Origin of the sequence: Pseudomonas sp. NPDC090592 (assembly GCF_044769185.1) — a bacterium.
Classification (GTDB): domain Bacteria; phylum Pseudomonadota; class Gammaproteobacteria; order Pseudomonadales; family Pseudomonadaceae; genus Aquipseudomonas.
Map to the genome: position 1 here is coordinate 1 of NZ_JBIVXJ010000026.1, position 90,527 is coordinate 90,527.

General features: G+C 63.1%; 79 protein-coding genes and 4 tRNA genes. 38 read left to right on the top strand and 45 right to left on the bottom strand.

Going from position 1 to position 90,527, the window contains the following annotated elements; translation table 11 throughout:
• Positions 1–285: 285 nt before the first annotated feature.
• From ACIQUI_RS20885 to ACIQUI_RS20905, 5 genes are all read left to right on the top strand, one after another.
• Entirely contained in the window at positions 286–741 is a 456-nt protein-coding gene (locus tag ACIQUI_RS20885) for an REP-associated tyrosine transposase (protein ID WP_403202322.1), read from the top strand.
• 171 nt (positions 742–912) lie between these two features.
• The gene (locus tag ACIQUI_RS20890; protein ID WP_403202325.1) at positions 913–2,700 is read left to right on the top strand and encodes an N-acetylglutaminylglutamine amidotransferase; all 1,788 of its coding nucleotides are present in this window, start codon (positions 913–915) and stop codon (positions 2,698–2,700) included.
• A 3-nt stretch (positions 2,701–2,703) separates the two neighbouring features.
• Complete coding sequence (gene ngg / locus ACIQUI_RS20895; RefSeq protein WP_403202328.1) at positions 2,704–4,449, top strand: N-acetylglutaminylglutamine synthetase; 1,746 nt, start codon at positions 2,704–2,706, stop codon at positions 4,447–4,449.
• 125 nt (positions 4,450–4,574) lie between these two features.
• Positions 4,575–5,759 carry an osmoprotectant NAGGN system M42 family peptidase gene (locus tag ACIQUI_RS20900; RefSeq protein ID WP_403202331.1) on the top strand — a complete coding sequence of 395 codons (1,185 nt, stop codon included), beginning with the start codon at positions 4,575–4,577 and terminating at the stop codon, positions 5,757–5,759.
• Between the two features lie 161 nt (positions 5,760–5,920).
• Positions 5,921–6,148, top strand: coding sequence for a YheU family protein (locus tag ACIQUI_RS20905; protein WP_051099660.1), 228 nt, complete (start codon positions 5,921–5,923; stop codon positions 6,146–6,148).
• Positions 6,149–6,215: 67 nt separating this feature from the next.
• Here ACIQUI_RS20905 and csrA read toward each other — a convergent pair whose 3' ends face one another.
• Positions 6,216–6,404: a carbon storage regulator CsrA gene (gene csrA / locus ACIQUI_RS20910; protein WP_403202333.1), complete on the bottom strand. Its 189-nt coding sequence runs from the start codon at positions 6,402–6,404 to the stop codon at positions 6,216–6,218.
• A 120-nt stretch (positions 6,405–6,524) separates the two neighbouring features.
• Positions 6,525–7,334: an SDR family oxidoreductase gene (locus ACIQUI_RS20915; protein ID WP_403202336.1), complete on the bottom strand. Its 810-nt coding sequence runs from the start codon at positions 7,332–7,334 to the stop codon at positions 6,525–6,527.
• 240 nt (positions 7,335–7,574) lie between these two features.
• Between ACIQUI_RS20915 and ACIQUI_RS20920 the strand changes: the two genes are divergently transcribed.
• On the top strand, positions 7,575–7,727 hold the full coding sequence (locus ACIQUI_RS20920) for a DUF3309 family protein (protein WP_012271016.1): 153 nt from the start codon (positions 7,575–7,577) through the stop codon (positions 7,725–7,727).
• Here the strand turns inward: ACIQUI_RS20920 and ACIQUI_RS20925 are convergent.
• The 10 genes from ACIQUI_RS20925 to ACIQUI_RS20970 all read right to left on the bottom strand — a co-directional run bounded on the left by ACIQUI_RS20925 (position 7,655) and on the right by ACIQUI_RS20970 (position 21,201).
• On the bottom strand, positions 7,655–10,906 hold the full coding sequence (locus ACIQUI_RS20925) for a response regulator (protein ID WP_403202338.1): 3,252 nt from the start codon (positions 10,904–10,906) through the stop codon (positions 7,655–7,657). The two genes, ACIQUI_RS20920 and ACIQUI_RS20925, sit on opposite strands and share 73 nt — an antisense overlap.
• Positions 10,907–11,533, bottom strand: coding sequence for a response regulator (locus tag ACIQUI_RS20930; RefSeq protein WP_403202340.1), 627 nt, complete (start codon positions 11,531–11,533; stop codon positions 10,907–10,909).
• A gap of 28 nt (positions 11,534–11,561) precedes the next feature.
• Positions 11,562–12,758 (bottom strand): hypothetical protein, encoded by a 1,197-nt coding sequence (locus ACIQUI_RS20935; protein ID WP_403202343.1) that lies wholly within the window; start codon positions 12,756–12,758, stop codon positions 11,562–11,564.
• Positions 12,755–13,453, bottom strand: a complete 699-nt coding sequence (locus ACIQUI_RS20940; protein ID WP_403202464.1) for a molecular chaperone — start codon at positions 13,451–13,453, stop codon at positions 12,755–12,757. The genes ACIQUI_RS20935 and ACIQUI_RS20940 overlap by 4 nt, the downstream gene beginning before the upstream one ends.
• 168 nt (positions 13,454–13,621) lie before the next feature.
• Positions 13,622–14,845 carry a hypothetical protein gene (locus ACIQUI_RS20945; RefSeq protein WP_403202345.1) on the bottom strand — a complete coding sequence of 408 codons (1,224 nt, stop codon included), beginning with the start codon at positions 14,843–14,845 and terminating at the stop codon, positions 13,622–13,624.
• The gene (locus ACIQUI_RS20950) at positions 14,842–17,298 is read right to left on the bottom strand and encodes a TcfC E-set like domain-containing protein (protein WP_403202347.1); all 2,457 of its coding nucleotides are present in this window, start codon (positions 17,296–17,298) and stop codon (positions 14,842–14,844) included. The genes ACIQUI_RS20945 and ACIQUI_RS20950 overlap by 4 nt, the downstream gene beginning before the upstream one ends.
• A 135-nt stretch (positions 17,299–17,433) precedes the next feature.
• Positions 17,434–17,910: a CS1 type fimbrial major subunit gene (locus ACIQUI_RS20955; protein ID WP_403202349.1), complete on the bottom strand. Its 477-nt coding sequence runs from the start codon at positions 17,908–17,910 to the stop codon at positions 17,434–17,436.
• Positions 17,911–18,122: 212 nt separating this feature from the next.
• A complete protein-coding gene (locus ACIQUI_RS20960) occupies positions 18,123–19,787 on the bottom strand; it encodes a cation acetate symporter (RefSeq protein ID WP_403202351.1) in 1,665 nt (554 codons plus the stop codon).
• Entirely contained in the window at positions 19,784–20,095 is a 312-nt protein-coding gene (locus tag ACIQUI_RS20965; RefSeq protein WP_016715535.1) for a DUF485 domain-containing protein, read from the bottom strand. Before ACIQUI_RS20965 ends, ACIQUI_RS20960 begins: the two co-directional genes overlap by 4 nt.
• Before the next feature lie 245 nt (positions 20,096–20,340).
• Entirely contained in the window at positions 20,341–21,201 is an 861-nt protein-coding gene (locus ACIQUI_RS20970) for a glycine betaine ABC transporter substrate-binding protein (RefSeq protein ID WP_403202354.1), read from the bottom strand.
• Between the two features lie 209 nt (positions 21,202–21,410).
• Between ACIQUI_RS20970 and ACIQUI_RS20975 the strand changes: the two genes are divergently transcribed.
• The gene (locus tag ACIQUI_RS20975; RefSeq protein WP_403202355.1) at positions 21,411–22,964 is read left to right on the top strand and encodes a beta (1-6) glucans synthase; all 1,554 of its coding nucleotides are present in this window, start codon (positions 21,411–21,413) and stop codon (positions 22,962–22,964) included.
• A gap of 306 nt (positions 22,965–23,270) precedes the next feature.
• Here ACIQUI_RS20975 and ACIQUI_RS20980 read toward each other — a convergent pair whose 3' ends face one another.
• On the bottom strand, positions 23,271–23,624 hold the full coding sequence (locus tag ACIQUI_RS20980; RefSeq protein ID WP_403202358.1) for a hypothetical protein: 354 nt from the start codon (positions 23,622–23,624) through the stop codon (positions 23,271–23,273).
• Between the two features lie 190 nt (positions 23,625–23,814).
• On the opposite strand from ACIQUI_RS20980, the gene ACIQUI_RS20985 reads away from it, so the two are divergent.
• Both ACIQUI_RS20985 and ACIQUI_RS20990 read left to right on the top strand, forming a co-directional pair.
• Positions 23,815–25,113, top strand: coding sequence for a serine/threonine protein kinase (locus ACIQUI_RS20985; protein WP_403202361.1), 1,299 nt, complete (start codon positions 23,815–23,817; stop codon positions 25,111–25,113).
• A complete protein-coding gene (locus tag ACIQUI_RS20990) occupies positions 25,106–25,933 on the top strand; it encodes a VacJ family lipoprotein (protein ID WP_403202363.1) in 828 nt (275 codons plus the stop codon). Before ACIQUI_RS20985 ends, ACIQUI_RS20990 begins: the two co-directional genes overlap by 8 nt.
• 115 nt (positions 25,934–26,048) lie before the next feature.
• Here ACIQUI_RS20990 and ACIQUI_RS20995 read toward each other — a convergent pair whose 3' ends face one another.
• Both ACIQUI_RS20995 and ACIQUI_RS21000 read right to left on the bottom strand, forming a co-directional pair.
• Entirely contained in the window at positions 26,049–27,197 is a 1,149-nt protein-coding gene (locus ACIQUI_RS20995) for a patatin-like phospholipase family protein (RefSeq protein WP_403202366.1), read from the bottom strand.
• 143 nt (positions 27,198–27,340) lie between these two features.
• Positions 27,341–28,276 carry a lipid A biosynthesis lauroyl acyltransferase gene (locus ACIQUI_RS21000; protein WP_403202369.1) on the bottom strand — a complete coding sequence of 312 codons (936 nt, stop codon included), beginning with the start codon at positions 28,274–28,276 and terminating at the stop codon, positions 27,341–27,343.
• 111 nt (positions 28,277–28,387) lie between these two features.
• Here ACIQUI_RS21000 and minC point away from each other — a divergent pair, with 111 nt between their 5' ends.
• The 7 genes from minC to ACIQUI_RS21035 all read left to right on the top strand — a co-directional run bounded on the left by minC (position 28,388) and on the right by ACIQUI_RS21035 (position 35,130).
• Entirely contained in the window at positions 28,388–29,149 is a 762-nt protein-coding gene (minC, locus tag ACIQUI_RS21005) for a septum site-determining protein MinC (protein WP_403202372.1), read from the top strand.
• A gap of 109 nt (positions 29,150–29,258) precedes the next feature.
• Positions 29,259–30,071: a septum site-determining protein MinD gene (minD, locus tag ACIQUI_RS21010; protein ID WP_054893840.1), complete on the top strand. Its 813-nt coding sequence runs from the start codon at positions 29,259–29,261 to the stop codon at positions 30,069–30,071.
• Between the two features lie 3 nt (positions 30,072–30,074).
• The gene (minE, locus tag ACIQUI_RS21015; RefSeq protein WP_003252572.1) at positions 30,075–30,329 is read left to right on the top strand and encodes a cell division topological specificity factor MinE; all 255 of its coding nucleotides are present in this window, start codon (positions 30,075–30,077) and stop codon (positions 30,327–30,329) included.
• 137 nt (positions 30,330–30,466) lie between these two features.
• Positions 30,467–31,102, top strand: a complete 636-nt coding sequence (locus ACIQUI_RS21020) for an RluA family pseudouridine synthase (RefSeq protein ID WP_403202374.1) — start codon at positions 30,467–30,469, stop codon at positions 31,100–31,102.
• Between the two features lie 169 nt (positions 31,103–31,271).
• The gene (locus tag ACIQUI_RS21025; RefSeq protein WP_403202378.1) at positions 31,272–32,561 is read left to right on the top strand and encodes a M18 family aminopeptidase; all 1,290 of its coding nucleotides are present in this window, start codon (positions 31,272–31,274) and stop codon (positions 32,559–32,561) included.
• A 203-nt stretch (positions 32,562–32,764) separates the two neighbouring features.
• Positions 32,765–32,932 carry a hypothetical protein gene (locus ACIQUI_RS21030; RefSeq protein ID WP_016501052.1) on the top strand — a complete coding sequence of 56 codons (168 nt, stop codon included), beginning with the start codon at positions 32,765–32,767 and terminating at the stop codon, positions 32,930–32,932.
• 44 nt (positions 32,933–32,976) lie between these two features.
• Positions 32,977–35,130, top strand: a complete 2,154-nt coding sequence (locus tag ACIQUI_RS21035) for a mechanosensitive ion channel family protein (protein ID WP_403202381.1) — start codon at positions 32,977–32,979, stop codon at positions 35,128–35,130.
• Positions 35,131–35,230: 100 nt separating this feature from the next.
• On the opposite strand, the gene ACIQUI_RS21040 is transcribed toward ACIQUI_RS21035, so the two are convergent.
• A complete protein-coding gene (locus ACIQUI_RS21040; RefSeq protein WP_391124917.1) occupies positions 35,231–35,944 on the bottom strand; it encodes a UTRA domain-containing protein in 714 nt (237 codons plus the stop codon).
• Positions 35,945–36,284: 340 nt separating this feature from the next.
• Between ACIQUI_RS21040 and ACIQUI_RS21045 the strand changes: the two genes are divergently transcribed.
• From ACIQUI_RS21045 to ACIQUI_RS21070, 6 genes are all read left to right on the top strand, one after another.
• Entirely contained in the window at positions 36,285–37,343 is a 1,059-nt protein-coding gene (locus ACIQUI_RS21045; protein WP_403202386.1) for an ABC transporter substrate-binding protein, read from the top strand.
• A 147-nt stretch (positions 37,344–37,490) separates the two neighbouring features.
• Positions 37,491–38,297, top strand: coding sequence for an alkaline phosphatase family protein (locus ACIQUI_RS21050; RefSeq protein WP_201204784.1), 807 nt, complete (start codon positions 37,491–37,493; stop codon positions 38,295–38,297).
• On the top strand, positions 38,294–39,124 hold the full coding sequence (locus ACIQUI_RS21055; protein WP_403202389.1) for an ABC transporter permease: 831 nt from the start codon (positions 38,294–38,296) through the stop codon (positions 39,122–39,124). Before ACIQUI_RS21050 ends, ACIQUI_RS21055 begins: the two co-directional genes overlap by 4 nt.
• Positions 39,114–39,908 carry an ABC transporter permease gene (locus ACIQUI_RS21060; RefSeq protein WP_403202392.1) on the top strand — a complete coding sequence of 265 codons (795 nt, stop codon included), beginning with the start codon at positions 39,114–39,116 and terminating at the stop codon, positions 39,906–39,908. The genes ACIQUI_RS21055 and ACIQUI_RS21060 overlap by 11 nt, the downstream gene beginning before the upstream one ends.
• A gap of 1 nt (position 39,909) precedes the next feature.
• Positions 39,910–40,899 carry an ABC transporter ATP-binding protein gene (locus tag ACIQUI_RS21065; protein ID WP_403202394.1) on the top strand — a complete coding sequence of 330 codons (990 nt, stop codon included), beginning with the start codon at positions 39,910–39,912 and terminating at the stop codon, positions 40,897–40,899.
• Between the two features lie 14 nt (positions 40,900–40,913).
• The gene (locus ACIQUI_RS21070) at positions 40,914–41,567 is read left to right on the top strand and encodes an HAD family hydrolase (RefSeq protein WP_403202396.1); all 654 of its coding nucleotides are present in this window, start codon (positions 40,914–40,916) and stop codon (positions 41,565–41,567) included.
• A 97-nt stretch (positions 41,568–41,664) separates the two neighbouring features.
• On the opposite strand, the gene ACIQUI_RS21075 is transcribed toward ACIQUI_RS21070, so the two are convergent.
• Entirely contained in the window at positions 41,665–42,627 is a 963-nt protein-coding gene (locus ACIQUI_RS21075; protein ID WP_391124899.1) for a zinc-binding dehydrogenase, read from the bottom strand.
• A gap of 139 nt (positions 42,628–42,766) precedes the next feature.
• Here ACIQUI_RS21075 and ACIQUI_RS21080 point away from each other — a divergent pair, with 139 nt between their 5' ends.
• A complete protein-coding gene (locus ACIQUI_RS21080; RefSeq protein WP_403202402.1) occupies positions 42,767–44,848 on the top strand; it encodes a carboxy terminal-processing peptidase in 2,082 nt (693 codons plus the stop codon).
• 118 nt (positions 44,849–44,966) lie between these two features.
• Positions 44,967–45,926, top strand: coding sequence for an EAL domain-containing protein (locus tag ACIQUI_RS21085; protein ID WP_403202404.1), 960 nt, complete (start codon positions 44,967–44,969; stop codon positions 45,924–45,926).
• 60 nt (positions 45,927–45,986) lie between these two features.
• Here the strand turns inward: ACIQUI_RS21085 and ACIQUI_RS21090 are convergent, their stop codons facing one another.
• The 6 genes from ACIQUI_RS21090 to ACIQUI_RS21115 form a co-directional block, all read right to left on the bottom strand.
• Positions 45,987–46,355, bottom strand: coding sequence for a hypothetical protein (locus tag ACIQUI_RS21090; protein ID WP_016501064.1), 369 nt, complete (start codon positions 46,353–46,355; stop codon positions 45,987–45,989).
• A complete protein-coding gene (locus ACIQUI_RS21095) occupies positions 46,352–46,684 on the bottom strand; it encodes a helix-turn-helix domain-containing protein (RefSeq protein WP_403202406.1) in 333 nt (110 codons plus the stop codon). Before ACIQUI_RS21095 ends, ACIQUI_RS21090 begins: the two co-directional genes overlap by 4 nt.
• A gap of 111 nt (positions 46,685–46,795) precedes the next feature.
• On the bottom strand, positions 46,796–47,236 hold the full coding sequence (locus ACIQUI_RS21100; protein WP_403202408.1) for a YkvA family protein: 441 nt from the start codon (positions 47,234–47,236) through the stop codon (positions 46,796–46,798).
• A gap of 289 nt (positions 47,237–47,525) precedes the next feature.
• Positions 47,526–48,290 (bottom strand): FKBP-type peptidyl-prolyl cis-trans isomerase, encoded by a 765-nt coding sequence (locus tag ACIQUI_RS21105; RefSeq protein ID WP_391124884.1) that lies wholly within the window; start codon positions 48,288–48,290, stop codon positions 47,526–47,528.
• A gap of 231 nt (positions 48,291–48,521) precedes the next feature.
• Positions 48,522–49,454 (bottom strand): pca operon transcription factor PcaQ, encoded by a 933-nt coding sequence (gene pcaQ / locus ACIQUI_RS21110; RefSeq protein WP_403202411.1) that lies wholly within the window; start codon positions 49,452–49,454, stop codon positions 48,522–48,524.
• 9 nt (positions 49,455–49,463) lie between these two features.
• On the bottom strand, positions 49,464–50,393 hold the full coding sequence (locus tag ACIQUI_RS21115) for a helix-turn-helix transcriptional regulator (RefSeq protein WP_403202413.1): 930 nt from the start codon (positions 50,391–50,393) through the stop codon (positions 49,464–49,466).
• Positions 50,394–50,677: 284 nt separating this feature from the next.
• On the opposite strand from ACIQUI_RS21115, the gene ACIQUI_RS21120 reads away from it, so the two are divergent.
• From ACIQUI_RS21120 to ACIQUI_RS21135, 4 genes are all read left to right on the top strand, one after another.
• Complete coding sequence (locus ACIQUI_RS21120; RefSeq protein ID WP_119371020.1) at positions 50,678–52,018, top strand: MFS transporter; 1,341 nt, start codon at positions 50,678–50,680, stop codon at positions 52,016–52,018.
• Positions 52,019–52,237: 219 nt separating this feature from the next.
• Complete coding sequence (locus ACIQUI_RS21125) at positions 52,238–52,948, top strand: fumarylacetoacetate hydrolase family protein (RefSeq protein ID WP_403202415.1); 711 nt, start codon at positions 52,238–52,240, stop codon at positions 52,946–52,948.
• 18 nt (positions 52,949–52,966) lie between these two features.
• Positions 52,967–53,725, top strand: coding sequence for an SDR family oxidoreductase (locus ACIQUI_RS21130; RefSeq protein WP_403202417.1), 759 nt, complete (start codon positions 52,967–52,969; stop codon positions 53,723–53,725).
• 22 nt (positions 53,726–53,747) lie between these two features.
• Complete coding sequence (locus ACIQUI_RS21135; RefSeq protein ID WP_403202419.1) at positions 53,748–54,698, top strand: 2-hydroxyacid dehydrogenase; 951 nt, start codon at positions 53,748–53,750, stop codon at positions 54,696–54,698.
• Between the two features lie 127 nt (positions 54,699–54,825).
• Here ACIQUI_RS21135 and nirD read toward each other — a convergent pair whose 3' ends face one another.
• The 3 genes from nirD to ACIQUI_RS21150 all read right to left on the bottom strand — a co-directional run bounded on the left by nirD (position 54,826) and on the right by ACIQUI_RS21150 (position 62,070).
• A complete protein-coding gene (gene nirD / locus ACIQUI_RS21140) occupies positions 54,826–55,188 on the bottom strand; it encodes a nitrite reductase small subunit NirD (RefSeq protein ID WP_403202421.1) in 363 nt (120 codons plus the stop codon).
• Positions 55,188–57,740, bottom strand: a complete 2,553-nt coding sequence (gene nirB / locus ACIQUI_RS21145; protein ID WP_403202423.1) for a nitrite reductase large subunit NirB — start codon at positions 57,738–57,740, stop codon at positions 55,188–55,190. Before nirB ends, nirD begins: the two co-directional genes overlap by 1 nt.
• A gap of 304 nt (positions 57,741–58,044) precedes the next feature.
• Positions 58,045–62,070: a molybdopterin-dependent oxidoreductase gene (locus ACIQUI_RS21150; RefSeq protein WP_403202425.1), complete on the bottom strand. Its 4,026-nt coding sequence runs from the start codon at positions 62,068–62,070 to the stop codon at positions 58,045–58,047.
• Between the two features lie 320 nt (positions 62,071–62,390).
• Between ACIQUI_RS21150 and map the strand changes: the two genes are divergently transcribed.
• Positions 62,391–63,182, top strand: a complete 792-nt coding sequence (map, locus tag ACIQUI_RS21155) for a type I methionyl aminopeptidase (protein WP_403202427.1) — start codon at positions 62,391–62,393, stop codon at positions 63,180–63,182.
• Between the two features lie 87 nt (positions 63,183–63,269).
• On the opposite strand, the gene ACIQUI_RS21160 is transcribed toward map, so the two are convergent.
• The 4 genes from ACIQUI_RS21160 to ACIQUI_RS21175 all read right to left on the bottom strand — a co-directional run bounded on the left by ACIQUI_RS21160 (position 63,270) and on the right by ACIQUI_RS21175 (position 63,771).
• Positions 63,270–63,346: transfer RNA gene (locus ACIQUI_RS21160), tRNA-Asp, on the bottom strand.
• Positions 63,347–63,359: 13 nt separating this feature from the next.
• Positions 63,360–63,435, bottom strand: a tRNA-Val gene (locus ACIQUI_RS21165).
• 170 nt (positions 63,436–63,605) lie between these two features.
• Positions 63,606–63,682, bottom strand: a tRNA-Asp gene (locus ACIQUI_RS21170).
• 13 nt (positions 63,683–63,695) lie between these two features.
• Positions 63,696–63,771 (bottom strand) — tRNA-Val (locus ACIQUI_RS21175).
• A 215-nt stretch (positions 63,772–63,986) separates the two neighbouring features.
• Between ACIQUI_RS21175 and rdgC the strand changes: the two genes are divergently transcribed.
• From rdgC to sugE, 3 genes are all read left to right on the top strand, one after another.
• A complete protein-coding gene (gene rdgC, locus ACIQUI_RS21180) occupies positions 63,987–64,907 on the top strand; it encodes a recombination-associated protein RdgC (protein ID WP_403202429.1) in 921 nt (306 codons plus the stop codon).
• Between the two features lie 187 nt (positions 64,908–65,094).
• Positions 65,095–66,060 carry a bile acid:sodium symporter family protein gene (locus tag ACIQUI_RS21185; RefSeq protein ID WP_403202431.1) on the top strand — a complete coding sequence of 322 codons (966 nt, stop codon included), beginning with the start codon at positions 65,095–65,097 and terminating at the stop codon, positions 66,058–66,060.
• A gap of 229 nt (positions 66,061–66,289) precedes the next feature.
• Positions 66,290–66,607, top strand: a complete 318-nt coding sequence (gene sugE, locus ACIQUI_RS21190; RefSeq protein ID WP_012270979.1) for a quaternary ammonium compound efflux SMR transporter SugE — start codon at positions 66,290–66,292, stop codon at positions 66,605–66,607.
• A gap of 10 nt (positions 66,608–66,617) precedes the next feature.
• Here the strand turns inward: sugE and ACIQUI_RS21195 are convergent, their stop codons facing one another.
• The 4 genes from ACIQUI_RS21195 to ACIQUI_RS21210 all read right to left on the bottom strand — a co-directional run bounded on the left by ACIQUI_RS21195 (position 66,618) and on the right by ACIQUI_RS21210 (position 71,677).
• Complete coding sequence (locus ACIQUI_RS21195) at positions 66,618–68,495, bottom strand: 1-acyl-sn-glycerol-3-phosphate acyltransferase (RefSeq protein WP_403202433.1); 1,878 nt, start codon at positions 68,493–68,495, stop codon at positions 66,618–66,620.
• 224 nt (positions 68,496–68,719) lie between these two features.
• Positions 68,720–69,553, bottom strand: a complete 834-nt coding sequence (locus ACIQUI_RS21200) for an amidohydrolase family protein (RefSeq protein WP_403202435.1) — start codon at positions 69,551–69,553, stop codon at positions 68,720–68,722.
• A gap of 24 nt (positions 69,554–69,577) precedes the next feature.
• Positions 69,578–70,852, bottom strand: a complete 1,275-nt coding sequence (locus ACIQUI_RS21205) for an MFS transporter (RefSeq protein WP_403202436.1) — start codon at positions 70,850–70,852, stop codon at positions 69,578–69,580.
• Positions 70,853–70,945: 93 nt separating this feature from the next.
• A complete protein-coding gene (locus ACIQUI_RS21210; protein ID WP_403202438.1) occupies positions 70,946–71,677 on the bottom strand; it encodes a GntR family transcriptional regulator in 732 nt (243 codons plus the stop codon).
• A 250-nt stretch (positions 71,678–71,927) separates the two neighbouring features.
• On the opposite strand from ACIQUI_RS21210, the gene ACIQUI_RS21215 reads away from it, so the two are divergent.
• Together ACIQUI_RS21215 and ACIQUI_RS21220 are read left to right on the top strand one after the other, a co-directional pair.
• Positions 71,928–73,106 carry an MFS transporter gene (locus tag ACIQUI_RS21215; protein ID WP_403202440.1) on the top strand — a complete coding sequence of 393 codons (1,179 nt, stop codon included), beginning with the start codon at positions 71,928–71,930 and terminating at the stop codon, positions 73,104–73,106.
• A gap of 221 nt (positions 73,107–73,327) precedes the next feature.
• Entirely contained in the window at positions 73,328–76,801 is a 3,474-nt protein-coding gene (locus ACIQUI_RS21220) for a NahK/ErcS family hybrid sensor histidine kinase/response regulator (RefSeq protein WP_403202441.1), read from the top strand.
• Here the strand turns inward: ACIQUI_RS21220 and rmuC are convergent.
• A complete protein-coding gene (gene rmuC, locus ACIQUI_RS21225; protein WP_403202466.1) occupies positions 76,773–78,143 on the bottom strand; it encodes a DNA recombination protein RmuC in 1,371 nt (456 codons plus the stop codon). The two genes, ACIQUI_RS21220 and rmuC, sit on opposite strands and share 29 nt — an antisense overlap.
• 293 nt (positions 78,144–78,436) lie before the next feature.
• Positions 78,437–78,850: a tetratricopeptide repeat protein gene (locus ACIQUI_RS21230; RefSeq protein WP_403202443.1), complete on the bottom strand. Its 414-nt coding sequence runs from the start codon at positions 78,848–78,850 to the stop codon at positions 78,437–78,439.
• A gap of 947 nt (positions 78,851–79,797) precedes the next feature.
• On the opposite strand from ACIQUI_RS21230, the gene ACIQUI_RS21235 reads away from it, so the two are divergent.
• From ACIQUI_RS21235 to ACIQUI_RS21245, 3 genes are all read left to right on the top strand, one after another.
• Positions 79,798–80,022 (top strand): hypothetical protein, encoded by a 225-nt coding sequence (locus ACIQUI_RS21235; RefSeq protein ID WP_264309910.1) that lies wholly within the window; start codon positions 79,798–79,800, stop codon positions 80,020–80,022.
• A gap of 249 nt (positions 80,023–80,271) precedes the next feature.
• Positions 80,272–80,754 carry a hypothetical protein gene (locus tag ACIQUI_RS21240; RefSeq protein ID WP_391124830.1) on the top strand — a complete coding sequence of 161 codons (483 nt, stop codon included), beginning with the start codon at positions 80,272–80,274 and terminating at the stop codon, positions 80,752–80,754.
• A gap of 147 nt (positions 80,755–80,901) precedes the next feature.
• Positions 80,902–82,167 (top strand): OmpP1/FadL family transporter, encoded by a 1,266-nt coding sequence (locus ACIQUI_RS21245; protein WP_403202446.1) that lies wholly within the window; start codon positions 80,902–80,904, stop codon positions 82,165–82,167.
• Positions 82,168–82,209: 42 nt separating this feature from the next.
• On the opposite strand, the gene ACIQUI_RS21250 is transcribed toward ACIQUI_RS21245, so the two are convergent.
• Positions 82,210–83,139 (bottom strand): LysR family transcriptional regulator, encoded by a 930-nt coding sequence (locus ACIQUI_RS21250; protein WP_403202448.1) that lies wholly within the window; start codon positions 83,137–83,139, stop codon positions 82,210–82,212.
• Positions 83,140–83,254: 115 nt separating this feature from the next.
• Between ACIQUI_RS21250 and ACIQUI_RS21255 the strand changes: the two genes are divergently transcribed.
• The gene (locus ACIQUI_RS21255) at positions 83,255–83,515 is read left to right on the top strand and encodes a DUF2798 domain-containing protein (protein WP_391124822.1); all 261 of its coding nucleotides are present in this window, start codon (positions 83,255–83,257) and stop codon (positions 83,513–83,515) included.
• Positions 83,516–84,292: 777 nt separating this feature from the next.
• Here ACIQUI_RS21255 and ACIQUI_RS21260 read toward each other — a convergent pair.
• The 8 genes from ACIQUI_RS21260 to cobT all read right to left on the bottom strand — a co-directional run bounded on the left by ACIQUI_RS21260 (position 84,293) and on the right by cobT (position 90,377).
• On the bottom strand, positions 84,293–84,844 hold the full coding sequence (locus ACIQUI_RS21260) for a glutathione peroxidase (RefSeq protein WP_403202450.1): 552 nt from the start codon (positions 84,842–84,844) through the stop codon (positions 84,293–84,295).
• Between the two features lie 46 nt (positions 84,845–84,890).
• Complete coding sequence (locus tag ACIQUI_RS21265) at positions 84,891–85,013, bottom strand: hypothetical protein (RefSeq protein ID WP_403202451.1); 123 nt, start codon at positions 85,011–85,013, stop codon at positions 84,891–84,893.
• Positions 85,010–86,212: an MFS transporter gene (locus tag ACIQUI_RS21270; protein WP_403202453.1), complete on the bottom strand. Its 1,203-nt coding sequence runs from the start codon at positions 86,210–86,212 to the stop codon at positions 85,010–85,012. Before ACIQUI_RS21270 ends, ACIQUI_RS21265 begins: the two co-directional genes overlap by 4 nt.
• 63 nt (positions 86,213–86,275) lie before the next feature.
• Entirely contained in the window at positions 86,276–86,680 is a 405-nt protein-coding gene (locus ACIQUI_RS21275) for a MarR family winged helix-turn-helix transcriptional regulator (protein WP_403202456.1), read from the bottom strand.
• 61 nt (positions 86,681–86,741) lie between these two features.
• Positions 86,742–87,857, bottom strand: coding sequence for a glycoside hydrolase family 5 protein (locus ACIQUI_RS21280; protein WP_403202468.1), 1,116 nt, complete (start codon positions 87,855–87,857; stop codon positions 86,742–86,744).
• Between the two features lie 177 nt (positions 87,858–88,034).
• Positions 88,035–88,757 (bottom strand): adenosylcobinamide-GDP ribazoletransferase, encoded by a 723-nt coding sequence (locus tag ACIQUI_RS21285; RefSeq protein WP_403202458.1) that lies wholly within the window; start codon positions 88,755–88,757, stop codon positions 88,035–88,037.
• A gap of 1 nt (position 88,758) precedes the next feature.
• A complete protein-coding gene (gene cobC / locus ACIQUI_RS21290) occupies positions 88,759–89,325 on the bottom strand; it encodes an alpha-ribazole phosphatase family protein (protein ID WP_403202460.1) in 567 nt (188 codons plus the stop codon).
• The gene (gene cobT, locus ACIQUI_RS21295; protein ID WP_403202462.1) at positions 89,322–90,377 is read right to left on the bottom strand and encodes a nicotinate-nucleotide--dimethylbenzimidazole phosphoribosyltransferase; all 1,056 of its coding nucleotides are present in this window, start codon (positions 90,375–90,377) and stop codon (positions 89,322–89,324) included. Before cobT ends, cobC begins: the two co-directional genes overlap by 4 nt.
• Positions 90,378–90,527 lie beyond the last annotated feature (150 nt).

Below are 90,527 nucleotides of genomic sequence, written 5' to 3' on the forward strand. Positions count from 1 at the left end.
AGGCTGACAACGCCTCTCCAACAGGCATGGCCACGTTGCAACAAATGTGGGAGCGGGCTTGCCCCGCGAAGCGCCGCGCGGGCGGCGCTCGATCTCACAGGCGCTAAAAATGTCATGCCATACACCCGCGAAGTAGCGCACGGGCAGCGCTCAATTCCAGCACCACAATACCCCCAAGCCACACCCAGCGGCTTTACCAACCCCAGCACATCCAGCAATACATTCCAGCTCCACGGTTTTGCAGCGCGATCTAGATTTTGTCCTGAGCTCTACTAAGGAATCCACATGGACTGTGCGAAATCTCATCTCTTGCGCCGTGGCCGCTTCTCTCAGCCCTCCGGTATCTACCTACTAACAACCGTTACCAACAACCGACAGCGCACTTTCACTGATCTGTGGTCTGCTCGAGCCGTTATCTCCGAACTTCGACAGACGGAGCGTGAGGATGCCTGCCAATCCTTGGCTTGGGTACTAATGCCAGATCATCTGCACTGGCTGATCCAGTTGAAGGAATCGACACTCTGCACTGTGATGCGAAGGTTCAAATCTCGGAGTAGCCATGCGTTGTACAAACAAGGATTGCCACGTCAGAGGGTATGGCAGCCTGGATATCAGGACTGCGCACTGCGCAAGGAGGACGACATCCTCAGGGTTGCAAGGTATGTGATTTGTAACCCCTTGAGGGCCGGGTTGGTATCGAGGATCGGTGATTACCCCCATTGGGATGCGGTCTGGGTGTGAGGCTTTGCACGTCTCACGCGGCCCTCAATTTCAACAGCCCCAATAGGACCTGCCACTTCAACTCCCCATATAACAGATTGTTCTAAAACTCTCACAAAGCACATAGGTCAGTTCCTTAAGGTGCCCTAATCCGGGGCATCACCTCCCCAACGGAAAAACCGGTAAGGACTTATGTGCGGATTAGCAGGAGAGTTGCGTTTCACCCCCATCGACCAAGCCCCTCGCCCAGCCGACCTGGCTGCGGTAGAGCGCATCACCCATCACCTGGCCCCGCGTGGCCCGGATGCCTGGGGCTTCCATAGCCAGGGCCCGATCGCCCTGGGCCACCGGCGGCTGAAAATCATGGACCTGTCCGACGGCTCGGCGCAGCCGATGGTCGACAATACCCTGGGCCTTTCGCTGGCGTTCAACGGCGCCATCTACAACTTCCCCGAACTGCGCCAGGAATTGCAGGACCTGGGCTACAGCTTCTGGTCCGATGGTGACACCGAGGTGTTGTTGAAGGGCTACCACGCCTGGGGCGCTGCCTTGCTGCCCAAGCTCAACGGCATGTTCGCCCTGGCCATCTGGGAGCGCGACAACCAGCGCCTGTTCCTGGCCCGCGACCGCCTGGGCGTCAAACCCCTTTACCTGTCGCGCAACGGCGAACGCCTGCGCTTTGCCTCGACCCTGCCAGCCTTGCTCAAGGGTGGCGACATCGACCCCATGCTCGACCCGGTCGCGCTCAACCACTACCTGAACTTCCACGCCGTGGTACCGGCGCCGCGCACGTTGCTGGCCAATGTGCAAAAGCTGGAGCCCGGCACCTGGATGCGCATCGACCGCCATGGCGAAGTGGAACGCCAGACCTGGTGGCAGCTGAAATACGGCGCCAACCCGGACGAGCGTGAGCTGGACCTGGAAGGCTGGACCACCCGCGTGCTCGACGCCACCCGCGATGCCGTGGCCATCCGCCAACGTGCCGCCGTCGACGTCGGCGTGCTGCTGTCCGGCGGGGTTGATTCCAGCCTGCTGGTGGGCCTGCTGCGCGAAGTGGGCGTGGACGACCTGTCGACCTTCTCCATCGGCTTTGAAGATGCCGGCGGCGAGCGCGGCGACGAGTTCCAGTACTCCGACCTGATTGCCAAACACTATGGCACCCGCCACCACCAGTTGCGCATTGCCGAACACGAGATCATCGACCAGCTGCCGGCCGCCTTCCGCGCCATGAGCGAGCCGATGGTCAGCCACGACTGCATCGCCTTCTACCTGCTGTCGCGGGAAGTGGCCAAGCACTGCAAGGGCGTGCAAAGCGGCCAGGGCGCCGATGAACTGTTCGCCGGCTACCACTGGTACCCGCAGGTAGACGGCGCCGATGATGCCTTTGCCGCCTACCGCGATGCGTTTTTCGACCGCAGCCACGCCGAGTACCGCGACACCGTGCAGGCGCCCTGGCTATTGGAAACCGACGCCGCTGGCGATTTCGTGCGCGAGCACTTCGCCCGCCCCGGTGCCCGCGACGCCGTGGACAAGGCCCTGCGCCTGGACAGCACGGTGATGCTGGTAGACGACCCGGTCAAACGCGTGGACAACATGACCATGGCCTGGGGCCTGGAGGCGCGCACGCCGTTCCTCGACTACCGCCTGGTGGAGCTTTCGGCGCGCATCCCGGCGCGTTTCAAGTTGCCCGACGGCGGCAAGCAGGTGCTCAAGCAGGCGGCGCGGCGGGTGATTCCGCATGAGGTGATCGACCGCAAGAAGGGCTACTTCCCGGTACCGGGCCTGAAGCACCTGGAAGGCGCCACCCTGGGTTGGGTGCGCGAACTGCTGACCGACCCCAGCCAGGACCGGGGCCTGTTCAACCCGGCCATGCTCGACCGCTTGCTGAGCAACCCGCACGGCCAGCTTACGCCGCTACGCGGCTCCAAGCTGTGGCAGCTGGCAGCGCTGAACCTGTGGTTGAGTGAACAAGGAATCTGACCGATGAAAGCCCACGAAATCGCATACGGTCAGCGCCTGTTGCGCGGCCAGGCGCCGTCCTACGAACGCCTGCAGGCGCGCCTGGCCGGCGATGGCAGCCAGCCCCACGACCAGCCGCGCGCCGTGCACTGCGGTTGGGGCCGGCTGCTGATCGGCCACACCTACCCCAACCCGGCCAGCCTGGCCGAAGAACTGCTGGACGAACGCCCCGGCGAGCGCGACATCGCCTTGTACGTGGCCGCGCCCCAGCAGTTGCTGGCCCAGGCCCCGCAGCAACTGTTCCTCGACCCGTCCGACACCCTGCGCCTGTGGTTCACCGACTACCGGCCAGCTCAGCGGGTGTTCCGCGGCTTTCGCGTGCGCCGGGCACAAAACGCGGCCGACTGGCAGGCCATCAACACCCTGTACCAGGCGCGCGGCATGCTGCCGGTCGACGCCGGCCTGCTAACCCCGCGGCACCTGGGCGGCCCGGTGTACTGGCTGGCCGAAGACGAAGACAGCGGCGCGGTGATCGGCAGCGTCATGGGCCTGAACCACGCCAAAGCGTTTGACGACCCGGAGCACGGCAGCAGCCTGTGGTGCCTGGCGGTGGACCCACACTGCACCCGCCCCGGCGTCGGCGAAGTGCTGGTGCGCCACCTGATCGAACATTTCATGAGCCGTGGCCTGGCCTACCTCGACCTGTCGGTGTTGCACGACAACCGCCAGGCCAAGCGCCTGTACCAGAAGCTGGGCTTTCGCAACCTGCCCACCTTCGCGGTCAAGCGCAAGAACGGCATCAACGAGCAGCTGTTCCTCGGGCCTGGCCCGCAAGCCGACCTCAACCCCTACGCGCGCATCATCGTCGACGAGGCCCTGCGCCGCGGCATTGAAGTGCATGTGGACGATGCCGCTGGCGGCCTGTTCACCCTGAGCCTGGGCGGGCGGCGCATTCGCTGCCGTGAGTCGCTCAGCGACCTGACCAGCGCCGTGACCATGACCCTGTGCCAGGACAAGCGCCTGACCCAGCATGCCCTGCACCACGCCGGGCTGCAGGTGCCGGCGCAGCAACTGGCTGGCAATGGCGACGACAACCTGGCTTTTCTCGACGAGCATGGCGCGGTGGTGGTCAAGCCGGTCGATGGCGAACAAGGCCAGGGCGTGGCGGTGAACCTGACCTGCATCGACGACATTACCCGCGCCGTGGCAAACGCCCGCCAGTTCGACAGCCGCGTGCTGCTGGAGAGTTTCCACGCGGGGCTCGATTTGCGCATCGTGGTGATCGGCTACGAAGTGGTGGCCGCCGCCATCCGTCACCCGGCCCAGGTGTTGGGCGACGGCAAGCACAGCATCCGCCAGTTGATTGAAGCCCAGAGCCGCCGACGCCAGGCGGCCACCGGGGGTGAAAGCCGCATTCCGCTGGACGACGAAACCGAGCGCACCCTGCGTACGGCGGGCTTTGCCTACGACGACGTGTTACCCAACGGCCAGCGCCTGGCCGTGCGGCGCACCGCCAACCTGCACACCGGCGGCACCCTGGAAGACGTGACCGAACGCCTGCACCCGGTGCTGGCGGACGCAGCCGTGCGCGCAGCGCGGGCGCTGGAGATACCGGTGGTGGGGCTGGACTTCATGGTGCGCGATGCCGGGCAACCGGAGTACGTGATCATCGAAGCCAACGAACGCGCCGGGTTGGCCAACCATGAACCGCAGCCAACGGCCGAGCGGTTTATCGACTTGCTGTTTCCGCATAGCAGGCCTTTGGCGTAACAGCTGATGGCCTCTTCGCGGGCGCGCCCGCTCCCACAGGTCCGCCACAGGGCCGAAGCCTTGTGCATTACCTGTGGGAGCGGGCATGCCCGCGAAGAAACCAACACAATTTTCAAGGAGTACTCATGTCCGAACGACTCCCCGAACCCGATCTCGACTACCTCAAACGCGTGCTGCTGGAAATGCTCGCCATCCCCAGCCCCACCGGTTTCACCGACACCATCGTGCGCTACGTGGCCGAACGCCTGGACGAACTGGGCATCCCGTTCGAGCTGACCCGCCGCGGCACCATTCGCGCCACCCTCAAAGGCCGGCAGACCTCCCCCGACCGCGCCGTCTCGGCCCACCTCGACACCATCGGCGCCAGCGTGCGCCAGTTGCAGGACAACGGCCGCCTGGCCCTGGCGCCAGTCGGCTGCTGGTCCAGCCGTTTTGCCGAAGGCAGCCGGGTCAGCGTGTTCACCGACACCGGTGTGTTCCGCGGCAGCGTGCTGCCGCTGATGGCCAGCGGGCATGCCTTCAACACCGCCATCGACCAGATGCCGATCAGTTGGGAACACGTGGAAGTGCGCCTGGACGCCTACTGCGCCACCCGCGCCGACTGCGAGGCGCTGGGCGTGAGCATTGGTGACTTCGTTGCCTTCGACCCACTGCCCGAATTCACCGAAAGCGGCCACATCAGCGCCCGTCACCTGGACGACAAGGCCGGCGTGGCGGCACTGTTGGCAGCGCTGAAGGCGGTGGTGGAAAGTGGTCGCCAGCCGCTGATCGACTGCCACCCGCTGTTCACCATCACCGAGGAAACCGGCTCGGGTGCAGCGGGCGCCTTGCCCTGGGATGTCAGTGAGTTTGTCGGCATCGACATCGCCCCCGTGGCGCCGGGGCAAGCCTCCAGCGAGCACGCGGTAAGCGTGGCCATGCAGGACTCGTCGGGGCCTTACGACTACCACCTGTCCCGGCACCTGCTGAAACTGGCCGGTGAGCAGGAACTGCCGGTGCGACGCGACTTGTTCCGCTACTACTTCAGCGATGCCCACTCGGCGGTAACGGCGGGGCATGATATTCGCACTGCCCTGGTGGCATTTGGTTGCGATGCCACCCATGGCTACGAGCGCACGCACATCGACAGCCTCGCGGCATTGAGCCGGTTGCTGTCGGCGTACCTGCTGAGCCCACCGGTGTTCGCCAGCGACTCGCAGCCGGCCAATGCTTCGCTTGAAAGGTTCAGCCACCAGCTGGAGCACGATGCGCAGATGGAAAGCGACACGCGGGTGCCGGCGGTGGACAGCCTGGTTGGCAACAAGGCTTGAGGGCCATGGGGCTGCTTTGCAGCCCATCGCGACACAAGGCCGCTCCTACAGGTGTATGCGACCCCCTGGAGCGGCCTTGTGTCGCGATGGGCCGCAAAGCGGCCCCAAAATCTCCAATGTTTCGCGTAGCATGTCCCCATCCCCCCTAGACACCGCCCACCATGCTGATCCCCTACGACCAACTGCAAGCCGAAACCCTGACCCGCCTGATCGAAGACTTCGTCACCCGCGACGGTACCGATAACGGCGACGATACCCCGCTGGAAACCCGCGTGCTGCGGGTGCGCCAGGCGTTGGCCAAGGGGCAGGCGTTCATCCTGTTCGACCCGGAAAGCCAGCAGTGCCAGTTGCTGGCCAGGCATGATGTGCCCCGCGAGTTGCTCGATTAGCAGGCCCGGCCTCTTCGCGGGCAAGCCCGCTCCCACAGTGCCCGCGAAGAGGCCGGCACAGGCCCCATCAAGCCCTGCGGGTCTTGTCCTGCTCTCCCGCCTTGATGCGCTTGTACACCTCGGCCCGGTGCACCGGCACCTGCCTCGGCGCATCGACCCCGAAGCGCACCACCCCGTCCCGCGTCTCTACCACCATGATGCGGATATCATCGCCAATCACGATGATCTCCCCCACTTCGCGCCCGATTACCAGCATGTTCCGCTCCTTTAGCGAAAGGTAAAAACGGAGCGTGCATCGTGGACATAAACCTACTCAATACTTCCACAGCAAATCAGAAGCACCCTACATTCACCGGTAACTTCTCCTACAGAAACCTCACCGAGAATGCGCCTTGGCACGCATTTTTGCCGCCATGCCGGCCATCTCGTCATACAGTCGCCCGGGGGCTTCGCGCTTCAGTGCCCAGGCTTGTCGACCTGCCTCATGGGGCAGGATCAGGAACTCGCCGGCTGCCACTTGCTGATGGATATACTCGGCAATCTCTTCCGCGTTGATGGGCGAACCTTCCAGCAGCTTGCCCACCTGGGCCTTCATCGCCGGGTTGGGCCCGCGGAACGAGTCCAGCAGGTTGGTCTGGAAGAACGACGGGCACACCACGTGCACCGCCACCTCCAGCTGGCGCAGTTCCACCAGCAGGCTTTCCGACAGCGCCAGCACACCGGCCTTGGCCACGTTGTAGTTGCTCATGCCTGGGCCCTGCATCAGTGCGGCCATCGAGGCGATGTTGATGATGCGCCCCTTGCTGCGCTCCAGCAGCGGCAAGAACGCCTTGCAGCCCTTGACCACGCCCATCAGGTTGACCGCGATCTGCCAGTCCCAGTCCTCCAGCGAGAGCTCGGCGAAGAACCCACCCGAGGCCACGCCCGCGTTGTTGACGATTACGTCGATGCCGCCGAACTGCTCGGTGCAGGCCTGGGCCAGCGCGGTGAGCTGGCTGTAATCGCGCACGTCGCAGCGCTGGACGAAGCCTTCGCCACCGGCCGCGCGGGCCAGCTCCAGGGTGTCGCGCAGGCCGCTTTCATTGACATCGGCCAGCGCCAGGCGCCAGCCCTCACGTGCCCAGCGCAGGGCGATCTCGCGCCCGAGGCCGGACCCGGCGCCGGTGATCATGATGCGGTTTTGCATGGTGGCAGGCCTTGTTCTGAATGGTAGTGCTGCGAGTCTAATCAAGGCCAGGAGGGGTGACAGGGTTCATCAGGGTAGTGAATGGGCGGGCATGACCATGCAGTCAGTGCCGGCCTTGTGCTGCGAAGAGGCCGGTGCAGGCAACACACAAATGGAATCTTTCACAAACCGCAATGGTCCGAACTTACAAGAGGCCGGCAACCCAAGGCCCTTGACCCTCAACCACGCAAGGATTCTGTCATGACCACGATTCTGATCATCATCCTGATCCTCCTGCTGATTGGTGGCTTACCGGTCTTCCCACACTCGCGCAGCTGGGGCTACGGCCCATCCGGTATCGTTGGCGTGGTGTTGGTGATTTTGTTGGTGCTGTTACTGCTTGGCATGATATGAACCGGCCCGGCCTGGCGTTCCAGCTGCCTTTCAAGGCGCCGCATACCGTCGCCCAAGGCGCGGATCGCCAGGTTGAGTGCCTCGCGTGGCAAAGGCTGCGTGTGGCAACAACGTTCAACTTGCTCACACAACGCAACGAGCGCATCGGCGCGGGCAATGCGTGCGCCGCCTTTTACCCTGTGCACCAGCCTGGCGGTGGCGGCCGGCGCATCGCCCAGGTTTTCCAGGCGCTGCAGGTCATCACGGTTACTGGCGCGCAGGTCACCAAGCAGCGCCTTTAGGGCAGCTTCATCGTTACCCACCAAGTGCCTCAGGTGCTGAAGGTCTACCAGGCTGGCGTCGTCGTTCGGCCCCTGCGCAGGCCATGCACTGGTCAATGCTTGGGTGAGGCTGCCCAAATCCAGCGGTTTGAACAGGCAATCATCCATACCCGCCTCGCAACTGCGCCTGCGCTCGGACGCCTCGGCGCTGGCAGTCAGGCCAATCACTCGGCTGCGCGGGCGCCCGCTACGGCGTTCGTGCTCGCGGATGGCACGGGCCAGCCCATGGCCGTTGAGGCGCGGCATGTTGCAATCGCTGATCACTACATCGAAATGCTCTTTCAGCCACAAGCGCAAGGCTTGGGCACCGTCTTCGGCAACCCTTGCCTGATGCCCCAGAAAATCCAGTTGCTGTGCCAACAGCAGCCGGTTGGCCGGGTAGTCATCCACAACCAGCACCCTCAACCGGGCGCTTGGCTCATCCCCCTGCGTAGGGGAAGCCTCAGGCACTGGCACCGCGATGGCCAACATCGGCAGCTTGAGTTGCACCTGCACTTCGGTACCTTCCCCCAGCGTGCTGCGCAATTGCAACTGACCGCCCATCAACTGGCACAGGTTACGGCTGATGCTAAGACCCAGGCCAGTGCTGGCACGTGGCGACTGGCGGTGGTTGCTGGCCTGACAAAACGGCTGACCCAGGGCCGCCAGCTCGCTGGCGGCGATGCCCACCCCGCTGTCCTTGACCAGTAGCAGGGTATCGAGCAACCCACCGGTCGGTGCAGCCTGCAAGCTGACCACAATGCGACCGCGCTCGGTGAACTTGATCGCGTTGCTCAGCAGGTTGGCCAGCACCTGCTTGAAACGCAGCGGGTCAAGCATCACCTCGGTGCCCACTGCCCCGCTCAGTTGCATCTGCAACTCCAGGCCCTTGCCACGGGCTTGCTGTTCGAACAGTTGCACCACCCGCCCCACCAGTTCGCTCACCCTTACACGCTGCGGCGATAGCTGAAGATGGCCGGTTTCGATGCGGGTGATGTCGAGGATGTCGCCAATCAGGTCTTTGAGCCCGCGCGCTGCTTCGGTGGCCACTTCGATAGCCTGGCGGTCGAGCACGCCTTGGGCTGCCTTGCGCTGGGCCAGCTCAAGCATGCCCAGCACTGCATGCAGCGGGGTGCGAATTTCATGACTGATGGTGGCGAGAAACTCGGTCTTGGCCTGGTTGGCTGCATCCGCCGCGCGCTTGGCCCTTTGCAATTGCACCTGAAGCCTGCGCAGGTAGCGAATCCACAACAAGGCAATCAACAGCAGGCACAGGGCGACGCCAAAGCCGAACAGCACCTTACCGCGATGGCGCGGCCAGACACCATCGGAGACAATCATCGGGTTGCGCCAGCGGCGCACCAGCGCGGTGGTCTCATGCGGCGTCAGGCTAAGCAACGCGCTGTCGATGATACCCAGCAACTCGTTGGCTCCGCGGGTACTGGCCAAGGCGAAATGCGCAGGCGGCAACGCCAGGCTGGCACTGACCTGCAACTGCCCGGGATACCAGCGGGCAACCAGGGCGCGGGCGTCATCAAGGGTCAGCAAGGCTGCGTCCGCTCGACCATCGGCAACCGCGTGCAGCGCCTCCAGCGGGCCGTTCAGCAAGCGCTGGCGAATGTGCGGATAACGTTCCTGCAACAGCTCGACCATGGCACTGCCCCACACCACCGCCACGCGCCGGCCGGCCAGTTGCTCAAGCGTGGCCGGCGCCGGGGCGCCCGTGCGGCTGACCAGCACCCGCGAAGCAGTCAGGTAAGCACGGCTGAACCCCAGCCGCTGCGCCAGGCTGTCGCTGTAGGGCAGCCCGGCAATCAGTTGCGCCTTGCCTTGGGTGACCTGCCCGATCATCTGCTCGACATCTGCCCCTGCCTGCACGTCGAACTCAAGGCCCGTGCGCCGGGTGATCAATTGCAGCACATCAAGGGTCAGGCCGTGTAGCTGGCCTTTGCTGTCGCGGTAGCTCAGCGGCAGCAACTTATCGTCTACCAGCACGCGCACCTTGGGGTTGTCAGCCAGCCAGCGTTGCTGGGCCTCGCTCAACTGCACCGCCTGGGGCGAGCGCGTGCTGCCCGCCTGCGGACTCCAGCGTGCCAGGATGCGTGCACGTTGGGCCGCACTGATGCTCTCCAGCACGGCATCCACCAGGCCCGGCAAGGGCGTACCGTTGTCCAGCATGGCAAAGCCGATGCCTTGGCGCGGCAAGGCCGCGTGGCCGATTTCTTCCACTCCGCTGAACGGGCTACGCCCCTGCACATAGCGCGCAATCAGCGCATTGCCCAGGTACAGGTCGGCCTGGTCAAGTGCCAGCGCGGCCAGCGCACTGAATGCCGTGGGGTGTACGTGCAGGCTGGCCTGTGGGTAGTACTGGCTGACCTGTTCCTGCGTGCGGTAGCCGTCCACCATGACCAGGCGCAAGGGTTCGGCATCCTGCTTGACGGGCTTGTGCTCCTGGGCCAGTAACAAGGGGTGATCCTCGGCGTAGAATGGCGACAGGCGCAAGCCGGCCTGTAACGCCTGCTGTGCAGTGACCGAACCCAGCAGGTCGACTGTGCCCTCGCGCAACGCCGCAGCTGCCGCCTCGAACGAATCGAACACATGTACCTGCATGTTCAAGTGAAGGTGTTCGGCCAACAGGCCCGCGTAATCAGCGGTGATCCCTTCATAGGCACGCCCGGTGCCGAGGATATCCAACGGCGGCTGGTCGTTGCCCAGCACACCAAGGCGCAGCACGCGGTGGTGCCAAAGCCAGCGCAAGTCACTGCTGACCGGCTCGGCACGTGGCCCTTCGAAGACTGCTCGGCCGTGGAACAACGGCGCAGCCATGCACGGCAAGGGAAATGCACAGCACACCAACAACAGCCAGATTGCACGTACCATTCAAACAAGCTGGTTGCGACGAGCGAAATCCGCCAGGTCGATGAGCGAGTTCAGGCGTAGTTTTTCCAGCAGGCGCCCCTTGTAGGTGCTGACGGTCTTGTTACTCAGCAGCATCGCTTCACCCACCGCCTTGTTGCTCAGGCCACGGGCCAGGTGCTGCAGGATCATCAGCTCGCGGTCGCTGAGGGTGGCGATGCGCTGCGCTTCGCTGGCGTGCCGTTCGTGGCTGTTCACCGTGCTCAACGCTACATCCGGGAAGTAGGTGAAGCCCGACAGCACTGCACGTACAGCCTTGCTCAGCTCGCCCAGGTCGTTGGTCTTGGAAACGAACCCGGCAGCCCCGGCCTGCATGCAACGCAAGCAGTAGGCTTCGGCCTGGTGTGATGTCAGCACCAGGGTCTTGACCGGATGCTCCAGGCGCTTCACCCGGGCAATCACCTCCATGCCGTCCAGCCCGGGCAGGCTGATGTCGAGGATGATGATGTCGGGCGCTTGTTCACGGGCCATTCGCACCGCGTCGATGCCATTGTCGGCCTGGCCGACGATTTCCAGGCGTTCCCGGCGCAGCAGCGCGCACACGGTAGCGCGGATGAAAGGGTGGTCGTCGACCACCAGTGCTGTGTGCATGAGGCACCTCGTTGGTTGAGACTACGACCTATAACTCGGCATCGAATATCACGGTGACATGCCCTGTGTAGGTGGTGCCCGGGTGCTTGAGCATGTCCTCCACATCATTGCGGGCTACCTGGAAATGCAGTTGGCCTGGGCGGTTCAAGGTGGCCATGGCCGCATCGAACTGCAGTGCAGCCGTGCGCCCGCTGGGCAGCGCCAGGCGTTGTACCGGTGCACCTGAGTGTTCAATGCCTGCTGGCAGGCTCATGGCGACTTCGACGGGCACCTGCTCGCCTTGGTCATTGCGTATCCCACAGCGGGTGTCAGCATAGTGCTGGCATAGCTTGTAGACCTTGAACGGGCCAGTCGACCACACCCGGAACGGCAGGTCGCGAACAAGCCGCTGGGGGGGCTTGCCGCCGCCCAACCAGGCTTGCCAACCCCCCGGTGGCTCTAACACCGCCCGGTCTGAGCCGGGAGGAAACTCGAAGATGAAGGCGTGCTGGACGTCGAGGACAAAGTTTACGGTCAGACTGTCTCCACTGAGCGCGGTGACATCGTTACCGAAGTCAAAATCGCCCCCAGCGCCAATGCGATAGGTCACACTGCCACGCCAGGTGCCACTGGGCATGCGAAATGGCGGGGCAATGTCGATGTTAAAGGCAACGCTGGTATCCTGCACCGAGGCGATTTCGACCCGGCCGTTCGGTGCGTTGCGACCGTTGGCCCAGCACGGCGCTGGCGCGCCAGGCTGGGTTATATCGAACAGGTACCTGACAATGGCTGGCCTGAATTGCGACGCGCTGCCGACCTGGCGACAGCCTCCGTTGAGATTCATCTGATACAACGGGTGATAAAAGAGATCGCTGCCGGTTTGCACCCGTTGACTGATGGCCGTCCAGTCAAATGTCAGCTGCCGCGACTCGCCGGTTGCATCATGGTACACATCGACCCGGCGCCTGGCCGGCACGCTGATGAAAAACTCATCGCGTGGGTCGGTAGCACCCTTGGTGGTTTTCTTGTCGTAGGTAATAGGCAAGGTCACCGTGGTGCGGTTCGCACAGGTAGCGGGCCAGTCACTGCACAAACCACCGGCTGGCGTTGTATTGTCGAAACGCCCGCTGCCTCCTCCTCGGTATTCGGCGGTAATGGTCACTTCAAGCGCCGTGACCGCAGGCACCACAAGTAGCGACGCCCCGCCCAGCAGGCAGCGTGGCAACCACCTCAACCGGCCGTTCATCGCTCTACGACCATGGCGCTACGGCGGTCACCCTCATGCAGTTCAAACTGATGGACCTGGTCGGCAGCCCCTGGGAACTGCTTGCTGCGCCCAGGCAACAAGTGGTGCTTGGTGGCCGGTTCACACGCTTCTCCCGCCGCACGACACTGGCGAAAGTGGTCCAGTACTACCGTGGCATTTCCTTCATTGGTGATGGTCAGAAGCCCCGCATTGCGCAGCACGGGCGTGTGGTAACGCGGCTGCGCAGGCCGCACGAACAGCAGCGTGCCGTAGCCGGCCAGCAGGTTGACACCGGCCTTGAGGCTGTCGCGATATTGCTCGGCTTCGGCCTCGCTGACGGCAAAGCCGTCGCCCTGCTCCGGCAGCACCGGGATGAAACGTAGGCGGTAGTAGCGTTCCTTGTCGCGTTCACCGCGATATAACAGGCGCACCGCCTGCATGCCACGGGCCGGCACGATCAACCGCGCCGGGCTGACTATCAGGCCACGCTGTTCCAGGGCCAGGCCTTCGAGGGCGACTTCACGGGGAGGGCCACTGCCGTCATACACCAGCTCGACCACGCTGACCTTGACGAATGCCGTGGCATCGCCGCCGTTGCGCACGCGCTTGAGCAAGGTGCTTTTGCCTTCCTCCAGGTAGTCGTAGAGCCCGCCCACATTCAGTTCGGGCCCAGCCTGCGCAAGGCAAGGCAGCATGGCCAAGGCCAGGCAAATATAACGAAGTGGTTTCACGGAAAAATCTCCATTGCAAAAAGCCCCTGATAGCCAATCAGTATCGCCGCAGGTATTTTGGTCTTTTGTACACGTAGAAAATGCAGGAAATCTCCCTACGCTTTGAGGAAATTTCCTAAAGACAGGTGCGAACTAAAGCTCCGAGTCGAACACCACGGTAACCAGGCCCTCGTAGCGCGTGCCGGGATGATCCAGCATGGTCTGGACCTCTTGCGCGCCTACCGAGAAGTGCAACTGGCCGGGGCGGTTGAGCACGGGTGTTACCGAATCGAAAGCCAATGCATCATTGCGCCCGGAGGGCAGTTCCAGCCTTTGTACCGGCTTGCCCTGGTGCAGAATCCCCCCCGGCATGCTCAAGCCCACGGTAACTGGCACTGCGTGGCTGCTTGCGTTCTGAATGGCGCAACCGTTGCCCAGGTAGCGCTGGCATAGCTTGTAGACCTTGAACGGGCCTGTGGACCACAGCCGAAATGGCAGGTCCCTTTGCAACTGCTGGGGTGCTCCTCTGCCCCCAAGCCACGCCCCCCATCCTCCTGGTGGCTCCAGCACCGCGCGGTCCGACCCAGGTGGGAACTCGAAGACGAAGGCATGCTGTACGTCAAGTTCGAAGTTCAATGTCAGGCTGCTGCCATTGAGAGCGCTTACACCATTGCCAAAGTCGAAGTCGCCACCCGGGCCGATGCTGTAGGTCAGGCTACCGGTATAAAAACCGGGCTTCATGCGATTGGGCTCAGGCATGGTCAGCCTATAGGCAATGCCCATGTTGCTGACCGAGGTAGTAGTGGTGTAGCCAGTCGGCACCTGTTCGGTGTTGGAGTAACAGGGCGCTGGGGACTGGGCATTGCGGATCAACCACAGGAAATGAGTAGCAAATGGAGGCGATGGATAGCCAAAGCCTTGTTTGAAGCTGCAGCCTCCACGCACTTTTGGCGTCCAGACGGGGTTCTCTATCAGTTCCTTGGTACCCTCCACCTGCTTACTGACACCCAGGAATTCAAAGTTCAGACGGTGGGACTCACCCGTCGCCTGATGGAAAACATCGACCGAGCGGGCTGAGGGTAGTTGAATGTAAAAGTTGTTCCGTGGATCGCCCGTGTTCCTGATTGTCTGTTTTGTATAGGTGATCGGTAACTGCATGGCTCTCATTTCCCTGCAGTCCGCAGACCAACGCTGACAATAGGCCGCCAGGGGCGTGGTGTTTTCAAAATGCCCTGACGAATCACCCGTGTACTGAGCACTCACAAGAGCCTCCAGTGCCTGCGCCATTGGCGAACAGGCCAGGCACAAAAGCAGGCATGAAGCACGAGACGTTTTTGCAGGCGTTCCCGCGAGCGCTTTTCCCATCCACTTGCTCAACTTCTGTCCTCTTTCTGAAACTGCCCAGCGTGGGCAACATGGGCCGGTTCACAAGGCAGATCGCCCGCAAGCAACACATCCCCCTCCCGCTCATACGCCTTGAAATCGAGCGTGAGCAAGCAAATGGCTTCACCTCCCCGACGCACCTCGAGGGTTGGCGTCGACTCACTCATCTCCACCGCAAAATGCCCACCGTTCTCGCTGACACTGCGGCTGGCATGGTTGACCACCTGGGCGCCGGACATCGGGCGCCCGTCACGGTCAAGCAGCCGCCCCAACACCGTCAGCGTGCGCATCACCCGCAACTTGCGGTAGCCCACCCCGCCCCGGTTGAGGTGGTAGTCGAAACTGGTCGGCTGGATCACCGCCGCCGCTTCGTTGTCGCCATCCAGGTCAAACTGCACGTAGCCGGATTTGTAGGCGCCAACCGGGATCACGTTCCGGCCGGGGTGAAGCGTGGCGCTCAGCCCATACTGATCGTCGGCACGCAGGGCCAGGCCTTCTATGTCGCTCTCGACATCGACGATCAACCCGGCATCGTGGGGCAGGTACTGGCCGCTCATGGCCAGCTTGCCATCCCCCACCGCGACGATGCTCTGCAGGTTGAGGCCGGCGCTGATTTCCCCGTTGTAGGACGAACTCTGCGCATAGGCATCGCCGTACAGCGCCTGGTTCTGGAACTGCGCCGTGCCGCCGAAGCCGGCGCCATAACGGTCGGCCGTGACGGTGCCACCAAGGCTGTGCACCACGCCCAGGTCGACGTCACGCTGGTAGGACAGCGAGGCATTCTGGTCGCGCCCGCCGTTATGGCCTGTACGGCTACCGATGGTGGCGGCAATGCGCTCGCCGGGGCCACCCAGGCTCATGCTCACGGCCAGGTTGACGCCACGGCTGCGCTTGTCACCGCTGCTGCGGCTGCCGGGGCGGTCGAACAGGCTCAGGCGCCAGTTGGCATCAGAACCCAGCAACTTGCCGTAGTGCGACCAGCCCAGGTCGATGCCAAGGCCGTCGGCGGCGCCCGAACTGTGCGCAAGGCGAATGGTGGCGGTGCTGCGGTTGTTCAGGCGGTGAGTCAGCAACAGGGAGGTCTGGGTTTGTTCGCTGTAGCGCACGAACTGGCTGTGGGTCGCGCGGCTGACCGTTTCCAGCCAGGAGCGGCTGTGGCTGAACACCAGCGAGCCGAGGTCGTGGCTGTGGATCACCTGCAGGTCGTAACCATCACCCTGGTTCTCGGTGCGGTAGAGGTTGCCATAAAGCTTGAGCCGGTCGAGTGCGTCCCAGTCCAGCGAAGTACCGTATTGCATGTCTTCTTCCACTTGTTGCACGGACACGCCAAGTACTGCCCGCGGGTGCAGCAGGTAGTTGGCCATGACACCGCCGCTGAGGCTGTCGTCGTGGTCTTCATCCCAATTGCTGAGCAGGCTGGTCTGCTGGCCCAGGTACAGGTTGTAGCGCCAGCGGCTGTCGGGGTTGCGCCAGCTGTTGGGCTTGTAGACGAACTCCTCGGTGCGTGCGGTTTCCTGGCCGTCCTCCAACAGGCGCACTTCGACCTGGTAGATGCCACCTGGCAACACCCGGGTATCCAGGGCTTGCAAGCCAGGCTGCACCGGCTGGCTGTTGATCAGCGAGCCATTGCGGTAGATCTCCACCACACCCGGGCGATTGGGGGTGACGTAGATGGGCGTCGAACTGGGCTGGCCATTATCGATCAGCAGGCTGTCGCTGCTGCCGAACATCAGGCCAAGCGTGGTATCGGGACTGCGCCCCAAAAGCCGCGGCTGGCGGGTCAGGCCTTGGGCTCCGGGGGTGAAATAGCCCAGGCGAAAGAAATGCTCATCGTGCAAACGCTCGGCATACAACTGGCTGACCCGGTGCCGGGTTTGCTGGCTGCCGACGCTGCCACGGTCAAGCTGGGCATCGGCCAGGGTGGTCCAGTTACCGACGCTGCCCTGGCCTGCCAGAGAAAACAGGCCACTGGTGTCGCGGCCATCGCTGACCAGGTTGAGCTGGTTGCGCAGCAGCAGCCCGCTGCCCTGTTCGGGCAAGGCGTGGTAGCGCGGTGCGTCGCCGCCCAGCTCGGCGGCATGGGTCAGCAAGGAAAGCTGCGAGTTGACCAGGCTGTAGTGGATAGCGCGCAAACCGTCCGGGCAGTCGCCCTTGCAGTCGCCCAGCGGGCGGCCGGAGGCCAGCCGCTCCTGCCAGCGACGGCGCAGGGTCTCTGGCTCGCGGCTGTCGAAGTGGTCGGTGAATTCCAGCAACTGCACACGTTCATCGCGGCTGAGCACCACCATGGCATCACCCAGGTAGCGGTTATCCAGGTCCACCCGCACGGCCAGTGGCACATCGAAGAAGTGTTCCTCGAACTCCCGTGGCAGGCCTTGGGCCTGGCTGACCACGCCCATTGCACGGTCAGACGCCTGAGCGGCAATCGGGAGCACGACAAGGCCTGCCATCAGCAGCAAAGTCTTTATAGTTAGGGGAAAAGCCATGACCCTGCCTGCAAGCAATACGCCGCCTTCACCCCCGGCTGCTGGCAAGGGGTGAAGGTGAGCAACAACGGATGAAAGAAGGGGAAAAATGCGGTCGGATCAGGGGGCGGCGGTTTCGAACATCATGCTGACCAGGCCTTGATAGTTGCCTGGCTTGTAGCCACCGGAGGGGATCTGCGCGGCGACTTCAAAGTCGACGATTGCACCGGGTGCTGCCTGGGCCTCAGTGAGAATTTCGGCCGCATTCGTGGTGAGCAGCGTGTCACCGATCTTGACGTCCAGACCAATGGAATCCAAGCCACTGCTGACCACTGCTGGCGACAACAGGTGGGCAGTGATCGGGCCAATGGTGCTCTTGGCTTGCAGTTGCTTGCGAACCGGGGTCAGGGAGCCTTGAAACGAGTTCCAGGCCATGTCCTGCGGATCGTTCATCCAGTTGCCACCGACAGGCTCGACGTAGAAGCTGGCTGTGGGCACAGTAGCTGTAATCAGCACCTGTTTCTCGATCGGGTCTTCGGCCATGGCTGGGCCGACAACGAGAGCAGCGAATGGAAGTGCCAGCATGAGTGCTTTCACGAATAAATCTCCTGGAAACCTGTAGAAATGAGCTTTGATGATCAACTCGGCAAAGCGCCGTTGACAGGTGGAATTATTCGCCTTTACCCACAAGGGAAATACGGGATTTATCCGACTGAATTGTTGAAATTTCCCAGCGACATTCAGCCAGTTTGCCTGGAAAGCACAACGCACCGGCAAGCGGGGCGTTGTGCTAAAGCATCAGCTCAGGATCAGTGGGAAACCGCCCCGCTCGCCCCCAGCCCAGTCTGCGAACGCACGAACTGCGGGAAGAACAGCGCACGTTCGTTTTCAGCCGCCTTGGACTTGTCGGTGACCGAGAAGAACCAGATGCTGACGAAGGCAATGGCCATCGAGAACAGCGCCGGGTACTCGTACGGGTAGATGGGCTTCTCGTGGCCGAGGATCTGTACCCAGATGGTCGGGCCGAGGATCATCAGCGTCACTGCACTGATCAGGCCCAGCCAGCCGCCAATCATGGCGCCGCGGGTGGTCAGCTTCTTCCAGTACATCGAGAGCAGCAGTACCGGGAAGTTGCAGCTGGCGGCAATGGAGAACGCCAGGCCGACCATGAAGGCGATGTTCTGCTTCTCGAACAGGATACCCAGGCCGATCGCCAGCACGCCCAGGGCGACGGTGGTGATTTTCGACACGCGGATCTCGTCCTTGTCGTTGGCCTTGCCCTTGCGCCACACGCTGGCGTACAGGTCGTGCGACACCGCCGAGGCACCGGCCAGGGTCAGGCCCGCAACCACTGCCAGGATGGTGGCGAAGGCTACCGCCGAGATGAAGCCCAGGAACACGCTGCCACCCACGGCATCGGCCAGGTGCACCGCCGCCATGTTGTTGCCGCCCAGCAGGGCGCCGGCGGCGTCCTTGAAGTCCGGGTTGGTGCTGACCAGCAGGATGGCGCCAAAGCCGATGATGAAGGTAAGGATGTAGAAGTAGCCGATGAAGCCGGTGGCGTACAGCACGCTCTTGCGCGCCTCTTTGGCGTCACTGACGGTGAAGAAGCGCATCAGGATATGCGGCAGGCCAGCGGTACCGAACATCAGCGCCAGGCCCAGCGAGAAGGCCGAGATCGGGTCCTTGACCAGGCCGCCCGGGCTCATGATCGCTTCGCCCTTGGCGTGTACCTTGATCGCTTCGGAGAACAGCGTGTTGAAGTCGAAGCCCACGTGCTTCATCACCATCAGCGCCATGAAGCTGGCACCGGACAGCAGCAGCACAGCCTTGATGATCTGTACCCAGGTGGTGGCCAGCATGCCGCCGAACAGCACATACAGGCACATAAGGATACCGACCAGGATCACCGCCACGTGGTAGTCCAGGCCGAACAGCAGCTCGATCAGCTTGCCGGCGCCGACCATCTGCGCGATCAGGTAGAAGGCCACCACCACCAGCGAACCGGAGGCCGACAGGGTGCGGATTTCCTTTTGCCCGAGGCGGTACGAGGCCACGTCGGCAAAGGTGTACTTGCCCAGGTTGCGCAGGCGTTCGGCGATCAGGAACAGAATGATCGGCCAACCGACCAGGAAGCCGATCGAGTAGATCAGGCCGTCGTAGCCAGAGGTGAACACCAGCGCGGAAATACCCAGGAAGGACGCCGCCGACATGTAGTCGCCAGCGATTGCCAGGCCGTTCTGGAAGCCGGTGATCTTGCCGCCGGCAGCGTAGTAGTCCGACGCCGACTTGTTGCGCTTGGAGGCCCAGTAGGTGATGCCGAGGGTGAAGGCGACGAAGGCCACGAACATGGCGATGGCGGAAACGTTCAGCGGTTGTTTCTGCACCTCGCCGGTCAGGGCATCAGCGGCCCACACGGCGGGTCCGAAGGCTCCGCAGGCCAGTACGGCCAAGGTTTTGGCATGGCGAATCATTGTTGCGCCTCCTTCAGGATGGCCTTGTTCAGCTCATCGAATTCGCCGTTGGCGCGGCGTACGTAGATGGCGGTCAGGACGAATGCCGAAACGATCAGGCCGACGCCCAGGGGTATGCCCCAGGTAATCGACGACTCAGGGCTGAGCTTGGCGCCCAGTACTTGAGGACCGTAGGCGATCAGGAGGATGAAGGCGCAGTACAGGCCGAGCATGATCGCCGAGAGTATCCAGGCGAACCGTTCGCGTTTGGTGACCAGCTCCTTGAAGCGGGGGCTGTTTTGTATCGAGAGGTAAATGCTGTCGTTCATTTTGTTTTTGTCCTAGCAGCACAAGTTGGGGATGGTACCCACGCCCTTACTTTATGCGGCTGTTGGACGGCAACCAGACGACCTTAGTCTTAGATGCAACGGTGTTTTACCGATTGTGTAACAAAGCTGATGGCCCTTTCGCGGGCATGCCCGCTCCCACAGGGACATCACAAGGCCTGAGGGCAGTGATATACCTGTGGGAGCGGGCAAGCCCGCGAAGCAGCAAAACTGGCCCTAAAAGGTTGCTACTTACCAGTCCACTCCTTCACACGATCAGGGTGCTTGGCCACCCAGTTCTTGGCCGCCGCTTCAGGCTTGGCGCCTTCCTGAATCGCCAGCATCACTTCGCCAATCTCGTCCTTGGACTGCCAGCTGAACTTCTTCAGGAACTCCGCCACTTCCGGCGCCTTGGTCGCCAGTTCCTTGCTGCCGATGCTGTTCACGGTCTCTGCCGCGCCATACACGCCTTTCGGGTCTTCGAGGAACTTCAGCTTCCACTTCGCGAACATCCAGTGCGGCACCCAACCGGTTACCGCAATCGACTGCTGCTTGGCATAGGCACGGCCCAGCTCTGCGGTCATGGCCGCGCCGGAACTGGCCTGCAGCTTGTAGCCGGTGAGGTCGTAGTCCTTGATCGCCTGGTCGGTCTTGAGCATCACGCCGGAGCCGGCGTCGATGCCGACGATTTTCTGCTTGAAACTGCTGTCGGTCTTGAGGTCGGCAATGCTCACCGCCTTGACGTACTCGGGGACGATCAGGCCGATCTTGGCGTCCTTGAAGTTGGCGCCGTAGTCGACCACGTTGTCCTTGTTCTTGGCCCAGTACTCGCCGTGGGTCACTGGCAGCCAGGCCGACAACATGGCGTCAAGCTTGCCGGTTGCCACGCCCTGCCACATGATCCCCGTGGCCACGGCCTGCAACTTCACGTCGTAGCCGAGCTTCTGCTTGATCACCTCTGCAGCCACGTTGGTGGTGGCCACACTGTCGGCCCAGCCATCCACGTAACCGATGCTTACTTCTTTGGCCATTGCCTGTGCTGCGCTCATTCCCAGTACCAGGGCGGTGCCTACACCCAGGAAACGTCGCATTTTTTTCAAAGTTGCCATCAAAGCATCCCCTCGTCAGGTCTTGGAGATTGCATCATCTTCCTGCAACAGCGGGGGGCCTGATCCAACTGCGACCTGTACCCGCCCCATATGCGACAGCACTGTGCCATTAGCGCCATCGGCCTACACCGACCTGCGCGATCCTTGCATGCCAAAGCTTTGGCGCCGGGCTACTATCTACCCTTTTGCGCCTGACGACGGACCGCCCGATGCCCAGTTCTGCCCGCTTGCTGTTACCGCTGTACCTGCTTGCCTGCCTGTTGGCCCTGCTCGGGCTTGCGGGGCTCTGGTACGGGCTTGGCAAGCCGGTGCACCTGCCCGACGCGGCCAGCTCGACGCACAAGTTGCAGTGCGCGTCCTACACGCCGTTCGACAAGGACCAGTCGCCCTACGACCAGCCGTTTCGACTGCGCCCGGCACGCATGGACGCCGACCTGGCGTTGCTGGCCGAGCGATTCCAGTGCATCCGCACCTATTCCATGACCGGGCTTGAGGCAATCCCCGCGCTGGCGCGCAAGCATGGCCTGAAGGTAATGCTGGGCGCCTGGGTGAACGCCCACCCGGCAGACACCGACAAGGAAATCGAGCTGCTGATCGCCACCGCCAACGCCAACCCCGATGTGGTCAGCGCGGTGATCGTGGGCAACGAAACGTTGCTGCGCAAAGAGGTGACCGGTGCACACCTGGCCAAGCTGATCGCCCGGGTGAAAAGCCAGGTGAAGGTGCCGGTGACCTACGCGGATGTGTGGGAGTTCTGGTTACAGCACCCGCAAGTGGCGCCGCAGGTAGACTTCTTGACCATTCACCTGCTGCCCTACTGGGAAGACGACCCACGCGGCATCGACGACGCCCTGGCCCATGTGGCCGATGTGCGCCGGGTATTCGGCACGCGCTTTGCGCCCAAGGACATCGTGATTGGTGAAACCGGCTGGCCCAGCGAAGGCCGCCAGCGCGAAACCGCCACACCCAGCCGGGTCAACGAGGCGCGCTTCATTCGCGGCTTTGTGGCCATGGCAGAAAGCAACGGCTGGCGCTACAACCTGATCGAAGCATTCGACCAGCCCTGGAAGCGCGCCAACGAAGGTGCAGTGGGCGGGTACTGGGGGCTTTACGATGCCGACCGGCAGGACAAGGGCGTGCTGGAAGGGCCGGTGAGCAATCTGCATTACTGGCCGCAGTGGTTGCTGGCCAGTGCGCTGTTGATGGCAGCCATGCTGGTACTCGCCGGGCGCCCCGCCAGCGCGCAAGCGGCAGTGTTGCTGCCACTGCTGGCGGCGTTTGGCGCGGCTTGCCTGGGGCTGTGGGGCGAGCTGATGCGCACCCATGCGCGCTTTGCCGGGGAGTGGGTATGGGCGGTGGTGCTGGCCGGGCTGAACCTGCTGGTGCTGGCCCATGCGCTGCTGGCCCTGGCGCAGCGGGCGGGCTGGCGCGAACGCTTGTACGCCTGGCTGCAGGCGCGGGCCGGCTGGCTGTTACTGGCGGCCGGCTTTGCCGCGGCGGTGAGCATGCTGGCGATGGTGTTCGACCCGCGCTACCGCAGCTTCCCCACTGCGGCACTGGCGTTGCCGGCGCTGGTGTATGTGCTGTGGCCAGTGCGCGCGCGGCGGGCGGAGGTGGCGTTGTTGGCGTTTATTGTTGGGGCCGGGGTGGCGCCGCAGTTGTTTGTGGAGGGGCTGGAGAACCGGCAGGCCTGGGGCTGGGCGGTGGTGAGTGTGCTGATGACGGCGGCGTTGTGGCGCAGCTTGAGGTTGCGCCCGGCTTGATTGTAGCGGTGGGGCGCAAATCGAGCGCCGCCCGCGCGGCGCTTCGCGGGGCAAGCCCGCTCCCACATTTGTTGCAACGTGGCCATGCCTGTGAGGCCATGGTTGTCAGCTTTGTTAGCACGACTGGACTTCGAGGTGGGCATTGATGCCCCCCGCTTGCACCAAGGCAGGCAACCATGGCCTGACAGGTTCGGCACGTAGCAACAAATGTGGGAGCGGGCTTGCCCCGCGAAGCGCCGCGCGGGCGGCGCTCGATTTCTGCCCCACCGCAGCACCCAAGGCATGCACCTTTCAGCCGCACCGCATTTACCGAACCAACCGCAACCCCGCCAGCACCAGCGCAAACACGGCAATGCTGGCGGTATACAGCACCAGCGCCGGCACCGCGAATACCAATGCCAATACCGCCAGCCACCAGCCGGCGCGGCCGGAAACCACCTGCGCCAACAGCGCCAGGCCCAACCCGCCCCAGGCCAGCACCTGGTGGTGAATGCCCAACCCCAGCAACGAACGCACCTCACACTGCCAGTACGCCGCCGGCACCGTGCACAACCCAACCCACTGGCCATCTTCCATCAGCCCATAGCGCACGCCATAACTGGCCGCGAGCCACAGCCCGATACAAAGCACCAGTAGCGCAGCCGGTAGCGAACGAGACATCCTGCTCTCCAATAGCGGTAATCGAAAGCATCCATGATCGCTTATGCCCTGTAGTAAGGCAAAATCACAACCCTGCAGCTATGTTGCAGATAACCAGCACACCAAAGGCCACCGCGCCAGGCAACTTTGCCCGCGTCGATGTGGTCCTAGCCTGCACAATGCTCGACCTTGCGTTCTTTTGGGGGATTACATGCTTCGATCTTTGCGCCTCGCTGCCGTGCTCGGCAGCCTGCTCATGGCTGTGGCCGCTTCAGCGCGGGATATCGACGCCGCGAGCTACGGCTACCCCTTGACCAACCCGTTCGAGGCGACCATCGCCACCACGCCGCCGGAGCAGCGCCCGACCCTGCCCAGCGACGACGAAATCAACCAGGCCGACTACAGCCTGAACCTGCGCCCGGAGCGCGAGTTCACCCTGCCCGACAACTTCTGGGCGGTGAAAAAGCTCAAGTACCGCATGGCCCGCCAGGACCACGAGGCACCGCTGATCTTCATCATCGCGGGCACCGGCGCGCCCTATAGCAGCAGCATCAACGAATACCTGAAGAAGCTGTTCTACCAGGCCGGCTTCCACGTGGTGCAGCTGTCGTCGCCCACCAGCTACGACTTCATGAGCGCCGCCTCGCGTTTTGCCACCCCCGGCGTCAGCCAGGAAGACGCCGAAGACATGTACCGGGTAATGCAGGCCGTGCGCGCCCAGCACCCGCGCTTGCCAATCAGCGAGTTCTACCTCACCGGCTACAGCCTGGGCGCGCTCGATGCAGCCTTTGTCAGCCACCTGGACGAAACCCGCCGCAGCTTCAACTTCAAGCGCGTGCTGCTGCTCAACCCGCCGGTCAACCTGTACACCTCGATCAACAACCTGGACAAACTGGTGCAAACCCAGGTCAAGGGCATCGACCGCAGCACCACGTTCTATGAGCTGATGCTGCAGAAGCTTACACGTTACTTCCAGGACAAGGGCTACATCGACCTCAACGACGCCCTGCTGTACGACTTCCAGCAGTCGAAACAGCACTTGTCCAACGAGCAGATGGCCATGCTGATCGGCACCTCGTTCCGCTTCTCGGCGGCCGACATTGCCTTTACCTCCGACCTGATCAACCGTCGCGGCCTGATCATTCCGCCTAAGTTCCCGATCACCGAAGGCAGCAGCCTCACGCCGTTCTTCAAACGCGCCCTGCAGTGCGACTTCGACTGCTACATGACCGAGCAGGTGATCCCGATGTGGCGCGCCCGCACCGACGGCAACAGCATCTTGCAACTGGTCAACCAGGTGAGCCTGTACGCCCTGGAAGACTACCTGCGCAGCAGCGACAAGATTGCCGTGATGCACAACGCCGACGACGTCATCCTCGGCCCTGGCGACATCGGCTTCTTGCGCAAGGTGTTTGGTGACCGGCTGACCCTTTACCCCCATGGCGGCCATTGCGGCAACCTCAATTACCGCGTCAACAGCGACGCCATGCTGGAGTTCTTCCGTGGTTAACAAACTCCTCTTCGCCACTGCCCTGCTTGCCGCCGGCCACGCCCTGGCCGCCGAAACCGCGCCTCGCGCCAGCGTAGTGGAGGCCGACCCGCAAGTCGTGGGAACCGCCCCTCTGGTGCCCGAGGCCGATGGCTTCATCGACCCGCTGCGCGAGCTGAAATTCAACCCGGGCCTGGACCAGCGCGAGTTCGAGCGCTCCACCCTGGAAGCGCTGAACGTGTACGACCCACTGGAGTCGATCAACCGGCGCATCTACCACTTCAACTACCGGCTGGACCAGTGGGTGCTGCTGCCGCTGGTAAGTGGCTACCAGTACGTCACACCGCGCTTCGTGCGTACCGGGGTGAGCAACTTCTTCAACAACATCGGCGACGTGCCGAACCTGTTCAACAGCGTGCTGCAGCTCAAGGCCAAGCGCTCGGCCGAGATCACTGCGCGGCTGATGTTCAACACGATCATTGGTGTAGGTGGGCTGTGGGACCCGGCGACCAGCATGGGCCTGCCGCGCCAGAGCGAAGATTTTGGCCAGACCCTGGGGTTCTATGGTGTGCCGGACGGGCCGTACCTGATGCTGCCGGTGCTGGGCCCATCGAACCTGCGTGATACCACCGGGTTGGTGGTGGACTACGCGGGCGAGCAAGCCATCAACTACCTGAACGTGGCCGAAGCCAGCACCGACCACCCGGAAATCTTTGCCTTGAAAGTGGTGGACAAGCGCTATACCACCAAATTCCGCTATGGCCAGCTGAACTCGCCGTTCGAGTACGAGAAAGTGCGGTACGTGTATACCCAGGCGCGCAAGTTGCAGATAGCCGAGTAAGCAGGCCTGGCCTCTTCGCGGGCTTGCCCGCTCCCACAGGTATTGCACAATTCCTGAAGGTTGTGCAGTACCTGTGGGAGCGGGCAAGCCCGCGAAGAGGCAGGCACAGGCAACATCAAATCCCCAAGAACTGACACAGCTCCCGCTTCTTGGCCAAAGCATCCCTTCGCCCCAGTTCGATCAGCTCACTGCAATAGCTCGCCTCGAACAGCAAATAACTCAACACCCCCGCCCCGCTGGTGCGCGTCGCCCCCGGCCCACGCAGGAACAGGCGCAACGCTGCCGGCAACTCGCGCCGATGCCGGGCGGCGATTTCGTCCAGTGGCTGGCTGGGCGCCACTACCAGCACGTCGACCGGCGCCAGCCCCAGGCGCCGGGCATCCAGGTGCGCCGGTAGCAACCGGCTTAGATGATTGAGCCGCTGCAGCAGCTCGATGTCATCTTCCAGGCTGTCGATGAAGGTGCTGTTGAGCATGTGCCCGCCAATCTGCGCCAGGCTCGGCTGCTGCCCGCTGAACACCCGCTGGGTCGGCAACGGCGGCGCTGGCCGCTGCGGGTTGCCACTGACCCCGACCACCAGCACGCGGCTGGCACCCAGGTGCAGGGCCGGGCTGATCGGCGCCGACTGGCGCACCGCGCCATCACCGTAGTATTCGTCACCCAGCTGCACCGGGGCGAACAGCAGCGGGATCGCCGCACTGGCCAGCAGGTGGTCGATGGTCAATGGCGTGGGTACGCCGATGCGACGATGGCGCAACCAGGCCTCGATAGTGCCGCGCCCTTGGTAGAAGGTGACCGCCTGGCCAGACTCGTAGCCAAAGGCGGTGACTGCCACGGCACGCAGTTGCCCGGCGGCAAGGGAATGGCCGATACCCTCCAGGTTCAGGTGTGCTTGCAACAGGCTGCGCAGTGGGCTGCTGTCCAGCAGTGCCACTGGCGCCTGCCCACCCAACCCGAGCAGGCTATGGCCGACGAAGCGGCTGGCCTGGCGCACCACCCCGGGCCAGTCGCTGCGGATGACCAGGTGGCTGCGAAAGTTCTGCCAGAAGGCGGTGAGCCGCTGCACGGCATCGTTGAAGTGGGTCGCGCCGCTGGCCAGGGTAACGGCGTTGATGGCCCCGGCAGAGGTGCCGACGATGACGGGAAAGGGGTTGTGTGCGCCAGCCGGCAGCAGCTCGGCGATGCCGGCCAGTACGCCGACCTGATAGGCGGCGCGGGCGCCGCCGCCAGAAAGGATAAGACCGGTTACCGGGGGTGGGGCCATGGCGTCCTTCCTGGATCAGTTGTTTTCAGGCCCGGCCCTTTCGCGGGCTTGCCCGCTCCCACAGGAATGCACAATGCCCGGGCCTGTGGTGATCCTGTGGGAGCGGGCAAGCCCGCGAAAAGGCCGGCACAGGCAAAATCAGTTCAGCGCTTTTTCTTGTCATACAGCCGCGGCGCACCCTCAGGCCGCGACTTGAACCGGCGGTGCGCCCACAGGTATTGCTCGGGGCACTCGCGCAACACGCCTTCCACCCACTGGTTGATGCGCAGGCAATCGGCCTCTTCGCTCTCCCCCGGGAAGTCCGCCAATGGCGGGTGAATAACCAGACGATAGCCGCTGCCATCTTCAAGGCGCTTCTGGGTAAACGGAATCACCTGTGCCTTGCCCAGCCGGGCAAACTTGGTAGTGGCGGTTACCGTCGCCGCCTGGATGCCGAACAGCGGTACGAAAATGCTCTGCTTGGCGCCGTAGTCCTGGTCCGGTGCGTACCAGATCGCACGGCCCGAACGCAGCAGCTTGAGCATGCCGCGCACGTCTTCACGCTCCACCGCCAGCGAGTCGAGGTTGTGCCGCTCACGGCCGCTACGCTGGATGAAGTCGAACAGTGCGTTACCATGCTCACGGTACATGCCGTCGATGGTGTGCTGCTGGCCGAGCAGTGCAGCGCCGATTTCCAGCGTGGTGAAGTGCACCGCCATGAGGATGGCGCCCTGCCCCGCCTGCTGGGCAGCCTGCAGGTGCTCCAGCCCCTCGATATGGGCCAGGCGCGCCAGCCTGGCCTTGGGCCACCACCAGCTCATGGCCATTTCGAAGAAGGCGATGCCGGTGGAGGCGAAGTTGGCCTTGAGCAAACGCTGCCGCTCGTCGACCGACAGCTCCGGGAAGCACAGCTCCAGGTTGCGCGCGGCAATGCGCCGCCGCTCGCCGGCAAAGCGGTACATCACCGCCCCCAGCGCGGCACCGACTTTCAACAGCACCCGATACGGCAACTGGACCACCAGCCACAGCAGGCCCAGGCCCAGCCACAGGCCCCAGAACTTGGGGTGAAGGTAATAGGGACGAAAACGCGGGCGTTCCATTGAAGCTTCCGGAAAGACAAAGGCTGCGCATTCTACAACGGATCAGCGTATGTTGCGGGCAACCGGTGTTCTCGTTATAAGTCAGGGCACTTTTTTCGCAACAAGCCGTCTATGCAGACCATGAGCCCAAACCACACACCCGACACCGCCTCCGTGTTCCAGCTCAAGGGCAGCATGCTCGCCATTACAGTGCTGGAACTGGCGCGCAATGACCTTGAAGCCCTCGACCGCCAGCTGGCGGCCAAAGTCGCCCAGGCGCCCAACTTCTTCAGCAACACGCCGCTGGTGCTGGCGCTGGACAAGCTGCCGGCCGACGAAGGGGCGATCGACCTGCCCGGCTTGATGCGGATCTGCCGCCACCATGGCCTGCGTACCCTGGCCATCCGCGCCAACCGCATCGAGGACATCGCTGCCGCCATCGCCATCGACCTGCCGGTCCTGCCACCGTCCGGCGCCCGCGAACGGCCACTGGACCCCGAACCCGAGGTGGTCAAAAAGCCCGAGCCAGCCCCGGCGCCACCACCCGCCCCCGAGCCCGAGGTGCGCCCGACCCGCATCATTACCTCGCCGGTACGGGGCGGCCAGCAGATCTACGCCCAGGGTGGCGACCTGATCGTCACTGCCTCGGTCAGCCCGGGTGCGGAACTTCTGGCCGATGGCAACATCCATGTGTACGGCGCCATGCGCGGCCGGGCCCTGGCCGGCATCAAAGGCAACACCAAGGCCCGTATCTTCTGCCAGCAGATGACCGCCGAAATGGTCTCCATCGCCGGCCAGTACAAGGTCTGCGAAGACCTGCGCCGCGACCCGCTGTGGGGGTTCGGTGTGCAAGTCAGCTTGTCTGGTGACGTGTTGAACATCACCCGTCTTTAACGGATACTTGCCAGCATTTTTAGAGCAACTTTTTTACCGTTGCCGTTATTTACGCTATTTCAGTTATTTGCAGGGACTCGTGTCCCGATCATTTTAGGGGTGAAACACCTTGGCCAAGATTCTCGTGGTTACTTCCGGCAAGGGGGGTGTGGGCAAGACCACCACCAGCGCCGCCATTGGTACCGGCCTCGCACTGCGTGGCCACAAGACCGTCATCGTCGACTTCGACGTGGGCCTGCGTAACCTCGACCTGATCATGGGCTGCGAACGCCGCGTGGTGTACGACTTCGTCAACGTGGTCAACGGCGAAGCCAACCTGCAGCAGGCGCTGATCAAGGACAAGCGCCTGGAAAACCTGTTCGTGCTGGCCGCCAGCCAGACCCGCGACAAAGACGCGCTGACCCAGGAAGGCGTGGAAAAGGTCCTGATGGAACTGAAAGAACAGTTCGATTACGTGATCTGCGATTCGCCAGCCGGTATCGAGAAAGGCGCGCACCTGGCCATGTACTTCGCTGACGAAGCCATCGTGGTTACCAACCCTGAGGTTTCCTCGGTACGCGACTCCGACCGCATGCTGGGCATCCTGTCGAGCAAGTCGCGCCGCTCGGAAAACGGCGAAGAGCCGATCAAGGAACACCTGCTGATCACCCGCTACCACCCGGAGCGCGTGGAAAAGGGCGAAATGCTGAGCATCGCCGACGTCGAAGAAATCCTGGCAATCAAGCTCAAGGGTGTTATCCCCGAGTCCCAGGCCGTGCTCAAGGCTTCCAACCAGGGTATCCCGGTCATCCTCGACGACCAGAGCGATGCCGGTCAGGCCTACAGCGATACCGTCGACCGTCTGCTGGGCAAAGAAAAGCCCCTGCGGTTCATCGAAGTGCCGAAGCAAGGATTCTTCGCGCGCCTGTTTGGAGGCAAGTAAACCATGAACCTTTTTGACTTCTTTCGTGGCAGACAGAAACAGACCAGCGCGTCGGTAGCGAAAGAGCGTCTACAGATCATCGTGGCGCACGAGCGCGGCCAACGCAGCGAACCGGACTATTTGCCGGCGCTGCAGAAAGAACTTCTGGAAGTGATCCGCAAGTATGTGAACATCGGCAACGATGACGTGCATATCGAGCTGGAAAACCAGGGCAGCTGCTCGATTCTGGAGCTGAACATTACCCTGCCGGATCGCTGATCTGGCTGAAAGCTGGGGCTGCTTTGCAGCCCTTCGCGGGCACGCCCGCTCCCACAGGACGCGCGATATACCTGTGGGAGCGGGCGTGCCCGCGAAGGGCCGCAAAGCGGCCCCAATTGCTCAAAAGAGACCAAGCAATGCCGCTGTCCAACATCCAGATCCTGCACGAAGACGCCGCCATCCTGGTGATCAACAAGCCGACCCTGCTGCTGTCTGTGCCCGGCCGCGCCGAGGACAACAAGGACTGCCTGATCACCCGCCTGCAGGAAAACGGATACCCCGATGCACTGATCGTGCACCGCCTGGACTGGGAAACCTCCGGCATCATCCTGCTGGCCCGCGATGCGGATAGCCACCGCGAACTGTCGCGCCAGTTTCACGACCGCGAAACCGAAAAGGCCTACACCGCGTTGTGCTGGGGCCAACCGGTGCTGGACAGCGGCAGCATCGACCTGCCACTGCGCTACGACCCGCCAACCAAGCCACGGCATGTGGTGGATCACGAGCAGGGCAAGCATGCGCTGACGTTCTGGCGCATCGTCGAGCGCTGCGGCGATTACTGCCGGGTGGAACTGACGCCGATTACCGGGCGCTCTCACCAGTTGCGCGTGCACATGCTGTCGATCGGGCACCCGCTGCTGGGTGACCGGCTGTATGCCAACCCCGAGGCGCTGGCAGCCCATGAGCGGCTGTGCCTGCATGCCTCGATGCTGAGCTTTACCCACCCGGTGTCGGGGCAGCGGTTGAAGTTCGAGTGCCCTGCACCGTTCTGAATTTGCATGGCCTGTACCGGCCTCTTCGCGGGCTTGCCCGCTCCCACAGGGGTATCACCACATTCGAAACCTGTGGAGTACCTGTGGGAGCGGGCAAGCCCGCGAAGAGGCAGACACAACTTGTCGACATTCTGCGTTAAACTCGCGCCACTGCTGTCTGGAGTGAGCTATGCGCGACGTACTGAATTCTGGCCTTATCGATTTCCTCAAGGCCTCCCCCACGCCCTTCCACGCCACCGCCAGCCTGGCCCAGCGCCTGGAAGCGGCCGGCTACCAGCGCCTGGACGAGCGCGACAGCTGGGCCACTGTGCCTGGCGGCCGCTACTACGTCACCCGTAACGACTCCTCGATCATCGCCATCAAGTTGGGCAAGCAGGCGCCGTTGCTGAACGGCATCCGCATGGTCGGCGCACACACCGACAGCCCGTGCCTGCGGGTCAAGCCGCAGCCCGAGCTGCAACGCCAAGGTTTCTTGCAACTGGGTGTGGAAGTGTATGGCGGCGCCCTGTTGGCACCGTGGTTCGACCGTGACCTGTCGCTGGCCGGCCGGGTAACCTACCGCCGTGACGGCAAGGTAGAAAGCCAGCTGATCAACTTCAAGCTGCCGATTGCGATCATCCCCAACCTGGCCATCCACCTGAACCGCACCGCCAATGAAGGTTGGGCGATCAACCCGCAGAACGAGCTGCCGCCAATCCTGGCCCAGGTCGCCGGTGACGAGCGCATCGACTTCCGCGCCCTGCTCACCGAACAACTGGCCCGCGAGCACGAGCTGATCGCCGACGTGGTGCTGGATTACGAGCTGAGCTTCTACGACACCCAGGACGCCGCACTGGTCGGCCTGAACGGCGACTTCATCGCCGGCGCCCGCCTGGACAACCTGCTGTCGTGCTACGCCGGCCTGCAGGCACTGCTGGCCGCCGACAGCGATGAAACCTGCGTGCTGGTGTGCAACGACCACGAAGAAGTCGGCAGCAGCTCGGCCTGCGGCGCCGACGGCCCGATGCTCGAGCAGACCCTGCAGCGCCTGCTACCGGACGGCGACGCCTACGTGCGCACCATCCAGCGCTCGCTGATGATATCGGCCGACAACGCCCACGGCGTGCACCCCAACTACGCCGACAAGCATGATGGCAACCACGGGCCCAAGCTCAATGCCGGGCCGGTGATCAAGGTGAACAACAACCAGCGCTACGCCACCAACAGCGAAACCGCCGGGTTCTTCCGTCACCTGTGCATGGCCGAGGAAGTGCCGGTGCAAAGCTTTGTGGTGCGCAGCGACATGGGTTGCGGTTCGACCATCGGGCCGATTGCAGCCAGCCACCTGGGCGTGCGCACGGTAGATATCGGCTTGCCGACCTTTGCCATGCATTCGATTCGTGAACTGTGCGGCAGCCATGACCTGGCGCACCTGGTGAAGGTACTGACCGCCTTCTACCGCAGCCGCGAACTGCCCTGATTTGTTGTAGGCAGGCCCGGCCTCTTCGCGGGCTTGCCCGCTCCCACAGGGACCGCACCGCTCTCAAGGGCTGCGCAGTACCTGTGGGAGCGGGCAAGCCCGCGAAGAGGCCGGGCCTGCTTGCACCTGCTCAAGGTCAATCCCGCCTCGCTTGCCAAGCGCTATGCTTGTGACATGGCCCCACTGCAAAAGGATTGCTGTCCATGTCCCCGTTCCTGTCCCTGTTCGTGCCGGTGTTCCTGTTCCTGATGCTGTTGACCATCGGCTTCAGCATGCGTGAGCGCAATATCGGTGTGCTGATGATGTGGATCGGTACCTTGGGCATCTTCGGGCTCACCTGCTGGAAGATCCTCGAGAAACTGCCGACATAAACCTCTACACTCGGTCAATCGTTTGACCTGAGGTAGTTTTGCCAGTGCCTGCCCTCCTGCGTTACCTGTTCCTGCTGCTATTGCTGTTCATCACACCGGTCCAGGCGGCGGGCCTGCCCAGCCTGCTGGGTAGCAGCGCGCCCGCACAACCGGAGGCCACCGAGCCGCTGGGCAAGTCGCTGGACGAAGTCATCAAGAACCTCGAAAACGACCAGCAGCGGGCCAAGCTGCTGGCCGACCTGAAAAAACTGCGCGACGCCACCAGGCAATCACAGCCCAGCGTGGAACAGGGCGTGCTCGGCCTGATTGGCGGCGCTCTGCATGACTTTGAAAAACAGTTCAGCGGCGATGCCAGCCCGTTCGTACGCTGGGCCACAGAAATCGAACAAGCCCAGGCCGAACTGACCGAACTGATGGTACCGGTGCACCAATGGCCGGCGATCCTGTTCGGCTTTGCCGCCGTCATCGCCGTGTGGAGCATGCTGGCCTACGCTTTCAACTGGGTCGGCCACCGTATACGCCTGCGCTTTGGCCTGAGCGAAGAACTGCCGCAACACCCGCGCACCTGGGACCTGGTGCGCTTTGCCTTGCGCAAGCTCGGCCCGTGGCTGGTGGCGTTGGTGGGCACCGTGTACCTGAGCTTCGTGCTGCCACCCTCGCTGGGCAAGTCGCTGGCCATGGTGCTGGCCTACGCGCTGGTGGTGGGCACTTGCTTCTCGGCCATCTGCGTCATTGCCTTCTCGCTGCTGGACGGCCCACACCGCCACCGCGCCCTGCACATCCTGCGGCACCAGGCATTCCGCCCGCTGTGGTTGATCGGCAGCTTCGCAGCCTTTGGCGAGGCCATGAGCGACCCGCGCATGCTGGTCGCGCTCGGCACCCACCTGGCCCACGCCCTGGCGACCCTGGCCAACGTCATCGCCGCACTGTGCACCGGGCTGTTCATCCTGCGTTTTCGCCGCCCCATCGCCCACCTGATCCGCAACCAACCACTGTCACGGCGCCTGACCCGGCGCACCCTCAGCGATACCATCGAGATTCTCGGCAGTTTCTGGTTCATCCCGGCACTGATCCTGGTGGCCATCTCGCTGTTCGCCACCTTCGTCTCGGCCGGCGACACCAGCACCGCCCTGCGCCAGTCGCTGATGTGCACGGTACTGGTGGTGGTGTGCATGGTGCTCAACGGCCTGGTACGCCGCCACGCCGCCAACCCCAAACGCGTCGGCAAGCGCCAGGCGGTGTATGCCGAGCGCCTGCGCAACTTCGGCTACCTGCTGGTGCACATGTTCATCTGGCTGGTGTTCATCGAACTGGGCCTGCGCGTGTGGGGCCTGTCGATGATCAGCTTTGCCGAGGGTGACGGCCACGAGGTAAGCCTGCGCCTGCTGGGCCTGGCCGGTACGCTGATTGTTGCCTGGCTGGTGTGGATTCTTGCCGACACTGCCGTGCACCACGCCCTGGTACGTTCGCGCCGGGGCCTGGCCAACGCCCGTGCACAAACCATGATGCCATTGATCCGCAACGTGATGTTCGTGGTCATCTTCATCATTGCGGTAATCGTCGCCCTGGCCAACATGGGCATGAACGTCACCCCGCTGCTGGCCGGTGCCGGTGTGATCGGCCTGGCCATCGGCTTTGGCGCGCAATCGCTGGTGGCCGACCTGATCACCGGGTTGTTCATCATCATCGAAGACTCGCTGGCCATCGATGACTACGTGGACGTGGGCGGGCACCTGGGCACGGTGGAAGGCCTGACCATCCGTACCGTGCGCCTGCGCGATATCGACGGCATCGTGCACACCATCCCGTTCAGCGAGATCAAGAGCATCAAGAACTACTCGCGGGAGTTCGGCTATGCCATCTTCCGTGTGGCCATTCCGCACAACATGCACATCGACCGGGCCATCACGCTGGTGCGCGAGGTGGGGCAAAAGCTGCGCAATGACCCGCTGATGCGTCGCAATATCTGGTCGCCGCTGGAGTTGCAGGGCGTGGAGAGCTTCGAGTCGGGCTCGGCGGTGTTGCGGGCACGGTTCAAGACCGCGCCGATCAAGCAGTGGGAGGTGTCGCGGGCGTTCAACCTGGCGCTGAAGCGGCAAATGGATGAGGCCGGGCTGGACCTGGCGACGCCGCGGTTGTCGGTGCAGGTGGTGACGGCCGGAGGTGGGGGAATGGCGGAAACCGGTTCTTCCAGTTAGGGCCTCTTCGCGGGCTTGCCCGCTCCCACAGGATCATCACAGTGTTCAAGGCCTGTGCAGTACCTGTGGGAGCGGGCAAGCCCGCGAAGAAGCCAACACCTCATCCGGCCTGGGCACGAATGCGGATCGCATCATGCCGCCAATACTCCAGGTCACAGTCAATCAGGTGACCATGCTGGTCGCTGTTGACCCGGGTAATGTGCAACCCCGGGCTGCCCACCGACACCTTCAACGCCCCCGCCGCCTCAACCGGTAACGCGGTCGGCAAGATCTCGAAGCACACCTGCCCATACTCGATGCCATACACCCGCCCATAAATCTCGGTCAGTGACTGCGCCAGGTCCTGCTCGAGAATCCCCGGAAAGTACCGTGGGTTGAGGTAGTGCTCGGCATACAGCACCGCTCGCCCGTCAATCCGCCGCAACCGGCAGATCCGCACCACGCTGGACAACGCCGGCAACTGCAAGCGCGCACAGATGGCCGCCGAGGCCGGCTGCAGCCGCGCCGACAACAACTCGGTACTGGCCACCCGCCCCTGGTCGCGCACCATGGCATGGAAGTGGCTGCGTTCGATCAGGTCGTAGGTCAGCCGCTGGGGCGCGACAAACCAGCCGCGGCGTTCTTCGCGATAAATCAGGCCTTGGGCCTCCAGCTGCGCCAGCGCCTCGCGCAGGGTGATGCGCGTGGTGTCAAACACCTCGCTCAGTTTGCGCTCGGCCGGCAGCTTGCCCCCCGGCGCCAGCAGGCCGTGCTCGATCTGCTCCTGCAAGGCGTGGCAGATGGCTGTTACCGCACGCGGTGGCATCGGCTGCATCAAAGGTTACCTATCTGGACTAGTCCAGCCCCAGAACAGGGCACTTGGAGAATAGTGCAAGCCTAGGCAGGGCTGATGAACATCCCGTGACAAAGCCGTAACCGTGCTGCAGCCAGAATCGGGCCAGCCCAGCAAATTCGGGGGTACGCCATGGTCTACGCTGTATTGCCAGGAGCCTGCAACTACCTGCGCGGGCCCTTCCCTACATCAAACTGTCACGCAAGCGGCCTACCTTGGCTCAAGGTTTGCTGACCTAGACCACAGGTTCCAGGCAACGGCTTCACTCGCCCACACCGAAATGATAACGATCGGTTAAAGGCACCCACCCAAGGAGCTACGGATGAAAAAGTTGTTCATGGCGTCACTGCTCGGTTCGGCCATCGCGTTCTGCACCTCGGCCATGGCCGCGGACCTCAAGGCCCTGGAAGACGCCGCCCGCAAGGAAGGCACCGTCAACAGCGTGGGCATGCCCGATGCCTGGGCCAACTGGAAAGGCACCTGGGAAGACCTGGCCAGCAAGTATGGCCTCAAGCACAGCGACACCGACATGAGCTCGGCCCAGGAAATTGCCAAGTTCGAAGCCGAGAAGGACAACGCCAGCGCCGACATCGGCGACGTGGGTGCCGCCTTCGGCCCCATCGCCGTAACCAAAGGCGTGAGCCAGCCGTACAAGCCAAGCACCTGGGACCAGGTACCGGAGTGGGCCAAGGACAAGGACGGCCACTGGGCGCTGGCCTATACCGGCACCATTGCCTTCATCATCAACAAGGACCTGGTGAAGGAAGACGAACGCCCGAAAACCTGGCATGACCTGGAAAAAGGCAAGTACAAGGTCGCCATCGGCGACGTCGGCACCGCCGCCCAGGCTGCCAACGGTGTGCTGGCTGCGGCCATTGCCTACAAGGGTGACGAAAGCAACGTGGCGCCGGGCCTGCAACTGTTCACCAAGCTGGCCCAGCAAAAGCGCCTGTCGCTGGCCAACCCGACCATCCAGACCCTGGAAAAGGGTGAGGTGGAAGTGGGCGTGGTGTGGGACTTCAACGGCCTGAGCTACCGCGAACAGATCGACCCCAAGCGCTTTGAAGTGCTGATCCCGTCGGATGGCTCGGTAATTTCCGGCTATACCACTGTGATCAACAAGTACGCCAAGCACCCGAACGCGGCCAAACTGACCCGTGAATACATCTTCAGCGATGCCGGGCAGATCAACCTGGCCAAGGGGCATGCCCGGCCGATCCGTGCCGAGCACCTGAAGCTGCCTGCGGATGTACAGGCCAAGTTGCTGCCGAACGAGCAGTACGGTGCTGCGCAGCCGATCAAGAATGCCGAGGCGTGGGAAGCAACCTCGAAGAAACTGCCGCAGATGTGGCAGGAGCAGGTGATCATCGAGATGGAATAAAGGGCTAGCTTCTTTAGCGCCTGAACAGGCCCTTTCGCGGGCACGCCCGCTCCCACAAAGACCGCGCAGCCCTCAAAGGTTGCGCAGAACCCTGTGGGAGCGGGCTTGCCCGCGAAGAAGCCAACGCGGTTCACGACTGGAGCACACATGCAACACAACGTCATCCTGGTCCTGCTAGACGGCCTCAACTACCAGGTCGCCCACCATGCCATGGGCCACCTGCACGCCTACGTCGAGGCCGACCGCGCCGCGCTGTACCGCGTGGAATGCGAACTGCCGTCGCTGTCGCGGCCACTGTACGAATGCATCCTCACCGGCGTGCCGCCCATCGACAGCGGCATCGTGCACAACAACGTCAACCGCCTGTCCAACCAGCGCAGCGTGTTCCACTACGCCCGTGAAGCCAACCTGGGCACCGCGGCGGCGGCCTATCACTGGATGAGCGAGCTGTACAACCGCTCGCCCTTCGACCCGCAGCGCGACCGCCATACCCACGCGCCGAAGCTGCCGATCCAGCACGGGCTGTTCTACTGGGACGACCGCTACCCCGACTCGCACCTGCTGGCCGATGGCGAATACCTGCGCCGCCGCCACGCCCCCAACTTCCTGCTGGTGCACCCGATGAGTATCGACGATGTCGGCCACCGTCACGGCCTGGACAGCAGCCAGTACCGCAACGCCGCACGCAGCGTCGATATCCTGCTGGCCGACTACCTGCCAGGCTGGCTCGAAGAGGGTTACCAGGTACTGGTCACCGCCGACCACGGCATGAACAACGACCGCTCGCACAACGGCCTGCTGGCCGAAGAGCGCGAAGTACCGCTGTTTGTCTTTGGCGACGCCTTCAGCCTGGACCCGGCGGCCAAGCCGCTACAGACCGAACTGTGCGGCACCATTTGCGAGCTGCTGGGCGCGGCCCACGACAAAACGGTTTGCCGGGAGTTGCTCAAGTGAACCGTGGCCGCTACCTGGCCCTGCTCTGCCTGCTGCCGTTTGCCATATTCTTCGTCATCTTCCAGATCGCCCCGTTGGCCTGGGTAGCGATCAACAGCGTGCAATCGGAAGCCGGCTGGGGCGTGGAAAACTTCAGCAAGGTATTCAGCTCGAAGTTTTACCTGCAGGCCCTGCAACGCAGCCTGGAGATCAGCTTCTGGTCGAGCCTGTTCGGCATCATCATCGCCACCCTTGGCGCCTATTCACTGCGCCAGGTGGACTCAAGGCTGCGTGACTTCGTCAGCGCCTTTGCCAACATGACCAGCAACTTTGCCGGGGTGCCGCTGGCCTTCGCCTTCATCATCCTGCTCGGTTTCAACGGCGCGCTGACGCTGCTGCTGAAGCAGATCGGCCTGCTGGAAGACTTCAGCATCTACTCCAAGAGCGGGCTGATCCTGGTGTACACCTACTTCCAGATCCCGCTGGGTGTGTTGCTGCTCTACCCCGCCTTCGACGCGCTGCGTGAAGACTGGCGCGAGTCGGCCGCGCTGCTGGGCGCCAGCCACTGGCAATTCTGGCGGCACATCGGCCTGCCGGTGCTGACCCCGGCACTGCTGGGCACCTTCGTCATCCTGCTGGCCAACGCACTGGGTGCCTACGCCACTGTGTACGCGTTGACCACCGGCAATTTCAACGTATTGCCGATCCGCATCGCAGGCCTGGTGGCCGGTGATATCAGCCTTGACCCCAACCTGGCCAGCGCCCTGGCGATGGTGCTGGTGGGGTTGATGACGCTGGTCACGGTGGTGCATCAATGGCTGTTGAAGAGGAGCTACCATGCGCGCTGATGCCCATTCCGGCGGCTGGTACCACCGCGCCGTGGTCTACCTGCTGTTCCTGATCCTGCTGCTGCCGTTGGCCGGCACCCTGCTCTACTCGCTGGCCACCAGTTGGTCGGCCAGCCTGCTGCCCAGCGGGCTGACCCTGAAATGGTACGTGGCGCTGTGGAGCGAGCCACGCTTCCTGGCGGCCTTCGGCCAGTCGCTGCTGGTGTGCGTGGGTGCGCTGCTGCTGTCGGTGGTGCTGATACTGCCGCTGCTGTTCGTGGTGCATTACCACTTCCCGCGGCTCGACGCGCTGATGAACATCCTTATCCTGCTGCCGTTCGCGGTGCCGCCAGTGGTGTCCTCGGTGGGGCTGTTGCAACTGTACGGCAGCGGCCCGATGGCCATGGTCGGCACGCCGTGGATCCTGATCGGCTGCTACTTCACCATCGCCTTGCCGTTCATGTACCGCGCCATTACCAACAACCTGCAAGCCATCAACCTGCGCGACCTGATGGATGCCGCCCAACTGCTCGGCGCCAGCACCTGGCAAGCCGCGCTGCTGGTGGTGCTGCCGAACCTGCGCAAAGGCCTGATGGTGGCGCTGCTGCTGTCGTTCTCGTTCCTGTTCGGCGAGTTCGTATTCGCCAACCTGCTGGTCGGTACCCGCTACGAAACCCTGCAGGTGTACCTGAACAACATGCGCAACAGCAGCGGGCACTTCAATAGCGCGCTGGTGATCTCCTATTTTGCCTTCGTGCTGGTACTGACCTGGGTCGCCAACCGCCTGAACAAGGACAAGACCTGACATGAGCTTCGTCAGCGTACAGAAACTGCAGAAAAGCTACGCCGGCAGCCCGGTGTTCGAGAACATCGACTGCCACATCGAACGTGGCGAGTTCGTTACCCTGCTTGGCCCGTCCGGTTGCGGCAAGTCCACCCTGCTACGCTGCATCGCCGGGCTGACCCCGGTAGACAGCGGGCAGATCCTCCTCGACGGCCACGACATCGTGCCCGTGAGCCCGCAAAAGCGTGGCATCGGCATGGTGTTCCAGAGCTACGCGCTGTTCCCCAACATGACCGTGGAACAGAACGTGGCCTTTGGCCTGCGCATGCAGAAGGTCAAGGCCGATGAAAGCCAGCTGCGAGTACGCGAAGCGCTGGACCTGGTGGAGCTGGGCACGTTCGCCGGGCGCTACCCGCACCAGTTGTCCGGCGGCCAGTGCCAGCGCGTGGCCCTGGCCCGCTCGCTGGTTACCCGCCCGCGCCTGTTGCTGCTGGACGAGCCACTGTCGGCACTGGATGCACGTATCCGCAAGCACCTGCGCGAGCAGATTCGGGCGATCCAGCGTGAGCTGGGGTTGACCACCATCTTTGTCACCCACGACCAGGAAGAAGCGCTGACGATGTCGGACCGCATCTTCCTGATGAACCAGGGGCGCATCGTGCAGAGCGGCGATGCCGAAACCCTTTATACCGCGCCGGTGGACCTGTTTGCCGCCGGCTTCATCGGCAACTACAACCTGCTCGACGCCGACAGCGCCAGCCGCCTGCTGCAACGCCCGGTGGCCAGCCGCCTGGCCATCCGCCCGGAGTCGATTACCCTGGGCGTCAATGGCGAACTGGATGCAGAAGTGCGCAGCCACAGCCTGCTGGGCAATGTGATTCGCTACCGGGTAAAAGTACGCGAGGTGGAATTGGTGGTCGACGTGCTCAACCGCTCGCCGGCCGACCTGCACGCCGACGGAAAACGGGTAAGCTTGTCGATCGACCCCACGGCGCTGCGGGAAGTGGCCTAAGGAGATTCAACACAATGGCACTGGCAATTTTCGATCTGGACGAAACCCTGATCCACGGCGACTGTGCGTCGCTGTGGAGCGAGCAAATGGCCCGGCTGGGCTGGGTCGACGGCAAGGAATTCCTGCGCCGCGACCATGAACTGATGGAGGCCTACGGCAAGGGCCACCTGCAGATGGAGGACTACATGGCCTTCAGCCTGGAGCCGATTGCCGGGCGCACCCTGGAAGAAGTCGAACACCTGGTCGAGCCGTGGGTCGAGGACGTGATCGAACCGATCATCTTTGGCGATGCCTGCCGCTGCATTGCCGAACACCGCAAGCGCGGGGACCGTATCCTGATCATTTCCGCTTCGGGCACCCACCTGGTCGGGCCGATTGCGGCGCGGCTGGGGGTGGATGAGTACCTGGCCATCGAGCTGGAAGCGGTGAACGGGGTGTATACCGGCAAGACCCACGGGGTGCTGACGTATCGCGAGGGCAAGATCACCCGGCTGCTGGAGTGGCTGGACCAGGAGCAGGAGAACCTGGAGGGGGCGAGTTTCTATTCCGATTCGCGTAATGACTTGCCGCTGTTGCTGAAGGTGGATCACCCGCATGTGGTGAACCCGGATGCAGTATTGCGTGAGCATGCCGAGAAGAATGGCTGGCCGGTTCTGAGCTGGTCCTGAACATTTGTGTGGGCTTCTTCGCGGGCACGCCCGCTCCCACAGGGTACGGTTCAGATCCCTGTGGGAGCGGGCGTGCCCGCGAAGAGGGCTGGCCTGCTTACACCAGGCTTGGGTCGATCACCATCACCAGCTTGCCCGATACCTGGTTGCTCTCCAGTTCGGCATACGCCGCCTGGGCAAACTCCACAGGATAAGTATCCACCAGCTGCGGCGACAAGCGCCCTTCGGCAAACAGTGGCCACACCTGCTGTTGCAGCTCACGCAGCAGCTCGGCCTTGAAGCCGTCATCGCGGTTGCGCAGCGTGGAGCCGGTAATCTCCAGGCGCTTGCCCAGCACCTGGGCCAGGTCCAGCTCGAACTTGCGCCCGCCCATCAGGCCGATGATTACCCAGCGCCCGTCGCGGGCCAGCAGCTTGAGGTTGAGTTCGCCGTAGCTGGCACCCACCGGATCAAGAATGACGTCGAACGGGCCATGACCTTCCAGTGCATCCAGGTTCTCGTTACGTACCACGCCACCCGCAGCGCCCAGCGCCTCACAGTAGGCCAGGCGATCCGGCGAACCGACACTGACCCACACCGGGCTGCCAAACGCCTTGCACAGCTGGATGGCGGCCGAACCCACGCCACTGGCGCCGGCATGCACCAGCACCTTCTCGCCAGCCTTCAAGGCACCCAGCTGGAAGATGTTCAACCAGGCGGTGGCATACACCTCCGGCAACGCGGCTGCTTCGTGCAGGCTCAGCCCCTCAGGCACCGGCAGCACGTGGCGCGCATCGACCACCACTTCCTCAGCCATGGCGCCGCTGGCCAGCAGCGCGCAAACGCGGTCACCCACGCGCCAGTCGGCCCCGGGGCCGACTTCTTCAACCACCCCGGCGCACTCCAGGCCCATGTACGGGCTGGCACCTGGCGGTGGCGGGTACAAACCTTTCATCTGCAACAGATCGGCGCGGTTCAGGCCCGCAGCAGCCACGCGAATGCGCACTTGGCCCGCGTCACAGGCCGGGCGCTCGGCCTCAACCCACTCCACATGTCCGTCAACGCCTTGCAATGCCTTCACAGTGCCTCCATAGTTGAATCATGACTGGGCCTGAGGTTGCTTACCTCAGGCTTTTTGCAGTATTTGCCCGGCTCCATGGAACCGGCAACGGAAAAGACGGCCTACTATGCGTGATCAATTGCCCCCACGTCGAATCAGCATGAAGCATTTCCTCCCAAGCACCGCCCTCGCCGTCATGATCGGCCTGGGTAGCCTCACGCTCGGCGGCAATGCGGCGGCCGCCAACAAGTGGGACAGCCTGCAGCCGGACCGCGACGAGATCGTCGCCAGCCTCAACGTGGTGGAATTGCTCAAACGCCACCACTACAGCAAGCCGCCGCTGGACGATGCCCGTTCGGTCATCATCTACGACAGCTACATCAAGCTGCTGGACCCGGCACGCAGCTACTTCACCGCCGCCGACATTGCCGAGTTCGACAAGTGGAAAACGCAATTCGACGATTTCCTCAAGAGCGGTAACCTGGACCCGGGCTTCACCATCTACAAACGCTACCTCGACCGCGTCAAGCAACGCCTGGACTTCGCCCTGGCCGAGCTGAACAAGGGCGTGGACAAGATCGACTTCACCACCAGGGAGACCTTGCTGATCGACCGCAAGGACGCACCGTGGATGAAGGACCAGGCCGAGCTCGACGACTTGTGGCGCAAGCGCGTCAAGGACGAAGTGCTGCGCCAGAAAATCGCCGGCAAAGAGCCCAAGCAGATCCAGGAAACCCTGACCAAGCGCTACAAGAACCAACTGGCGCGCCTGGACCAGACCCGTGCCGAAGATATCTTCCAGGCCTACATCAACACCTTCGCCCAGTCCTACGACCCGCACACCAACTACCTGTCGCCGGACAACGCCGAGAACTTCGACATCAACATGAGCCTGTCGCTCGAAGGCATCGGTGCGGTGCTGCAGAGCGACAACGACCAAGTCAAGATCGTGCGCCTGGTGCCGGCAGGCCCGGCAGCCAAGACCAAGCAGGTGGCCCCGGCCGACAAGATCATCGGCGTGGCCCAGGGCAACAAGGAAATGGTCGACGTGGTCGGCTGGCGCCTGGACGAGGTGGTCAAGCTGATCCGCGGCCCGAAAGGGTCGGTGGTGCGCCTGGAAATCATCCCGGCAAGCAATGCGCCTAGCGACCAGACCAGCAAGATCGTGTCGATCACCCGTGAAGCGGTGAAGCTTGAAGAACAGGCCGCCAAGAAATCGGTGCTGAAGCTGAAACAGGACGGGCGTGACTACAAGCTGGGCATCATCGAGATCCCTGCTTTCTACCTGGACTTCAAGGCGTATCGCGCCGGTGACCCGGAGTACAAGAGCACCACGCGTGACGTGAAAAAACTGCTCACCGAGTTGCAGAAAGAAAAAGTCGACGGCGTGGTCATCGACCTGCGCAACAACGGCGGCGGCTCGCTGCAGGAAGCCACCGAGCTGACCAGCCTGTTCATCGAGAAAGGCCCGACCGTGCTGGTACGCAACAGCGACGGCCGCGTCGACGTGCTGGAAGACGAAAACCCGGGTGCCTTCTACAAAGGCCCGCTGGCGCTGCTGGTGAACCGCCTGTCTGCCTCGGCTTCGGAGATTTTCGCCGGTGCCATGCAGGACTACCACCGCGCGCTGATCATCGGTGGCCAGACCTTCGGCAAAGGCACCGTGCAGACCATCCAGCCACTCAACCATGGCGAACTGAAGCTGACCCTGGCCAAGTTCTACCGGGTTTCCGGGCAGAGCACCCAGCACCAGGGCGTGCTGCCGGACATCGACTACCCGTCGATCATCGATACCAAGGAAATCGGCGAGAGCGCCCTGCCCGAGGCCATGCCGTGGGACACCATCCGCCCGGTGGTCAAGCCTGCGGCGGACCCGTTCAAGCCGTTCCTGGCCCAGCTCAAGGCACAGCATGAAGCGCGCAGCGACAAGGATGCGGAGTTCACCTACATTCGCGACCGCCTGGCCCTGACCCAGAAGCTGATGAATGAAAAAACCGTCAGCCTCAACGAGCAGGAGCGCCGCGCACGCCATGATGATATCGAGGCCAAGCAACTGGCCCTGGAAAACATCCGCCGCAAGGCCAAGGGTGAAGAGCCGCTCAAAGAGCTGAAGAAAGAAGACGAAGACGCACTGCCGGCCGAGGATGAAAACACCAAGCCGGAAGACGACGCCTACCTGTCCGAAACCGGTCGCATCCTGATCGACTACCTCAGCGCCAGCACCAAGGTGGCCAAGAAGTAACGGGTTGCGCCAGTGATGGCAGAATAATGTGACCTGTCATCAAACAGTCATCGCACTGTCGTGAAATAAAGGGGCCGGGCATGCAGATGCCCGGCCCTTTCATTTTCAGGAATACGTCATGACCGTTGCCGAACAGCTCAGCGCATTGAGTGCCATTCTGGCTCAACGTAGCATTCACAGTCTGTTCCAGCCGATCATGTGCCTGAGCGAGCAACGGGTGTTCGGCCATGAGGCGCTGAGCCGTGGCCCGTCCAACAGCCCGCTGCACGCGCCACTGAACCTGTTTACCATCGCCCGCCAGGCCGGCCGCCTGACCGAACTGGAAGCCGCCTGCCGGGAAAGCGCCTGCCGGCGCTTCAGCGAGCAGCAGTTGCAGGGCAAGCTGTTTCTCAACATCTCGCCTGAATCGCTGCTGGAGCCCCACTACCCCTCCGGCCAGACCCTGAAACTGCTCGAACAGGTCGGCCTGCCGCCCAGCCGGGTGGTGATCGAGCTGACCGAACACACCCCCACCGACGACTTCCAGCTGCTGTCAAACGCCCTGCACCACTATCGCGACATGGGCTTTTCGATTGCCATCGATGACTTGGGGGCGGGTTATTCCAGCTTGCGCCTGTGGTCGGAACTACGCCCCGAATACGTGAAAATCGATCGGCACTTCATCGACGGTATTCACCGCGACCCGCTCAAGCGCGAGTTCGTGGGTTCTATACTGCAGATTGCCCGGGCGTCGAAGGCGCAGGTGATTGCCGAAGGGATCGAGTTGGTAGAGGAACTGGTGGTGCTGAGGGAGATGGGGGTGGACCTGGTGCAAGGCTACTTGCTGGGGCGGCCGCAGGAGTTGGGGGTGCGCGAGCTACCGGTGCTGACAAGCATGCCACAGGCCGAGCAACCGACTGTGCGGTTGAATGCCACCATCGGGCAGTTGCTGGAGCTGTTTGGGCGGCATCAGCATCTGGAGGCGTTGGAGGTGGTGGACGCTGAAGGCAGGACTTGTGGATTGATCCACAGGAATATGTTGCCTGTCCCTGCCTCTTCGCGGGCAAGCCCGCTCCCACAGGTACTCCACCAGACTTGAGAACGGTGAGATACCTGTGGGAGCGGGTTTACCCGCGAAGAGGCAGGGACAGGCAACAAATCAGGCTGTTTCGGGGTAGCTGTACTCAAACACCCGAACCACCTCGGAAGCATGCCATGACGCTGCCTCCATGCCATCCACCGGCCCGGCGAACCGCCCCAGCCGTTCGACACATTCAAAAAAGCCGGTACGCGGCAAGCGGCTGGCGCCTTGGCTGATCACCAGCGAGCTGCGCAGCGGCTGCTCGGCACGGGCATCCAGCACTGCCAGGTACTCCAGCGCGGCGGTCAGCGTCTGCATGGCCGGGCTGGGTAGCTGCAAACGCTCGATCAGCGCTCGGTAGGTCAGCAAGTGACGTTGACGACGGGCCAGGTCAAGCTCGCCCAGCAGGTTATCCCAATGCTGACGGCTGATCCTGACCTGGCTCATGATGGCTCGCTCCAGCCAGCCACCCCCAGGTGCCAGGCCAGGGCGCGGCGGATGGCGGCATCCGGCTGGCGCTCGCCTGACTCGATCATGGCCAGGTAAGCCGGGCTCACCCCGACATTGCGCGCCAGTTGCTCAGGCGCAATGCCCTTGGCCTGGCGAATCTGTGCAACTTCACTGAACGCCGGTAACGGCGCCACGGCGTCGGCCTGTTCGCTGACAACTGCCTCGGCAGGCGCCTGCCCTGCGGCCTTGAGCAGTGCCTGGTACTGCTCCCAGGGAACGACTGCGTACTCGGGTTGACCGTCCCGGCTGATGACCTGAATACCCATTACAAACCCCTTTAAAAAGGATTACAGCATGTAATCCGTAGGCATAACCCTTATGCCAATTATATTACCAACTCCGGGGTCTGTCCGGTTGAGCTGCAGTTCAGGCTGTTTTCAATGGGTATTACGCTCCAGCTGCAGCGCTTGCTGGCTGGCAGGCAGGCGCTCGACCACCCGTAGCCGCTCTGGCGCCTGGCTGTCGCGCCAGGCCTTGAAGCGTGCCAGTTCGTCGGCCACGGTCTTCAGCACCCAGCCAAGTACCGCAATGTCATCAAGAAAGCCCACGCCCAGCAACCAGTCTGGGATGGCATCGATCGGGCTGACGAAATACAACAGGCCGGCCACGATGGTAACCAGGGCCTTGGGGCTGATGGCGCGGTATTCGCCGCGCCACCACGCCAGACACAGCGACTGCAGCAGTTTCACATCCTCGCGCAGTTGGCCGATACGCGGGCCTTTGCGCGCCACTGCAAACAACAGGGCCGGCAGCCGACCACGGCTGAGCAAGCGCTCGGCCAGGGGCAGGAAGCGGGCAAAATTCCAAGGTGCGCTCATGGAGCCTCCAGGCGGAAAAGGTTATCCACATTTATTGTGGATAACCTTGTGAACAGGGCCACATTTCTGACCTCCGGTGCCTGCCAGGCAAGGGCCTCAGTCAGATCGGGCGTTTTTTACACAGCCGTTTCAAGCCGAGGGTACCTGGCCGCAAACGATTTGCGCCAGAATCATCCTGCACCTGTACGCTGCATTTCCTCGGACAGTATCAGCTGTATCAGGTTCGTCCAATCGCCACAAATGAAAACGCCCCGTTCAGGACGGGGCGTTTTGCAGGTACCAGCCAGTGTTACTTGGCAGGCGCTTCAGCAGGTGCTTCGGCCGGGGCTTCGGCTTCCGGCTCGGCGCCTTGCAGCTGGGCCGGATCCTTGATGGCGATCAGTTCCAGATCGAACACCAGCACCGAGTTGGCCGGGATCAGCGGGCTTGGGCTCTGTGCGCCATAGGCCAGTTCAGCCGGGATGAACAACTTGTACTTCTCGCCAACGTGCATCAGCTGCAGGCCTTCGACCCAACCCGGGATCACGCCGCTGACCGGCAGGTCGATCGGGCTGCCGCGCTCGACGGAGCTGTCGAACACCTTGCCATCGATCAGCTTGCCTTCGTAGTGGACAGTGACCACGTCGGTTGGCTTGGGCTGCGGGCCGTCGGCCTTCTTCACCACTTCGTACTGCAGGCCCGAGGCAGTGGTGACCACGCCTGGCTTCTTGGCGTTTTCTTCGAGGAACTTCTTGCCGGCGGAGGCGGCTTCTTCGCTGGCCTTGGCCAGGCGTTCTTCGGCACGCTTCTGCAGCGCAGTAAAGGCCTCTACCAGCTCTTCGTCCTTGATGCGCTGTTCCTTTTTACCAACGGCGTCTTCGATGCCGAGGGCAACGGCTTTGGAATCAAGGTCTTCCATGCCTTCCTGAGCCAGGCTCTTGCCCATGTTCAGGCCGATGCCGTAGGAGGCTTTCTGCGACGGAGTCTTCAGCTCGGGGCTGCTGGCCTGTTGATCACAGCCAGCCAGTACCAGGCCAACCAGGGCAACCGCAGCCGCCAAACGATGCTGTTTCATGTAATTTCCTTGTTCATGCGCCATAAGGGCAATCAGGGTAGAAGCCGCGAGCTTATCAGGCGTCCCCAACCCATGGCTACCGGCATAAGAGCAGGTTTTGGTAAGTAAGTTCAGTACTTAAACGGATATTCATCCCAGCGTTTAGAGCCAGTGGCCAGTATTGACCCGTTGTGCCGCTTTTGCCCGTTTTCGCGGGGGATTTATTTCGTTGCCTTCTGAACGGCCAGCCGGTCAAGGGTAATGACCCTCACGGTACTGCCCCGCCACCTCGCGCAGTACCTCGCACACCCACTGCCCCGGCAGGCTCTGCGGCAAAGCCGCATTGCGACAGATACCGACCGAGCCGCCCGGCTCGCGCACGCCCAGGTCGAGCTCGACCAATTCGCCACGGCGCAAGTCGAGCAGCACCGCATCGCGGGGCGCCACCCACAGCGCATCGCTGCCTAGCAGGTAGCGCCGGCTCAACGCCAGCGACAGGGTCTCCAGGCGCTGCGCTGGCATCTGGATGCCGCATTGCACGAACAGGCTGTCGGCATGCTGGCGGATGGTGGTGCCTGCCGGTGGCAACACCAACGGGTAACGGCCCACCCGGGCCCGCTCGACCGGCTTGGCGGCCAGCAGCGGGTGGCCGGGGCGCACCACCAGGCTCATCGACTCGCTGTACAAATGCTCGAACGACAGGCCCTGGATCTGCGGGCTGTCGGTCATTCGACCGACCACCAGCTCCAATTCGCCCAGGCGCAGTTGGCCAAGCAGCTGCGCGCTGATGCCGGTGACCACACTGATCACCAGCGCTTCATGGCGCTGGTGCAGGCGGCACAGCACCTCGGGCATCAGCAGGCCTTCGACCGTCGACAGCACACCTATGCGCACCTGCGACGGCGCCCGCGCCTCACCGCGCAAGCTGCTGACGCCATCGCGCAGGGCCTGCACGCTGGGCCCGGCATAGCGCATGAAGCGCGTGCCGGCCGGGGTCAACTCGACGCCCTGGCGGCTACGGGCGAACAGGCGCGTTTCCAGCAGGTCTTCGAGTTCCTTGAGGGTTTTGGAAATGGCCGGCTGGCTGATGGCAAGCACATCGGCAGCCCTGGCCAGGCTGCCCTGCCGGGCAATCTCCAGGAAGCACAGCAGGTGGCGGTACTTGATGCGGGTGTCGAGATTCATGCGCCAAGCTTAACGCATCGCTACCTGCGGCGTATCCGGGTCGCGTTGCTGACGACGGAACTGCCCTGGCGGCAGGCCGTGAATCTGACGAAAGCGCCGCGAGAAATAAGCCTCGTCGGCAAACCCGCACAAACGCGCCACCTCACCTATCGGCCGGCTGCCATTGAGCAGGTAGTTGCGTGCGGTATGCATGCGTCGCTCCAGCACCAGCTCACTGAACGTCTTGCCGATTTCCTTGCGCAGCCAGTGGGTCAGGTAAGTGGGCGACAGGTAGGTGGCGGCGGCCACTTTCTGCAAGTTCAGGTCGGGGTCGTCGATGTGCCGGCGCAAGTACTCGCTCATGCGGTTCAACGCGGCCCGGCGGCTCAGTTGCGCTGCGTTGCCTTCTGCCAGGATGCGCAACGGTTCGGCATACAGCCCGCACACCTGGCCAATCAGTTGCAACAACAGGCCCTTGAGCACTTCGCGGCTGCCGAAGCGGCGGTTGGCGTCCAGTGCACGCATGCGCTCGAGCAGTTGCACCACCTCGGCGAAATCGGCGTCTACCAGGCAGAAATCCAGGTGCTCCTGAAAGCGGAACGGTGACAGCTCCGGGGCTTGCAGGATCGAGACTTCTTCGAGGTCCATCGGGTCGCAATCCAGGTGTGGCAACAGGAATGTCTGGGAAAAATTGATCACCACGAAATCGCTGTCGGCCGGATGCGGGATCACATGCACCCGGTGCGGCAGGATAAAGGCCAGCGTGTTGCGCTTGAAAGGGCGTTGCACGCTGCCGATGTGCTGCACCGTGTCCCCGCCCAGGTTGACCTGGACCTGGAAGTACTCATGCCGGTGCGGTGCGGTTTCGGCCGGGCGCCCACGCCGGTCGCGGATGTGAAAGTCCATCAGCTCGCTGCGCTGCTGCATGACGTAGGTCGGGACCTCGCGCTTTGGTGGCATGGCAAACTCCGGTAAACAGACAGCTAGTTGTACGATGTCTTAATTTAAACGCGACTACAAAAACAGACGCAACCGCAATTCGTCGCAGCCCGCTAAAAACGCGACACACAGCAAATAGTCGCGACAAAACCCTGTGCCTGAGTTTTTTTGGACAGCGCACACATCCCCCTCCATCCAGCGCAAAAACGGTCTAACCCCCGCATTGCATTCAAGACGTTGTACGACCACCCTAGTCACGGGACTGCAGCCCAACCTCAACCAACAACAACAAACGAGGTCGACTCATGTCGAGCACGCCTACCCCCCGCGCAGCGTCGTCGTACGCGCTGGACGCGGCCCCTGCCCAGCGCCTGCCCACCCGGCGCCGCTGGTTCATGCTGTCGCTGCTGCTGGTGGCGACCATCATCAACTACGTCGACCGGGTGAATATCTCGATCGCCGCCCCCTTCATGGCCAAGGACCTGGGCCTGGACAAAGTGGAGATGGGGCTGATTTTTTCTGCCTTTGCCTGGACCTACGCCCTGGCGCTGGTACCGGCCGGCTTCATCGCCGACCGCTTCGGCTCGCGCCTGACCTATGGCGTGTCGCTGATCAGCTGGTCGGCGGTTACCGTGGCTCAGGGCCTGGCCAGTGGCTTTACCTCGCTGTTCGGTCTGCGCCTTGCCGTCGGTGCCATGGAGGCCCCGGCCTTCCCCGCCAACAGCCGTGCGGTGACGGTATGGTTCCCGGCGCGTGAACGCGGCATGGCCAGCAGCATCTACGTGTGCGGCCAATACCTGGGCACTGCACTGTTCACCGGCGCCCTGCTGTGGCTTGCAACCACCTACGACTGGCGGCATGTGTTCTACAGCACCGGCGTGGTCGGCATCCTGTTCGGCGTGGTGTGGCTGTTCCTTTACCGTGACCCGCTGAACTGCAAGAAGGTCAGCAAGGAAGAACTGGCCTATATCGAGAGCGGCGGTGGCCTGGTCAAAAGCAGCCAGGAACGTACCCGTTTCGACTGGCGCCAGGTCGCCGAACTGTTCCGCTACCGCCAGGTATGGGCCATCTGCCTGGGCAAGTTCGCCAGCACCTCGGCGCTGTACTTCTTCCTCACCTGGTTCCCCACTTACCTGATCGAAGAACGCCAGCTCACCTTGATCAAGGTCGGCATCTTCGCCGTGATGCCGTTCATTGGCGCAACGGTCGGCATCCTGCTGGCGGGCATCGTCTCTGACCTGCTTATCCGCAAGGGCTACTCGCTGTCGTTTGCACGCAAGCTGCCGCTGGTGGTGGGCTCGATGCTGGGCATGTCGATCGTGCTGGTGAACTTCACCGACTCCAACGTGCTGTGCATCGCCATTCTCACCCTGGCGTTCTTTGCCCAGGGCATCGCCTCGTCTTCGTGGGCTGCGGTCTCGGAAGTAGCGCCCAGGCAATTGATCGGCCTGACCGGCGGGGTCACCAGCCTGGCAGCAAACATCGGCGGCATCGTCACGCCGATCGTGATTGGCGCAATCGTGCATGCCAGTGGCTCGTTCGCCATGGCGTTCTGGTTCATCGGGGGCGTGGCCCTGATGGGCACCCTGTCTTACTCGCTACTGCTCGGCAAGCTGTACCGCATTGAGTTGAAGACTGCGGCCTGATTCGAGAAATGCGTGGTCAGTACTGGCCTCTTCGCGGGCACGCCCGCTCCCACAGGTACAGCGCTGCGCTCAGGTTTGGCACTGCTCCTGTGGGAGCGGCTTTAGCCGCGAAAGGGCCGGTACAGGTTGCTTGAATAGTCCAAACCAACCCCGCTTTCGTCCAACTTTGCCGGCCAGCCACTGGCTAGGCTGGCCACTCCAGCACGAAGGAGTCACCCCATGAGTTACCTGTTCAGCCCACCGGCCGTCGTCAGCCTGCCCATCCGCGGCAGCGACACGCGCTTCCCGGTTGGCCGCGTGTTCTGCCTGGGCCGCAATTATCCCTGGCCTGAAACCTACGGCCCTGCCCCCTGCGAGCCGGTGTTCTTCATGAAGCCGGCAAGCAACGTGGTCGAGGCAACGGGCGAACTGCCCTTCCCGCCGCAGACCGACGAGTTCTGCCACGAGATCGAACTGGTCGCGGCCATCGCCAAGGGCGGTGCCGACATTGCCCCGGAACAGGCCCTGGAGCACGTATTCGGCTTTGCCGCCGGGCTTGACCTGACCCGCCGCGATCACCAGCGCAAGGCCAAGGCCGAAGGGCTGCCGTGGGAAGGCGCCAAGGTATTCGAAGCATCGGCACCGATGACCGCCATCGTTCCCGCCAGCGAATGCGCATGGCCGCTGGATGCGGCGTTGTGGCTGCAGGTCAATGGCCAGGAGCGCCAGCGTGCACACCTGAGCCAGCAGACCTGGGCATTGGCCGAAATCATCAGCCGGCTGTCACGCCAGCTGCCGCTGCGCCCGGGCGACCTGATCATGACCGGCAGCCCGCCCGGCGTGGCGCCGCTGAACCCGGGCGACACCCTTCACGCCGGCATCGATGGTATCGGCGAAATGCACCTGCGCGTCGGCCCCAGGCCTGCCGCACAAGCCGCCAACGCTGCCTGATCCCCTTGGAGTAACGAGATGAACCAGAACAAGAAAATCGCCTTGGTCACCGGCGCAGGCAGTGGCATCGGCCGCGCCGTTGCCCTCGCCCTGCTGGAAGACGGCTTCAGCCTGGTCCTTGCCGGGCGCCGTCTGGAGCCGCTGCAAGCAGTGGTCGAACAGGCACAGGCAGCGGGCGGTGAAGCCCTGGCCGTAGCCACTGACGTACGCGACGAACACAGCGTCGCGCAGCTGTTTGCCACCATCGAGGAGGTACACGGCCACCTCGACATCATCTTCAACAATGCCGGCATCAACGCCCCCGCCGTGCCGGTCGACGAACTGCCGCTGGAGAACTGGCGCAACGTGATCGCCACCAACGTCGATGGTGTGTTTCTCTGCGCCCGCGCCGCTTTCGGCCTGATGCGACGCCAACAGCCGCAAGGCGGGCGGATCATCAACAACGGCTCGATCTCGGCACACACCCCGCGCCCGTTCACGGCGCCCTACACCGCCAGCAAACATGCTGTGCTGGGCCTGACCAAAGCCCTGGCGCTGGATGGGCGGCCTTACAACATCGTCTGCAGCCAGGTGGACATCGGCAATGCCCTGACCGAGCTTTCCGAGCGGATGACCCGTGGCGTGCGCCAGGCCAATGGCGAAATTGCGGCCGAACCGATGCTCGACGTGCGCCATGTGGCCGACGCGGTGCGCTACATCGCCGCGCTACCGCTGGACGCCAACGTACTGAACATGACCGTGATGGCCAGCAACATGCCGTTCGTTGGCCGTGGCTGACCTGTTACTGATGGAGTGCCCCATGAAACCAGAAGTCCTGCAACTCAGCCCGATACTCATCCCGCAAATCCGTGAGCGCCTGGAGCAGTTGTTCACCGTTCACCGCTACTACGAACAGGCCGACAAGGATGCCTATGTCAGCCAGCACGCCGGCAACATTCGCGGCGTGATCACCGGCGGCCACACCGGCATCAGCCAGGCGCTGATGGCACGCCTGCCCAACCTCAAGGTGATCGCGGTGAATGGCGTCGGTACCGACGCGGTAGACCTGGCCTACGCCCGCGACCGCGGCATTCAGGTGACGGCAACCATCGGCGCCCTCACCGAGGACGTCGCCGATCTCGCCATGGGCCTGTTGATTGGCTTGTGCCGGGGGATATGCACCGGTGACCGCTTCGTCCGCGCCGGGCATTGGGCCACCAGTGCCACGCCGTTGGCACCGTTGCCTCTGGCTCGGCAGGTGTCGGGCATGCGCGTGGGCATTGTCGGCATGGGCCGGGTGGGTCGCGCGGTGGCGCAGCGGGCGGCGGCGTTTGGTTGCCCGATTCGCTACACCGATCTGCAGGCGCTGGATGTGCCCTACGGGTTCGAGGCAGACCTGCTGCAGCTGGCCAAAGACAGCGATGCACTGATCCTCGCGGCAGCGGCGGACAAGGGCGAGGCGCTGATCAATCGTGAGGTGCTGCGAGCGTTGGGCGCCGAGGGGTATCTGATCAACATCGCGCGCGGCAAGCTGGTGGATGAGCCAGCGCTGATCGCGGCACTGCAGGCCAACGAGATCGCAGGCGCGGCGCTGGATGTGTTTGCCGATGAACCGCGTGCACCAGAGGCACTGTTCGAGCGTGAGGATGTGGTGCTGCAGCCCCATCGGGCCAGTGCAACGGTGCAGACGCGTACGCGCATGGGCGAGATGGTAGTGGCCAGCCTGGTGGATGTGTTTGCCGGGCGCACGCCGCAGGGGTTGGTGATCTGAGCCGCCTGTGCCGGCCTCTTCGCGGGCTTGCCCGCTCCCACAGGTACGGCGCAGGGTTCGAGGTCTGTGCGGTTCCTGTGGGAGCGGGCGCGCCCGCGAAAGGGCCGGTACAGGCAGCAGATGAATGTCAGGCGACTGCCAACTCCACAGCCTCACCATTCAACCGCACCGGCCACACCCGCAACCGCTGCCCGGCATCCTCCAGGCACGCCCCGCTCTGCAAGCTGAAATGCTGCTTGTACAGCGGCGCCGCCACCACCAGCTCGCCCTGTACACTGCCCACCAGCCCGCGGCCAATGATGTTGGCGCCAGAACGCGGGTCGCGGTTGTCTACCGCGTACAGCGGCTGGGCCTGCCCTGGCAGGTAGAACAGCGCCACCTGGGCACCGTCCATCCACACCACAACACCGGAATCGGCCACCAGGTCTTGCGCCTGGCATACCGGCTGCCAGTTCTCACGGGTCTTCACAGCAGCATTGGACAGGTTCATCACACAGCCTCCTCGACAGTAGGGATCAGGTGCAGCGGTGCAGCAGGCCGGCGTTGTTCGCGTTCGCGCACAAAGTGCACGTCCGGGTCGGCACGCCGGTCGTTGACGAAGGTGCGGAAGCGCTTGAGTTTTTCCGGGTCGTTGAGGGCGTTGGCCCATTCGCATTCATACTGGTCGACCACATGCTGCATCTGCGCTTCCAGCTCGCCAGCCAGGCCCAGGCTGTCGTCGATGACCACCTGCTTCAGGTAGTCCAGCCCACCTTCCAGGTTCTCGCGCCACACCGAGGTACGTTGCAGCTTGTCGGCCGTGCGGATGTAGAACATCAGCACGCGGTCGATCAGGCGAACCAGCGTCTCGTCGTCCAGGTCGGTGGCGAACAGCTCGGCATGCCGTGGGCGCATGCCGCCGTTGCCGCACACGTACAGGTTCCAGCCCTTGTCGGTGGCGATCACGCCAATGTCCTTGCTCTGCGCCTCGGCACATTCGCGGGTGCAGCCCGAAACCGCGAACTTGAGCTTGTGCGGGCTGCGCAGGCCCTTGTAGCGGTCCTCCAGGCGCAGGGCCATGCCGACACTGTCCTGCACACCGTAGCGGCACCAGGTGCTACCGACGCACGACTTTACCGTGCGGGTCGACTTGCCGTAGGCGTGGCCGGTTTCGAAGCCAGCCTCGATCAGCTCGCCCCAGATCAGCGGCAGTTCGTGCAACTGGGCGCCGAACAGGTCGATGCGCTGGCCCCCGGTGATCTTGGTATACAGGTCGTACTTCTTCGCCACCTGGCCGATGACGATGAGCTTGTCGGGGGTGATTTCACCACCCGGTATGCGTGGCACCACGGAGTAGGTGCCGTTCTTCTGCATGTTGGCCATGAAGGTGTCGTTGGTGTCCTGCAGGGGCACCAGCGCCGGGTCCATGATCGGCTGGTTCCAGCACGAGGCGAGGATGTTGCCGACCGCCGGCTTGCAGATGTCACAGCCTACGTGGCCCTTGCCGTGGCGTTCGAGCAGTTCGCTGAAGGTGCGGATACCTTCCACGCGCACCAGCCCGTACAGCTCCTGACGGGTGTAACCGAAGTGTTCGCACAGGCTCTTGTCTACCGCAACACCACGGGCGGTCAGTTCGTGCTCGAACACCTGCTTCAGCAGCGCCGCGCAACCTCCGCAACCGGTGGCGGCCTTGGTGCAGCCCTTGACCGCAGCCAGGTCGCTGCAGCCGCTGTCGATGGCAGCGCAAACCGCGCCTTTGCTGACGTTGTGGCACGAGCAGATGGTCGCGCTGTCGGGCAGTGCATCGGCGCCCAGGGCCGGCGCGCCACCGCCTTGCGGCAGAATCAGCGCGGCCGGGTCGGCCGGCAGGGTAATGCCGTTCTGGGCGTATTGCAGCAGGGTGTCGTAGTAGCTGTTGTCACCCACCAGCACCGCGCCGAGCACATGCTTGCCGCTGGCATCCACCACCAGCCGGCGGTAGGCGCTGTTGGCTTCGTCGATGAAGCGGTAACTGCGCGCACCTGGCGTGGCGCCATGGGCATCGCCAATCGAGCCGACATCCACGCCCAGCAACTTGAGCTTGGTCGACATGTCGGCGCCGGTGAACGCAACTGCCGCCTCCCCCATCAGCAACGCAGCCAGGTTGCGCGCCATGCTGTAGCCCGGGGCAACCAGGCCGAACACGCTGCCGTTCCACGAAGCGCACTCGCCAATGGCAAAGATGCGCGGGTCGCTGCTGCGGCAATGGTTGTCGATCACGACCCCGCCACGCGTGGCGATGTCCAGGCCACAGGCTCGGCCCAGGGCATCCTGCGGGCGAATACCGGCAGAGAACACGATCAGGTCGGTTTCCAGGTGCTCACCGCCGTCGAAGTTCATGCGGTAGCGGTACCCTTCACCCGCGCTGATCGACTGGGTGGCACGTGACAGGTGCACACCCACGCCCAGCGCCTCGATCTGCGCCTTGAGCGCGGCACCGCCCTCGCCGTCCAGCTGTACCGGCATCAAGCGCGGGGCAAACTCCACCACATGGGCTTCCAGGCCCAGCGACTTGAGCGCGTTGGCGGCCTCCAGGCCGAGCAGGCCACCGCCAACCACCACGCCACGGCGGGCACTGGCAGCGGCGGCGCGGATGCCGTCGAGGTCGTCGAGCGTGCGGTAGACCAGACAGGCGTTGCCGCTGGAGCCTTCGATCGGCGGCACGAAGGGATAGGAACCGGTGGCCAGCACCAATTGGTCATAGCCATAACGGCCTTCGGCGGTAACCACCTCGCAGCGCTCGCGGTCGATTGCCAGCACGGCCTCACCGAGGTGCAGGTGCACGCCATTGGCGGTGTAGAAATCGTGCTCGCACAGGGCCAGGGTTTCGGCACAGCTGCCGCCGAAGTACTCGGACAGGTGCACGCGGTCGTAGGCGCGCTGGCGCTCTTCGCCGAACACCCGCACCTCGAAGCGCTGCAAGGCGCCACGGCTGACCAGTTGCTCGACACAGTGGTGGCCGACCATGCCGTTGCCGACGATGACCAGGCGCTCTCGTTGCCCGCTGCTCGCTGTTGCCTTCATATGCCGATCCTCGATCAAAAAAAAAGCGCCTGGAGCCGAAGCTCCAGGCGCCTTTGCCTGTATTCATCACGGTAGGGGGCCCGGGTTGATCGCCATTGATCAGTGGGCTTTGTTGTATCTGGGGTAAAGCAGGGAGTGTGCCAAGCCTGTTTCCTGTGCTGGCCTCTTCGCGGGCACGCCCGCTCCCACAGGGATCTCCACGGTTTTCCAGGTTTGCGCTGTACCTGTGGGAGCGGGCGAGCCCGCGAAGAGGCCGGCACTGTCAATGCACATTCAAAGTGCACAACACCCCAACTTGGAGCACTCAGTACACATCCCGCCGATAACGCCTGGCCTTGCCCAGATCGTCGACATAAGCCGCAGCCGCCGCTACATCCATCCCGCCATGCTCGGCCACGATCACCCGCAACGCCGCATCCACATCCTTGGCCATGCGCTGCGCATCACCACACACATAGAAGTACGCCCCCGCCTGCAGCCATTGCCACAGCTGTGCGCCCTGCTCGATCATGCGCTGCTGCACATAGATCTTCTCCGCCTGGTCACGCGAAAACGCTGTGTCCAGGCGCAAGTGCCCGGCTTTCTGCCAGGCTTCCAGCTGCTCTTGGTAATAAAAGTCGGTGGCCGCGTACTGCTCACCGAAGAACAGCCAGTTGCCGCCTTGCGCCCCGCGCGCCTCACGCTCTTCGAGGAAGGCGCGGAAAGGGGCGATACCGGTACCGGGGCCGACCATGATCACCGGCACATTGTCGTCCTCCGGCAGGCGAAAATGCTTCGAAACCTGCGGGAAGATCGCCACCTTCAGCGCCTGCGCACGGTCGGCCAGGAAGCTTGAGCACACCCCCTTGCGTTCGCCATAGCGCACCGTCGACACCGTCAAATGCACCTGCTGCGGATGCGCCAGCGGACTGGAGCTGATCGAGTAGAGACGCGGCTGCAACGGTTTGAGCAACGCCAGCCAACTGGCCAGTGGCAACTGCTGGGGAAAGGCGCGCAGCACATCGACCAGTTGCCGCCCCCACAGCCAGTCCTGCAGCTCGGCCTTGCACTCGGGTTGCAGCAGCCGCTGCAGATCGGGCGCATTGCCTGCGAATGCCTGAAGTTGTTGCGGGGTGACCTTGGCAATTTCCAGATGGCTGCGCAGGGCTTCGGCCAGTGGCATGGCAGGCTGGCCCTTCAGCTCGACCATGACCTGACCATCGAGCTGCATCAGCGCCAGCAGTTCCTCGACCAGGGCCGGGCAGTTGCACGGCCACACGCCCAAGGCATCACCGGCGGCATAAGTGAAGCCGCTACCGCTCAGGTCGAAGACCATCTGGCGGGTTTCCTTGCTGGCACCGGGGCCGTTGAGCAGGCGGTTTTCCAGCAGGCTGGCGGCCCAGGGTTGCTGTTTGCTGTAGGCCGTCACAGCCGCAGGTTCAGTTGCCGGCTGCGGCGCTGCGACGCTGCCCAGCGACGGCAGCAAAGCGTCGAGCCAGCCGGCGAAGGCTTCGTCGAAGTCCGGCTCGCAGTCCACCCGTTGCAACAGGCGCCGCCCACCCAGCTCGGCCAGGCGCTGGTCGAGCTTGCGGCCAAAACCGCAGAACTGGTCGTAACTGGAGTCGCCCAGGGCCAGCACGGCATAAGACAGCTCGGCGCAGTGGGCGCCCTCCTCGCCCTGCAACGCCTGCCAGAATGCCCCGGCGCTGTCGGGCGCGTCGCCATCGCCAAACGTGCTGGCGATCAGCAGCACGCTGGCGGCGCCTTGTAGCTGGCGCGGGCTGACCGCCTCCATGCAACTGAGCTGCACGTCCAGGCCGGCACCGCGCAAGTGTTCAGCACAGCGCTGGGCCAACAGCTCGCCGTTACCCGTCTGCGAGGCCCACAGCACTTGATGCCGTGGTGCCGACAACGCCGCAGCGGGTAACACCGTGGGCTGGGCAAACAGACCGGCAAGCAAGCCGTCGACGAACAACCGGCGGCTGGCTGCCAACGGTGCACTGGCCGGCAGGCTGGGCAGGCCATCGGCACGGCTCTGCTCCAGGCCCAGCAGGAAACCTTGCAGGTAATGACGCTCTTCCTCGGCCAGCACCGGGGCTGGCAGGGTGTCCAGGCCAAGCAGACGAGACAGGGTGGCAGTCGGCATATGGGCTGGCTCCGCAATGGCAGTGTTCAGTTCAAGGGCTTCGATACGCTCGCCTGCAACCCGTTCCAGGGCCACGGCGCAGTGTTTGAAGGCGGGCTGCAGCGACAACGGGTCGACCGCATCGCAGGTAACGGCATTGATTGCCAGTTGCTCGCCGACCAGGTCGTTCCAGTGGAACGGCGCAAAGCAGTTGCCGGGCATGACCCGGTCGCTGAGGCGTGCCGGCAGCACGGCACGGCCGCGACGAGAGCGAATGGCCACCTGGTCTTTTTCAGCAACGCCCAGCCGGGCGGCATCTTCGGGGTGGATTTCGACGAAGGGGCCGGGCTCCAGCTTGTTCAACGACGGCACCTTGCCGGTCTTGGTCAGGGTGTGCCACTGGTGCTGCACACGGCCGGTGTTCAACACCATGGGGTAGTCGTGATCCGGCAACTCGGGTGCCGGCAACCAGGGCCGGGCGAAGAAGCGGGCCTTGCCGCTGGCGGTGGGAAAGGCCAGCGCCGGGCGCTCACCCTCACTATCGTGGAACAGCACCTGGCTGCTGCCATCGTTCAGGTAGCGCAAGGGGCTGCGGTCGCTGGCACGGCCAGGCGCGCAAGGCCACTGGTGCGGATGCTGGCGCAGTTGGGCATAGCCGATGCCACGCAGATCGTAGCCGGTGGCAGGGTTGTGGAAGCGGCGGATTTCCTCATACACCGCCTCGGCATCGGGGTAGTCAAAGGCATCGCGATAACCCATGGCGCAGGCTACCCGGGCGATGATCTGCCAGTCGGGCAGGCTCTGCCCTGGCGCTTCGACGGCGCGTGGCATCAAGGTAAGGTTGCGTTCGCTGTTGATCATCACGCCCTCGCCTTCGGCCCACAGCGCGGCAGGCAGCAGGATGTCGGCGTAGCGGTTGGTTTCGGTGTCGAGGAAGGCGTCCTGGGTAATCACCAGTTCGGCCTGATGCAGGCCGTCGATCACTTGCTGGCGGTTGGCGACACTGGCCACCGGGTTGCTGCAGATGATCCAGCAGGCTTTCACTTCACCGGCTTTCATCTGTTCGAACAACGCTACCGTACCCTCGCCGCCTTCGCTGCGCAGGCTGCCCGATGCCAGTTGCCACTGCTGCTCGACAAAGGCGCGGTCAGCCTCCACCAGGGCCGAGCGCTGGCCCGGCAGGCCGGGCCCCATGTAGCCCATCTCGCGGCCACCCATGGCATTGGGTTGGCCGGTCAGCGAAAACGGCCCGCTACCGGGTCGGCAGATTGCGCCGGTGGCCAGGTGCAGGTTGCAGATTGCATTGCTGTGCCAGGTGCCGTGGATGCTCTGGTTCAGGCCCATGGTCCAGCAACTCATCCAGTTGCTGGCGCTGCCGATCCATTCGGCGGCCTTGATGATATCGGCCTCGGCCAGCCCGGTGATGGCGGCCACGCGCTCGGGGTTGTAGTCGTCGAGAAAGGCTGGCAGTTCGTCCCAACCTTCGGTGTAGCGGGCAATGAAGGCGGGGTTGGTGTGGCCGTTGCGGTGCAGCAGGTGCAACAGGCCGTTAAGCAAGGCCATGTCACTGCCGGGGCGCACCTGCAGGAACAGGTCGGCCTTGTCGGCGGTGGCACTGCGGCGTGGGTCGACGACGATCAGCCTGGCGCCGGCCTTGACCCGGTCGAGCAGGCGCAGGAACAGGATCGGGTGACAGTCGGCCATGTTGGCGCCGATGACCAGGAACACATCGGCGTGCTCGAAGTCCTGATAGCTCCCGGGGGGGCCGTCTGCACCGAGCGACAGCTTGTAGCCACTGCCTGCGCTGGCCATGCACAGGCGCGAGTTGGACTCGATATGGCGCGTGCGGATAAAGCCCTTGGCCAGTTTGTTGGCCAGGTACTGGGCCTCCAGCGACATCTGCCCGGACACGTACAGCGCAACCGCGTCGGGGCCGTGCTGGTCGATGATGCCGCGCAAGCGTGTGGCAGTTTCGGCGATGGCCTTGTCGATGCCGGTGCGCACCGGCTGCTGGTTACGCAGCTGGCGTACATAGGCGTCCTCCATGCGCCCGACGGCGGTCAGCGGCAGGTGTGCGGTGAGGCCTTTGGTGCAGAGGCGGCCGAAGTTGCTGGGGTGTTGCTTGTCACCGCTGACCTTGCTGACCCTGCCATCGGCAACGCTCATGACGATGCCGCAGCCCACGCCACAATAGGGGCAGACGCTGCGTACTTCGCTGTTGGCCATGGGCGGGCTCCCGTTTCAGGCATGCAAAAGGCGCCGGCTGCCCCGGGCTTGCTGAGCAAGCGGGGCAACACGGCGCCTTTGTCGTGGGGTTTTGGGGGCTGTCGACGTTGATGGCCCGGGATGAAGAGTAAGTCAGCAATTAATGGGCCAGCTGTGCCGGCCTCTTCGCGGGCACGCCCGCTCCCACAGGGATATCGCTGTGCCTGAGGCCGGTGCTGTACCTGTGGGAGCGGGCATGCCCGCGAAAGGGCCGGCACAGGCTACGCACCATGCGGTGGCAACCTCACATCCGCTGGCGCTATGCTGGGGCAAATTCCAGCATGAGCAACTGCACTCCCGTTATGTCCCAGGTGATCCTCAAGACCCCCGCCCAACTCGACCTGATGCGCCGCGCCGGCCAACTGCTGGCGCAGGTGTTCGCCGAGCTCGACAGCTTCATCCGCCCCGGCATCACAACGATGCAAATCAACGACCGCGCCGATGCGTTCATCATCAACACACTCAAGTCGCGGCCAGCGAGCAAGGGGCAGTATGGTTTCCCCTACTCACTCAATACCTCGGTGGACCACGTTGTGTGCCACGGCATACCCAAGGTCGATGAGGTGCTGAAAGAAGGCTCGATCATCAACGTCGACATTACGCTGGAGCAAGGTGGTTACATCGCCGACTCGTCAAAGATGTACTGCATCGGGCCAGTCAGCGACGAGGCCCGGCGCCTGGTCGACACCACCTATGACGCGCTGTGGAAAGGCATCGAGCAGGTACGCCCAGGGGCCACGCTGGGCGATATCGGCCATGCCGTGCAAACCCATGCCGAGGCCGCGGGCTACAGCGTGGTGCGTGAATATTGCGGGCATGGTATCGGCCAGCAGATGCATGAAGGGCCGGAGGTGCTGCACATCGGCCAGCGCAGCATGGGCATGAAGCTGAAGCCGGGGATGGTGTTTACCATCGAGCCAATGATCAACCAGGGTGGGCGTGGCACGCGCACGTTGAAAGATGGCTGGACGGTGATTACCCGGGACCACTGCCTGTCGGCACAGTGGGAACACACGGTGGCGGTGACTGAAGACGGGTTTGAAGTGCTGACGTTGCGCGAGGAAGAGCGCTGAAGGTGAAATCGCAGGCACAAAAAAAGCGACCCTAAGGTCGCTTTCTTTGTTACTTCCGGGTGTTCAGTAGGCCCTGGAAGTGGAATATGGCGCAGCGGACGGGACTCGAACCCGCGACCCCCGGCGTGACAGGCCGGTATTCTAACCGACTGAACTACCGCTGCGCTATACATCGAGTGGTGGGTGATGACGGGATCGAACCGCCGACCCTCTGCTTGTAAGGCAGATGCTCTCCCGGCTGAGCTAATCACCCATGTCTCTCGGTGTGGCGCGCATTCTACGGGCGGTTTTGCGGTCTGGCAAGCACTTATCGCAGTTTTTTCAAAAAACGATCAAGCAGCAAATTTCAGGCACAAAAAAAGCGACCCTAAGGTCGCTTTCTCTGTTACTTCCGGGTGTTCAGTGGGCCCTGGAAGTGGAATATGGCGCAGCGGACGGGACTCGAACCCGCGACCCCCGGCGTGACAGGCCGGTATTCTAACCGACTGAACTACCGCTGCGCTATACATCGAGTGGTGGGTGATGACGGGATCGAACCGCCGACCCTCTGCTTGTAAGGCAGATGCTCTCCCGGCTGAGCTAATCACCCTTCGTCTCGGTGTGGCGCGCATTCTACGGACGGCCCTGCACCCTGGCAAGCACTTTTTAAACTTTTTTCAAAAAAAACCTCATGCCTTTCAAAGACCTAGCGTTGCCGGGTGTTTCAGTGAGCGATAAGCCGCTGCTGGCCCTGTGACAGGGCTGGCCTCAGATCACTACACGGAGAATAATGCCCGCCTTATGCATTAAGGAGAGTTGCCCCTCATGTGGTTCAAGAACCTGCTGACCTACCGCCTGACCCAGGAAGTCCCGTTCGAGCCTGAAGCGCTGGAGGCAGCCCTGGCCAGCAAGCCGGCCCGCCCCTGCGCCAGCCAGGAGCTGACCACCTATGGTTTCGTTGCGCCGTTCGGCAAAGGCGAAGACGCTCCTCTGGTGCATGTCAGCGGTGAGTACCTGCTGATTGCCGCACGCAAGGAAGAACGCATCCTGCCGAGCAGCGTGGTCAACGACGCGGTCAAGGAAAAGGTCGAGGAGATCGAGACCGAGCAGATGCGCAAGGTCTACAAGAAGGAGCGCGACCAGATCAAGGACGAGATCATCCAGGCCTTCCTGCCGCGCGCGTTCATCCGCCGCTCGATGATCTTTGCCGCCATCGCCCCGCGCCAGGGCGTGATCCTGGTGAACTCGGCCAGCGCCAAGCGTGCCGAAGACCTGCTGTCGACCCTGCGTGAAGTAATGGGCTCGCTGCCGGTGCGCCCGGCCACGGTGAAAATTGCTCCGGTTGCCACCATGACCGACTGGGTCAAGTCGCAGCAGGCTGCCGAAGGCTTCCATGTGCTGGACGAATGCGAACTGCGCGACACTGCCGAAGACGGCGGCATCGTGCGCTGCAAGCGCCAGGACCTGACCAGCGAGGAAATCCAGCTGCACCTGAGCACTGGCAAGGTGGTCACCCAGCTGGCCCTGGCCTGGCAGGACAAGCTGTCGTTCATCCTGGACGACAAGATGGTAATCAAGCGCCTGAAGTTCGAAGAGCTGCTGCAGGAGCAGGCCGAACAGGACGGTGGTGATGAGGCGGCGCAGCAGTTCGATGCCAGCTTCCAGTTGATGATGATGACCTTTGCCGAGTTCCTGCCGGTGCTGTTCGAGGCGCTGGGTGGGGAGGAGATTCCGCAAGGGGTCTGAGGTGTCTTGAAATGCCGGTGCTGGCCTGGAAGTAATTTTTCGCCAGTACCGGCCTCTTCGCGGGCAAGCCCGCTCCCACAGGTACGCCACAGCTTTCAGAATCTGTTGCGTGCCTGTGGGAGCTGGCTTGCCAGCGATAGGGCCCTTGAAATTCACACAGCCATAAATAGAAAAGGAATTGCCCTCTATGCGTGCCCTCGCCGCCCTCAGCCGCTTCGTCGGCAATACCTTTGCCCTGTGGGTGCTGGTATTTGCCGTACTCGCCTTCCTGCAACCGCAATGGTTCATCGCCCTCAAGGTCGCCATCGTGCCGCTGCTGGGCCTGGTGATGTTCGGCATGGGCCTCACCCTCAAACTGGACGACTTCGCCGCCCTCGCCCGCCAGCCCTGGCGGGTGATGCTGGGGGTGGTCGCGCACTTCGTGATCATGCCGGGCATGGCCTGGCTGCTGTGCCAACTGTTCCACCTGCCGCCGGAAATTGCCGTGGGCGTGATCCTGGTTGGCTGCTGCCCGAGCGGCACGGCATCGAACGTGATGGTATGGCTGTCCCGCGGGGACCTGGCGCTGGCTGTGGCAATCGCTGCGGTCACCACCCTGCTGGCCCCGCTGCTGACCCCGGCGCTGATCTGGTTCCTGGCATCGGCCTGGTTGCCGGTGTCCTTCATGGACATGTTCTGGTCGATCCTGCAGTTGGTGATGCTGCCGATCGTGCTCGGCGTTGTCGCCCAGCGCTTGCTCGGCGCCCGGGTGCAGGCGGCGGTGCAGGTGCTGCCGTTGGTGTCGGTGGTGAGCATCGTGATGATCGTGTGCGCAGTGGTGGCGGCCAGCCAGGCGAAGATTGCCGAGTCGGGGCTGCTGATCATGGCGGTGGTGATGCTGCACAACACCTTCGGCTATCTGCTGGGGTACCTGACCGGCAAGCTGTGCAAACTGCCCCTGGCCCAGCGCAAGTCGCTGGCGCTGGAGGTGGGCATGCAGAACTCCGGGCTGGGGGCAGCATTGGCGGCGGCGCACTTTTCGCCGCTGGCGGCAGTGCCGAGTGCGTTGTTCAGTGTTTGGCACAATATTTCCGGGGCGCTGCTGTCGACCTGGTTCCGGCGGATGGGTGAAGCTGGGGTTGAGGGTGATGAGGGGGAACCAGTCAGGCATTGATGTGGGCTGTGCTGGCCTCTTCGCGGGCACGCCCGCTCCCACAGGATTCCCACAGGGCTGAACATTGTGCGATTCCTGTGGGAGCGGGCGTGCCCGCGAAAGGGCCAGCACAGGCTTGCCCAGAACCTTCCAGGTGGGCACTATAATGCCCACTGTGAGGACGACCTCACGACGCACCGCGTGACCATTCCGGGGACGGCCCCATCATTCAAACGATGGAGACACACCTATGTCCTGGATCATCCTGTTCTTCGCCGGCCTGTTCGAGGTCGGCTGGGCCGTTGGCCTGAAATACACCGACGGCTTCAGCAAGCCGATTCCTACCGTGCTTACTGTCGGTGCCATGGTCATCAGCCTTGGCCTGCTGGGCCTGGCCATGAAAGAGCTGCCGCTGGGCACCGCCTATGCCATCTGGACTGGCGTTGGCGCAGTCGGCACGGTCATCGCCGGCATCATCCTGTTCGGCGAGTCCATGGCGCTGGTACGCCTGGTCAGTGTGGCGCTGATCGTCTGCGGCCTTGTCGGCCTGAAAGTCAGCGCCAGCTGAGCCCCCCCGTCTAGCGCAGGTCGCCACGCAGGCGGCTGACCTGCTCACGCAACAACTCTGGCTGCGCCGCCTCCACCGGGATGGCGGCGCCCGCCACGATGGTTACCCTCGACCACAGCCGCTTGAAGAAGCCCTTGGCCGGGTCGCGACTGAAGAAACTCCCCCACAGCCCCTGCAATGCCAATGGGATCACCGGCACCGGCGTCTCCTCAAGGATACGGTTGACGCCGCCCTTGAACACATCGATCTCGCCGTCGCCGGTCAGTTTGCCTTCCGGGAAAATGCACACCAGCTCACCATCGGCCAGGTATTGGGCAATGCGTGCGAAAGCGCGTTCGTAGATGGCAAGGTCTTCATTGCGCCCGGCAATCGGGATGGCGCCCGCCGTGCGGAACACAAAGTTGAGCACCGGCAGGTTGTAGATCTTGTAGTACATGACAAAGCGGATCGGCCGGCGGATCGCCCCGCCCAGCAGCAGGGCATCGACGAATGAAACGTGGTTGCACACCAGCAGCGCCGCACCTTCATCGGGGATGCGCTCCAGATCACGGTGCTGCACACGGTACATCGAGTGGCTGAGCAGCCAGATCAGGAAGCGCATGGTGAACTCTGGCACGATCCTGAAGATGTAGGCGTTGACCGCGATGTTGAGCAGCGACACCACCAGAAACAGCTGCGGGATAGTGAAACCTGCCAGCCCCAGCAGGATGATGGTGAGTACCGCCGACACCACCATGAACAGGGCATTGAGGATGTTGTTGGCGGCGATCACCCGGGCGCGCTGGTCTTCGGCCGTGCGGGCCTGGATCAGTGCATACAGCGGCACGATATAGAAGCCGCCGAACACCCCAAGGCCGACGATTGACAGCAGAATCCACCAGGCCTGGCTCATGCCCAGCAGCGTCAACCAGTCGTGCGGGGCCCCTGCTGCCGGCACATCGCCGGAGTGCCACCACCACAGCAGGCCGAACAGGGTCAGGCCGAACGAGCCGAACGGCACCAGGCCGATTTCCACCTTGCGCCCGCTAAGCCGTTCGCACAACAGCGACCCCAGGGCAATGCCCACCGAGAACAGGGTCAGCACCAGGGTCACCACCGTGCCGTCGCCGTGCAGCCAGTCTTTGGCGTAAGCCGGGATCTGCGTGAGGTAGATGGCACCGACGAACCAGAACCACGAGTTGCCGACAATCGAACGCGATACCGCAGGTGTCTGGCCAAGCCCCATGCGCAGGATGGCCCACGACTGCTTGAAGATATTCCAGTCCAGCGGCATGTGCGGCGAAGCGGCAGCGGCCCGCGGTATCCAGCGGCTGGCCAGGTAGCCGAGCACCGCAGTGCCGACCACGCCGCCGGCCACCACCGTGGCGTAGCTATCGGCCGACATCATCACCCCGGCACCGATGGTGCCGGCAAGGATGGCCAGGAAGGTGCCTGTTTCCACCAACCCGTTGCCGCCGACCAGTTCTTCTTCGCGCAGCGCCTGCGGCAGGATCGAGTACTTCACCGGGCCGAACAACGCCGAGTGGGTACCCATGCCGAACAGCGCCACCAGCATCAGCGCCAGGTGGTTGGTGATAAAGCCCAGTGCACCGATGGCCATGATGACGATCTCGGCCAGCTTGATTGCACGGATCAGCGCGTCCTTGGCGAACTTCTCGCCAAACTGCCCGCCCAGCGCCGAGAACAGGAAGAACGGCAGGATGAACAGCAAGGCGCACAGGTTGACCCAGATCGAACGGTCACCGTCGCCCAGGCTGAGCTTGAACAGGATCGCCAGGATCAGCGACTGCTTGAACAGGTTGTCGTTGAAGGCACCCAGCGACTGGGTGATGAAAAACGGCAGGAAGCGCCGCTTGCCGAGCAAGGTGAATTGCGAGGAGTGACTCATCGTCCTTGGTCCTGAGGGCTTTTCAATTGGAGGCGCGCCGGGGGCGTCAGGCCACAAATCTGCATGGAAAATGCCTTGGCTGGCAAGCATGGCGACTCAGGTGCGGGCCTGTACTGGCCCCTTCGCGGGCAAGCCCGCTCCCACAGGTACTGCACAAACCTCAGGGATTGTGCAGTACCTGTGGGAGCGGGCTTGCCCGCGAAGAGGCCGGAACAGGCGCTACATCATTCGAAACCGAACAGTGCCCGTGCAGTATCCACCAACAACGCCCGGCGCAACTCCCCCGTACAGCCCAGCGCCTCGAACTGTTCTACGGCGGCAGCGAAACTCACCGCCGATTCGTGCTGGGTATGTGGCCAGTCACTGCCCCACATCAACCGCTCGGCCCCGTAATGGGCTTCCAGCGCGCACAGCGCCTGGCGGGCGAAGACCAGGTTCTCTTGCGGCGAACCTTCCAGCCGGTAGATGCCTGAGACCTTTACCCATACCCTGCCCCGCCCCCCCAGTGTCAGCAGTTCGGCAAAGCCCGGCTGGCCCAGACCACGGCGAGCATCAGGTCGGCCGAAATGGTCGATGACAATGTCCAGGCCATAAGGCTCAAGCGCCCGCACCAGTGCCGGAATGTCCGCCACATGGCGGTGCAACTCCAGGTGCCAGCCCTGCTCGCCAATACGTTCCAGCAAGGGCCGCCACTGGGCGCCGGTGAGGTCGGGCAACGCCTGGCCCATGAGGTTCAGGCGCACGCCCCTTACGCCTAGCCGGGCCATCTCATCCAGCGTCTCGCGCTCGACGTCCTGCTCCAGCATCACTACCCCGCGCAACTGCCCCGGCACCGTTTGCAGGGCACTGAGCAGGTAGCGGTTATCGGTCCCCAGGAAGCTGGGCTGAACCAGCACGCCATGGCTGAAACCATGGACCAGCAACTGGCCCAGGTAATCACCCAGCGGCGCATCGTAGCTGGGCGCATAACGCCGTTCGCTGGCCAGGTTCAGCCCACGGCTGAACACGTGGGCATGGCTATCGATGGCGGTCAGGTGTAAAGCAGGAGCGTCAGGCATGGTTCTCATACAAACAAAGTCAGGTTACTTGGCGACCGCGTCGGCCATTTGCGGCGCAGGTGCAGGTTCAAGGTTGCGCCCGCGGGTTTCCGGCAGGCACAGGGCGGCGATCACGGCCACGCCATAGGCAATGCCGGCATCGATGCCGATGGCACTGCCCAGCGACATCGACTCGCTCATGTGGCCCACCAGGAACGGGAACACCGCCGACAGCACACGGCCGAAGTTGTAGCAGAAGCCCACCCCGGCGCCGCGCACATCTGCCGGGTAAAGCTCATTGAAGAATGCCCCCAGGCTGGCCGGGATGCCGGCGGCGAAGAAGCCCAGCGGGAAGCCGAGGAACAGCATCTGCGTATTGCTCAGCGGGAAGAACACGTAGGCCTGAACGGTCAGCACACAACATAGCGCGAACAGCAGGATGTTCTTGCGCCGACCGATACGGTCGATCAACAGGCCGCTGACCACGCAACCACACCAGAACGCCAGGATGATCACCGCCAGGTAGCCACCGGAGTTCAGCACCGAGAGGTTGCGTTCGGTCTTGAGAAAGGTCGGCAACCAGGTCATCACCGCGTGGTAACCGCCATGGGCACCCAGGCCGAGCAAGCCGCCAAGCAGGGTCACGCGTAGCAGTTCCGGGCGGAAGATGCCGGCCATGGACTTGAGGAAGCTGACCGGGATGGCCTTTTCCTTCTGCAGGCGCTGGAAGCTGTCTGGCTCGGGCACGTTGCGGCGTACCCAGATGATCAGCAGCGACGGCAACAGGCCGACAAAGAACATCACCCGCCAGGCAAATTCCTGCGGTACCAGCGAGTAGATCAGCGTGAACAGCGCCACCGCCAGGCCCCAACCCACGGCCCAGGCACTCTGCACCGTGCCCATGACCTTGCCGCGGTATTTGGGGTTGATGGTTTCGGCCATCAGCACCGCGCCCGCAGCCCATTCGCCACCAATGCCGAAGCCTTGCATGGCCTTGACGAACAACAGCGGATAAAAGCCGGTGACGAACGCCGAAAGGAAGGTGAAGAAGGAAAACCAGAGAATCATCCATTGCAGGGTGCGCACGCGACCATAACGGTCGGACAAGGTGCCGCCCAGCCAGCCGCCGATTGCCGACGTTACCAGGGTCAGGCCACTGATCAGGCCGGCGTCGCCCTTGCTCAGGGAAAACGCGGCGATCAGCGCGGGAATGGCCAGGCCGAACATCTGCACTTCCAGGGCATCGAGTGACCAGCCGCCGAAACAGGCCCAGAACGTCTTGCGTTCCCGTGAGGTGATCTGGCGATACCAGCTGAACATGATTTTTATCCTTCTAGTTGTGTGTTACGGGCAGGCGAAGCCACTGCGCCGTGGCAGCACGGCGCAGGCAGGTACAAGGGTGACGCGGCCGGCTTAGCGGATGTCGATGCGGTAGCGGAAGTGCTGCGCATGGCCGCGCGAGCGGCGCCACTCAAGCGGCTTGCCAGCGTAGTCACGGGCCAGACGCTCGATCACCACCACCGGGCTGTCAGCCGGCAGTTGCAACAAACGGCCATGCACCGCGTCGACCGCTTCGGCGGTGAGGGTTTCTTCGGCATAGGCCACTACCTGACCGCACAATTCTTCGTAGATCGGGTACAGCAGCGGGCCCTTGCTGTTCAGGTCCACGTCCAGCAACGGCTGGAAGGTCTGGCGCGGCAGCCAGATTTCTTCGGCCAGCACCGGTTGAGCGCCGAGCAGTCGGGTACGGACAATGCGGATCACTTCGGCTTCCACCGGCAAGCCCAGGGCCTCGGCCACCGCCGATGGCGCCGCCAGCGGCTCGATGGAGAGGATGCGGCTTTGCGGCACTACACGCTCGCCATTGGCGGCCTCGAAGCGGAAGAAGCGGAACAGCGAAGACTGAAACTGCGGGCGGCGTATGAAGGTGCCGCGGCCCTGCTGACGCTCCAGCACGCCTTCGGCCACCAGCACATCGACGGCCTTGCGCACGGTGCCGACCGACATGTCGAACTCGGTGGCCAGGGCAGCTTCGGTCGGGATCGCCTCGCCCGGGCGCCAGCGGTTATTGGCGATCTGCTCGACCAGGTGGTCGCGCAGCTGTTGGTAGCGGGGCAGTCGAGCATCACCGGTCAATGGGTGCATGGGTCTCGCTCTCGTCTTGTTATATAAACATATATATGAATTTTGGCAGAGTATTCCGCGTGGCCGGCAGGCTGTCAATCCTCCACCTGTCGAGAACTCCGCATGGGATTCTTCGCGGGCGCGCGCGCTCCCACAGTCTTCGCATCGGCGCACTAACTGTGGGAGCGGGCATGCCCGCGAATGGCCTGCGCAGCAGGCCACTGTTGGCATATGCTTGAGCCCGGCAAACCAGAACAACAAGGACGTGGCAATGCTCGCCGCCATCAAGCGCTACCCGCACACCGTTCGCCTGCTGCTCACTACCACCTTCACCCTCACCGTCGCCCGTGCCCTCACCCTGCCCTATCTGGTGGTGTACCTGGCCGACAACTTCCAGCTGCCGATCAGCCAGATCGGCCTGCTGATCGGCGGCGCGCTGATCATCGCCTCGCTGCTGAGCCTGTATGGCGGCCACCTGGTCGACACCTTGCGCAACCACACGCTGGTCAGCGCCAGCACCTTGCTGTTCGCGCTGGCCTTCGTCGGCGCTGTCGCCAGCCGTTCGGCGTTGCTGTTCTTCCTGTGCCTGGTGTTGATCAACCTGGCCCTGGCAGTGGTCGACATCGCCGCCAAGGCGGGCTTTTGCGCCTTGCTGCCGGTGGAGGAACGGGCTGAAGTGTTCGCCATCAAGTACACCCTCAGCAACGTCGGCTACGCCGCAGGCCCGTTGCTGGGCGTGGCCATGCTGGAGCTGGACGACCACATGCCGTTCATTGCCTCGGCCCTGCTTGGCCTGGGCATGTGCCTGGCCTACTGGCGCCTGGGCGACCGCAGCCTGGAAGCCGGCGTAGCCGACAAACCCGGTGCAGGTTTCGGCCAGGTGGTCATGGGGCTGGCCCGGGACCGGCGGCTGGTGTGCTTTACCCTGGGCGGGGTGCTGAGCGCAGTAGTGTTCGGCCAGTTCACCGCCTATCTGTCGCAGTACCTGGTGGTGACCACCAGCCCGGCCGAGGCCGCACGGCTGGTGGGCTATCTGGTCACCACCAACGCGGTCACGGTGATTGCCTTGCAGTACCTGATCGGCCGGCGTATCAGCCGGCAGCGCCTGATGCCCTGGTTGCTGGCGGGCATGGGCCTGTTCATTGCCGGGCTGCTGGGGTTTTCATTGGCGGGCTCGGTTCTGGCGTGGTGCCTGGCGATGCTGGTGTTCACGCTGGGCGAGATCATCGTGATTCCGGCCGAGTACATGTTCATCGACCTGATTGCACCGGAGCAGCTGCGCGGGGTGTATTACGGAGCGCAGAACCTGTCCAACCTGGGGGCGGCGCTGGGGCCGGTGATGGTGGGGTTTGCCCTGGTGCATTTGTGGCCGGGGGCGATCTTCTACCTGCTGGTGTTGTCGGTGATACTGGCGGGGGTGTTTTACGGGCTGGGTACCCGCAGGGGTTGATGTTGGCTGTAATGGCCTCTTCGCGGGCACGCCCGCTCCCACAGGGTTATCACTGGCTTCAAGACTTGCATTGAACCTGTGGGAGCGGGCATGCCCGCGAAGAGGCCCGTACAGGCCTGCGACCACCTGCCGCTGCGACTATCGTCGGCGCTGACGAAGCAGCGCCTGCGTGCCAGACTGACTGATCGGGACCGCGTTACCTTTTTTGCTTCGGAGTCTTCATGTCGTTGTCCAGCGGGCTGATCGCCGTGGTCGCCCTGGCCTATATGGCCGTCATGTTCGCCATCGCCTTCTATGGCGACCGCCGCAGCACGCCGTTGCCGCCGAAGCTGCGTGCCTGGGTGTACAGCCTGTCGCTGGCCGTGTACTGCACCAGCTGGACCTTCTTCGGCGCGGTCGGCCAGGCCGCCGAACAGCTCTGGGCGTTCCTGCCGATCTACCTGGGCCCGGTGCTGCTGCTGGTCTTCGCGCCCTGGGTGCTGCAGAAGATGGTGCTGATCAGCAAGCAGCAGAACATCACCTCGATCGCCGATTTCATCGCTGCGCGCTACGGCAAGTCGCAAAGCCTGGCGGTGGTGGTGGCGCTGATCTGCCTGATCGGCGTGCTGCCGTACATTGCCTTGCAGCTCAAAGGCATCGTGCTGGGCGTGAATCTGTTGATCGGCGCCAACGCCGACGCCACCGGCACACGCGTGCAGGACACCGCGCTGGTGGTATCGCTGGTGCTGGCGCTGTTCGCCATCGTGTTCGGTACGCGCAGCCTGGACGTGACCGAGCACCACCGCGGCATGGTGCTGGCGATTGCCTTCGAGTCACTGATCAAGCTGCTGGCGTTCCTGGCCGTGGGCATTTTCGTGGTCTTCAACTTGTATGACGGTTTCGACGACCTGTTCAACCAGGCCCGCCAGTCGATCCACTTGCAGGACTATTGGCAAGAAACCATCAACTGGCCGTCGATGGTGGTGCAAACCGCCGTGGCGATGATGGCGATCATCTGCCTGCCGCGGCAGTTCCACGTCACCGTGGTGGAGAACATCGAACCCCAGGACATGCGCCTGGCGCGCTGGGTGTTCCCGATGTACCTGGCACTGGCGGCGCTGTTCGTGGTGCCGATTGCCCTGGCCGGGCAGATGCTGCTGCCGGGCACGGTGATTTCCGACTCGTTCGTCATCAGCCTGCCGCTGGCCGAGGCGCACCCGAGCCTGGCCCTGCTGGCATTCATTGGCGGCGCTTCGGCAGCCACCGGCATGGTCATCGTCGAGGCCGTGGCGCTGTCGACCATGGTGTCCAACGACATGCTGCTGCCCTGGCTGCTGCGCCGCAACAACGCCGAGCGGCCGTTTGAAGCGTTCCGCCACTGGATGCTGTCGGTGCGCCGGGTAACCATCGTGGTGATCCTGCTGCTGGCGTATGTCAGCTACCGCCTGCTGGGCTCCACCGCAAGCCTTGCGACCATTGGCCAGATCGCCTTCGCCGCCGTCACCCAGCTCACCCCGGCCATGCTCGGGGCGCTGTACTGGAAGCAGGCCAACCGCCGCGGCGTGTTCGCCGGCCTGGCCGCAGGTATCTTCCTGTGGTTCTACACCCTGGTGCTGCCGATTGCCGCGCATAGCCTGGGCTGGTCGCTGCAACTGTTCCCGGGGCTGGCGTGGCTGCACGGCAACCCGCTGAACCTGCCGATCAGCCCGCTGACCCAGGGCGTGGTGCTGTCACTGGCGGGCAACTTCACCCTGTTTGCCTGGGTCTCGGTGCTGTCGCGTACACGGGTTTCCGAGCACTGGCAGGCCGGCCGCTTCATTGGCCAGCAAACCGCGCGGCCCAGCAGCAAGCCGCTGCTGGCGGTGCAGATCGACGACCTGCTGACCCTGGCCTCGCGCTTTGTCGGCGAAGAGCGCGCGCGCCAGAGCTTCATCCGCTTCGCCTACCGCCAGGGCAAAGGGTTCAACCCCAACCAGAATGCCGATGGCGACTGGATCGAGCACACCGAGCGCCTGCTGGCAGGGGTACTGGGCACCTCCTCGACCCGCGCCGTGGTCAAAGCCGCCATCGAAGGCCGCGACATGCAGCTGGAAGACGTGGTGCGCATCGCCGACGAAGCCAGCGAGGTGCTGCAGTTCAACCGCGCCCTGCTGCAAGGCGCCATCGAGAACATCAACCAGGGCATCAGCGTGGTCGACCAGAACCTGCACCTGGTGGCCTGGAACCGGCGCTATCTGGAGCTGTTCAACTACCCTGACGGGCTGATCAGCGTAGGCCGGCCGATTGCCGACATCATCCGCTATAACGCCGAGCGCGGCCTGTGCGGCCCTGGCGAAGCGCAGGTGCATGTGGCACGGCGCCTGCACTGGATGCGACAGGGCCGGGCGCATTCCTCCGAACGGCTGTTCCCCAATGGCCGGGTGATCGAGCTGATCGGCAACCCGATGCCAGGCGGCGGCTTCGTCATGAGCTTTACCGACATCACCCCGTTCCGCGAGGCCGAGCAGGCCCTGCGCGATGCCAACGAAGGCCTGGAGCAACGGGTGGCAGAGCGTACCCACGAACTGTCGCAGCTGAACCAGGCATTGTCCGAAGCCAAGAGCCAGGCCGAAGCGGTAAGCAAGTCCAAAACCCGCTTTCTGGCGGCTGTCAGCCATGACCTGATGCAACCGTTGAACGCGGCTCGGCTGTTCTCCGCCGCCTTGTCGCAGCAGGCCGAGGGCATGAACGATGAGGCCCGGCAACTGGTGCAGCACATGGACAGCTCGCTGCGCTCGGCCGAAGAGCTGATCAGCGACCTGCTGGACATCTCGCGCCTGGAAAACGGCAAGATCACCCCGGATGCCAAGCCCTTCGCCCTCAACGAGCTGTTCGACACCCTGGGGGCAGAATTCAAGGTACTGGCCGCCGAAAAAGGCCTGGAGTTCCGCCTGCGTGGCAGCCGTTTGCGGGTGGACAGCGACATGAAGCTGCTGCGCAGGGTACTGCAGAACTTCCTCACCAATGCCCTGCGCTACGGCAAGAGCCCGATCCTGCTGGGCGCGCGCCGCCAGGGCGAGCGGCTGTGGCTTGAGGTGTGGGACCGCGGCCCCGGTATTGCCGACGACAAGCTGCAGGTGATCTTCCAGGAATTCAAACGCCTGGACAGCCACCAGACCCGCGCCGAAAAAGGCCTGGGCCTGGGCCTGGCGATCGCCGACGGCTTGTGCCGGGTGCTGGGGCACCGGCTGGAAGTGCGGTCATGGCCGGGCAAGGGCACGGTGTTCCGTGTCAGCGTGCCGATTGCCCGTCAGGCCGCCCCGGCGCCAAGCGCCCCGGTTGAACAGGGTGGCCAGCCGCTGGCCGGCCTGCAAGTGCTGTGCGTGGACAACGAAGACAGCATCCTGATCGGCATGAACAGCCTGCTCAGCCGCTGGGGTTGCCAGGTATGGACTGCACGCAACCAGGCCGAATGCGAGGCCTTGCTGGCCAAGAGCATGCGCCCGCACCTGGCGCTGGTGGATTACCACCTGGACGACGGCGAGACTGGCACCGGGCTGATGGGCTGGCTACGTGCGCGCTTGGCTGAACCGGTGCCAGGTGTGGTGATCAGTGCCGACGGCAGCAAGGAAACCATCGCCATGGTGCATGCGTCCGGGCTGGACTACCTGGCCAAGCCGGTCAAGCCGGCGGCCCTGCGCGCCCTGCTCAATCGCCATCTGAGCCAGGTTCAGTAAGGGCTGCGTCCGGCACCTCGTCGGAAAGTGCCCGCTCCAGCAAGTCTGCCGGCAGGCTCTTGCTGGCGCGGGCGCCCAGTAGCTTCAGCTGTTCGCTGCGGCTGACCAGGTTGCCGCGCCCTTCGCACAGCTTGTTGCGGGCAGCGGCGTAGGCCTTGTCCACCTGCTGCAGGCGGCTGCCCAGCTCGTCCAGGTCCTGGATGAACAGCACGAACTTGTCGTACAGCCAGCCGGCGCGCTCGGCAATTTCCCGGGCGTTCTGGCCTTGGCGCTCCTGCTTCCACAGGCTGTCGATCACCCGCAAGGTAGCCAGCAAGGTAGTGGGGCTGACGATGACGATCTGCCGGTCGAAGGCTTCCTGGAACAGGTTCGGCTCGGCCTGCAGGGCCGCGGAAAAGGCTGCCTCGATGGGCACGAACAGCAGCACGAAATCCAGGCTGTGCAGGCCTTCGAGGCGGTTGTAGTCCTTGCTCGACAGGCCTTTGACGTGGCTGCGCAGCGACTGCACGTGCTGCTTGAGTGCAACCTCGTCGTTGCCGGCGACATACTGCTGATACGCCGTGAGGCTGACCTTGGCATCCACCACCACCTGCTTGTCGCCGGGCAGCATGATCAGCACATCGGGCTGGAAACGTTCGCCGTCAGCGCTTTTCAGGCTCACCTGGGTCTGGTACTCGCGGCCCTTTTCCAGGCCGGCATGTTCCAGCACCCGCTCGAGAATCAGCTCGCCCCAGTTGCCTTGGGTTTTCTGGCCCTTCAGGGCCTGGGTGAGGTTGGTCGCCTCATCGGACAGGCGCAGGTTGAGCTGTTGCAGGCGCTCCAGCTCCTTGCCCAGGGAAAAGCGTTCGCGAGCTTCCTGCTGGTAGCTTTCTTCAACGCGTTTTTCGAAGGACTGGATGCGCTCCTTGAGCGGGTCGAGCAACTGGCCCAGGTGCTGCTGGCTGGTCTGGGCGAAGCGCTGCTCGCGCTCGTCGAAGATCTTGGTGGCCATGTCGGCAAACTGGGCCCGTAGCGTGTCGCGGGCCTCCTGCAGGTCATCCAGGCGTTGCTGGTGGCTTTCCTGCTGCTCGCGCAGCTCGGCCTCAACGCGCGCGGCCTGCGCCTCCAGGCGGCGCAGCTCGGCTTCACGATTGGCGCGCTCCAGGCTCCAGGCATGCGCAGCGTCACGGGCGTTATCGCGGTCGATCTGCAGCAGCTCCAGTTCGCGGCCCTGGGCGGCAAGCTGGGCCTGCTTGACGGCGTTGGCTTCGCTGAGGTCGCTGACTTCATCGCGGCTCGCCTCCATCTGCGCCTGTAGGCCCGCCTGGGCCAGCTGGGCTGCGTTGAGGCGCTCTTCGAGCAAGGCCTGTTCGCCTTGTCGTGCGCCCTGGCGGCGCTGCACCTGCATGACCCACCCCAGGCAGGGTAATGCACCTGCCACCAAGCCCAGCAGAATGCTGGCCAGATCCACTGTCATGCTTACCCCGATCGCTCTGTTGCAAATTGAGTGCAGCTTATCAGCCTGGCTGGGGTGTTGCCTGTGCTGGCCTCTTCGCGGGCATGCCCGCTCCCACAGGTAGTGCGCCTAACCCAGAAAACGCAGGACTCCTGTGGGAGCGGGCATGCCCGCGAAGAGGCCCGCACAGGCCACCAGGCTCAGCCAGGAAACCACTGCCGCAACACCCGTCGGGCTTCCTGCGAGCCCTGCCCCGCTGCCTGCTCCAGCCAATACCGCGCCTGCTCCGGCTCGCTGTGCTGGCATAGCCGTGCGTACTCCAGTTGCGCCCGACGATCCCCGCCACGGGCGGCCTGGCGCAGCAGTTCATGGCCGATACGCCGGTCACGGGCATTGCCGCAGTCGCGGCACAGCATCTGCCCCAGGCGGCTTTGTGCAACCACCACGCCCTGGCGTGCCGGCTGCTTCAGCAGGCGCCCGGCCAGGTGCTTGACCTGCGGCTTGTCGCCCAGGCGCGGGCTGTCGAGCAGCCACAAGGCAACTTTCAAGGAAAAGCGTTTGGGCGCAGGCGTCGATGTAGCAGTGCTGGCGAGGTGTTTACTGCGGAACTTCATGAGCAACAGGTTTGGCAACTCGAAAGGCGCGCCACTCTACTCTTTTTTTTCCGCCCCGGCCTGTCGATTTGTGGAGAATTGAAAAAATTTTAAATGATCTTTTCTTGACGTTTTCGAAGGGATGACCAGCCGGTCTGTCGGAGCATTTCGATTGTCGGACAGTTCACCGTCATGCTGGCACGCCCGTCCTAGAGCAAACGCTTGGGACAATCCACAGTTCCTGTGGATAACTCGGTGGACAACCCCCTCACACACCCCGCAAAGCCCCGTGAATTGGGGCTTCGTGTCAAACTGACGATTTTTTCACCAGCTAAAAATAGTGTTTTTTTTCATTGACTTAACCGCCCAGTCAAGGCATTGGCAGGGCGTTCGAAGCGTGTTGCCGGCCCGTTACAACTGCTGCCCCGAATGTGAACAAGTGCACCATAAACCGCCATTCGGCTGCACGAAATGGGCACATCAGGCTGGATACGGGCGATTTGCCCCTCTTCACAGCGACGCGAATACACGCCATACTGCGCGGCTCACCTGAACAAACGTAGCGCTTGCCAAACGCTCGCCTTTCCAGTAAGGTGCGCCTCGTTAGTACCAAGCTGAAAGTCAATTTTGGCCATAATGTCCTTGCAGCCCCGCTCCTCCCAAGAGTGGCACTGCTGAAAACAGGACCGGCCCCTTCGATGATTCCCTCGCCAGCCTCGCGCTGTTCAAGCACGAATCACGTGACAGATTGATCAGGATTCCACCCGACGGCCTAGAACCTTGGCCCCGGTGTGCTGCCTGCCTTCCGAAGTACCTACCAGTCAGCCCAAGCGCCCACATTTGATTGCGCTCCCTCTGGCTGCCCTGTTCCAGTCAGGTTCGTTCGTCCCTTAATAAAGGCGTCACTGGAACGTTTCTATCATGCACGGATCATAACCCCCGTGTTTAAAGCAGGAACCTCCAACAATATGCAAACTCATCATCAGATTCAGGCTGCCATTGGCACCCTCTCCCAGGCCTTCTCGCCGTTGAAGTGCCTTATCGTTGCCCCACGCAAGGGCAGCTTCAGCTTTACCCTGGTAGACGAACACGGCGTCGCCTGCCACACCGAGCGCCTGTACCCTGAACAGTACAGCCGCAAAGAACCGCTGCAGGCGGTCATCGCCCGGACCCGCCAGTCGCTCACTGCGTGAGCGGCGAATACTGCGGTATTCAAGCGCTGAATCATCCCATCGCCAGCCTGCCTGAACGTTCCTGGCGTAATTGCCTTAGGGCATATAGCCCGGCACGTCAGGCAGCAATCGATTTAAAAACAGCCCTTTACACCACGATTATCACACTACACTTCAACTCGAGCGGTGCTTGCCGCTTCCGGCGGGCCTGATCATTCACCAGCTGCCAAGCTCCAGCGCCCGTCCGGCCCTTACCTGCTCGAGGGCATCATGGGTATCGCGGCGAATGAATTGTGTCAGTATGTGATCCGACCCACCCTGGTTTACCTGAACCGTCAGTGCGCCAGCGCCGAGGCTTTGTTGCTGGGCATCGCCGCCAGCCAGTCGGCACTGGGTTCAGCCCTGCACGACCGACGTGGGCACGGCCTTTACCGCATTGGCGAACATCGCCACCAGGCACTGTGGGATGACTACCTGGCCCGTGATCCCGACCTGGCCAGCCTGGTACGCGGCCTCGCCAGCCAGCACGCCTTCCTGGGCGGCCCGCACCTGGAGCTTACCGTCAACCTGCGCTACTCCACCGCCATTGCCTGGATGCTCGTCGAAGAGCAGGCCACGCCGCTGCCAGCTGCCGACGATTTACTGGCGCTGGCGCGCATCTGGCGACAGATTTTCAACCCCCAGGGTCGCCTTCGCGACTTCACCCACGCCTGGCATACCTGCATAGATCAGAGATTGCCACAGGCATCTTAAGACGCGTCCTACAACAAAACCGGAAAAAAGGGAATTTTGGTCGGATTGTCCTACAAAACCGCTCTAACTCCTGCGATTGAGGCTATAGCGCAGCGCTTGATTTGTTGGTAGCTTTTCGCCCCGGAGATCCCAAGGAGTTTTCTAATAATGAAAAAAGTAATGCTCAAAACCTCCCTCGGCATGGCCGTTGCTCTTGCTTCCAGCCAACTGCTCGCCAGCGGCTTTGCGCTGAACGAACAGAGCATCAGCAGCATGGGGACAGGTTTCGCGGGACGTTCTTCTTCTGCCGAAGATGCCAGCACCGTGTTTGGCAACCCGGCCGGCATGTCCCGCCTCAAACGCGAACAATTCACCGTGGGCGGCGCCGCCGTCATCGCCAAGTCCGACATCTCGGGCCGGGGCAGCAACCTCGGGGGGGAAACCGATGGTGACATGGTGCCGTTCGTGGGCGTGCCCATGGGCTACTACGTGAAGCCGATCGACGATCACTGGAGCGTCGGCTTCGGTGTCTACGTACCGTTCGGCCTGGTAACCGACTACGGCAGCGATGACGCCGCACGCTACTGGGGCAAGAAAAGCCACGTCGAGGTGGTCACCTTCCAGCCAACCGTCAGCTACGCCTTCAACGACAAGGTCTCGATCGGTTTCGGCCCGACCATCAACCGCATCAAGGGTGAACTTGGCTCGAGCCTGATCAACCCGTTCACCCCAGGCCGTAATGATGGCGAAGTGAAGATCAAAGGCGACGATACCGCCGTTGGTTACAACATCGGCCTTCTGGTACAGGCCACCGATCGCACCCGCGTCGGCCTGACCTACCACTCGATGGTCGACTACAAGCTCGAGGGCAAGACCCGCGTCAGCACCCCGCTGATCGGGCCGTTCAACGGCAACAAGTTCGATGCCAGCCTGAAGATCAAGACGCCTGAGTCCGTCGACCTTTCGGTTACCCATGAACTGGACGACCAGTGGACCCTGTACGCAGGTAGCACCTGGACGCGCTGGAGCCGCCTGAAAGACATCACCGTGCAAAACGATGTCCCGGCGCCATTGGCAGGTTCGGCGTTCCAGACCATCAGCGAAGAGCAGAACTGGCACGACACCTGGGCTCACGCCATTGGCGCGTCGTACAAAGTCAACAAGGAGTGGGTGCTGCGCACCGGCTTCACCGTCGACCAGTCGCCGACCAACAACCACGACCGTTCGCCACGCATCCCGACTGGGGACCGCAAAGTGTTCAGCCTGGGTGCTGGCTGGAGCCCGAACGACGATATGACCATCGACGTGGCTTACTCCTATCTGTGGGAAGAAGACACCAAGGTCAATCAGGTAAGTGCAACCAAGGGCAGCTACCAGGCCAAGTACGAGAACAGCGCTCACGGTATCGGTGCATCCCTCACCTACCGTTTCTGATTCGTATGCACCACACAAAAAACCGCCCTTGTGGCGGTTTTTTCATGCCTGTACCTGCCAGCTGTCGCCCAGGCACTCGCGCAGGTAGTCCATGAACACGCGCACCTTGGCGGTCATGGCAAAGCGGTCTGCCAGGCACAGGTAGATATCCATGGGCTCGGTCTGGGCGTAGGCCTGGCCGCTGTCGCTGTATTCGAACAACGGCACCAGCGCGCCGGATGCAAGGTGTGGCCGCACGATGAATTCGGCCAGGCGTGTGATGCCGCCATCGTGCAGGGCCATTTGGGTCAGCGCGTCGATGTCATCACTGATCAATACGCTGCCAAACTCTGCCTCGAAACGCAGCCCGTCGCGCATGAAGCCCCAGCGCAGAAAGCGCCCGTCCACGGGGTAGCGGAATACCAGGCAGCGGTGCTCGCGCAACGCCTCGGGCGTGGCCGGCACGCCAGCGTTCTGCAGGTAGCCGGGTGAGGCGCAGCAAATGAACGGGATTCGGGCGATATGCCGGGCCAGCAACTGGTCCTCCAGTTGCGGGGTGATGCGCAGGCTTACGTCGACGTCTTCGCGGGCATGGTTGACGCGACGATCAGTCGTTACCAACTCTATCGAAAGGAGTGGATAACGGGCACTGAACGCGGGTATCAGGGGCGCCAGGACGTGGCGACCAAAGGCGGAGGTCGAGGCAATGCACAGCCGGCCTTGGGGTTCACTTTCAGGGGTAGTGACTGCCTGCTCGGCCAGAGCCAGGTCGCGCTCGATGTGCTTTACGCGCTCGTAATACTGCGTGCCGGCGGAGGTAAGCGCCATGCTGCGTGTGGTGCGACTGAGCAGGCGCACCTGTAAATGGCTTTCCAGCCTTGCCAGGTTCTGGCTGACGGCTGCCGGGCTGAGGCCCAGGTTGCGTGCACCAGCGGCAATGCTGCCGGCTTCGACAACCTTGATGAAACTGCGGATGGCGTTGAGCAGGTCCATGTGTGAGCCCATGCATTCGTAAGAATTTCTTTATAAAGAACTCAATAGGGCTGGTCTACAGTTGCGGCCGAACGGCTTGCTAACCTGCGCGTCCACTTACCTTTCAGGAGTTCGCATGAGCAACCTTTCCCAGTCGCGCAGCCGACGCAAATTACACCCTGGCGCCACGCCCTATGTTTTCGCGTTCTATATGTCGTCGATCATGGCGTTGTTGATGTGCTTCGTGATCACAGCGGCGAATGCCGGGGTCAACCCGGAGTATCTGAGTAACGTATTGAAGGCTTACCAGTTGGCGATGCCGGTAGCGTTTGTATGCGTGCTGATGGTCAGGCCGGTGGTGGTGCGGTTGGTGGCGATTACGGTGCATGCAAAGTGAATTAACAACAGCAAACACCGCCCCTCCCGCCCTTGATCTTGATCTGGCTTTTGATCTGGCTTTTGATCTGGCTTTTGATCTTGATCTTGATCTTGATCTTCGCGACTTCAGGAGGCCGAGCGGAGGGCTTGCGGAGGGAGGTGACGGGCATGGATGCCCGTCAAGCGCTGAGGCCCCATGGATGGGGCCTGCAGCGCGCACTCCCGGGAGCAAGCCCGTAGCGAGGGAACCCCGGAGCGCAGCGTAGGGGCCGGATGATGGGAGCGCAGCGTTTTTTGGTTACTTTTTGTCGCGTTTGACAAAAAGTGACTCGCCGTAAGGGCGAAAAGGTGAGTCAGCGTCGCCATCGCAAATGGACTGTTCGCTGATCCAAAACAGCCGAATCCTGCTTCTTGCTTCTTGGATGTGGGCTTTCACATCGAGTAGGTATTCATTCGCGCAGGTGGCGCTCAGTCACCCTTCCGCCCTTACGGCGGGTCACTTTTTGGCAAACGCCCCAAAAAGTAACCAAAAAAGGCTGGCTCCCATCATCCGGCCCCTACGCTTCGCTCCGGGGTCCCCTCGCTACGGGCTTGCTCCCGGGAGTACGCGCTGCAGGCCCCATCCATGGGGCCTCAGCGCTTGACGGGCATCCATGCCCGTCACCTCCCTCCGCAATCCCTTCGCTCGGCCTCCTGAAGTCGCAATTTGCGGCGCCTGAACTATCGCGCGCTTAGAAGCAAAAGCAAAAGCAAAAGCCGAAGCAAGAGCAAGAGCAAGAGCAGTCAGAGCGATGCCTTACTGCTGCGAAGCGATGGCCTTCTCGATTGCGGCCCTGAACTCGGGGTCATCCGGCTTGGTCAGGCTGGAGAAATTGCCAATCACCTTACCCTTACGGTCCACCACATACTTGTAGAAGTTCCACTTCGGCGCACTACTCTGGCTGGCCAACCCAGCAAACAACGGTATCGCATCCTTGCCCCGAACCGCCTGGGTCTTGGTCATGGTGAAAGTGACGCCGTAGTTGGCATAACAAACCTTGGCTGTCTTCTCGCTGTCGGCGTCCTCCTGCTTGAAGTCATTGGACGGCACGCCAAGCATCTCAAGACCTTGCTCGTGATATTCCTTGTACGTCGCCTCAAGCCCCTCGAACTGCGGTGCAAAACCGCAATAACTGGCCGTATTGACCACTACCAGCGGCTTGCCCGCAAAGCGCTGGCACAGGTCAACCTGCCCCTTGCCACGCAATTCCGGCAGGCTGCCCTGCAATAATGCCGGGCAATCGGCAGCCCAGTTCGATGTACAGGCAAGCAGGGCCAGCACAGGCACCGTCAACCAATGTGCACGCATGATTCGTTCCTCCCGCAAGACAATCCTTGAGCTAGCAGGGTAGCGCCTAACAAACACTCATGCCCAGTTGCATCAACGCCATCCCTCCCTGGTGCCAGCCCCACCACGCCAGCGCCAACAGCGCCAACGCGGCAAGGGCCAGCAGCCCGCGAGCCAGGTAGCGGTTCATGCCGCTTGGGCCTGTAGCCGAGCGACCGGCCGCTCGCGCACCGGCCAATTGAGCGCTGCGGCCAGCAGGCTGAGCAGGATGGAAATCTGCCAGACCAGGTCGTAGCTGCCAGTACGGTCGTAAACCACCCCGCCCAACCAGCCACCAAGGAAGGCCCCTAGCTGGTGGAACAGGAAGACGATACCGCCGAGCATCGACAGGTTACGTACCCCGAACACCGTCGCCACGGTGCCATTGGTCAGCGGCACCGTCGAGAGCCACAGCAGGCCCATGGCAATACCAAACAGATAGGCGCTGAACTCGCTGACTGGCGCCCAGATGAACAGCACGATCACCACCGCACGCAACAGATACAGCCCAGTGAGCAAGCGCGGCTTGGACATGCGCCCGCCCAACCAGCCAGCAGTGAAGGTGCCAACGATGTTGAACAAGCCGACCAACGCCAGCACCGTGGTACCAGTAGTAGCGGCCAGGTGCTGATCAACCAGGTAAGCCGGCAGGTGCACGCCAATGAATACCACCTGGAAACCGCACACGAAGAAACCCAGCGCCAGCAACCAGAAGCCGGAGTGCGAGCACGCCTCGCGCAGCGCCTGGCCTAAGGTCTGGTCGACGCCATGGCTGGGCAGCGGGCGGTCGCGCAGCAGGCCGACGAAGGGCACGATAAACGCCACCATCAGCCCCAGCACCAACAACGCTGCCGACCAGCCCAGCCACTGGATCAGGCCAAGCGTGCCCGGCAGCATGGCGAACTGGCCAAACGAACCGGCGGCGCTGGCAATGCCCATGGCCATGCTGCGCTTCTCTGCCGGCACTGCACGCCCGACCACGCCGAGGATGACCGAGAACGACGTGCCGGACAGGCCGATACCGATCAGCAAACCGGCACTGAGCGACAACGACCAGGCAGAGTCGGCCATGCCCATGAAGATCAAGCCGACGGCGTAGAGAATGCCGCCGATAATCACCACCCGGGCCGCCCCCATACGGTCGGCCAAGGCACCGGCGAACGGTTGCGCCAGCCCCCAGATCAGGTTTTGCAGGGCAATGGCAAAGGCGAACACCTCACGCCCCCAGCCAAAATCGGCGCTCATCGGCGCCAGAAACAGGCCAAAGCCGTGCCGTACACCCAAGGACAGCGCCAGGATCAACGCCGCCCCCACCAATACCCACCCGCTGGTTCGCCACACCGAAGTCATTGTCGTTATCTCCAGCACATCGCAAGGTTTTGCGGGTATATACCCGCTTATAGTCGTATCAATTCAGGACAACTGGTCCAACAGCCGCACCAGTTCATCCCGCTGCCCTGCCCCCAACCGCTCCACCAGTTCGATCTGGGCTTGTTCCCAGGCCGGATGCGCGGCACGCAGTAGTTGCGTTCCTGCCTCGGTCAGCAGCACCACGCGGTTACGCTGGTCGTCACCATCGGCCAAGACCACCAGCCCTTGCGCCTCCAGCACCCGCAAGTTGCGGCCCAGGGTACTGCGCTCCAGGCCCATGGCCTCGGCCAAGGTGGTGATGCTGGGGCGGTCGAGCCGTTGCAGATGCCTAAGCAGCGAATACTGCGCGACATTGACCCCGAAGCCGGCAAGGGCCTCGTCGTAATGCCGGCTCACCCCACGGGCGGCACGACGCAAATGGGTGCAGATGCATTCACTGGTCAACATGATTGCGTGTATATACCCGCGTCGTAGGTGTTGCAAGAGGTTTCACGCTCGCCGATGAGCGTCAGTCCGGGTTCAGGCGCTTTCGAATCGGCTCAAACTCGGCCGTTGCCTTGCGCACCAACGGGTCTGGCACACCCTGCTCAATCGCCTGCCAATAGCGCCATGGCGCCTTGGCTGAGCCCAACTCGTAATCCATGCCGTCCCAACTGTCTTCACGGAAGCTATAAAAAGCCCAGTGCAACTGGTGGCGATCCAGCACGCTGAGGACATCTTCCAGGTATTGCCGACAACCCGGCAACCTGCGCATACAGCCGAATTCGCCTACCACCAGACGCGAACGCGGCAGCCCCATGGCATCGGCCCATGCCAGCGGCTGTTGCAAGTAGCGGTTTACCCGTTGCCCATCCCACTGCTGCGTTTGCCCGGCGAACGGTACAGGGCCGGGATACGCGATGGGGTGTTTGCGCGTCATGTTAGGCGCACTGGTAGCGGCATAAGGCTCGTACATGTGCACGCTGTACAGCACCCGCGGGTCTTCAAGCGGGGTTGGCCAATAGCCGAACGCATCTGCCGCTGCATACCAGCCGGCATCGACCATGATCGGCGTGTCCGTGTCCTCCTCGCGAATGGCCGCTATCAGTTGCCGGTACAACAAGGGCAGATCGCGCGCACCGCCCTGCTCTTGCGCATACCACTGCTGCATCTGCCCCAGGTCAGCGTGCTCGTCCAGACCACCCTGCTTTTCCGGTGCGGGCTCATTGATCAAGTTGTAGGCGCCGATTGCCGGGTGGCCTTTCAGTTCACGCGCCATGTCTCGCCAGAAGGCCGCAGCCTGGGACCAGTAGCGTTTGTCTTGCCACAGGCGATCGTCGAAATGGCCATGGTTGTTTTGCGACCAGCGCATGCCAGGTAGCGAGAGTGGCGCAATGACCACCTTGAGCCCCGCCTGGTGGGCGCGGTCGAGGGTGGCGCGCAACGTAGCCAGGTCTGCTGCGGGCAAGCCTTGGTAGGCATCGGCATCACCCAGCAGAAAATCCCGCTTCGCCGGTTGCCATTTGTCATAGGACAACCGCACCCAGGTTGCGCCATAGTGGCGCAAAGCGTCGAAGTAGGCTTGATCGGGAGGCAGCCGGTTGAAACTGTTCCCGCCATGACGAGGGGTGTTCCAGAACTCGATGAGATCGGCAGCAGTGGCCAGCGGGGCAAAAAGAGCCAACAGACTGGCGAGGATCCAGGGGTGCATGAAGGATTTCCTTGGCCAAAGGATGGGAAGCCGAGATTACGCTGGCAATCGCGAATGCTCACTGCCGACACCTTTGCTGGAAGTTTCTGCAGCCTGCACAACCCCGCTCGCCTACAAGCCCAGCGCCATCCCCAGCATCACGACCAGTTCAAGCAACTCCAGCATCGCACCAGCGGTATCCCCGGTAGTCCCACCCAAGCGTCGGCACATCAGATGCCGCAGCCAGGCAAACACCGCAAGCGCCAGCGCCACGCCCCACCCGCCCAAGACCAGACAAAAACATGCACTGCCCAGCAGCACCCACCCGGCTGTGCGCCGGGGCAAATGCTCGGCCAGAGCCTGGCCCAACCCGCCGGGCCGCACATAAGGTGTACACAGGAACAGGCCCAACATCGCCGCCCGCCCGATCACGGGTGCCAGCAGCAATTGCGCGCCAATGCCCTGCTCAACCAGCACCCACAAGGCGCAGAACTTGAGCAGCAGCACCAGTACCAAGGTAACCACGGCAATCGGCCCGCTACGCGGGTCTTTCATGATTGTCAGCGTACGCTCACGGTCGCCGAAACCGCCTAGCCAGGCGTCGGCGCTGTCCGCTAGCCCGTCCAGGTGCAAGGCGCCACTGAGCAGCACCCACAAGGTCAGCAGCAAAGCGGCATGCAGCGGTGCTGGCGTGCCTTGTAGCAGATGGCTGGCCAGCCACAACAACAGGCCGAACAGCAGCCCGACCAGCGGGTAGAACAACAGCGAACGCCCCAACTCGCGAGGGGCCGGCATGCCCGGCAGGCTCACAGGCAGGCTGCTGAGAAACTGCAAGGCAATCCAGAACGGCAACATGTCAGCGCCCCTCGACCAACTGGCCGGCCTCACTCATCACCAGCCGCACCAGCGCGCCATGCCCGACTTCAACCTGAAGCAACTGTTCCTTCGGCAAGCCACGCGCCCGGGCCAGCAACAACCGCATCACACCGCCATGGGTGACCAGCAGCACCCGTTGACCCGCATGCTGGCGGCTCAAACGCTCGACAGCAGCAAGTACTCGGTCGGCGAATGCCTGCACCGGTTCGCCATTGGGCGGGGTGTAGCCGTAGGGGTCCGCCCAGAAGCGCCCCAGCGCATCGGCCTGGTCTTCCATGATCTGCGCAGCGCTACGGCCTTCCCAGTCGCCAAAATGCAGCTCCTGCAAGTCAGGCTCACGCTGCACCGGCAGATTCAACTGCGCCCCCAGCTCATCGGCAAATCGCCCACAGCGCTGCAGCGGTGAGCTGACCAGCACCTGCCACGGGCCGGCCTCAGCCACAGCGCCACGCATCTGCGCCCAGCCCTTGTCGGTCAAGGCATCGTCGAGGCTGCCACGCAGGCCACCCTGCTCTGTTTCACCGTGGCGCAGCAGGTCAAGGATCATGCAGGGCGGTCCGCTACAGCGGCCTCGGCAAAGGTCGCCATCTGCCCGTGCAGCGCACAGGCCAGGCGCAACAGAGGCACCGCCAGGGCAGCACCGCTGCCTTCGCCCAAACGCAGGCCCAGCGCCAGTAACGGCTCGGCCTGCAGCGCAGCGAGCAAAGCCTTGTGCCCGGGCTCTGCACCTTGGTGGGCAAACAGCAGCCAGGCCCGGCACTGCGGGTTGAGGCGTACCGCCAGCAGTGCAGCGACACTGCAGATGAAGCCATCCACCAGCACTACCACACCTGCCTGCGCACAGCCGATGTAGGCACCGGCCAAGGCCGCGATCTCGAAACCGCCCACGCAACCCAATGCCTGCAAGGGGTCTTCAGCACGCAGGCCATGCAGGTTCAACGCCCGCTCGATCACCTCAGCCTTGTGACGCACACCCGCATTGTCAAGGCCGGTGCCCGGGCCGCTCAGTTCAGCAGGCGGGCAGTTCATGAGGACGCTGGCCAACGCTGCTGCGGCCGTAGTGTTGCCAATGCCCATCTCGCCACCGATGAACAACTGCGCCCCCTGTTCGGCCGCGCGCAGGGCGCTGTCGCGGCCGGCCTGCAAAGCAGCTTGCAGCTGCCCCTGCGTCATGGCTGGCTGGCGGGCGAAGTTGGCCGTGCCGGCACCCAGGCGCAGGTGGTGCACGCCGGGTAGCTGCAGATCAGGGTCGACAGTACCCAGATCCACCACTTCAAGGCTGGCTTGCAGCTGGCGCGACAACACGCTGATCGCCGCGCCACCGCCAACGAAGTTGCGCAGCATCTGGCCGGTCACCGCTTGCGGATAAGCCGAGATGCCCTCTTCGACCACGCCATGGTCACCGGCAAAAATGGTGATGGCGACCTGATCCAGCGTCGGCCGCTCACGCCCTTGCAGGCCTGCCAGCTGAATGGCGAGGCCTTCCAGCTGGCCAAGCGAACCGGCGGGCTTGGTCAGTTGCTGCTGGCGGGCGTGGGCCTGGTCCATGGCGGTGTTGTCGAGGGGTTGGCAGGGGTTTTGCCACCAGGGTTGGGTCATGATCGTGGGCCTGTTGGTAGTTGAGAATTTTAGGTGCTTGGCGGGGAATCTTCAGTGCCTGTGAGATCGAGCGCCGCCCGCGCGGCGCTTCGCGGGGCAAGCCCGCTCCCACATTTGTTGCAACGTGCCGAACCTGTCAGGCCATGGTTG

What these genes read in the sequence shown, in the direction of transcription:
- ACIQUI_RS21260 (WP_403202450.1), bottom strand. Translation starts at nt 84,844, where the DNA reads ATGCGTGCACATTGGTTGACGGTGCCTGTGCTGGCCCTGCTTGCCTGT.
- nirB (WP_403202423.1), bottom strand. Translation starts at nt 57,740, where the DNA reads ATGAAGGCAACAGCGAGCAGCGGGCAACGAGAGCGCCTGGTCATCGTC.
- ACIQUI_RS21235 (WP_264309910.1), top strand. Translation starts at nt 79,798, where the DNA reads ATGCAAACTCATCATCAGATTCAGGCTGCCATTGGCACCCTCTCCCAG.
- ACIQUI_RS20985 (WP_403202361.1), top strand. Translation starts at nt 23,815, where the DNA reads ATGCTTCGATCTTTGCGCCTCGCTGCCGTGCTCGGCAGCCTGCTCATG.
- ACIQUI_RS21195 (WP_403202433.1), bottom strand. Translation starts at nt 68,495, where the DNA reads ATGAGTCACTCCTCGCAATTCACCTTGCTCGGCAAGCGGCGCTTCCTG.
- ACIQUI_RS21210 (WP_403202438.1), bottom strand. Translation starts at nt 71,677, where the DNA reads ATGCACCCATTGACCGGTGATGCTCGACTGCCCCGCTACCAACAGCTG.
- ACIQUI_RS21130 (WP_403202417.1), top strand. Translation starts at nt 52,967, where the DNA reads ATGAACCAGAACAAGAAAATCGCCTTGGTCACCGGCGCAGGCAGTGGC.
- ACIQUI_RS21185 (WP_403202431.1), top strand. Translation starts at nt 65,095, where the DNA reads ATGCGTGCCCTCGCCGCCCTCAGCCGCTTCGTCGGCAATACCTTTGCC.
- pcaQ (WP_403202411.1), bottom strand. Translation starts at nt 49,454, where the DNA reads ATGAATCTCGACACCCGCATCAAGTACCGCCACCTGCTGTGCTTCCTG.
- ACIQUI_RS21020 (WP_403202374.1), top strand. Translation starts at nt 30,467, where the DNA reads ATGCCGCTGTCCAACATCCAGATCCTGCACGAAGACGCCGCCATCCTG.
- ACIQUI_RS21115 (WP_403202413.1), bottom strand. Translation starts at nt 50,393, where the DNA reads ATGCCACCAAAGCGCGAGGTCCCGACCTACGTCATGCAGCAGCGCAGC.
- ACIQUI_RS21125 (WP_403202415.1), top strand. Translation starts at nt 52,238, where the DNA reads ATGAGTTACCTGTTCAGCCCACCGGCCGTCGTCAGCCTGCCCATCCGC.
- ACIQUI_RS21095 (WP_403202406.1), bottom strand. Translation starts at nt 46,684, where the DNA reads ATGGGTATTCAGGTCATCAGCCGGGACGGTCAACCCGAGTACGCAGTC.
- ACIQUI_RS21220 (WP_403202441.1), top strand. Translation starts at nt 73,328, where the DNA reads ATGTCGTTGTCCAGCGGGCTGATCGCCGTGGTCGCCCTGGCCTATATG.
- ACIQUI_RS20890 (WP_403202325.1), top strand. Translation starts at nt 913, where the DNA reads ATGTGCGGATTAGCAGGAGAGTTGCGTTTCACCCCCATCGACCAAGCC.
- ACIQUI_RS21030 (WP_016501052.1), top strand. Translation starts at nt 32,765, where the DNA reads ATGTCCCCGTTCCTGTCCCTGTTCGTGCCGGTGTTCCTGTTCCTGATG.
- ACIQUI_RS20900 (WP_403202331.1), top strand. Translation starts at nt 4,575, where the DNA reads ATGTCCGAACGACTCCCCGAACCCGATCTCGACTACCTCAAACGCGTG.
- sugE (WP_012270979.1), top strand. Translation starts at nt 66,290, where the DNA reads ATGTCCTGGATCATCCTGTTCTTCGCCGGCCTGTTCGAGGTCGGCTGG.
- ACIQUI_RS21100 (WP_403202408.1), bottom strand. Translation starts at nt 47,236, where the DNA reads ATGAGCGCACCTTGGAATTTTGCCCGCTTCCTGCCCCTGGCCGAGCGC.
- ACIQUI_RS21215 (WP_403202440.1), top strand. Translation starts at nt 71,928, where the DNA reads ATGCTCGCCGCCATCAAGCGCTACCCGCACACCGTTCGCCTGCTGCTC.
- ACIQUI_RS21230 (WP_403202443.1), bottom strand. Translation starts at nt 78,850, where the DNA reads ATGAAGTTCCGCAGTAAACACCTCGCCAGCACTGCTACATCGACGCCT.
- ACIQUI_RS20885 (WP_403202322.1), top strand. Translation starts at nt 286, where the DNA reads ATGGACTGTGCGAAATCTCATCTCTTGCGCCGTGGCCGCTTCTCTCAG.
- ACIQUI_RS21150 (WP_403202425.1), bottom strand. Translation starts at nt 62,070, where the DNA reads ATGGCCAACAGCGAAGTACGCAGCGTCTGCCCCTATTGTGGCGTGGGC.
- ACIQUI_RS21240 (WP_391124830.1), top strand. Translation starts at nt 80,272, where the DNA reads ATGGGTATCGCGGCGAATGAATTGTGTCAGTATGTGATCCGACCCACC.
- ACIQUI_RS21080 (WP_403202402.1), top strand. Translation starts at nt 42,767, where the DNA reads ATGAAGCATTTCCTCCCAAGCACCGCCCTCGCCGTCATGATCGGCCTG.
- ACIQUI_RS21270 (WP_403202453.1), bottom strand. Translation starts at nt 86,212, where the DNA reads ATGACTTCGGTGTGGCGAACCAGCGGGTGGGTATTGGTGGGGGCGGCG.
- ngg (WP_403202328.1), top strand. Translation starts at nt 2,704, where the DNA reads ATGAAAGCCCACGAAATCGCATACGGTCAGCGCCTGTTGCGCGGCCAG.
- ACIQUI_RS20960 (WP_403202351.1), bottom strand. Translation starts at nt 19,787, where the DNA reads ATGATTCGCCATGCCAAAACCTTGGCCGTACTGGCCTGCGGAGCCTTC.
- ACIQUI_RS21105 (WP_391124884.1), bottom strand. Translation starts at nt 48,290, where the DNA reads ATGAAACAGCATCGTTTGGCGGCTGCGGTTGCCCTGGTTGGCCTGGTA.
- ACIQUI_RS21060 (WP_403202392.1), top strand. Translation starts at nt 39,114, where the DNA reads ATGCGCGCTGATGCCCATTCCGGCGGCTGGTACCACCGCGCCGTGGTC.
- ACIQUI_RS21070 (WP_403202396.1), top strand. Translation starts at nt 40,914, where the DNA reads ATGGCACTGGCAATTTTCGATCTGGACGAAACCCTGATCCACGGCGAC.
- ACIQUI_RS20920 (WP_012271016.1), top strand. Translation starts at nt 7,575, where the DNA reads ATGACCACGATTCTGATCATCATCCTGATCCTCCTGCTGATTGGTGGC.
- ACIQUI_RS21120 (WP_119371020.1), top strand. Translation starts at nt 50,678, where the DNA reads ATGTCGAGCACGCCTACCCCCCGCGCAGCGTCGTCGTACGCGCTGGAC.
- ACIQUI_RS21205 (WP_403202436.1), bottom strand. Translation starts at nt 70,852, where the DNA reads ATGTTCAGCTGGTATCGCCAGATCACCTCACGGGAACGCAAGACGTTC.
- ACIQUI_RS21285 (WP_403202458.1), bottom strand. Translation starts at nt 88,757, where the DNA reads ATGTTGCCGTTCTGGATTGCCTTGCAGTTTCTCAGCAGCCTGCCTGTG.
- ACIQUI_RS21065 (WP_403202394.1), top strand. Translation starts at nt 39,910, where the DNA reads ATGAGCTTCGTCAGCGTACAGAAACTGCAGAAAAGCTACGCCGGCAGC.
- minC (WP_403202372.1), top strand. Translation starts at nt 28,388, where the DNA reads ATGCAGACCATGAGCCCAAACCACACACCCGACACCGCCTCCGTGTTC.
- map (WP_403202427.1), top strand. Translation starts at nt 62,391, where the DNA reads ATGAGCAACTGCACTCCCGTTATGTCCCAGGTGATCCTCAAGACCCCC.
- ACIQUI_RS21255 (WP_391124822.1), top strand. Translation starts at nt 83,255, where the DNA reads ATGAGCAACCTTTCCCAGTCGCGCAGCCGACGCAAATTACACCCTGGC.
- ACIQUI_RS21085 (WP_403202404.1), top strand. Translation starts at nt 44,967, where the DNA reads ATGACCGTTGCCGAACAGCTCAGCGCATTGAGTGCCATTCTGGCTCAA.
- ACIQUI_RS20980 (WP_403202358.1), bottom strand. Translation starts at nt 23,624, where the DNA reads ATGTCTCGTTCGCTACCGGCTGCGCTACTGGTGCTTTGTATCGGGCTG.
- ACIQUI_RS21250 (WP_403202448.1), bottom strand. Translation starts at nt 83,139, where the DNA reads ATGGACCTGCTCAACGCCATCCGCAGTTTCATCAAGGTTGTCGAAGCC.
- ACIQUI_RS21200 (WP_403202435.1), bottom strand. Translation starts at nt 69,553, where the DNA reads ATGCCTGACGCTCCTGCTTTACACCTGACCGCCATCGATAGCCATGCC.
- rdgC (WP_403202429.1), top strand. Translation starts at nt 63,987, where the DNA reads ATGTGGTTCAAGAACCTGCTGACCTACCGCCTGACCCAGGAAGTCCCG.
- ACIQUI_RS21000 (WP_403202369.1), bottom strand. Translation starts at nt 28,276, where the DNA reads ATGGAACGCCCGCGTTTTCGTCCCTATTACCTTCACCCCAAGTTCTGG.
- ACIQUI_RS21275 (WP_403202456.1), bottom strand. Translation starts at nt 86,680, where the DNA reads ATGTTGACCAGTGAATGCATCTGCACCCATTTGCGTCGTGCCGCCCGT.
- ACIQUI_RS20925 (WP_403202338.1), bottom strand. Translation starts at nt 10,906, where the DNA reads ATGGTACGTGCAATCTGGCTGTTGTTGGTGTGCTGTGCATTTCCCTTG.
- ACIQUI_RS20995 (WP_403202366.1), bottom strand. Translation starts at nt 27,197, where the DNA reads ATGGCCCCACCCCCGGTAACCGGTCTTATCCTTTCTGGCGGCGGCGCC.
- ACIQUI_RS20935 (WP_403202343.1), bottom strand. Translation starts at nt 12,758, where the DNA reads ATGAACGGCCGGTTGAGGTGGTTGCCACGCTGCCTGCTGGGCGGGGCG.
- ACIQUI_RS20915 (WP_403202336.1), bottom strand. Translation starts at nt 7,334, where the DNA reads ATGCAAAACCGCATCATGATCACCGGCGCCGGGTCCGGCCTCGGGCGC.
- ACIQUI_RS21265 (WP_403202451.1), bottom strand. Translation starts at nt 85,013, where the DNA reads ATGAACCGCTACCTGGCTCGCGGGCTGCTGGCCCTTGCCGCGTTGGCG.
- minE (WP_003252572.1), top strand. Translation starts at nt 30,075, where the DNA reads ATGAACCTTTTTGACTTCTTTCGTGGCAGACAGAAACAGACCAGCGCG.
- ACIQUI_RS20965 (WP_016715535.1), bottom strand. Translation starts at nt 20,095, where the DNA reads ATGAACGACAGCATTTACCTCTCGATACAAAACAGCCCCCGCTTCAAG.
- ACIQUI_RS20970 (WP_403202354.1), bottom strand. Translation starts at nt 21,201, where the DNA reads ATGGCAACTTTGAAAAAAATGCGACGTTTCCTGGGTGTAGGCACCGCC.
- ACIQUI_RS21025 (WP_403202378.1), top strand. Translation starts at nt 31,272, where the DNA reads ATGCGCGACGTACTGAATTCTGGCCTTATCGATTTCCTCAAGGCCTCC.
- csrA (WP_403202333.1), bottom strand. Translation starts at nt 6,404, where the DNA reads ATGCTGGTAATCGGGCGCGAAGTGGGGGAGATCATCGTGATTGGCGAT.
- cobC (WP_403202460.1), bottom strand. Translation starts at nt 89,325, where the DNA reads ATGATCCTTGACCTGCTGCGCCACGGTGAAACAGAGCAGGGTGGCCTG.
- ACIQUI_RS20940 (WP_403202464.1), bottom strand. Translation starts at nt 13,453, where the DNA reads ATGCTGCCTTGCCTTGCGCAGGCTGGGCCCGAACTGAATGTGGGCGGG.
- nirD (WP_403202421.1), bottom strand. Translation starts at nt 55,188, where the DNA reads ATGAACCTGTCCAATGCTGCTGTGAAGACCCGTGAGAACTGGCAGCCG.
- ACIQUI_RS21040 (WP_391124917.1), bottom strand. Translation starts at nt 35,944, where the DNA reads ATGCAGCCGATGCCACCGCGTGCGGTAACAGCCATCTGCCACGCCTTG.
- ACIQUI_RS21045 (WP_403202386.1), top strand. Translation starts at nt 36,285, where the DNA reads ATGAAAAAGTTGTTCATGGCGTCACTGCTCGGTTCGGCCATCGCGTTC.
- ACIQUI_RS21050 (WP_201204784.1), top strand. Translation starts at nt 37,491, where the DNA reads ATGCAACACAACGTCATCCTGGTCCTGCTAGACGGCCTCAACTACCAG.
- ACIQUI_RS21245 (WP_403202446.1), top strand. Translation starts at nt 80,902, where the DNA reads ATGAAAAAAGTAATGCTCAAAACCTCCCTCGGCATGGCCGTTGCTCTT.
- ACIQUI_RS20930 (WP_403202340.1), bottom strand. Translation starts at nt 11,533, where the DNA reads ATGCACACAGCACTGGTGGTCGACGACCACCCTTTCATCCGCGCTACC.
- ACIQUI_RS20905 (WP_051099660.1), top strand. Translation starts at nt 5,921, where the DNA reads ATGCTGATCCCCTACGACCAACTGCAAGCCGAAACCCTGACCCGCCTG.
- ACIQUI_RS21090 (WP_016501064.1), bottom strand. Translation starts at nt 46,355, where the DNA reads ATGAGCCAGGTCAGGATCAGCCGTCAGCATTGGGATAACCTGCTGGGC.
- ACIQUI_RS21135 (WP_403202419.1), top strand. Translation starts at nt 53,748, where the DNA reads ATGAAACCAGAAGTCCTGCAACTCAGCCCGATACTCATCCCGCAAATC.
- ACIQUI_RS20950 (WP_403202347.1), bottom strand. Translation starts at nt 17,298, where the DNA reads ATGGCAGGCCTTGTCGTGCTCCCGATTGCCGCTCAGGCGTCTGACCGT.
- ACIQUI_RS20975 (WP_403202355.1), top strand. Translation starts at nt 21,411, where the DNA reads ATGCCCAGTTCTGCCCGCTTGCTGTTACCGCTGTACCTGCTTGCCTGC.
- cobT (WP_403202462.1), bottom strand. Translation starts at nt 90,377, where the DNA reads ATGACCCAACCCTGGTGGCAAAACCCCTGCCAACCCCTCGACAACACC.